Annotated in this window: 116 protein-coding genes, 1 pseudogene and 1 riboswitch (1 of these 118 only partly in view); of the genes and pseudogenes, 69 read left to right on the top strand and 48 right to left on the bottom strand. The window is 69.1% G+C overall.

All coding sequences use genetic code 11. From position 1 onward, the window contains the following. A protein-coding gene (mrf, locus tag BS329_RS17640; protein WP_076162108.1) for a ribosome hibernation factor-recruiting GTPase MRF crosses the window boundary here: on the bottom strand, positions 1-669 show its 5' portion. 591 nt of this gene lie to the left of the window's left edge; the window shows 669 of its 1,260 coding nt (coding positions 1-669); it begins with the start codon at positions 667-669; its stop codon lies off the left edge, out of view. An 83-nt stretch (positions 670-752) separates the two neighbouring features. On the opposite strand from mrf, the gene rpmB reads away from it, so the two are divergent. The 6 genes from rpmB (at position 753) to cobA (ending at position 3,457) form a co-directional block, all read left to right on the top strand. Beyond that, positions 753-989, top strand: a complete 237-nt coding sequence (gene rpmB / locus BS329_RS17635; protein ID WP_005149951.1) for a 50S ribosomal protein L28 — start codon at positions 753-755, stop codon at positions 987-989. Further along, positions 989-1,156, top strand: a complete 168-nt coding sequence (gene rpmG, locus BS329_RS17630; protein WP_005149953.1) for a 50S ribosomal protein L33 — start codon at positions 989-991, stop codon at positions 1,154-1,156. Before rpmB ends, rpmG begins: the two co-directional genes overlap by 1 nt. Next, positions 1,156-1,461: a 30S ribosomal protein S14 gene (gene rpsN, locus BS329_RS17625; protein WP_076162106.1), complete on the top strand. Its 306-nt coding sequence runs from the start codon at positions 1,156-1,158 to the stop codon at positions 1,459-1,461. The genes rpmG and rpsN overlap by 1 nt, the downstream gene beginning before the upstream one ends. Next, positions 1,455-1,694: a 30S ribosomal protein S18 gene (rpsR, locus tag BS329_RS17620; RefSeq protein WP_076162104.1), complete on the top strand. Its 240-nt coding sequence runs from the start codon at positions 1,455-1,457 to the stop codon at positions 1,692-1,694. The genes rpsN and rpsR overlap by 7 nt, the downstream gene beginning before the upstream one ends. A gap of 65 nt (positions 1,695-1,759) precedes the next feature. Further along, positions 1,760-2,167: an ankyrin repeat domain-containing protein gene (locus BS329_RS17615; RefSeq protein ID WP_076162103.1), complete on the top strand. Its 408-nt coding sequence runs from the start codon at positions 1,760-1,762 to the stop codon at positions 2,165-2,167. 54 nt (positions 2,168-2,221) lie between these two features. Then, positions 2,222-3,457 carry a uroporphyrinogen-III C-methyltransferase gene (gene cobA, locus BS329_RS17610; protein WP_076162101.1) on the top strand — a complete coding sequence of 412 codons (1,236 nt, stop codon included), beginning with the start codon at positions 2,222-2,224 and terminating at the stop codon, positions 3,455-3,457. Here the strand turns inward: cobA and BS329_RS17605 are convergent. Both BS329_RS17605 and BS329_RS17600 read right to left on the bottom strand, forming a co-directional pair. Then, a complete protein-coding gene (locus tag BS329_RS17605; protein ID WP_076162099.1) occupies positions 3,427-3,987 on the bottom strand; it encodes a GNAT family N-acetyltransferase in 561 nt (186 codons plus the stop codon). The two genes, cobA and BS329_RS17605, sit on opposite strands and share 31 nt — an antisense overlap. Continuing rightward, positions 3,977-4,864 carry an alpha/beta fold hydrolase gene (locus BS329_RS17600; protein WP_076162097.1) on the bottom strand — a complete coding sequence of 296 codons (888 nt, stop codon included), beginning with the start codon at positions 4,862-4,864 and terminating at the stop codon, positions 3,977-3,979. Before BS329_RS17600 ends, BS329_RS17605 begins: the two co-directional genes overlap by 11 nt. A gap of 118 nt (positions 4,865-4,982) precedes the next feature. Between BS329_RS17600 and BS329_RS17595 the strand changes: the two genes are divergently transcribed. The 3 genes from BS329_RS17595 to BS329_RS17585 all read left to right on the top strand — a co-directional run bounded on the left by BS329_RS17595 (position 4,983) and on the right by BS329_RS17585 (position 8,854). Continuing rightward, the gene (locus BS329_RS17595) at positions 4,983-5,825 is read left to right on the top strand and encodes a crotonase/enoyl-CoA hydratase family protein (protein WP_076162095.1); all 843 of its coding nucleotides are present in this window, start codon (positions 4,983-4,985) and stop codon (positions 5,823-5,825) included. A gap of 39 nt (positions 5,826-5,864) precedes the next feature. Continuing rightward, positions 5,865-7,568 (top strand): AMP-binding protein, encoded by a 1,704-nt coding sequence (locus BS329_RS17590; protein WP_076162093.1) that lies wholly within the window; start codon positions 5,865-5,867, stop codon positions 7,566-7,568. Between the two features lie 527 nt (positions 7,569-8,095). After that, positions 8,096-8,854, top strand: a complete 759-nt coding sequence (locus BS329_RS17585; RefSeq protein ID WP_076162091.1) for a D-Ala-D-Ala carboxypeptidase family metallohydrolase — start codon at positions 8,096-8,098, stop codon at positions 8,852-8,854. 5 nt (positions 8,855-8,859) lie between these two features. Here BS329_RS17585 and BS329_RS17580 read toward each other — a convergent pair whose 3' ends face one another. Genes BS329_RS17580 through BS329_RS17565 form a run of 4 tightly spaced genes read right to left on the bottom strand, consistent with a single transcriptional unit; the run spans position 8,860 to position 12,624 of the window. Further along, positions 8,860-9,492, bottom strand: coding sequence for an NUDIX domain-containing protein (locus BS329_RS17580; RefSeq protein ID WP_076162089.1), 633 nt, complete (start codon positions 9,490-9,492; stop codon positions 8,860-8,862). Beyond that, positions 9,489-10,682: an adenylosuccinate synthetase gene (locus BS329_RS17575; RefSeq protein ID WP_076162087.1), complete on the bottom strand. Its 1,194-nt coding sequence runs from the start codon at positions 10,680-10,682 to the stop codon at positions 9,489-9,491. Before BS329_RS17575 ends, BS329_RS17580 begins: the two co-directional genes overlap by 4 nt. Then, the gene (locus tag BS329_RS17570) at positions 10,679-11,653 is read right to left on the bottom strand and encodes a hypothetical protein (RefSeq protein ID WP_076162085.1); all 975 of its coding nucleotides are present in this window, start codon (positions 11,651-11,653) and stop codon (positions 10,679-10,681) included. Before BS329_RS17570 ends, BS329_RS17575 begins: the two co-directional genes overlap by 4 nt. A gap of 2 nt (positions 11,654-11,655) precedes the next feature. Next, positions 11,656-12,624, bottom strand: a complete 969-nt coding sequence (locus BS329_RS17565) for an adenylate cyclase (protein ID WP_076162083.1) — start codon at positions 12,622-12,624, stop codon at positions 11,656-11,658. Positions 12,625-12,763: 139 nt separating this feature from the next. Here BS329_RS17565 and BS329_RS17560 point away from each other — a divergent pair, with 139 nt between their 5' ends. Next, the gene (locus tag BS329_RS17560; protein WP_076162081.1) at positions 12,764-13,651 is read left to right on the top strand and encodes a hypothetical protein; all 888 of its coding nucleotides are present in this window, start codon (positions 12,764-12,766) and stop codon (positions 13,649-13,651) included. Between the two features lie 469 nt (positions 13,652-14,120). Here the strand turns inward: BS329_RS17560 and BS329_RS17550 are convergent, their stop codons facing one another. After that, a complete protein-coding gene (locus BS329_RS17550; RefSeq protein ID WP_076162077.1) occupies positions 14,121-14,498 on the bottom strand; it encodes a hypothetical protein in 378 nt (125 codons plus the stop codon). Between the two features lie 23 nt (positions 14,499-14,521). Beyond that, a complete protein-coding gene (locus BS329_RS44620) occupies positions 14,522-15,031 on the bottom strand; it encodes a hypothetical protein (RefSeq protein WP_244197202.1) in 510 nt (169 codons plus the stop codon). A 307-nt stretch (positions 15,032-15,338) separates the two neighbouring features. On the opposite strand from BS329_RS44620, the gene BS329_RS17540 reads away from it, so the two are divergent. The 6 genes from BS329_RS17540 (at position 15,339) to BS329_RS17515 (ending at position 18,737) form a co-directional block, all read left to right on the top strand. Continuing rightward, on the top strand, positions 15,339-15,572 hold the full coding sequence (locus BS329_RS17540; protein WP_076162075.1) for a hypothetical protein: 234 nt from the start codon (positions 15,339-15,341) through the stop codon (positions 15,570-15,572). Positions 15,573-15,684: 112 nt separating this feature from the next. Next, positions 15,685-16,221, top strand: coding sequence for a cardiolipin synthase ClsA (clsA, locus tag BS329_RS17535; RefSeq protein WP_244197209.1), 537 nt, complete (start codon positions 15,685-15,687; stop codon positions 16,219-16,221). 88 nt (positions 16,222-16,309) lie between these two features. Then, positions 16,310-16,693, top strand: coding sequence for a glycine cleavage system protein GcvH (gcvH, locus tag BS329_RS17530; protein WP_076162073.1), 384 nt, complete (start codon positions 16,310-16,312; stop codon positions 16,691-16,693). Positions 16,694-16,818: 125 nt separating this feature from the next. Then, on the top strand, positions 16,819-17,286 hold the full coding sequence (garA, locus tag BS329_RS17525) for a glycogen accumulation regulator GarA (RefSeq protein WP_076162071.1): 468 nt from the start codon (positions 16,819-16,821) through the stop codon (positions 17,284-17,286). After that, complete coding sequence (gene ftsR / locus BS329_RS17520) at positions 17,283-18,044, top strand: transcriptional regulator FtsR (protein ID WP_076162069.1); 762 nt, start codon at positions 17,283-17,285, stop codon at positions 18,042-18,044. The genes garA and ftsR overlap by 4 nt, the downstream gene beginning before the upstream one ends. 219 nt (positions 18,045-18,263) lie before the next feature. After that, on the top strand, positions 18,264-18,737 hold the full coding sequence (locus BS329_RS17515) for a bifunctional nuclease family protein (protein WP_005150031.1): 474 nt from the start codon (positions 18,264-18,266) through the stop codon (positions 18,735-18,737). A gap of 439 nt (positions 18,738-19,176) precedes the next feature. Here BS329_RS17515 and BS329_RS17510 read toward each other — a convergent pair whose 3' ends face one another. After that, positions 19,177-19,821: a TetR/AcrR family transcriptional regulator gene (locus BS329_RS17510; protein WP_076162067.1), complete on the bottom strand. Its 645-nt coding sequence runs from the start codon at positions 19,819-19,821 to the stop codon at positions 19,177-19,179. 267 nt (positions 19,822-20,088) lie between these two features. Here BS329_RS17510 and BS329_RS17505 point away from each other — a divergent pair, with 267 nt between their 5' ends. Next, a complete protein-coding gene (locus tag BS329_RS17505) occupies positions 20,089-20,670 on the top strand; it encodes a MerR family transcriptional regulator (protein ID WP_076162065.1) in 582 nt (193 codons plus the stop codon). Positions 20,671-20,716: 46 nt separating this feature from the next. Then, a riboswitch (glycine riboswitch) is annotated at positions 20,717-20,813 on the top strand. Positions 20,814-20,983: 170 nt separating this feature from the next. Then, on the top strand, positions 20,984-23,863 hold the full coding sequence (gene gcvP / locus BS329_RS17500) for an aminomethyl-transferring glycine dehydrogenase (RefSeq protein ID WP_076162063.1): 2,880 nt from the start codon (positions 20,984-20,986) through the stop codon (positions 23,861-23,863). 3 nt (positions 23,864-23,866) lie between these two features. On the opposite strand, the gene BS329_RS17495 is transcribed toward gcvP, so the two are convergent. Then, positions 23,867-24,229, bottom strand: coding sequence for a nuclear transport factor 2 family protein (locus BS329_RS17495; protein ID WP_076162061.1), 363 nt, complete (start codon positions 24,227-24,229; stop codon positions 23,867-23,869). Positions 24,230-24,341: 112 nt separating this feature from the next. Here BS329_RS17495 and BS329_RS17490 point away from each other — a divergent pair, with 112 nt between their 5' ends. After that, entirely contained in the window at positions 24,342-25,169 is an 828-nt protein-coding gene (locus tag BS329_RS17490; protein WP_076162059.1) for a helix-turn-helix domain-containing protein, read from the top strand. Between the two features lie 48 nt (positions 25,170-25,217). Beyond that, a pseudogene (locus tag BS329_RS17485) lies at positions 25,218-25,948 on the top strand (aldo/keto reductase). Positions 25,949-26,023: 75 nt separating this feature from the next. Here BS329_RS17485 and BS329_RS17480 read toward each other — a convergent pair. The 5 genes from BS329_RS17480 to BS329_RS17460 form a co-directional block, all read right to left on the bottom strand. Next, complete coding sequence (locus BS329_RS17480; protein WP_244197201.1) at positions 26,024-26,710, bottom strand: hypothetical protein; 687 nt, start codon at positions 26,708-26,710, stop codon at positions 26,024-26,026. Positions 26,711-26,803: 93 nt separating this feature from the next. Then, a complete protein-coding gene (locus BS329_RS17475; protein WP_076162057.1) occupies positions 26,804-27,715 on the bottom strand; it encodes a 3-methyladenine DNA glycosylase in 912 nt (303 codons plus the stop codon). After that, positions 27,712-28,755 carry a hemolysin family protein gene (locus BS329_RS17470; RefSeq protein ID WP_076162055.1) on the bottom strand — a complete coding sequence of 348 codons (1,044 nt, stop codon included), beginning with the start codon at positions 28,753-28,755 and terminating at the stop codon, positions 27,712-27,714. The genes BS329_RS17475 and BS329_RS17470 overlap by 4 nt, the downstream gene beginning before the upstream one ends. Then, positions 28,752-30,098: a hemolysin family protein gene (locus tag BS329_RS17465; protein WP_076162053.1), complete on the bottom strand. Its 1,347-nt coding sequence runs from the start codon at positions 30,096-30,098 to the stop codon at positions 28,752-28,754. The genes BS329_RS17470 and BS329_RS17465 overlap by 4 nt, the downstream gene beginning before the upstream one ends. Before the next feature lie 167 nt (positions 30,099-30,265). Continuing rightward, positions 30,266-30,862: a TetR/AcrR family transcriptional regulator gene (locus tag BS329_RS17460; RefSeq protein WP_076162051.1), complete on the bottom strand. Its 597-nt coding sequence runs from the start codon at positions 30,860-30,862 to the stop codon at positions 30,266-30,268. Positions 30,863-31,065: 203 nt separating this feature from the next. Between BS329_RS17460 and BS329_RS17455 the strand changes: the two genes are divergently transcribed. From BS329_RS17455 to pip, 5 genes are all read left to right on the top strand, one after another. After that, complete coding sequence (locus tag BS329_RS17455) at positions 31,066-31,464, top strand: hypothetical protein (protein WP_076162049.1); 399 nt, start codon at positions 31,066-31,068, stop codon at positions 31,462-31,464. 2 nt (positions 31,465-31,466) lie between these two features. Continuing rightward, positions 31,467-32,093, top strand: coding sequence for a DUF3558 domain-containing protein (locus tag BS329_RS17450; RefSeq protein WP_076162047.1), 627 nt, complete (start codon positions 31,467-31,469; stop codon positions 32,091-32,093). Next, positions 32,090-33,439 (top strand): hypothetical protein, encoded by a 1,350-nt coding sequence (locus tag BS329_RS17445; RefSeq protein ID WP_143253085.1) that lies wholly within the window; start codon positions 32,090-32,092, stop codon positions 33,437-33,439. Before BS329_RS17450 ends, BS329_RS17445 begins: the two co-directional genes overlap by 4 nt. A 24-nt stretch (positions 33,440-33,463) precedes the next feature. Next, complete coding sequence (locus BS329_RS17440; RefSeq protein WP_084749885.1) at positions 33,464-34,195, top strand: ESX secretion-associated protein EspG; 732 nt, start codon at positions 33,464-33,466, stop codon at positions 34,193-34,195. Positions 34,196-34,353: 158 nt separating this feature from the next. Beyond that, entirely contained in the window at positions 34,354-35,301 is a 948-nt protein-coding gene (gene pip, locus BS329_RS17435; protein ID WP_143253084.1) for a prolyl aminopeptidase, read from the top strand. A 55-nt stretch (positions 35,302-35,356) separates the two neighbouring features. Here the strand turns inward: pip and BS329_RS17430 are convergent, their stop codons facing one another. After that, positions 35,357-36,547 carry a Glu/Leu/Phe/Val dehydrogenase dimerization domain-containing protein gene (locus BS329_RS17430; RefSeq protein ID WP_076162041.1) on the bottom strand — a complete coding sequence of 397 codons (1,191 nt, stop codon included), beginning with the start codon at positions 36,545-36,547 and terminating at the stop codon, positions 35,357-35,359. 162 nt (positions 36,548-36,709) lie between these two features. Between BS329_RS17430 and BS329_RS17425 the strand changes: the two genes are divergently transcribed. From BS329_RS17425 to BS329_RS17390, 8 genes are all read left to right on the top strand, one after another. Then, positions 36,710-37,633, top strand: a complete 924-nt coding sequence (locus tag BS329_RS17425; protein WP_076162039.1) for a LysR family transcriptional regulator — start codon at positions 36,710-36,712, stop codon at positions 37,631-37,633. A gap of 130 nt (positions 37,634-37,763) precedes the next feature. Next, entirely contained in the window at positions 37,764-39,020 is a 1,257-nt protein-coding gene (locus tag BS329_RS17420) for a glutamate-cysteine ligase family protein (RefSeq protein WP_076162037.1), read from the top strand. Continuing rightward, positions 39,017-40,369, top strand: a complete 1,353-nt coding sequence (gene egtB / locus BS329_RS17415; RefSeq protein WP_076162035.1) for an ergothioneine biosynthesis protein EgtB — start codon at positions 39,017-39,019, stop codon at positions 40,367-40,369. Before BS329_RS17420 ends, egtB begins: the two co-directional genes overlap by 4 nt. Before the next feature lie 5 nt (positions 40,370-40,374). After that, positions 40,375-41,139, top strand: a complete 765-nt coding sequence (gene egtC / locus BS329_RS17410) for an ergothioneine biosynthesis protein EgtC (RefSeq protein ID WP_076162033.1) — start codon at positions 40,375-40,377, stop codon at positions 41,137-41,139. Next, positions 41,136-42,113, top strand: a complete 978-nt coding sequence (egtD, locus tag BS329_RS17405; protein ID WP_076162031.1) for an L-histidine N(alpha)-methyltransferase — start codon at positions 41,136-41,138, stop codon at positions 42,111-42,113. The genes egtC and egtD overlap by 4 nt, the downstream gene beginning before the upstream one ends. Before the next feature lie 46 nt (positions 42,114-42,159). Continuing rightward, complete coding sequence (locus BS329_RS17400) at positions 42,160-42,582, top strand: nitroreductase family deazaflavin-dependent oxidoreductase (RefSeq protein WP_076162029.1); 423 nt, start codon at positions 42,160-42,162, stop codon at positions 42,580-42,582. A 157-nt stretch (positions 42,583-42,739) separates the two neighbouring features. Then, complete coding sequence (locus tag BS329_RS17395; protein WP_076162027.1) at positions 42,740-44,347, top strand: alpha/beta hydrolase; 1,608 nt, start codon at positions 42,740-42,742, stop codon at positions 44,345-44,347. Positions 44,348-44,470: 123 nt separating this feature from the next. Then, positions 44,471-45,397 carry a hypothetical protein gene (locus BS329_RS17390; RefSeq protein ID WP_143253083.1) on the top strand — a complete coding sequence of 309 codons (927 nt, stop codon included), beginning with the start codon at positions 44,471-44,473 and terminating at the stop codon, positions 45,395-45,397. A gap of 26 nt (positions 45,398-45,423) precedes the next feature. On the opposite strand, the gene BS329_RS17385 is transcribed toward BS329_RS17390, so the two are convergent. Next, positions 45,424-45,771, bottom strand: a complete 348-nt coding sequence (locus BS329_RS17385) for a darcynin family protein (RefSeq protein WP_076162023.1) — start codon at positions 45,769-45,771, stop codon at positions 45,424-45,426. A 24-nt stretch (positions 45,772-45,795) separates the two neighbouring features. After that, a complete protein-coding gene (locus tag BS329_RS17380; protein ID WP_208619229.1) occupies positions 45,796-47,220 on the bottom strand; it encodes an MFS transporter in 1,425 nt (474 codons plus the stop codon). A gap of 156 nt (positions 47,221-47,376) precedes the next feature. Between BS329_RS17380 and BS329_RS17375 the strand changes: the two genes are divergently transcribed. The 3 genes from BS329_RS17375 to BS329_RS17365 all read left to right on the top strand — a co-directional run bounded on the left by BS329_RS17375 (position 47,377) and on the right by BS329_RS17365 (position 50,090). Next, entirely contained in the window at positions 47,377-48,282 is a 906-nt protein-coding gene (locus tag BS329_RS17375; RefSeq protein WP_076162018.1) for a LysR family transcriptional regulator, read from the top strand. A gap of 101 nt (positions 48,283-48,383) precedes the next feature. Then, complete coding sequence (locus BS329_RS17370; RefSeq protein ID WP_076162016.1) at positions 48,384-49,421, top strand: hypothetical protein; 1,038 nt, start codon at positions 48,384-48,386, stop codon at positions 49,419-49,421. Between the two features lie 192 nt (positions 49,422-49,613). Beyond that, positions 49,614-50,090: an MgtC/SapB family protein gene (locus BS329_RS17365; RefSeq protein WP_076162291.1), complete on the top strand. Its 477-nt coding sequence runs from the start codon at positions 49,614-49,616 to the stop codon at positions 50,088-50,090. A 207-nt stretch (positions 50,091-50,297) separates the two neighbouring features. Here the strand turns inward: BS329_RS17365 and BS329_RS17360 are convergent, their stop codons facing one another. Both BS329_RS17360 and acnA read right to left on the bottom strand, forming a co-directional pair. After that, the gene (locus tag BS329_RS17360) at positions 50,298-51,098 is read right to left on the bottom strand and encodes an alpha/beta fold hydrolase (protein WP_076162014.1); all 801 of its coding nucleotides are present in this window, start codon (positions 51,096-51,098) and stop codon (positions 50,298-50,300) included. Between the two features lie 78 nt (positions 51,099-51,176). Then, complete coding sequence (gene acnA / locus BS329_RS17355; RefSeq protein ID WP_076162012.1) at positions 51,177-53,984, bottom strand: aconitate hydratase AcnA; 2,808 nt, start codon at positions 53,982-53,984, stop codon at positions 51,177-51,179. Between the two features lie 342 nt (positions 53,985-54,326). On the opposite strand from acnA, the gene BS329_RS17350 reads away from it, so the two are divergent. After that, positions 54,327-55,685, top strand: a complete 1,359-nt coding sequence (locus BS329_RS17350; RefSeq protein ID WP_076162010.1) for an NlpC/P60 family protein — start codon at positions 54,327-54,329, stop codon at positions 55,683-55,685. On the opposite strand, the gene BS329_RS43410 is transcribed toward BS329_RS17350, so the two are convergent. After that, a complete protein-coding gene (locus BS329_RS43410; protein ID WP_158075803.1) occupies positions 55,682-55,828 on the bottom strand; it encodes a hypothetical protein in 147 nt (48 codons plus the stop codon). The two genes, BS329_RS17350 and BS329_RS43410, sit on opposite strands and share 4 nt — an antisense overlap. 9 nt (positions 55,829-55,837) lie before the next feature. On the opposite strand from BS329_RS43410, the gene mobA reads away from it, so the two are divergent. From mobA to BS329_RS17325, 5 genes are all read left to right on the top strand, one after another. Next, complete coding sequence (gene mobA, locus BS329_RS17345) at positions 55,838-56,380, top strand: molybdenum cofactor guanylyltransferase (protein ID WP_076162008.1); 543 nt, start codon at positions 55,838-55,840, stop codon at positions 56,378-56,380. A 22-nt stretch (positions 56,381-56,402) separates the two neighbouring features. Then, positions 56,403-56,837, top strand: coding sequence for a VOC family protein (locus tag BS329_RS17340; protein ID WP_076162006.1), 435 nt, complete (start codon positions 56,403-56,405; stop codon positions 56,835-56,837). A gap of 132 nt (positions 56,838-56,969) precedes the next feature. Continuing rightward, complete coding sequence (locus BS329_RS17335) at positions 56,970-58,034, top strand: AAA family ATPase (protein ID WP_076162004.1); 1,065 nt, start codon at positions 56,970-56,972, stop codon at positions 58,032-58,034. A gap of 69 nt (positions 58,035-58,103) precedes the next feature. Then, entirely contained in the window at positions 58,104-58,988 is an 885-nt protein-coding gene (locus BS329_RS17330; protein WP_244197207.1) for a DUF58 domain-containing protein, read from the top strand. Then, positions 58,985-59,965 carry a VWA domain-containing protein gene (locus BS329_RS17325; protein WP_076162000.1) on the top strand — a complete coding sequence of 327 codons (981 nt, stop codon included), beginning with the start codon at positions 58,985-58,987 and terminating at the stop codon, positions 59,963-59,965. The genes BS329_RS17330 and BS329_RS17325 overlap by 4 nt, the downstream gene beginning before the upstream one ends. A 77-nt stretch (positions 59,966-60,042) precedes the next feature. Here the strand turns inward: BS329_RS17325 and BS329_RS17320 are convergent, their stop codons facing one another. Then, positions 60,043-60,504, bottom strand: a complete 462-nt coding sequence (locus tag BS329_RS17320) for a tRNA (cytidine(34)-2'-O)-methyltransferase (RefSeq protein ID WP_076161998.1) — start codon at positions 60,502-60,504, stop codon at positions 60,043-60,045. 110 nt (positions 60,505-60,614) lie between these two features. On the opposite strand from BS329_RS17320, the gene BS329_RS17315 reads away from it, so the two are divergent. Then, entirely contained in the window at positions 60,615-62,210 is a 1,596-nt protein-coding gene (locus BS329_RS17315; protein WP_076161996.1) for an alkaline phosphatase D family protein, read from the top strand. On the opposite strand, the gene BS329_RS17310 is transcribed toward BS329_RS17315, so the two are convergent. The 6 genes from BS329_RS17310 to BS329_RS17285 form a co-directional block, all read right to left on the bottom strand. Continuing rightward, entirely contained in the window at positions 62,198-62,599 is a 402-nt protein-coding gene (locus BS329_RS17310; RefSeq protein WP_076162289.1) for an acyl-CoA thioesterase, read from the bottom strand. The genes BS329_RS17315 and BS329_RS17310 overlap by 13 nt on opposite strands. Positions 62,600-62,714: 115 nt before the next feature. Continuing rightward, a complete protein-coding gene (locus tag BS329_RS17305; RefSeq protein ID WP_076161994.1) occupies positions 62,715-63,980 on the bottom strand; it encodes an alpha/beta hydrolase family protein in 1,266 nt (421 codons plus the stop codon). A 122-nt stretch (positions 63,981-64,102) separates the two neighbouring features. Then, the gene (locus tag BS329_RS17300) at positions 64,103-65,044 is read right to left on the bottom strand and encodes a TAXI family TRAP transporter solute-binding subunit (protein ID WP_076161992.1); all 942 of its coding nucleotides are present in this window, start codon (positions 65,042-65,044) and stop codon (positions 64,103-64,105) included. Further along, positions 65,041-66,441, bottom strand: a complete 1,401-nt coding sequence (locus tag BS329_RS17295; RefSeq protein WP_076161990.1) for a sensor histidine kinase — start codon at positions 66,439-66,441, stop codon at positions 65,041-65,043. Before BS329_RS17295 ends, BS329_RS17300 begins: the two co-directional genes overlap by 4 nt. Positions 66,442-66,444: 3 nt before the next feature. Further along, a complete protein-coding gene (locus BS329_RS17290; protein ID WP_076161988.1) occupies positions 66,445-67,113 on the bottom strand; it encodes a response regulator transcription factor in 669 nt (222 codons plus the stop codon). Between the two features lie 9 nt (positions 67,114-67,122). After that, complete coding sequence (locus BS329_RS17285; RefSeq protein ID WP_076161986.1) at positions 67,123-68,478, bottom strand: MFS transporter; 1,356 nt, start codon at positions 68,476-68,478, stop codon at positions 67,123-67,125. Positions 68,479-68,669: 191 nt separating this feature from the next. Between BS329_RS17285 and fabG the strand changes: the two genes are divergently transcribed. Both fabG and fabI read left to right on the top strand, forming a co-directional pair. Then, on the top strand, positions 68,670-69,374 hold the full coding sequence (gene fabG / locus BS329_RS17280) for a beta-ketoacyl-ACP reductase (protein ID WP_076161984.1): 705 nt from the start codon (positions 68,670-68,672) through the stop codon (positions 69,372-69,374). Positions 69,375-69,425: 51 nt separating this feature from the next. Further along, positions 69,426-70,193 carry an enoyl-ACP reductase FabI gene (gene fabI / locus BS329_RS17275; protein WP_076161982.1) on the top strand — a complete coding sequence of 256 codons (768 nt, stop codon included), beginning with the start codon at positions 69,426-69,428 and terminating at the stop codon, positions 70,191-70,193. Positions 70,194-70,324: 131 nt separating this feature from the next. On the opposite strand, the gene BS329_RS17270 is transcribed toward fabI, so the two are convergent. From BS329_RS17270 to BS329_RS17260, 3 genes are all read right to left on the bottom strand, one after another. After that, entirely contained in the window at positions 70,325-70,744 is a 420-nt protein-coding gene (locus BS329_RS17270; RefSeq protein ID WP_076161980.1) for a nuclear transport factor 2 family protein, read from the bottom strand. A gap of 8 nt (positions 70,745-70,752) precedes the next feature. Beyond that, complete coding sequence (locus BS329_RS17265) at positions 70,753-71,934, bottom strand: Cmx/CmrA family chloramphenicol efflux MFS transporter (protein ID WP_076162287.1); 1,182 nt, start codon at positions 71,932-71,934, stop codon at positions 70,753-70,755. Between the two features lie 70 nt (positions 71,935-72,004). Beyond that, entirely contained in the window at positions 72,005-72,589 is a 585-nt protein-coding gene (locus tag BS329_RS17260) for a TetR/AcrR family transcriptional regulator (RefSeq protein ID WP_076161978.1), read from the bottom strand. An 85-nt stretch (positions 72,590-72,674) separates the two neighbouring features. Here BS329_RS17260 and BS329_RS17255 point away from each other — a divergent pair, with 85 nt between their 5' ends. Beyond that, positions 72,675-73,721, top strand: coding sequence for a ferrochelatase (locus tag BS329_RS17255; protein WP_076161976.1), 1,047 nt, complete (start codon positions 72,675-72,677; stop codon positions 73,719-73,721). Between the two features lie 76 nt (positions 73,722-73,797). On the opposite strand, the gene BS329_RS17250 is transcribed toward BS329_RS17255, so the two are convergent. The 4 genes from BS329_RS17250 to BS329_RS17235 all read right to left on the bottom strand — a co-directional run bounded on the left by BS329_RS17250 (position 73,798) and on the right by BS329_RS17235 (position 77,160). After that, a complete protein-coding gene (locus BS329_RS17250) occupies positions 73,798-74,595 on the bottom strand; it encodes a hypothetical protein (RefSeq protein ID WP_076161974.1) in 798 nt (265 codons plus the stop codon). A 228-nt stretch (positions 74,596-74,823) separates the two neighbouring features. After that, a complete protein-coding gene (locus BS329_RS17245; RefSeq protein WP_076161972.1) occupies positions 74,824-75,465 on the bottom strand; it encodes a response regulator in 642 nt (213 codons plus the stop codon). Further along, positions 75,458-76,684 carry a sensor histidine kinase gene (locus BS329_RS17240; protein WP_076161970.1) on the bottom strand — a complete coding sequence of 409 codons (1,227 nt, stop codon included), beginning with the start codon at positions 76,682-76,684 and terminating at the stop codon, positions 75,458-75,460. Before BS329_RS17240 ends, BS329_RS17245 begins: the two co-directional genes overlap by 8 nt. Next, entirely contained in the window at positions 76,681-77,160 is a 480-nt protein-coding gene (locus BS329_RS17235; protein ID WP_341866337.1) for a hypothetical protein, read from the bottom strand. The genes BS329_RS17240 and BS329_RS17235 overlap by 4 nt, the downstream gene beginning before the upstream one ends. A 98-nt stretch (positions 77,161-77,258) precedes the next feature. Between BS329_RS17235 and BS329_RS17230 the strand changes: the two genes are divergently transcribed. Next, positions 77,259-78,656, top strand: a complete 1,398-nt coding sequence (locus tag BS329_RS17230) for a sigma 54-interacting transcriptional regulator (RefSeq protein WP_076161968.1) — start codon at positions 77,259-77,261, stop codon at positions 78,654-78,656. Then, the gene (locus BS329_RS17225; RefSeq protein ID WP_076161966.1) at positions 78,653-80,611 is read left to right on the top strand and encodes a vWA domain-containing protein; all 1,959 of its coding nucleotides are present in this window, start codon (positions 78,653-78,655) and stop codon (positions 80,609-80,611) included. The genes BS329_RS17230 and BS329_RS17225 overlap by 4 nt, the downstream gene beginning before the upstream one ends. 54 nt (positions 80,612-80,665) lie before the next feature. Here the strand turns inward: BS329_RS17225 and BS329_RS17220 are convergent, their stop codons facing one another. Beyond that, complete coding sequence (locus tag BS329_RS17220; protein WP_244197198.1) at positions 80,666-80,884, bottom strand: hypothetical protein; 219 nt, start codon at positions 80,882-80,884, stop codon at positions 80,666-80,668. A 49-nt stretch (positions 80,885-80,933) separates the two neighbouring features. Between BS329_RS17220 and BS329_RS17215 the strand changes: the two genes are divergently transcribed. Together BS329_RS17215 and mshC are read left to right on the top strand one after the other, a co-directional pair. Then, positions 80,934-81,692 carry a MerR family transcriptional regulator gene (locus BS329_RS17215; RefSeq protein ID WP_076161964.1) on the top strand — a complete coding sequence of 253 codons (759 nt, stop codon included), beginning with the start codon at positions 80,934-80,936 and terminating at the stop codon, positions 81,690-81,692. A gap of 80 nt (positions 81,693-81,772) precedes the next feature. After that, complete coding sequence (gene mshC, locus BS329_RS17210) at positions 81,773-83,011, top strand: cysteine--1-D-myo-inosityl 2-amino-2-deoxy-alpha-D-glucopyranoside ligase (protein WP_076161962.1); 1,239 nt, start codon at positions 81,773-81,775, stop codon at positions 83,009-83,011. 53 nt (positions 83,012-83,064) lie between these two features. On the opposite strand, the gene BS329_RS17205 is transcribed toward mshC, so the two are convergent. Together BS329_RS17205 and BS329_RS17200 are read right to left on the bottom strand one after the other, a co-directional pair. Then, positions 83,065-84,672: an ABC-F family ATP-binding cassette domain-containing protein gene (locus BS329_RS17205; protein ID WP_076161960.1), complete on the bottom strand. Its 1,608-nt coding sequence runs from the start codon at positions 84,670-84,672 to the stop codon at positions 83,065-83,067. Positions 84,673-84,820: 148 nt separating this feature from the next. Beyond that, positions 84,821-85,285, bottom strand: a complete 465-nt coding sequence (locus BS329_RS17200) for a MarR family winged helix-turn-helix transcriptional regulator (protein WP_076161958.1) — start codon at positions 85,283-85,285, stop codon at positions 84,821-84,823. Between the two features lie 152 nt (positions 85,286-85,437). Here BS329_RS17200 and BS329_RS17195 point away from each other — a divergent pair, with 152 nt between their 5' ends. From BS329_RS17195 to BS329_RS17185, 3 genes are read left to right on the top strand one after another with little or no spacing between them, the layout of a single operon-like run. After that, on the top strand, positions 85,438-86,016 hold the full coding sequence (locus BS329_RS17195; protein WP_076161956.1) for an ArsR/SmtB family transcription factor: 579 nt from the start codon (positions 85,438-85,440) through the stop codon (positions 86,014-86,016). Continuing rightward, on the top strand, positions 86,013-87,257 hold the full coding sequence (locus BS329_RS17190; protein WP_076161954.1) for an MFS transporter: 1,245 nt from the start codon (positions 86,013-86,015) through the stop codon (positions 87,255-87,257). The genes BS329_RS17195 and BS329_RS17190 overlap by 4 nt, the downstream gene beginning before the upstream one ends. A 15-nt stretch (positions 87,258-87,272) precedes the next feature. Then, positions 87,273-88,097, top strand: a complete 825-nt coding sequence (locus BS329_RS17185; protein WP_076161952.1) for a metallophosphoesterase family protein — start codon at positions 87,273-87,275, stop codon at positions 88,095-88,097. Between the two features lie 341 nt (positions 88,098-88,438). On the opposite strand, the gene BS329_RS17180 is transcribed toward BS329_RS17185, so the two are convergent. Both BS329_RS17180 and BS329_RS17175 read right to left on the bottom strand, forming a co-directional pair. Continuing rightward, positions 88,439-89,338 (bottom strand): PAC2 family protein, encoded by a 900-nt coding sequence (locus tag BS329_RS17180; RefSeq protein ID WP_076161950.1) that lies wholly within the window; start codon positions 89,336-89,338, stop codon positions 88,439-88,441. 53 nt (positions 89,339-89,391) lie between these two features. Continuing rightward, positions 89,392-90,501, bottom strand: coding sequence for an FAD-dependent oxidoreductase (locus BS329_RS17175; protein ID WP_076161948.1), 1,110 nt, complete (start codon positions 90,499-90,501; stop codon positions 89,392-89,394). Positions 90,502-90,573: 72 nt separating this feature from the next. Here BS329_RS17175 and BS329_RS17170 point away from each other — a divergent pair, with 72 nt between their 5' ends. The 6 genes from BS329_RS17170 (at position 90,574) to hisG (ending at position 95,237) form a co-directional block, all read left to right on the top strand. Beyond that, complete coding sequence (locus tag BS329_RS17170) at positions 90,574-91,254, top strand: TetR/AcrR family transcriptional regulator (protein WP_076161946.1); 681 nt, start codon at positions 90,574-90,576, stop codon at positions 91,252-91,254. Positions 91,255-91,317: 63 nt separating this feature from the next. Next, positions 91,318-91,998 carry an HAD family hydrolase gene (locus BS329_RS17165; RefSeq protein ID WP_084749881.1) on the top strand — a complete coding sequence of 227 codons (681 nt, stop codon included), beginning with the start codon at positions 91,318-91,320 and terminating at the stop codon, positions 91,996-91,998. Between the two features lie 55 nt (positions 91,999-92,053). After that, positions 92,054-93,517: a DNA-3-methyladenine glycosylase 2 family protein gene (locus tag BS329_RS17160; protein ID WP_076161944.1), complete on the top strand. Its 1,464-nt coding sequence runs from the start codon at positions 92,054-92,056 to the stop codon at positions 93,515-93,517. Between the two features lie 15 nt (positions 93,518-93,532). Then, positions 93,533-94,024 (top strand): methylated-DNA--[protein]-cysteine S-methyltransferase, encoded by a 492-nt coding sequence (locus tag BS329_RS17155; protein WP_076161942.1) that lies wholly within the window; start codon positions 93,533-93,535, stop codon positions 94,022-94,024. Between the two features lie 71 nt (positions 94,025-94,095). Beyond that, positions 94,096-94,359 (top strand): phosphoribosyl-ATP diphosphatase, encoded by a 264-nt coding sequence (locus tag BS329_RS17150; protein ID WP_076161940.1) that lies wholly within the window; start codon positions 94,096-94,098, stop codon positions 94,357-94,359. A 32-nt stretch (positions 94,360-94,391) separates the two neighbouring features. Beyond that, positions 94,392-95,237 carry an ATP phosphoribosyltransferase gene (gene hisG / locus BS329_RS17145; RefSeq protein WP_076161938.1) on the top strand — a complete coding sequence of 282 codons (846 nt, stop codon included), beginning with the start codon at positions 94,392-94,394 and terminating at the stop codon, positions 95,235-95,237. Positions 95,238-95,521: 284 nt separating this feature from the next. Here hisG and BS329_RS17140 read toward each other — a convergent pair whose 3' ends face one another. From BS329_RS17140 to BS329_RS17130, 3 genes are all read right to left on the bottom strand, one after another. Then, positions 95,522-96,457 (bottom strand): ParA family protein, encoded by a 936-nt coding sequence (locus BS329_RS17140; protein WP_076161936.1) that lies wholly within the window; start codon positions 96,455-96,457, stop codon positions 95,522-95,524. Between the two features lie 67 nt (positions 96,458-96,524). After that, positions 96,525-97,310, bottom strand: coding sequence for a thioesterase family protein (locus tag BS329_RS17135; protein ID WP_076161934.1), 786 nt, complete (start codon positions 97,308-97,310; stop codon positions 96,525-96,527). Between the two features lie 171 nt (positions 97,311-97,481). Further along, complete coding sequence (locus BS329_RS17130; protein ID WP_076161932.1) at positions 97,482-98,375, bottom strand: RecB family exonuclease; 894 nt, start codon at positions 98,373-98,375, stop codon at positions 97,482-97,484. Between the two features lie 128 nt (positions 98,376-98,503). On the opposite strand from BS329_RS17130, the gene BS329_RS17125 reads away from it, so the two are divergent. Together BS329_RS17125 and BS329_RS17120 are read left to right on the top strand one after the other, a co-directional pair. After that, positions 98,504-99,655, top strand: a complete 1,152-nt coding sequence (locus BS329_RS17125; RefSeq protein ID WP_076161930.1) for a site-2 protease family protein — start codon at positions 98,504-98,506, stop codon at positions 99,653-99,655. Between the two features lie 98 nt (positions 99,656-99,753). Next, positions 99,754-100,578, top strand: coding sequence for a tRNA (adenine-N1)-methyltransferase (locus BS329_RS17120; protein ID WP_076161928.1), 825 nt, complete (start codon positions 99,754-99,756; stop codon positions 100,576-100,578). A gap of 75 nt (positions 100,579-100,653) precedes the next feature. On the opposite strand, the gene BS329_RS17115 is transcribed toward BS329_RS17120, so the two are convergent. Together BS329_RS17115 and BS329_RS17110 are read right to left on the bottom strand one after the other, a co-directional pair. Beyond that, positions 100,654-101,103: a hypothetical protein gene (locus BS329_RS17115; protein ID WP_076161926.1), complete on the bottom strand. Its 450-nt coding sequence runs from the start codon at positions 101,101-101,103 to the stop codon at positions 100,654-100,656. A gap of 10 nt (positions 101,104-101,113) precedes the next feature. Further along, positions 101,114-101,956, bottom strand: a complete 843-nt coding sequence (locus tag BS329_RS17110; RefSeq protein ID WP_076161924.1) for a hypothetical protein — start codon at positions 101,954-101,956, stop codon at positions 101,114-101,116. Between the two features lie 363 nt (positions 101,957-102,319). Here BS329_RS17110 and arc point away from each other — a divergent pair, with 363 nt between their 5' ends. After that, on the top strand, positions 102,320-104,122 hold the full coding sequence (arc, locus tag BS329_RS17105; protein WP_076161922.1) for a proteasome ATPase: 1,803 nt from the start codon (positions 102,320-102,322) through the stop codon (positions 104,120-104,122). Between the two features lie 57 nt (positions 104,123-104,179). Here arc and BS329_RS17100 read toward each other — a convergent pair whose 3' ends face one another. Then, positions 104,180-105,091, bottom strand: a complete 912-nt coding sequence (locus tag BS329_RS17100; RefSeq protein ID WP_076162281.1) for a DMT family transporter — start codon at positions 105,089-105,091, stop codon at positions 104,180-104,182. A 142-nt stretch (positions 105,092-105,233) separates the two neighbouring features. Here BS329_RS17100 and BS329_RS17095 point away from each other — a divergent pair, with 142 nt between their 5' ends. Genes BS329_RS17095 through BS329_RS17085 form a run of 3 tightly spaced genes read left to right on the top strand, consistent with a single transcriptional unit; the run spans position 105,234 to position 107,189 of the window. Next, positions 105,234-105,578 (top strand): hypothetical protein, encoded by a 345-nt coding sequence (locus tag BS329_RS17095; RefSeq protein ID WP_076161920.1) that lies wholly within the window; start codon positions 105,234-105,236, stop codon positions 105,576-105,578. Continuing rightward, a complete protein-coding gene (locus BS329_RS17090) occupies positions 105,575-106,531 on the top strand; it encodes an aldo/keto reductase (RefSeq protein ID WP_076161918.1) in 957 nt (318 codons plus the stop codon). Before BS329_RS17095 ends, BS329_RS17090 begins: the two co-directional genes overlap by 4 nt. Before the next feature lie 55 nt (positions 106,532-106,586). Continuing rightward, the gene (locus BS329_RS17085) at positions 106,587-107,189 is read left to right on the top strand and encodes a hypothetical protein (RefSeq protein ID WP_076161916.1); all 603 of its coding nucleotides are present in this window, start codon (positions 106,587-106,589) and stop codon (positions 107,187-107,189) included. Here BS329_RS17085 and BS329_RS17080 read toward each other — a convergent pair. After that, complete coding sequence (locus tag BS329_RS17080) at positions 107,186-107,704, bottom strand: NUDIX domain-containing protein (RefSeq protein ID WP_076161914.1); 519 nt, start codon at positions 107,702-107,704, stop codon at positions 107,186-107,188. The genes BS329_RS17085 and BS329_RS17080 overlap by 4 nt on opposite strands. Positions 107,705-107,747: 43 nt before the next feature. On the opposite strand from BS329_RS17080, the gene dop reads away from it, so the two are divergent. The 4 genes from dop (at position 107,748) to prcA (ending at position 111,263) form a co-directional block, all read left to right on the top strand. After that, positions 107,748-109,250, top strand: a complete 1,503-nt coding sequence (gene dop / locus BS329_RS17075; RefSeq protein ID WP_076161912.1) for a depupylase/deamidase Dop — start codon at positions 107,748-107,750, stop codon at positions 109,248-109,250. Positions 109,251-109,346: 96 nt separating this feature from the next. After that, positions 109,347-109,541: a ubiquitin-like protein Pup gene (locus BS329_RS17070; RefSeq protein WP_034306633.1), complete on the top strand. Its 195-nt coding sequence runs from the start codon at positions 109,347-109,349 to the stop codon at positions 109,539-109,541. Positions 109,542-109,613: 72 nt separating this feature from the next. Then, positions 109,614-110,450 carry a proteasome subunit beta gene (gene prcB, locus BS329_RS17065; RefSeq protein ID WP_076161910.1) on the top strand — a complete coding sequence of 279 codons (837 nt, stop codon included), beginning with the start codon at positions 109,614-109,616 and terminating at the stop codon, positions 110,448-110,450. A gap of 51 nt (positions 110,451-110,501) precedes the next feature. After that, the gene (gene prcA / locus BS329_RS17060) at positions 110,502-111,263 is read left to right on the top strand and encodes a proteasome subunit alpha (protein WP_076161908.1); all 762 of its coding nucleotides are present in this window, start codon (positions 110,502-110,504) and stop codon (positions 111,261-111,263) included. The last annotated feature ends 244 nt before the right edge of the window (positions 111,264-111,507 follow it).

Genomic DNA, 111,507 nt, shown 5'->3' with positions numbered 1-111,507 from the left:
GGGGACGGCGTCGAGCACGGTCTTCCCGTCCACCGCGGACAGTTCGACGCGGGGGATCGACGGCGCGACCCGGTCCAGCACCGCCGACGCCTTCGCCGCCGACCAGGCGTCGGTCGCCGCTCCGGCGAGGACGACCAGGTCGGCGAACTCGACCTGGGCCAGCGCGACCTGGGCGACGGTGCGTTCGTCCTCCGGGCTGGCTCGCAGGTTCCGTTCGGCAAGGGTGTCGTCGCCGGTGGTGTCGGCCAGCCACTCGGCGCACTCGACGACGGCCAGCACGGCTTCGAGGTCGACGTCCTCGATCACCGGACGGTCGCCGACCAGGACGTGGTGCAGCGCCCAGCTGACCGGTTCGGGTTCCATGGCCTCGTCGAGCCGCACGACGATCCGCCGAACCCGCGGCATCTGCGAGAGCTTGCGTAGCAGCGGCAGCAGGTCTTCGCGCAGAGTGCACGAGACGCAGCCGTGCGCCAGTTCGAGGACGGTCAGTTGGTCGTGGTCGCCGAGCTGGATCCGCCGTTGGACCACGCCGGAGTGGATCCGCCTCAGGTCGTGGTGCACGACGGCGGTACCGGGCCCGGCCAGGCGTAATCGCTCGGCGAGGTCGGTGTTCGGTCCCGGTGCGAGGCCACTGATCAGGACGAGGGGCACGCGCGGGTTTTCGGTCACTGAAGCTCCGGGCGTCGATTGCGGGCTGGTTCGACTGTGTACAGTAAATGAAAACGAAAACCGATATCAACTTGGGAGGGTGTATGTCCGCCGTGTGCCAGGTCACCGGCCGCAAACCGGGCTACGGGAAGCAGGTGTCGCATTCGCATCGGCGCACGTCCCGGCGCTGGGAGCCGAACTTGCAGGCCAAGCGGTACTTCGTGCCGAGCGAAGGGCGCTGGGTCCGGCTGCGGGTCTCGGTGAAGGGCATGAAGACCATCGACAAGCGGGGGATCGAGGCCGTCGTGGCCGAACTCCGCGCGAAGGGGGTGAAGCTCTGATGGCCAAGAGCACCGACATCCGGCCGATCATCAAGCTCCGCTCGACGGCGGGCACCGGCTACACGTACGTCACGAAGAAGAACCGCCGGAACGATCCGGACCGCATGGTGCTGCGCAAGTACGACCCGGTCGCGCGCAAGCACGTCGAGTTCAAGGAGGAACGCTGATGGCCAAGAAGTCCAAGATCGCCAAGAACGAGCAGCGCAAGGTCGTCGCCGCGCGCTACGTCCAGCGCCGTCGTGAGCTGAAGGCCACCATCGCCTCGCCGTCCGCGTCGCCGGAAGAAAAGGCGGCCGCCGTGTCGGCACTGCAGGCGATGCCCCGGGACGCCAGCGCGACCCGGATCCGCAATCGTGACACCGCCGACGGCCGCCCGCGCGGTTACCTGCGGAAATTCGGGCTCTCCAGGGTCCGGATGCGGCAGATGGCGCACAACGGCGAACTCCCCGGCGTCACGAAGTCGAGTTGGTGAAGCCCAACCGGGACCGCCCCGTCAAGCGGAAGACGAATGTGTTGCACGCCGACAAGATCACCGAGGTCGACTGGAAGGACGCCGACCTGCTGCGGAAGTTCATCTCCGACCGCGGCAAGATCCGCGCCCGCCGGGTCACCGGGCTGACGCCCCGGCAGCAGAAGCAGGTCGCCACGGCGATCAAGAACGCCCGTGAGATGGCCCTGCTGCCCTATCCGAACGCGGGCCGCTGAGGGCAGGCGGTCCGGGCGGTGCGACACGCCGCCCGGACCGCGGTTCCTGTGGAACAATCGGCCGCATGACGGAGAATCCGGGACAGGCCGAGGAAATCGATCCCGAACTTCTGGCGCTGTGGGCGAAGGTGTTCGGCTTCGCCAGGACGGGCGCGACGGCCGATCTCGTCGCGTACGTCGACGCGGGCGTCTCGGCGAACCTGACCAACGACCGGGGCGACACGCTGGTCATGCTCGCCGCCTACCACGGTCACGCGGAGACCGTCGCGGCGCTGATCGAGCGCGGCGCCGACCCGAACCGCGAGAACGACAAGGGGCAGAGCCCGCTGGCAGGCGCGGTGTTCAAGAACGTGCCCGAGGTCGTGAAGGCGCTCCTCGACGGCGGTGCGGACCCGAGGGCGGGGGAGCCGTCGGCGATCGACGCGGCCAGGATGTTCGGCAACACCGAACTGCTGGCGCTGCTGGAGCGCTGAGGCGGTTCTCACTCGGATCGCGGTCCGGGCCGATGAATCCTTACACTGCCCCGCATGGATGACCCGCATTACCTCTCCGGCCTCGACCTGGCAGGCCGTCGTGTCGTGATGATCGGTGGCGGGACGGTCGCCCAGCGCCGTCTGCCCCGGTTGATCGGCGCCGGCGCGCGGGTCGAGCTGGTGTCGCCGCACACGACGCCGTCGGTGAGTGCCATGGCCGACGCCGGCGAGCTCGTCTGGCACGAGCGCCGCTACGCCGAGGGCGACCTCGCCGACGCCTGGTACACGCTGGCGTGCACGAACGATCCCGAGGTCAACGCCGCCGTCTGCGCCGAGGCCGAACGCGCGCGGGTGTTCTGCGTCCGCGCCGACGACGGTGATCTCGGGAGCGCGGTCACCCCGGCCTCGGGCAGGCACGGCGGACTGCTGGTCGGTGTCCTCTCCGGCGGCGAGCCGCTGCGGTCGGCCACGGTCCGGGACAGCATCCTCGACGGGCTTCGCGCCGGTACCGTCGCCGACGGTCGCGTGCCGGACGCGCACGACGATCTTCCCGGTGTCGCGCTGGTGGGCGGTGGCCCCGGCGATCCGGAGCTGATCACTGTCCGCGGCCGCCGTCTCCTCGCCAAGGCCGACGTCGTCGTCGCCGACCGGCTGGCCCCGCGCGAACTGCTCGACGAACTCGCTCCCCACGTCGAGATCGTCGACGCCGCGAAGATCCCGTACGGCCGCGCCGCCAGCCAGGAAGTGATCAACTCCACCCTGATCGACCGGGCCAAGGCGGGCAAGTTCGTCGTCCGGCTCAAGGGCGGCGACCCGTACCTGTTCGGCCGCGGCTTCGAAGAAGTCCTCGCCTGTGCCGAAGCGGGCATCCCGGTGACGATGGTCCCGGGGATCACCAGCGCGTTCTCCGTGCCCGCCGCCGCGGACGTCCCGGTGACCCACCGCGGCGTCGCCCACGAGGTCGTGGTGGTGTCCGGCCACGTCGCGCCGGGTGACGAGAAGTCGCTGGTGGACTGGGATCTGCTGGCGAAGATGCGCGGGACGATCGTGCTGATGATGGGCGTCGAACGTCTTCCGCTGTTCACGAAGGCGCTCCTGGAGGGGCGGCCCGGGGACACGCCGGTGGCGATCGTCGAGGACGGCACGATGCGCACGCAGCGGGTTCTCCGCTCCACTTTGGACAGTGTGGTCGAAGACACCGCGGCGGCCGGGGTGCGGCCGCCCGCGGTGATCGTCTTCGGGCCGGTGGCGGGGCTGGCTCAGCCCTCCTCGCAGCCGTCCGAGATGTAGAACCAGTCGGCCCCGTCGTCGCCGGGGGTGTCGAATTCCTCCGCCCGGACGAGGCCTGCCCGCTGGGCCACCCGCTGCGACGCGATGTTCTCCGGCCGGACGCGGGCGATCACGAGGTCGTCCGGCCGGTGGGCGCGCGCCCAATTCACCGCCGCGGCGGCGGCCTCACTGGCGTACCCGGCACCCCAAGCGGACGGGAAGAGCCGGTAGAAGAGGTTGAGGACCGCCCGTCTCCGGTGACCGACGATCTTCACCCCGCAGAATCCCAGCGGCTCCGGTGAATCCTGCCGCCGGATCGTCCAGTACCCGAACCCGTACCGGTCCCACTGATGTGACCAGCGGAGCAGCAGCAGTTCCGCCTCCTTGCGCGTCTCCAGCAGGTCTGAGGGATTGTGCGCGCAGGCCTCCGGATCGGTGTGAAGGGCGAAGATCGCGTCGAGGTCTTCCGGTCCGGGACGGCGCAGGACCAGCCGTCCGGTCCGTATTTCCTCCGCACCCGAGTCCCGGGTCGGCGCCGGCTCAGCGGTCATGGCAGCGCGCGGAGAAGTCGGCGATGGCTTCGGTCAGGCGGCTCGGGTCGAAGCGCAGTTCGACCGGGCTGCGGGCCTGGACGAACTCGGCCGCCGGCATGTCCGCGGCCAGCGTGTCGGCGTCACCGAAGGGGTGGATCGGGTCGCGTTCGTGCCCGATGACCAGCGCCGGGGTCTCGATTTTCCGCCGGATCGACTTGGGTGGCGCGATCCGGCCGAAGAGCACGCCGTGCAGGAGCGCGGCCATCGGCGCGGGCCGCTGGGAAAGCGTGTCGGTGACCACGTCGACCCACTGGTTGCCGTGCGGGACGAGTTTCGCCGCCAGCGCCACCCCCTGAACCGTCACCGGCAGGAACCGGGCGGCCATCAGCAGCGGCGCGAACGTGATCAGCCCGGTGACGATCGCGTTGTCCAGCACGGGCATCTCGACGATCAGCCCGAGCGCGCGGTCCGGAGCGGCGACGCCGACCTCGAGGGCGACGTTGGCGCCCAGCGACGTCCCGCCGATGACGGCGGAGCCGACGTCCAGGTGGTCGAGGAGCGCGACGGTCTGCTCCGCGAAGGCGGGCATCGAGTACAGCCAAGAGTCGGTGGGCCGGTCCGAGTCACCGTGACCGAGCAGGTCGAGCGTCACGGCGCGGAAACCCGCTCGCGCCAGCTTGCGGGCGAGTGGGGCGTGCATCCGCCGGGTCAGCATGATGCCGTGGGTCAGGACGACCACCCGGTCGCCGGAGCCGAACTCGGTGTAGGCGAGCCGGTGACCCTCATGGGTGAAGGACCCCGACAGCTCGATCGGCCGGGAGGATCGTTCCCGTCGTCGTCCGGGGGTCGGTACGGGCAGGTCGGCGACCGCGATGGCGCTGCTGGCCGGGCTCATCTCCCACCGTCCTTCGTCGATCGTCGGTACTCGCCGGTATTACCAGGAAAGCATCTCAGGTGCGGCCGGGCACAGTGGCCGTTGGCAGCCTGTCGATCACATGAGTCAAGATGACCTCATGACCGCTACAGCTGACAGTCTTCCCGATCTCGTTTCGCTCAAGGTGGACCTTGACGGGCACGTCGCCGAAGTGACGCTGCTCGGTCCGTCCAAGGGCAACGCGATGGGCCCCGATTTCTGGCGTGAGCTGCCGATCGTCTTTCGCGCGCTCGACGCGGACCCCCAGGTCAGGGCGGTTGTGCTGACCGGCAGCGGCAAGCATTTCTCGTACGGGCTCGATCTGCCCGCGATGATGCCCAGCTGGGGCGAAATGCTCGGCGGCGACGCGCTCGCGGGCCCGCGGACGAAGTTCATCGAAGAGGTCAAGACCCTTCAGGCGAGCGTGTCGTCGATCGCCGAATGCCGCAAACCGGTCATCGCGGCTGTTTCCGGCTGGTGCATCGGCGGCGGCGTCGACGTGATCGCGGCCGCCGACATCCGCCTGGCGAGCGCGGACGCGAAGTTCAGCGTGCGCGAGGTCAAGGTCGCGATCGTGGCCGACCTCGGCAGCCTGCAGCGGCTCGCGCCGATCATCGGCGAAGGACACCTGCGCGAACTGGCGTTGACCGGCAAGGACATCGACGCGGCTCGCGCGGAGAAGATCGGCCTGGTCAACGACGTCCACGCGGATCAGGACACGCTGCTGGCCGAGGCTCGCAAACTGGCGGGGGAGATCGCCACCAACCCGCCGCTGGTCGTGCAGGGCACCAAAAACGTCCTCTCGGTCAACACCGAACGCCAGGTGGCCGAAGGCCTGCGCTACGTCTCGGCCTGGAACGCCGCGTTCCTGCCCAGCAAGGACCTCGCCGAGGCTGTGCAGGCCTTCCTCGAGCGGCGCGCGCCCGAGTTCAAGGGAGAGTAGAAAGAACCGGCGGCCACCCAGCGGACCAGGAGGACGATCGTGAGCGCTTCGGAGGCACACCGCACGTTCCGCGAGGCGCGGGACTACTTGCAGACCCATCGCGAGGACTACGAAACCGCGTATCGCGACTTCACCTGGCCCCGGCAGGCCGAATTCAACTGGGCGCTGGACTGGTTCGACGTCGTCGCGGCCGATCCGGCCAACCAGGACCGGTACGCGCTGTGGATCGTCGAAGAGGACGGCATCGAGAACCGCTGGACCTACCCGGAGATGGCGCGCCGGTCCAATCAGGTCGCGAACTGGCTGCGCTCGCTCGGCGTGGCCAGGGGCGACCGCCTGCTCCTGATGCTGGGCAACCAGGGCGAGCTGTGGCAGACCATCCTCGCCGCGATCAAACTGGGCGCGGTCATCATCCCGGCCTCCACCCTGCTCGGCCCGGCGGACCTGACCGACCGGGTGGAGCGGGGCGCGGCGAAACACGTGGTGATCCGCTCCGTCGACGCGCACAAGTTCGAGAACGTCGAAGGCGACTACACCCGGATCGCCGTGGGCGAACCGGTCGAGGGCTGGCAGTCCTTCGCGGACGCCTACGAGGAAGCGGACGACTTCACTCCCGACGGTCCGACGGCGGCTGACGACCCGCTCCTGCTGTACTTCACCTCCGGCACGACAGCGAAGCCGAAACTGGTGCAGCACACGCAGGTCTCGTATCCGGTCGGCCATCTGTCCACCATGTACTGGATCGGTCTCGAACCGGGCGACGTCCACCTCAACATCTCCTCACCAGGCTGGGCGAAGCACGCGTGGAGCAACGTTTTCGCGCCATGGAACGCCGAGGCGACGGTGTTCCTCTACAACTACGCGCGGTTCGACGCGGTTTCCCTGATGGCGCAGATGCAGCGGTGCGGCATCACCAGTTTCTGTGCCCCGCCGACGGTGTGGCGGATGCTCATCCAGGCGGACCTGACCGTGCTGAAGACGCCGCCGAGCAAGGTCGTCGGCGCGGGCGAACCACTCAATCCCGAAGTGATCGACCAGGTCGAAAAGGCCTGGGGCGTCACGATTCGCGACGGTTTCGGCCAGACCGAGAGCAGCGTCCAGATCGCCAACACCCCCGGTCAGGACGTCGTGCCGGGGTCGATGGGCCGACCGCTGCCCGGCTTCACCGTCGCGCTCGTGGACCCCGTCACCGGTGAACGCGCGCAGGAAGGCGAGATCTGCCTCGACCTCGACAAGCGGCCGGTCGGGCTGATGACCGGGTACGCGGACGACGACGAGCGCTCCGCCGCGGCCTTCGCGAACGGCTTCTACCACACCGGCGACGTCGGCTCGGTCGACGAACGCGGCTACATCACCTACGTGGGCCGGACGGACGACGTCTTCAAGGCGTCGGACTACCGGATCTCGCCGTTCGAACTGGAAAGCGTCCTGCTGGAACACGACGCGGTCGCCGAAGCGGCCGTGGTCCCCGCGCCCGACCCGATCCGGCTCGCGGTGCCGAAGGCGTACGTCGTGCTCACGAACGGGCACGAGCCCACCGCCGACACCGCGGTGTCCATCCTGGCCTTCTGCCGTGAGCATCTGGCGCCGTACAAGCGGATCCGGCGCCTTGAGTTCGCGGAGCTGCCCAAGACGATCTCCGGCAAGATCCGCCGGGTCGAATTGCGAGGACGCGAGACCGACGCGGCCGAGCGGCCGGCGGGGGAGTTCCGTGAGGAGGACTTCCCGCAGCTGAAGGGCTGACGGGTCCGCGCTTCCTGAAGTACATGAAGGCCCCCTTACTTGCGCTAGGCGCAAGTAAGGGGGCCTTCATGTACTGGGGAAGGTGTGAAGGTCGTGTTTCTTCGGCTGAGTCGAGGGAAAGGGGCTTTACCAGACGCGCCCACCGGCCCTCCTTTGTTCGGTACTTCCGTGCTGTGGGCACAGTCAGGAGCGAGGGTGCCGGTGATCGCTGATGTTCGGAGGCTCTCAGCGCGTGAAGGCCCCCCTTCCCTCGGCTCAGCCGAGGCAAGGGGGGCCTTCACGCGCCGCCGTTGTTGCGGCTGAGCCGAGGCCAGGGTGACGTTCCGGCGCGAGTGAGGGGAACGTCGAGGGACCCAGGGTCCCTCAAGGAGTCCTTCACGGACTGAAGCCCCCACAACCGTCCCTGTGGGTCGAACGACCCACAGCACGCCACCCGGGACCGCGTTAGCATCCAAGCCTGTGAATCGTTGACAACCCGTGGGGGTCACGGGTCTCTCACCTTCCCTGCCTCGAAAGGTGTTCCTGTCATGCGCATTCGTCTTTTACTGCCGATGCTCGCCCTGGTGGCCGGGCTCGGTACCGCGGTGGCCGCTCCGGCCGCCGCCGACCCGGGCCCGGTGACGGCGGGAGACGTGTCCGTCGCCGACGCCTGTTACTCCTGGGGACGCACGCTGTCCGAGGGCGCGTCCGGTGAGGACGTCCGTCAGTTGCAGATCCGCGTGGCCGGTTATCCCGGCTACGGTGGCGTGCTCGCCATCGACGGCCAATTCGGCGCGGGCACCAAGGCCGCGGTCACCCGATTCCAGCAGGCTTACGGGCTGGGCGCGGACGGCATCGCGGGATCGGCCACGTTCACGAAGCTCTACGCGTTGCAGGACGACGACTGCTCGCCGGTCAACTTCACCTACGCCGAACTGAACCGGTGCAACTCCGACTGGTCGGGCGGCAATGTCTCGGCGGCGACGGCGAAGGCCAACGCGCTGGTGTCGATGTGGAAGCTTCAGGCGATGCGGCACGCCATGGGCGACCGGCCGATCGACGTCAACGGCGGCTTCCGCAGTGTCGCCTGCAACAACGCGGTCGGCGGGGCGACCAACAGCCGTCACCTCTACGGCGACGCCGTCGACCTCGGGGCGGGCTCGCAGGGCTTCTGCGGGCTGGCGAAGCAGGCCCGCAACCACGGGTTCAGTGAGATCCTCGGCCCGGGCTACCCCGGCCACGACGATCACACGCACGTGGCTCACCGGTCCAGCCGGTTCTGGTCGGCCTCTTCCTGCGGGATCTGACCTCGTCACTCCCAGCGCCACAACGACGGCGGCCGTCCTCCCTTGGGGAGGGCGGCCGCGTGTTCGGTGGTGCGCCGCAACCCGGGGACCCGCTCCATCGTCCGGCCGAGGTTGGCCGGATAGGGGCGGTCCCCGGTCAGCGCCTCGGTGACGTCGAGCGCCTGCGCCGTGGTGAAGATCGGTCCCAGCAGCCCGGCGGTGAAGGCGACGTCCCGCCACAGCCGTTCGGCCAGCATCGGGCGGCAGTCGGCCACGATCCGGTCGTGGTCGAACGCCAGTGGCGGGACCTCGTCCAGCGGGGCCCACACCACGTTCCCCGGTTCGTCGAGCGCGGGATCCACCGTGGCCCACAAGGCGATGGAGAGCGTGGGACCGCGGGGGTCACGATTCGGCTCGTCGAAGGTGGCGAGCTGTCCCGACGCCGAGAGCGCGTCCGGCGGCAGCCCGAGCTTGGCGACCACCGCGCGCCGCGCCGCGTCCCGCAGTCGCTCCCCGAGCCCGAGCAGCACCCCGGGCAGGGCGAGGTCGCCCTCGAACGGCTCGGCGGCTCGCGGCGCGATTCCCAGCAGCACGGTCCGGCTGCCGGGGGCGAAGCGCACCACGAGCACGTCCACGGACACCGGCGTCGACTCGATCACGCGTTGATTGTCGACCTTGCCTCCGTGACCCGGTAACCGGCCCTGTCCGGGCCGTGTCCGGTGACGGCCACCGGCAGCCGCGCACCGAACCAGGCCAGTGGATCCGCCAGGCCGACGGCGGGGGAGCCGTCCCCGGGGACGACCTTCAGCCCGGTCGCGTCGAGGTGGGTCACCGCGAGCGCGTCCACACCGTCGCAGGCCGCGATCGCGTAATCCAGCAAGGCCGCGTCGAGATGGCCCGCCCGCCACGCGCCCTGGAAATCGCCGGTTCCGTTGTGCGCCTCGGGGAACCGGGCGAGCACGGAGGCGGACTCGGTCGGCAACGGCCCCGCGCCGTGCCGCGTGAGGTAGGTCCGCGTGACACCCACGACGGCGTGCGCGCGCCCGCCCAGTAGTTCGCGGGCGTTGTGCGGGGTGGTGGTCGACCAGGTCGTATGCGGGTGGAACCCGTGGTGCTGGTCGAGGAGAACCCCCTGCGCTCCCTCGAAAACCAGCCGCCCGGAGTCCGCGAGCCGACCCGTTTCGGCACTGTCGGTGATCCGCACCGCGTCCGCGAAGTCGCGGTACAGCGCCACCAGCTCGTCCACGCCGTGCGGCGAAGTGGCGAGCGGGGCGTAGAACCGGGCGAGCGCGTCGAGTTTGCGCCGCAGCACCGACGGCCGGGCGCAGTCGGCGACGGTCGGCGCGTCACCCGGTGTCCCGATTACCTCCTGGTTCTCCACCACCTCGCCCGGCGCGGCCCCGGCCAGCAGTGAGTACCAGACGGTCTCGCCGATGCCCTTCCCGCAGGAGCCGTGCCGTTTCGCGTCGCGCGCCACCTCTCTCGCCCGGTTGGCATGGATGTGGAACGGGGTCGTGAGCAGCGCCCGCCCGTCCACGCTCAGCAGCGAGAGCGGATTCCGGACACCTGCGGTTTGCAGATGCCGGGCTTCGGCGGCCAGCGCGAACGGCTCGACCAGCACGAACCGCGAAAGGTGGGTGGGCACATCGGCGAACGTGCCCGCCCCGAACTGGCTGAAGGTGTGATGCCGTCCGTTCGCGACGACGTTGTGCGCGGCCTGCGCGCCCCCGTTGAAGCGGACGACGGCGGTGGTCGGCCGGTCGGCGCAGAGCGCGTCCACCACGGCTCCTTTGCCTTCGTCGCCGAAGCCGAGTCCGACCACCACCACATGTCCGTCGAGGAGGTTCACCGCAGCACCACGTCGTCCGGGCCGGCGGGCTCGGGCACCGCCGAGGTGACGACCGTCCTGGTGCCCAGTTTCGCCAGCGCCTTGCCGACCGCCCTGCTCTCGGCCACCGAACCGACGTCCGCGAGGTCGGCGAGGGCCCGGTCGACGTCGACGACCTGTTCCTCCAGCCCGATCGTGGCCGCGATCAGTTCGCACACCGCGCCGGGGTCGTCGAGTTTGAGGAAGTTCTGGCCGAGCAGGCCGCTCCAGTGCTCGCCGATCTCCGGATCGTTGTAGTACGACGACTGGTTCGGCAGCACGAAGTAGACGTGCCACTTGCGGGCCAGCTCCCGGTACACCGACGCGGGATCGATGTCCTCCCGCACGTCGTCACCGAGCACCCGGCGCAGGTGGCGGGCCTCCAGCGCGGGCTTGTTCAGCTCGTCGCCGATGATGAACAGGTAGCCCTTGCGGCCGCGGTTCCGCCACGCGTCGGTGACCACGTGCCTGGCCATGAAATAGGCGGCCAGTTCATAGGACTCGCTCTTCTGCCCGCCACCACCCCCTTCGAGGAAGATCGTGCGCAGTTGTTCGTCCATCCGGTTGTCCGATTCGAACTGGCCGATCTGCAACGGCACCCGGTCGCTGTCGGCGTCGCCGATCGCGCCGAACAGGACCTGCGGGTCGGCCAGATAGCCCCGGCGCTTCAGCAGGCCGTGCAGTTTGCCGAGCTTGCCCTGCATGATCCGGGGCACCCGGCGCATCGAGCCGGTGACGTCGAACAGCACCGCGATCGGCGTCGAATCGGCGTGCTCGGCCGAATCCCGGCACTCCCGGATGGCGTTCGCCGGATCGAGCGCTCGCGCGGCTTTCCACGCGGAGGCCGGCTTCTTGCGAAGACCGGCGCTGTAGCCGAAATCGTCCTCGCCCTTGGCCGCGCGGAAGGTTTTCGCGGCGGCGTAGGCGTTGTCGTCCCAGTGTCCGTGTCCCATGGTCAAACTCCTGTCTCGGGGATGATGAACGGTCGGAAGGTGCGGGGGCCGTACAGCTCGCCGAGCAGGTCGTCGTACTCGTCGAGCAGATCGGTGGCGTCGGGCCGCCTGCCCGGGGATTCCTGGGCGCACCACGTCGCGAACTCGCGTTGGCGGGTTTCCCGTGGCGCCAGCAGGGAAAGCATGAGGCTGTGCAGCATGTGGACGTCGGTGGCCGCGGTCATCGGCAGTCCTTTGCGGATCTCGGGCGGGTAGTCGACGGACTTGTCCGCCGCCAGGGGGAGCGCGCCGTCCTCGACGGCGAAGGACCAGCCGGCCAGGACGATGCCGTGCTGCCCGGGGTGGACCAGCACGTTGTCCGCGGTGAGATGGCCGTGGACGACACCCGCGCGGTGCGCACCCGCCACGGCACGCAGCAGGCGGCGGTGCATCCAGGCGTAGTCGCGGCCGTCGAGACCGTCCGGGAAGGCCTTCGCGATGTCGGCGAGGGTGATGAACCCGTCGATGAGCGGGTCGAGGACGCTGAACGCCCGGTCGCCCCGTGCCACCGGGCCCGAGATGTCGAGCAGTCTCGGGTAGTAGGGGCGCAGCCAGCGGTGCCGTTCGGTGAAGCCGTCGAGCGTGCGCAACGCCGCCCATTCGGCGTGGATCAGCGGATTGAGCGCCGGATCGCGCACGATTTTGACCAGATGAGGTCCGGTGGTGCGATAGGTCGTCGCGATGCTGCCCACCGCGTGCGGCCGGGTCAGCGGATAAGCCGCCGTCGCGGTGGTGACCGTTTGTCGGCGGGATTGCTTCCAGTCGGCATAGAGGCGATTGAGGGTGGCGGCCGCTTCATGGGCCCGCGGGTCGCCGGGATTCCGGTCCGGGTGCAGCACGGCCGCCAGTTCGCGGTAGCGGTGGTGGGCGAACAGCGTGGCCGCGTCGACTGAGTTCTCGATCATCGTCACGGCTTCGTCCCTGGTGAGCATAGTTTGAGTCTAGACGACTCTTACTCGGTCTGGCAAGGGACCGGTACAAATCCCGTGCCGTCCGACCGTCGCGGAGACAGGCTGAAGGGGTCGACAGGGGGTGGTGACCTTTCCGGAACAGTCGCGAAGAAACCACTGGGTGGCAGTTCTGCTCGCGATCGGCATCGTCCTGGGATTCATCGCGGCTTTCGCCGGGCGGTGGGCCGCCGAGGGAATGGCCGGAACGTACGACTTACGCGCGGTGGTCTCCGTGTCGGATTCCGAGACCACCGAAGGGCAGAACGGTCCGCACACCACTCACGAGATCCTCGCCGTCGCCGAAAACGGCCGCGCGATCGAGCTGCCGACGGGCGAGACGTTCGGCCTCGCGGAGCCGGTGATCGCGCGGATCTCCTCGCTGACGGACCGGGTGCTGTCCGTTCGCGGCGCGGACGCCGTGGTGGAAGCCCACCATCCGGGGGAGAAGATCGCGGCGATGTCGATCGGCGGCGTGCTGGTGATACTCGGGGGCGTCGTGGCGTTCGTGGCGGTGAGGCCGGTGACCACAGCGAAGTCACTGTCGTTCCTGGCCGGCTTCGCCTTCGCCGCGTATGTCGTGCTGGCACCACTCGGTTTCGGTGGGACGGCGTACCGCGAGTCGGCCGATCCCGTTCCGAACCTGTGGGAATATCGCCGTGAGGCCTGGGGGCAGCCGCCGGTGATCGGCAGGGGGCAGACCGCGGTGTCCGGGGACTCGGCCGTCCGTGTGCTCGACAGCCTGCCCGAACCGCCCGAAGGCGCCGAGGCTTGGCTGAGCGGATTCCACGTACTCGCGTTGCGGATCGAGGCGGCCCGCCTGGGTGACACGGCGCTGGAGCTGTCAGCCGACGAGCACGGCGCCCCGAAGCGGGTCAAGGACTGTGCGGGTGCTCCGGGAGCTTTCGACGGCACCGCTGGTCTCGTCTGCTTCGTGGTCCCGCAGGGATATCAGCCGAAGTACTTCGTCATCGGCACACTCGACCGGGAAACCCTTCTGACGCTCCAGTGACCCCAGGGAAAGGAATTCCGTGCCGGGCAAATCATCGAAATTCGGGGCTCTTTTGCAGGTCTTCCCGTTCGCGATCCCGTTCCTCGTCGTCTTTGGTTTCGTCTGGGGGTTCTCGGCTCCGATGTCCGTGAACTGAGCACCGGCGAGGACGTCACGGTCACCGAATTCTCGGGGTGCACTTCGGAGGGGTCCGCGGCCGGCGGGCAGACGCCCTACTGCGCCGGGAAGTGGCGGTTCGACGACGGGCGCACCGGAGGCGGCAGGATCGAAGGCGGCGAGACCACCGTAGGCGACAAGGTCTTCGTCGGCGACGGATTCGCCTACAGCGCGAGGTCGTCACTGATCTGGAGTGTCTCGTTGACCGGCCTGCTGGGGCTGTTCCTGCTGGGCATGGTGATCGTCGGGGCCGTGCTCTACCGATTGGACAAGCCCCGGCAGCGTCGCGAGGAGTGACGCCGCCGGGACGCGCTCAGGGCCTCGTCGCTTCGATCTGGCGCTCGTCCTCGGTCGAGCAACTGGTCACCGGATCGTTCGGCCCGCTCCCGCACGTCCAGGCGCCGATCACCACCGGTCCGGGGCCCTGTGGCGAAGCGGCTTCGGCGGGGGTCAGCCTCGTGAAGTAGTCCGTGAGCACCTGCGTCGCTTCGGCGCAGTCGGTCTTCCCGTGCGCGACGACCTTGTTCTTCGCTCCCTGGAGTCCGGTGACTTCGCCGCACGGTGTTCCGGCGGGAGCCTTTTCGGCGGCAGGAGACGACGTCGCCGGTGCGGCCGACGGGGCGGGATCGGCGCCGCAGCCGCTCAATACGGCGACGGCCAGCAAGGCGGGGAGTGCGGAGAAGCTCTTCATGGGCCCTTCTTCTCGGGGATGGTTCATTCGACGGGGACGACGGCGGCGAACACGTTCTGCCCGCCCTTGCTGCAACTGGTGCCACCCTGGGCGGCGGGAGCGCCGGAGACGCACAGCCACCCGTCGACGGTCTCGCTGACCGGCTCGTCCGAACCCGCGAACTGGCGGCCGGCGATCGTCTTGTGGAACGAGCCGACGATCCCGGTCGCGTCCGCGCAGGAGACCCCGGGCCCGTTGAGCACCTGAAGGGTCAGTCCGCTCGCAGCGATGACCGTGCCGCACGAACCCTGTACCGGTTCAGCGGGCTTGGGCTTGGTGGCGGCTTTCGGGGCAGTGGACGGACTCGGCGCGGTCTGCGAAGGGATCGGCGGTACGGACGCGCCGGCCACACTCGAAGAGAGTGCGGGCGGCGAAACCGACATGGGGGTGACAGGCGGTGGCGGATCTTCGCCCGAACAGGCGGCGAGCGCGCCGACGGCGGCGCAGGCCGCGAACAGGCGCCGCCACGTTCCCGTGGTCGTCGAGACGGGCAAGGCGTTCCTTTCGTCGGCCGTTCTGGCCTGCCCATTCTGACCCGGGCTGGCTCGATGCCGTGGCATTGAGCCACCTTCGATTCGCGGGAGGTTATCGCGCCGACGGCGCCGCGATACGCGAGGACCGCTCAATCACTGTCCATTATAGACAATTAACATGCCGTTCACGGCGCGACGACACCCCGCTGTCGCCGCGATCCGATCGGACGAATCCGGCGCCGGGTCGTTAACGCCAGGCCCCGTTCTGCCGAAAACAAAGGTAGCGCTCCGGCGTGTCCCAGTCCCCGTCACCGAAACCGTGAGAGCGATGAAGACCGACGAACAGAACGATCCCGCGTCATTCCAGGCCACCGCATCGGCGAGCGCGGACCTGCCACCCACGGCACCGTGCACCGTCGTCTGGTGCGGCGGCCGCCCGTACGTCCTGGAGAGTTCCTCCGGCCACACCCGCTGGATGGGTACCGACCACCGGGGCAGGCCCGTGGCGCTGACCAGCGCGGACCTGCAACGCCGCGGCTGGAGCCACACCCGGGCCAGCTGACGCGGGAGAACCCGCCGCCGCTGGCTAGGCTGAGCGGGTGAGTACGCCCTCCGAACCGAGCGTGACCAGCGAAGAGCCTTCTTTGCTGCGGCAGGCCCTGAACGTTCCCAACATGCTTTCGATCCTCCGGCTCGCCGGGGTGCCGGTCTTCCTGTGGCTGCTCCTCGGCCCGAAGGAGGACGGCTGGGCGCTCGCGCTGCTCGTGTTCAGCGCGCTCACCGACTGGCTCGACGGCAAACTCGCCCGCTGGCTCAACCAGATGTCGCGGCTCGGTCAGCTGCTCGACCCCGCCGCCGACCGGCTCTACATCCTCGCGACCCTCATCGCCTTCCTGATCCGCGACATCGTCCCGTGGTGGCTGGTGGTCCCGCTGGTCGTCCGCGAGGCCGTGCTGGGCGTCTGCGTGCTGCTGCTGCGTCACCGCGGGTTCGCCCCGCCGGAGGTCACCTACATCGGCAAGGGCGCCACCTTCGTGCTGATGTACGCCTTCCCGTTCCTGCTGCTCACCCAGGGTGGTTCCGACATCGCCGCGATCGCCCGCCCGATCGGCTACGCCTTCACGGCCTGGGGCGCGGTCCTGTACGTCTATTCGGGCGTGCTTTACGTCGTACAGACGACCCGGGCCCTGCGATCGGCCGATCCGGACTAGCTTGCGGGAGGCGCCGGGCGCCCGCCCCGGCGGGATGCGAAACTGCGCGCGTCGGTTTCGAGCGAGGGCATCAGAAAGGGGAGCGGCGTTGTCCACTCCAGAAGAACTGCGCTACACCGAAGAGCACGAATGGGTCTCCGTGCGCGACGGAGCGCTCGTGCGCGTGGGCATCACGGAGTACGCCCAGGACCAGCTCGGTGACGTGGTGTTCGTCGACCTGCCGGAGGTCGGCAGGCAGGTCGGCTCCGGCGACGCGTTCGGCGAGGTCGAATCGACCAAGAGCGTTTCGGAGCTGTTCGCCCCGCTCGACGGCGAGGTGGTCGCGGTCAACGACGCGGTGACCGAGTCGCCCGAGCTGATCAACAGCGACCCCTATGGTGAGGGCTGGCTGATCGAGCTCCGTCTCGACGACGCGAGCACGGTCGAATCCCTGCTCGAGGCCGAGGCGTACCAGGCACTGATCAAGGAATAGCCGCAGGCCGTGGCCCTCCGGTCCGAGTAGGGGGAGCCGCGGACCGGAGATTCGATCAGGCACGGTACGTTTGTCCTCTGCACGTTCTTGAGTAGTGGCAACACACATGCGTTAGGAGAGCTCAGGTGAGCACGAACGACGGGCCCGGCGTTCCCCCGGAGCAGTCTCCGGAGCGGACTTCTGTCTTCCGGGCCGACTTCCTGGCCGACGTCGAAGGCACTGAGGCTCCTCCGGCTGCCGAGGCCCCCGTCCAGGGTGTGGACGCGCTGCCCGCGGGTTCCGCGCTGCTGGTCGTCAAGCGGGGCCCGAACGCCGGTTCGCGCTTCCTGCTGGACCGCGACACCACCAGTGCGGGACGGCACCCGGACAGCGACATCTTCCTCGACGACGTCACGGTTTCCCGGCGGCACGCCGAGTTCCGCCGTGAGGGTGGCGAGTTCGTCGTCATCGACGTCGGCAGCCTCAACGGCACCTACGTCAACCGCGAGCCGGTCGACCAGGCCGTCCTCGCCGGTGGCGACGAGGTGCAGATCGGCAAGTTCCGCCTGGTCTTCCTGACCGGCCCGGGTTCCGGGGGCCAGGGGGCACAGTGACGGCGGCCGGGCGGCCTGATCGGGATGCGTCGCAGCGCGATGGGTTGAGCATCGGGGCCGTGCTGGCACAACTGCGCGGCGACTTCCCCGATGTCACCATCTCCAAGATCCGGTTCCTCGAGGCGGAAGGTCTGGTCCAGCCGGGCCGGACCCCGTCGGGGTACCGGCAGTTCGCTCCGGCGGACGTGGAGCGGTTGCGGTTCGTCCTGTCCGCCCAGCGGGATCACTATCTGCCGCTGAAGGTCATCAAGGAACAGCTGGACGCGGCGGATCAGGGTGCCGCGCTCTCGGCGGAGGTGCCCAAGCCGCCGCGGAAACTCGTTTCGCTCGACACCCCGGGGGAGAACGGCGGACTGCCGTCCCCCGGGGATTTCGAATGCGATCGCGAGATCAGGCTGACCGAGGAAGATCTGGTCCGCCAGGCTGGCATCGACGCCGCCACCCTGGCTGAGCTGCGGCAATACGGTCTCGTCCGCCCAGGTGCGGCGGGGTTCTTCGACCCCGACGCGGTCCTCGTGGCGAAGACCGTGAAAGCGATGACCGAATTCGGTATCGAGCCGAGACATCTGCGTGCCTTCCGGGCCGCGGCCGACCGCGAGGTCGGTCTGCTGGAGCAGATCGTGACCCCGGTGTATCGGCATCGTGACGAGGACGCCCAGGCGAGGGGTGATGAGGTCGTCCGCGAGCTGGCCGCCTTGACCGTGGCGTTGCATACGCTCTTGGTGAAGGCCGGAATACGGGCCGTCACGGGTGGTTGACCGGTTCCGAGGACCGGGAACCGTTGTGAGGCCACTTGTCAATGACTGAATGTTCGGCACCCAATGCCGTACCGTGAGAGTTGGGTTTGCCGCGAGCGAACCGAGAATGTCGGAGACAGCGAGCACAGCGCTCGGAAGACGGGTAGCGTCGGGATTGCCGTCGCTTGATCGTCGAGACAAGCGTTGCAGCCCGTGCGCACGAGAGGGAGGCGAAGCCCGATGAGCGAGATGCGCGTCGTCGGCGTGCGGGTGGAGCTACCCGCGAATCAGCCGATCTTGTTGCTACGGGAAACCGAAGGCGAGCGGTACCTGCCGATCTGGATCGGCTCGGTCGAGGCCACGGCCATCGCCTTGGAGCAGCAGGGAGTCCGCCCGGCCCGACCGCTGACCCATGACCTGCTCAAAGAGGTCATCGGGGCACTGGGCCGCGAGCTGGAACAGGTCGTCATCACCGACCTGAAGGAAGGCACGTTCTTCGCGGAACTGGTCTTCGACGGGGACATCCGGGTTTCGGCGCGGCCCAGCGATTCAGTGGCGCTGGCGCTGCGGGTGGGGGTCCCGATCCACGCCGTGGACGCGGTGCTGGAGGAAGCGGGCCTCATCATCCCCGATGAGCAGGAGGACGAGGTCGAGAAGTTCCGCGAGTTCCTCGACTCCGTATCGCCGGAGGACTTCCGCGGCGCGGATACCTGATCCGCATCGCGAGATCTTGACGAAGGGGCGGCGCCGGTGGCGCCGCCCTTCTTCGTACGTGCGGTCCCGGGGTCGCGGTGAGGCGGTCACGGCCAAGGGCGTCTCAGGTACCCACCGGATCCCGGGTGTGGTGTCGCGAAAGCCACTTTCGGGACGTCTGGTGTCCCGAAAGTGGCTTTCGCGACACCTGGGTTGGCGACACCCGGCCCGACGGCAGTGCTCAACGCCTGGGTCGCGCCTCGGCCGGGCGGGGCGTGAGTGGTCAGAACGCCCTCACCGCTCGCGAGATCCGACCCAACGGTCGCCGGTGCACTTTGGTTGCGTGAAGTACGTGAAGGTCCCCTTCATTGCGCTAGGCGCAATGAAGGGGACCTTCACGTACTTGGGGAGGGTGCCTCCGAGGCGGCTCCCCGAACGCCACCAGAGGACGAAACGCGAGTCAGGCGGCGGTCGCCCGGGTGAACAGGTCCGCCAGTTCCCGGCCATACCGTTCCAGGTCCAGCTTCGGGTCGGCCGCGAACTTCGCGGCGACGCCGTCGATGGCCTGCGCGATCGACAGCGCCATCACGTCCGGCGCGAAGTCGCCGAAAGCGCCTTCCTCCTGGCCTTGCCGCAGCTGACGCTGGAGCCTGCCGGTGCGGAACTCTTCGACGATCGGCACGGACATGAACCAGCCCTCCGCGTCCGAACCGCTCGAAGCCATCTCGACCATGACCCGCACGAGTTCCGGGTACGAGCCGAGGAACTCGATCTCCGCCTCGATGTAGCCGCGCAGCAGCCCGGCCCGGTCGGTCGTGCCCTGGATCCGCTCCTCGAGGAACTTGTCCTTCATCCCGGTCGCGGTGGTGACCACGGCCTGCATCAGGCCGGCCTTGTTGGTGAAGTGATAGGAGATGATCCGGGTGCTGGAGAGCCCGGCCCGTTCTTTGATCTTCGCGAAGGACGTCTTGTGGTAGCCGAGATCGGAGATCGTCGCGATGGTGGCGCCGACGATCTGCGCCCGCCGGGCGGCCTCGGTGACCGACAGGCCCAGGTCCGCCTGAACCTCTTGCAGGGCGCTCTGGGTAGTGGGATTTACTTGCATGAGTAAAAAATAATACGGCTGAGTAAAACTGGCAACCACGCAGCCGAACGGGGGACTGTCCCCGGCAAGCCTCAAGAAGAGCTTGAGGTCGACCGCGCGTCGCGTTGACCGCTTTGCCGGACGCGCTTACCGTCAATGGAGGTAAATCGCCAAGGTGTGATTCGGATGTCTGGGGCATCCGTCTTGACGGTTGACTCCGGTGCGGACTCACATGGGTCCGCGCGGCTTTGTTCGCCGGCCGCCAGGTCGGGCGAGGGGAGGCATGGCGTGGTCGAGGCTGGTAGCCCTCAAGAGCCGCTCGTTCCGGTCGCAGACGGCGAGCAGGGTGAACTGTTTCCCGACTCTTCCCTCCCGGACGAACTCGTCGGCTACCGCGGCCCCGCCGCCTGCCAGATCGCCGGGATCACCTACCGGCAGCTCGACTACTGGGCCCGTACGAAGCTGGTCGCGCCGAGTATCCGCACGGCACACGGCTCCGGTTCGCAGCGGCTGTACTCGTTCAAGGACATCCTCGTCCTGAAGGTCGTCAAACGGCTGCTGGACACAGGTGTCTCGTTGCAGAACATCAGGGTCGCGGTCGACCACCTGCGCCTGCGTGGTGTCCGCGACCTCGCCAGGGTCACCTTGTTCTCCGACGGCACCACCGTCTACGAGTGCACCTCGCCCGAGGAGATCGTCGATTTACTGCAGGGCGGCCAGGGTGTTTTCGGTATCGCCGTCAGCGGCGCGATGCAGGAGATCAGCGGCACCATCCACGAGTTCCAGGCCGAACGCGCCGACGGCGGCACGATCGAAACCGTCACGCCGGACGAGCTCACGCAGCGCCGTAACGCACGTCGCACCGGCTGATCATGAAGCCGCGCGAGCGGCAGGGTAGGCTCACTTCCGCGGTCGACGAATCCGCGCGGGAGAGACCGAGCCGATAACAGCTCGGCGCCGAAGGAGCAAGTCCTCCCCGGAACCTCTCAGGCACCCTGGACCGCGCGGACTAGACGCCTCTGGAAAGTGAGTCGTCAGGTCACCACCTGGCGGCTCCGCCGACGGTGCAAGCCCGACACAACCCACGGGCGAAACTCTCAGGCGCCCCCACGGGGGTACGGACAGAGTGGGGAGGGCCAGGACAATCGTCCCGGCCCCACCCCCGCGTCTTGGGAGGTCCCCGATGGAGCCTGTTTCACTGGCCGCTCTCGAATCCGGAACCCCCTTCGCGGACCGGCACATCGGGCCGGGTCCCGAAGAACTCACGCACATCCTCGACGTCGTCGGCGTCTCGTCGCTCGATGAACTGGCCGAGCGGGCCATCCCGGCGTCGCTGCGGGAATCCGCGACACCGCCGGACCTGCCGCCGCCCGCCACCGAGACCGGCGCGCTCGCCGAACTCCGCGCGCTGGCCGCGCGCAACCGGCCGATGATCCAGATGATCGGTCTCGGCTACCACGACACCGTGACCCCGCCGGTGATCCGCCGCAACGTGCTGGAGAGCCCGGCCTGGTACACCGCGTACACGCCGTATCAGCCGGAGATCTCGCAGGGCCGTCTCGAAGCGCTGCTCAACTTCCAGACCATGGTCGCCGATCTGACCGGCCTGCCGATCGCCAACGCGTCGATGCTGGACGAGGCGACCGCGGCCGCGGAGGCGATGACCTTGGTCCGCCGCGCCGGAAAGTCGAAGTCGAACCGGTTCGTCGTCGACGAGGACACCCTGCCCCAGACGATCGAGGTCCTGCGCACCCGCGCCGAACCACTCGGCATCGAACTGGTGACCGCAGACCTGTCCCAGGGCATCACCGGACTCGGCCTCGGTGGCGACTTCTTCGGAGTGCTGCTGTCCTATCCCGGCGCGAGCGGGGTCGTCCGCGAATGGGATCACGCCATCGCCGAGGCCAAGGCGCTGGGCGCGGCCGTGGTGATGGCCGCGGATCCGCTGGCCTTGACCCTGCTGCGGTCACCGGGCGAACTCGGCGCCGATGTCGCGGTCGGGTCGACGCAGCGGTTCGGCGTGCCGATGGGCTTCGGCGGTCCGCACGCCGCGTACCTCGCCGTGCGGCAGGGTCTCGAACGGCAGTTGCCCGGCAGGCTCGTCGGTGTCTCGAAGGACGCCGACGGCGCGCCCGCCTATCGGCTCGCTTTGCAGACCCGCGAGCAGCACATCCGCCGCGAGAAGGCCACCAGCAACATCTGCACCGCGCAGGTGCTCCTGGCGGTCATCGCGTCGATGTACGCGGTGTACCACGGCCCCGAAGGCCTGCGCACCATCGCCAACCGCGCGCACCGGATGGCCACCGTGCTCGCGGCCGGGCTCGCCGAGAGCGGTGTGGACGTCGTGCACTGCGAGTTCTTCGACACCGTCATGGTCGCGGTCCCCGGCCGTGCGGGCAGTGTCGTCGGCACCGCCAGGGAACTCGGCGTCAACCTCCGGCCGGTGGACGCGGATCACGTCGCTGTCGCGTGCGACGAGACGACGACCCGCGAGCACCTTTCCCTGGTGTGGAAGGCGTTCGGCGTCGCTGTGTCCGATGTGGACTCGCTCGACGCGGACACCGCCGACGGTTTCCCGCCGGACCTGCGCCGCACCAGCGAGTACCTGACACATCCCGTCTTCCACGCGCACCGCTCGGAAACCGCGCTGCTGCGGTACCTGCGGGCGCTGTCGGACAAGGACGTCGCGCTCGACCGCAGCATGATCCCGCTCGGCTCCTGCACGATGAAACTCAACGCCACGGCCGAAATGGAGCCGATCACCTGGCCGGAGTTCGCCGGACTGCACCCGTTCGCGCCCGCCGAGGACGCGGCCGGGCTGCTGTCCATCGTCAAGGATCTGGAGCACTGGCTGGCCGGGATCACCGGCTACGACGCGGTTTCCCTGCAACCGAACGCCGGCAGCCAGGGCGAGTTCGCCGGCTTGCTGGCGATCCGCGCCTACCATCGCGAACGCGGGAACGCGGCGCGAGACGTCTGCCTGATCCCGTCGAGCGCGCACGGCACGAACGCGGCCAGCGCGGTGATGGCCGGGATGCGCGTGGTCGTCGTGAAATGCGACGACGAGGGCAACATCGACGTCGGCCACCTCAAGTCCACAGTGGACGAGCACGCGGACGACCTGGCCGCGATCATGATCACCTACCCGTCGACACACGGGGTCTACGAGGACACCGTCCGCGAGGTCTGCGCACTGGTGCACGACGCGGGCGGCCAGGTGTACGTCGACGGCGCGAACCTGAACGCGCTGATCGGTGTCGCGCAGTACGGCAAGTTCGGCGCCGACGTCTCGCATCTCAACCTGCACAAGACCTTCTGCATCCCGCACGGCGGCGGCGGTCCCGGCATCGGCCCGATCGGCGTCCGCGCGCACCTGGCGCCGTACCTGCCGAACCACCCGCTGCAACCGGACGCCGGCCCGGCGACCGGCGTGGGGCCGATCAGCGCCGCGCCGTGGGGCAGCGCGTCGATCCTGCCGATCTCCTGGGCCTACGTCCGGATGATGGGCGCCGAGGGCCTCAGGCGCGCGACCCTGACCGCGGTCGCGAACGCCAACTACGTCGCCAAGCGCCTCGCGGAGCACTACCCGGTGCTCTACTCCGGACACGAGGGACTCGTGGCGCACGAATGCATCCTCGATCTCCGGGCGCTCACCAAGCGGACCGGGGTCACCGTCGACGACGTCGCCAAGCGCCTCGCCGACTACGGACTTCACGCGCCGACGATGTCCTTCCCGGTCGCGGGCACGCTGATGGTGGAGCCCACCGAGAGCGAGGACCTCGGCGAACTCGACCGGTTCTGCGACGCGATGATCGCTGTCCGCGGCGAGATCGAGAAGGTCGCCGCGGGGGAGTGGCCGGTGGCCGAAAGCCCGCTGCGCAACGCCCCGCACACCGCGCACTGCCTCGCCGGGAAATGGGATCGCCCGTACAGCAGGGAGATCGCGGTCTTCCCTGCCGGTTTCACCGCCGCGAAGATCTGGCCCCCGGTGCGGCGGATCGACGGGGCCGCGGGCGACCGCGACCTCGTCTGCTCCTGTCCGCCGCCGGAGGCCTTCGCCTGAGCGTCAGCCGGGCATCTTGTCCAGAAAGCCCAGGACCTGCTTGATCCTGCCGTTCTCGACGGTGATGACGTCGAAGCCGATCGCCAGTGGCTCCGCCGCGCCCTCCGGGCCGAGGTACCACTGGAACCGCGCGATGTCGTGATGCGCGTCGGGGGCAGACGGCAGGCTGAACCGCAAACCCGCGAACTGGGTCTGCGCACCGGCGATGAAGCCGTCGACACCGTCGTGACCGGTGACCGCGCCCAGCGGGTCGGTGTAGGTGGCGTCCTCGGTGAACACTTCGGCGATGAGCGCGCGGCGCTGGTCAGCGTCCGTCTCGTTCCACACGGCGATGTACTGCTCGACGACGCGCTGGATGTCCGACATGGTGGCTCCTTTTTCTTTGGGGGTAACCGATGTCGCAACTCTGGCCGGTGGAGGCGGGTCCCGTCGATTACGCGTGAGGTAATGGCGGCCCGGCACCCTTGGCCGTAGGTTCGTGATCGTGACGACCACTTTGACGGCGGGCCGCGCCGGCCGCCCTGTCGGCGAACTCCTGCGGGAATGGCGTGACCGCCGCCGGATCAGCCAGCTCGACCTCGCGATCTCCGCGGAGATCTCGACCAGGCACCTGAGCTTCGTGGAGACCGGCCGGTCCAAGCCCAGCCGCGACATGGTGCTGCGGCTGGGCGAACATCTGGAGGTGCCCTTGCGGGAACGCAACCGGCTGCTTCTCGCGGCGGGCTACGCGCCCGCGTACCCGGAGAGCGGCCTGGGTGACCCGGAACTGGCGGCGGTCCGCCAGGCGGTGCGGCAGTTGATGACCAGTCACGAGCCCTATCCGGCCGCCGTCGTCGACCGGGGGTGGAACCTGGTCGACGCCAACGCGAGCGTGTCGATCATGACCGACCTGGTCTCGCCCACCTTGATGACGCCGCCGGTCAACGTGCTCCGGCTGACCCTGCATCCGGAGGGGATGGCGCCGTACGTGCTGAATCTGGGGGAGTGGCGCGCTCATCTGCTCGGCAGGCTGCGGCGCCAGGTGACCCAGACGGCCGATCCGGTCCTGACGGAGCTGCTGGAGGAGCTACTCACCTATCCGTGTGACGATCCCGTTCCCGAGGTGGAGCTTCCCGGCCCGGGTGACATCTTCGTCCCGCTGCGGCTGCGGCACGACGGGGTGGATCTCACCTTCTTCAGCACGGTCTCGACGTTCGGGACGCCACTGGACATCACGGTCGCCGAGCTCGTGATCGAGTCGTTCTTCCCCGCCGACACGGCCACGGCGGAGTATCTGCGCGCGCACGCCCGGCACGGGATGGAATGATGCGGGCCGGGAAACCCCGCCGCAGACCCCAGTGAGGATTCTTCTTCCATGGCCGTGTCTTCCGTCGTCCTGAACAACGAGGTAGCCATCCCTCAACTCGGTTTCGGCGGCTGGCAGGTGCCCGCGGGCGACACGGCCAAGGTCGTCCGGACCGCGATCGAGGCCGGGTACCGCGGCATCGACACCGCCGCGTCGTACCGGAACGAAGCGGGCGTCGGTGAGGCGATCCGCTCGGTGGGTGTGCCTCGCGACGAACTGTTCATCACCACCAAACTGCCGAACCCCGGCCACGGCTACGACGCGGCGCTGCGCGCGTTCGACGCCAGCCTGGCGGAACTGGGCCTGGACCGGGTCGACCTGTACCTGATCCACTGGCCGATGCCGACCCGCGGCAAGTACGTCGAAACCTGGCGAGCGCTGGAAAAGCTCTACGCCGATGGCCGGACGCGGGCCATCGGGGTGTCGAACTGCGGGAGTTCCACGCCGAGCACGGCATCGTCACCGAAGCGTGGAGCCCGCTCGCGCAGGGCTCGCTGCTCTCGGACCCGACCTTGACCGCGCTCGCGGGCTAGTACGGAAAGAGCCCGGCGCAGCTGGTGCTGCGCTGGCATCTGCGACTGGGCACGGTGGCCATCCCGAAATCCGTGACCCCGTCCCGGATCCGCGAGAACTTCGACGTCTTCGAGTTCGAACTCGCCAAAGACGACCTCGCCGCACTCGCCGAGTTCGACGACGGGACACGCACCGGCCCGGACCCGGACACCTTCGACCTGGTCTAGCCGGAATCGCAGGAAGGCCCCCTTCCCTCGGCTCAGCCGAGGGAAGGGGGCCTTCACGCGAGAAACGGGTGGGACTCAGGTGGCCTTGATACCCGCGGCGGCGAAGTCGGCCTGCTGGGCGGGCTGCTGCAAGAACTGCCGGAACGTCTGCGAGGCGCGCATCTGGACCTCGTCGATGTTCTTGCCGGCGAGTCCGACGAGCGGGTAGTCGGCCGATCGCGCGGTCGCGACCGACTGGGCGGGCGAACCGACCAGCTCGGGTTTCGCGGTGTTCAGCTCGGTCACCCAGTAGGAGGACTCGGGGATCCAGGCGGCGGGGAGGCCGCCGATGGAATCCAGGTTCGTCCGCCCGACGAGACCGTCGAGCACGGAGGCGGAGGGCAGCGCGTCGATCTGGATGATCACGCAGTGGTCGCGGACCACGGTCGCGGCGTTGTTCCACCGGTCGGCCGCCGCCCGGAGCGGTTTCTCGATGCTGGGGGTGACGATGACCCGCAGCGGAGTGTCACCGGCGCTGCACGCCTTGGCCTGGGCCTCGGCCCGGGTGTTGAGCTCCCCGTCCGCCCAGTTCCAGCCGAACACGCCGATCGCGACCAGGACCACGAGGACCAGGCAGGCGATGGGCCACTTGGCGATGCGGCGCCGCGGGGCCTTCTTCCCGACGATCCGGTGCGAACCGGTCGCCTCACCGCGACCCTGAGGCCGCTTCGGCGGGTCGAGGGGATGCGGCACCGGCTCTTCGGCCACGCTGTGTCGCCCCATCGTTGTCCTTTCGAAACGTGCGCGCTCGCGCTGCGTATGCAATCAAACCGTTATCACTCTAACAGGGGAGGATGTTACGGGGAATGCGACAACTCACAGTTGTTTTCCGCGTGTCACGGGCGCCTTCTTTAACTCGGTCAGGAGTTGTTGGCAATGCGCTATCAGGTGCTCACGCAGCGGCGTGGCCCGGCGGGCGAAAGCGGCCTGTGCGCGGGCATACTCGGCCCGGCCTTCCGGGCTCTCGATCCGCACCGGCGAGTATCCGAACGCCGCGAGGTCGTACGGGCTGGCGCGCATGTCCAGCTCACGGATGTCCGCCGCCAGTTCGAAGCAGTCCCCGACCAGCTCGGCGGGTACGAACGGGTCGAGTTTGTAGGCCCACTTGAAGAGGTCCATGTTGGCGTGCAGGCAGCCCGGCTGCTCGAACTCGATCTGGTTCTCCCGCTCCGGCCGCAGGGTGTTGCGCGGCTTGGCGGGTTCGGTGAAGAACCGAAAAGCGTCGAAGTGCCCGCATCGGATCTCCAGGGACTCGACGACGCCGTCCGTTCCGGCCGAGCCGAGCCGGAGCGGAAGTTGTGAGTGACGAACCTCATCCGCTGATTCCCGGTAAACCATTGCCCATTCGTGAAGCCCGAAACAACTGAGCCTCGGCGCGCGGGAAGCGGTCGCGGAAAGCAGGCCGAGGACGAATTCGGCGGTCTTGGCCCGGCCATCGGTGAAGCCTGCCGGGTCCAGCATGACGCCGTCCGGCGTCTCGACGTAGCCCTTCCGCTCCAGGAACCGCTGCGCGGACCGGCCTTCGAGCGCGACACCCGGCCCCGGTTGCCAGCGTTCGACGTGGCCGGGGCGGTGCGAGTAGTACGTGAAGAGGAAGTCGAGGACCGGATGTTTCTCGCCCCGCGAGCGGCGGCGCTGGTGCGGTGTCGTCCAGCGCCGCATCCTGGCGACGTGGTCGTCCTCCCGAGCCCGCCAGGCAGGCTCGGGGAGGACGATCACGCCGGTCATGACATGACGTGGGTGCCGTCGCGCACAGTTCCCACGTATTCCTCGACGAGGTCCTCCAGCGCGACGACCCCGACGGCCTCGCCCGCCGGGTTCAGCGCCCGTGCCAGGTGACTGCCTTCCTTGCGCATCGCTGACAGCGCCTCGTCCAGCCGGGCGTCGACGCGTAGTTCGGTCAGCGTGCGTGTCTTACCCGACGGCACCACGGTCGACGGCTGCTCGCCCACGAGGTCGAGGACGTCTTTCACGTGGATGTAGCCGGTCAGCGAGCCGTCGTCGGCGCAGACCGGGAAACGCGAGAAACCGGTCGAGGACACCGCGCGCTCGACGTCGCCCAGCGTGGGCGAGCAGGGCAGCGTGGTCAGCTGCGCCGTCGGGACCAGGACGTCGGCCACCGTCTTCTCCACCGACGACAGCGTCTTGCTCAGCCGCTGGTGCTCGGACTGCTCCAGCAGCCCCTCGCGACGAGACTCGCTGAGCAGTTCGGCGAGTTCGTCCGAGGTGTAGGCGGTTTCCAGCTCGTCCTTCGGCTCGACCTTGAACAGCCGCAGCAGCGAGTTCGCCACGAAGTTCAGCAGCCAGATGAATGGGTTGGCGATCTTCACCCAGGCCACGTGCACCGGGACCAGCCACAGCGCCAGCCGCTCCGGCTCGGCGATCGCGAGGTTCTTCGGCACCATCTCGCCGATGAGGACGTGCAGGACGGTGATGAACGCCAGCGCGATCGCGAACGAGATCGGGTGCAGCAGCACGTCCGGGATCCCGAGCAGTGCGAAGAACCCGGCCAGCTGATGCGCGATGGCGGGCTCGCCCAGCCGTCCGAGCAGCAAGGAGCAGATCGTGATGCCGAGCTGCGCGCCCGCGAGCATGAGCGAGACGTTCTTGCTCGCGTTGATGACGATTTGCGCGCGGGTTTTTCCCTGCTCCAGCAAGGCTTCCAGCCTGTCGCGCCGCGACGAGATCAGGGTGAACTCGGCGCCGACGAAGAAGGCGTTGGCCAGCAGCAGGATCACGACGAGGAAGATGTTGAACCAGTCGCTCATCGGGCGGGCTCCTGCTCGGCGGAGGTGGCGGTTTCGCTGACCCGGCGGACTTCGACCTCGGCGATGCGGAGACGGTCCATTTTGGTCACCGTGAGCCGCCAGGCGTCGAGGTCGGTGGCGTCGCCGGGGGAGGGGATCCGGCCGAGTTGCTCGAGGATCAGTCCGGCGATGGTCTCGTAGTCGCCGTCCGGCATCCGGAACCCGGTCTCGTCGGTGACTTCGTCGGCGCGAAGCTGCCCGGACACGAGCCAGTTGTCGGCGCCGACCTGTTGCGAGGACGGTGCTTCCCGCTCGTCGTGCTCGTCACGGACGTCGCCGATGATCTCCTCTACGACGTCTTCCAGCGTCACGAGTCCCGCGGTGCCGCCGTACTCGTCGACGACGATCGCCAGCTGGAACCGGGAATCGCGCAGCCGGTTGAGCAGCGAATCGCCCGGCAGCGATTCGGGCACGGTCGGGATCGGTCGCATGACCGAACCGATCCGCACCGTGGCGCGCCGGTCGGCCGGGACGGCGAACGCCTGTTTGATGTGCACCGCGCCCTGTACGTCGTCGAGATCCTGGGTGTAGACCGGGAAACGGGAGAACCCGGTGCGGCGGGAGATCTCGATGAGGTCGTGGATCGTGTCGTCCACGGTCAGCGATTCGAGCTGGACGCGCGGGGTCATCAGCTCGTCGGCCGTCCGCTCGCCGAAGCGCAGCGACTTGTCCAGCAGTTCGGCTGTCGACGTGTCGAGCGTGCCGCTTTCGGCGCTGGAGCGCACGATCGAACCGAGCTCCTGGGGTGACCGTGCCGAACGCAGTTCCTCCTGCGGTTCGACACCGAACTTGCGGACCAGGAAGTTGGCGCTGTTGTTCATCAGGGTGATGAGCCAGCGGAACATCGACGAGAACCGCGAGTGGTATCCCGCGACGGCGCGAGCGGTCTGCAGCGGCCGGGCGATCGCGAGGTTCTTCGGCATCATCTCGCCGAGGATCATCGACAGCGACGTCGCCAGGAACAACGCGACCGCCAGCGAGACGCCGTTCGCGACACTTTCGGAGAACCCGACGGCGGTGAACAGCGGGTGCAGCAGGTCGCCGATCACCGGTTCCGCGAGATAACCGGTGATCAGGGTGGTGATGGTGATCGCCACCTGCGCGCCGGAGAGCTGGAACGAGAGGGTGCGGTGCGCCTTCTGCACGGTGTGCGCGCGGCGGTCGCCGACCTGGCGGACGTTCGCGTCGACCGTGCTGCGCTCGAGCGCGGTGAGGGAGAACTCAGCGGCGACGGCGAGGCCGGTGCCGATGGTCAGCAGAAGGAACAGGAGAACGCCGAGAACGGCGAACAGGATTTCCATCATTTCCCGCCGGCGGGGACGGGGTCGGCAGGAAGATCCGCGGAACAGCCGGGTGTGCCACCCGGCTCGATACTGTCACCAGGTGACTGCGCGTCGCGCACGAAAAGAGTCACTCCTCAATCGGATGAATCAACCAGAGACCGCCGCTGTACTGCGGCGATAGGACAATCTTAACGCGTTCCCCCGGCCGCGTGGGCGCGGTGCCGCCGCACGCTCTCCTCGACCAGGTCGAGCACGGGACCGAGATCGTCACCGGGCTGGCCCATCGCGAGGTGGGAGACGAGTCCTTCGAGGACCAGTTCGAGATACGCGGTCAGGACGTCGACATCGACGTCGTCGCGCAGGATCCCGGCGTCGCGCTGGCGCAGCAGTCGGCGGCGGGTCGCGGTGGTGAGCTGCTGCGACCGCTCGGCCCAGCGGGCGCGGAACTCGGGGTCGGTGCGCAGCCGCCGGGAGACCTCCAGCCGCGTGCCGAGCCAGTCGGCGGGGTGCTCGCTGCGGTTCGTCAGCAGGTCGCGCATCACCTGGACGAGCCCCTGCTCGGCGACGACGTCGGCCATGCGGACCGCGTCGTCCTCGGCCAAGGCCAGGAAGAGGGACTCTTTGTCGCGGAAGTGGTGGAAGATGGCGCCGCGGGAAAGACCAGTGGCCTCCTCGAGCCGCCGGACCGTGGCAGCCTCGTAGCCATAGCGTGCGAAGCACACACGGGAGCCGTCGAGGATCTGGCGCCGGCGTGCGTCGAGGTGATCCTGACTGACCCGTGGCATCCTGGAATCCTGTCACCGAGAGCCCGGTTAATGCAATCCGTACGTACGTACTGTGACCAGTTCGCGGGATGTTTGATCCGTTCGGGAACCTTGCGGCTCGGAAACACGTCCGATCACTCGGCCGGATCGGCTGACATGCCGTCGGCCGCTTGGCTACTCTTTGTCCATCACGGTGAGTGAGTGCTGAGGGGAAGGTGCGGGGCGTGGACATCATCGGCGATGCCGCTAGTGCGGTGAAGGCCGTCTGGGGGGATATCTTCACGCCGCCGGAGCCGACCGTTTACGGCGGTGGAGGCGGTGGTGGCGGCGGGTTCGAGATGAGCCCCGAGGAGCTGAAGACCGTCATCGGGCTGTGGGAAGACGAACTGCAGAAAGTCGTCGACGACGGTGACAAGATCGACCTCATCGTCAGTGACCTGATGCCGCCGGGACAGGACGAGGCCAGCTCCAGCTACGTCGACTCCGGAATCGAATCCTTACTGGGCCTGCAGAAGCAGAACGAGTCGATGAGGGCCTACATCGAGGGCTACATCGCCAAGCTCGAAGTCGCTCGTTCGAAGACCATGGTCACCGACCAGGCCAACACCCTGCGCACGACCTGAGGATGCCGAACGTGTTGAGGAATCGCGCCGCAGTGGCGGCGCTCGTGTTCGTTTCCATCGCCGTCGCCGGTTGCACGGGGGAGACCCCGGGGACGCCGACGCCGACCCCGGGAACGGTGCCGTCGTCGGGTTCGTCCGCCGCGCCGGAGGACCCGAACGTCCCGAAGGTGGCGGATCCGCTGGACGCTTCGGCGTACGTCGGTGACGTGTGCAAGCTGCTCCCGCCCGCGACGGCCTCGGAACTGGGGTTCACCGCGCCCGGTGAATCGAAGGGCGAGGGCAGCAATCCCGGTTGTAGCTGGCAGATTCGCGGCAAGGCGGACAGCCTGTTGATCATCCTCGGCAGCGGCAACCGCGAGAAGGGCATGGGCGGTTTGGGTGGCCTGCACAAGGCCAAGGAAGCCGGGCAACTGAGGTTCCTGGAGCCCGGCCCCGAGGTCGACGGCTACCCGACCGTCTATTACGGAATCCAGGACCGGCGAGCGGGCGGCAACTGCGACCTCGCGGTGGGCGTCGCCGACGATCTGGCGATCAGCACCCTCGCCAAGGGTTACGACAATGAGCAGGATGCGTGCGGGACCGCGCAGAAACTCGCGTCGGCCGTTATCAAGACACTCAAGGAGGCATGAGGGTGGACGGCAAACAGATCTTCGAGAACTTCACCCAGGGCGACACGCGCAACCTCCGTAGCGCGGCGGACCGCATCGCGGAACTCTCGGACGCCTACGTCGAGCGCGGCATGGCCATCAAGGGCTTGCAGTCGCGGATGACATCGTCCTGGACGGGTTCGGCCGCCGACGCGGCCAACGCCGGTGCCGGCCCTCTCGAGCAGGCCTTCAAGGAGACAGCGGACCCGCTGTTCACCACCAAGGCCTCGGTCATGACGCAGGCCGACAGCTTCGACGACTCCGGGCAGACGGTCGTCCCCGTTCCGCCGAAACCGGACAAGCCCAACCCCTGGACCACGGGCCTCAAAGGCGCGATCCCGATCGCCGGCCCGTTCATGGTCAACAACGACATCAAGAACTACCAAGAGGGCGTCGCGAAGCACGAGGCGGCGAACCAGAACAACGTCCGCGTGATGGACCAGTACGACTCGGTCACCAGCAGCACGAGCGCGAGCCTGCCGACCGACTACGGCGTGCTGAAGAACGACGGTGCGAACGTCAGCGTCAAGGTCGGCGACGGGCCCGGCCCGATCGATCCGCCGCCCTACATCCCGCCTAAGCGCCCCACGAAGCGCGGCGGTGGCGACGAGAACGACGGCACTGACACCAGCGGCACGGACAGCAGCGGCACCGACGGGAACCGCACCGGCGGCAACGACCAGAATCAAAACCAGAACCAGAACCAGACCAAGCCGGGTACCGGTGAAGACCGTCCCGGAGGCTCGAAGGACCGGCCAGGTCCGGACATCACGACGCCGACCCGGAAACCGGGCCCGGTGGACACGACGCTCCCGTCCGGTGGTGGCCGGGGCAAGCCTGGTGGTGGGACCGCGGAGATCCCGGGCCGGGACGTCGGGCGCGGCAACGGCGGCAACCCCGACGACGTGCTCGGCCTCACCAACGGTCTCAACCAGAACAACGGCCCCGGTGGTGGCGGATCCAACCCGCCCGGAAGCGGCAGCGGGCGCAACGTTCCCGGGCCCAACAGCGCGGCGGGCAGGCTGCTCGGCGGTGAGGGTGGCACCAGTGGCCGCGCGGGCGGGCCGGGTTCCGGTGGTCTCGGCGCGGGCAGGGGCACCGGTGTGGGTGGCTTCGGCGGCGGCATGGGTGGCGCCGACGTGGCAGGTGGCCGTGGCGCGGCAGGCCGCGGTGGCGGCGGCCAGCTGGGCCCGATGGGTGCCGGCGGCAGGCGTGCCGACGGTGACGAGGACGACGAGCACCAGCGTCCCGACTACCTGATCGAAGCCGACCCCGACGCGATCTTCGGCACCGACCAGCGGACCAGTCCGCCGGTCATCGGCGAGTAACGGATGACCGTGAGAACAGGCCGGGTGGACGTCCCGGTCGAAGCCTTGGCGGTGCTCGCCGAACGCGAACGCGTCGGCGACCTGCACATCACGCTGCGTCCCGAACCGCGCTGGTTGTCCCGGACCGCCCGCGCGGAGGCGGACAAGCGTGTGGAAGCCGCTTTGGCGCAGGCCGGGCTGCTGGATTCGAGCGGCCGCGCGTCGGTCGACTTCCTGGACTGGCTGCCGGTGCTCACGAAACCGTCGATCGAGTACTACGGCTGGGTGAACGCGGGCGGCCAGACCTATGGCCTTCTCGCCGCGTCGCTGGGTTTGCAGGCGGTGCTGGCGGTGTCGTCCGGTGACTGGGTCGGGCTTCAGGAGATCGACCGGCGGCGGCTGCCCGAGTCGTTGATCGAGCAGTTGCCCCCCGTTCCCGCGGGTGGTGGCAGGCTTCGCACCATCCGGGCGTACGAGCTCGAAGAGGCAGCGCGGCGCGGGCCGGACACGCATTCGCTGCCGCCGGTGATCGCGGACATCGTCAGCCTCGTCCAGCGGCCGGTCGAAGGGAGCGGAGAGCTCTACGTCGGCAAGCGGGACGAAGTCGGCAGGCACGTGGCGGTCGAGGATCCGCTGCACTTCGCCGACACCGACTGGGGACGGTACCTCAGCTACACGACCGGCCAGGGTCATGACGCGGTGGTCCACATCGGACCCGCTGGCCCGGCGGAGCTGGCAGACGCGCTTCGGCACGTTTCCGGCACTCTGGGCGGCTAGCGACCGACAAGTACGTGAAGGCCCCCTTCATTGCGCTAGACGCAATGAAGGGGGCCTTCACGTACTTGGGCAGATGAAACCGTGCGCATCGAGTCTTCGGTCGGGGCTATTGTGACAGCGCTGTTGTATTTCTGGCGGGGTCTGGGAGGACGAGGAACGTGACAAGGCTGTATCCGGAAATCGAACCGTACGACCAAGGGATGCTCGACGTCGGCGACGGGCACCACGTGTACTGGGAGGTCTGCGGGAATCCCGACGGCAAACCCGCCGTCACGCTGCACGGCGGCCCGGGAACCGGCTGCGGCGTCGGTCTGCGCCGCTACTTCGACCCGGCCAAGTACCGCGTCGTGCTGTTCGACCAGCGCGGCTGCGGCCGGAGCACGCCGCACGCGGGGGAGCCCGACGCCGACCTCTCCGCCAACACCACCGATCACCTGATCGCCGACATGGAGAAGCTTCGCGAGCATCTGGGCATCGGGAAATGGCTGCTCTTCGGCGGTTCCTGGGGCTCGGTGCTCGCCACGGTCTATGCCGAGCGGCACCCGGACCGCGTGTCGGAGATGGTCTTGACGGGCATCGCCACCGGACGCCGGAGCGAGACCGACCTGCTCACCCGCGGCCTTGGCGCCGTCTTTCCCGAGGCATGGGCCAAGTTCCGTGACGGTGTTCCCGAGGCGGACCGCGACGGTGACCTGGCGGCCGCGTACCTCGAGTTGCTCATGGATCCGGATCCCGCGGTGCACGGGAAGGCGGCCGCCGACTGGTGTGCCTGGGAAGACGCGATCATCCCGACTTCCCCGCCGTACAAGAGTTTCGGGACGCCGAAGTTCCGGCTCGCCTTCGCCAGGCTGGTCACGCACTACTGGAGTCAAGGGTCCTTTTTGGACGAAGGCGTGGTGCTGAGGGAGGCCAAGACGCTCGCGCACATCCCGGCCGTGCTCGCCGAAGGAAGTCTCGACCTGGGCAACCTCGTCGGCACCCCGTGGGAACTGGCGCACGCCTGGCCGGGCAGTGAACTGGTGATCATCGACGAGGTCGGCCACAGCACCCAGCAGGAGCCGATGCGCGAAGTCCTCATCGGGGCGACAGATCGTTTCGCTTCCTGAGCCCGGTTCCGCGTGATGGCCCCCGCTCGAGGGAAGGGGGCCATCACGCGCACGGTCACGGGATGACCAGAACGGGGACTGCCTCCGGCGTGGTGGCGGCGTCCGAACGGGTGGTTTCGGCGAGCCGCAGGCCGGTGGTGCGCGGGGCGATCCGGTCGAGGTTCCACGAACTCAGCAGCAGTGCCACTTTCGCCCGCATCTCAGTGCGCAGTCGCAGGAAAGAGTCGGCGGGGTCGGCGCCGACTTCGCCGAGCAGGAGCCACCACGCCCACGCGGCCGCGCCGGCATTGGCGACGAAGTCCGGGATCACCGGGATGCCCCGGGCCGAGAGGCCCGCTTCGGCGTCGGGTGTGGTCGCCGCGTTGGCCGCTTCGATGACGACCTTCGCCTTGACCGCGCCCTGGTTTCCGGCCTTCAGCGCGTAGGAGATCGCCGCCGGGACGAAGATGTCGGCTTCCGCCGCCACGATCTCGTCACGGGGGAGCAGCCGGACGTCGGACGGCAGCCGGCCGCGGTCGATCTCGCCATAGGAGTCACGCAGGTCCAGCAGCGCCGGGATGTCGAGTCCTTCGGGCCGGTACAGCGTGCCCGCGGCGTCAGCGACCGCGACGACCTTCATCCCGGCTTCGTGCAGGTACCAGGCCGCGCCGCCGCCCATGGTGCCGATGCCCTGTACGGCGACCGTGGTCTTTTCGACCGGCCATTCCCACGCGTCGGCGACACCGAGGCAGGCCTGAGCGACGCCGTAGCCGCCGATGACGTCGCCGAGCAGGAGTCCACCGGGGACCGGGGTGCTCAACCCGGCCTGCACGCGGCGAAGGGTGTGCGCCGGATCGCCCGAACGGCGGATCGCGGCGTGGTACGACTGCTCGAGTCCCAGCTTCGCGAACACTTCGTCGATCAAGTGCTGCGGCACGCCGAGGTCCTCGGCGGTCACCCAGTGGTTGTCGATCCACGGCCGCAGGAACGCGCAGAACCGTTCCAGCACACCGAAAGCACGTTCGTCCTTGGGATCGAAGTCGATGCCGCCCTTCGCCCCGCCGACAGGCAGGCCGAAGGTCGCGGTCTTGTTCGCCATCCCCCTCGCGAGATCTTCGACCTCGGACATCGTGCAGCCCGCGCGCATCCGGGTCCCGCCGGTCGCGATGCCGGAGACCAGGCTGTGCACAACGAGGTAGCCGTTGGCACCGGTGACGGGGTCGGTCCAGATCAGCCTCATCAGCGGTTCGGCGTTCCTCGCGGCCATGCGGCCACCTCCTTCGGGATTCGGGGTTCGTCCTGCGCCGCTTCCGAGGGTGCGCCCCACCGGACGAGGGCGTCTATTTACCGAATCTGAACGATGATGTGCAGAGAAACTGCTGTAACGCGCCACCCGGCGTCCGCGACCGCGCCCGATTACGTTGGTGACATGGAGCTTTCGTTGCACCGCCTGCGGATGCTCCGCGAGCTGAGCAGGCGTGGCACGGTCACGGCCGCCGCCGCGTCACTGCACTACACCGCTTCGGCGGTGTCGCAGCAGTTGGCTCAGCTGGAGCGGGACGTGGGCGCGAAGTTGTTCGAACGGTTCGGCAGACGGGTGCAACTGACCGAACTGGGGCTGCTGCTGACCGAGCACGCCGAGGAGATCCTGGGATCGGTCGAGCGGGCGACGCTGGCGTTGGAGGAGGCGCAGGAGACCGTTTCGGTCCGGCTCATGGCCGGCGTGTGGGCCTCGGTCGCTTCGGGGTTGCTGCCGCACGCGCTGGCCGCGCTCGCGGGCGAGCATCCGGGTATCCAGGTCAGGACCCGCGAGCTGGCGCCAGAAGACACCGCCGACGCCGTCCGCGACGGTGAACTGGACCTGTCGTTCGTGATCGACTATTCCGACGCGCCGATGCCGTGGGACGCCGGTCTGGAGCGCGCGGTGATCGCGGTCGAACGGCTGCACGCCGCGGTGCCCGCCGGCGCAGTCCCCGCCGAGAGCGCGTCCCTGCTCGAACTGGCCGAGCATCCGTGGATCCTCGCCAGCCCGAAGAGTCACTTCGGACGCGCGATGCGCACCGCCTGCCACCGGCACGGGTTCGACCCCAAGATCAACCATGAGGTCGAGGAGCAGTCGACGGCGATGGCGATGGTCCGGGCGGGGCTCGGGGTGACCCTCGTTTCGGACCTCGGGCTTGGCCTCCGCCCGCCGGGTATCGACGTCGTCGCGTTGACCACACCGTTGCTCCGAACGGTTTCGATCGCCTACCGGACGACGTCGTCCCGGCGACCCGCGCTCCAGCTCGTGATCCAGGCCGTCCGCGGTGCGGCCGCCGCGCTCGGCCTGGGCACCGAGCCCGCTTTGCCCTGATTCGTCCTGTCCTAAGAGGTGGTCCGCCGATCCTGCCGGGCAAGAACACACCTGAATTTGTCGGACCCCGCGTGTAGCGTCCGAAGTCAAGGTTTCTCAGTTATCGGACAACCGACTGGACGGCGGAAAAATGACTACTGTTCATGATTTCCCCGAGAAGTCCGGGAGCGCGTCGAACGCCACGGCGAAGGTCCTGTCGGACCGGGCCGAGGGTGAGGCGTATGTGGCTTCCGTGTGCTTCAAGCACGGGCCACCGAGACTTCTCGGTGTGGAGCTGGAATTCACCGTGCACTACGCCGACGAGCCCGCCCGGCCTCTCGATCCCGACGATCTCGCCACCGCGCTCGGCCCGCACACCCCGCGGACACTGCGCCCCGACAGCCCCGCCCTTCCGCTTCCGGCAGGTTCACCGCTGAGCCTCGAGCCCGGATGTCAGGTGGAGATCTCCGCTCAACCACAGACCACGCTGCGCCACCTGGACGCCGTCGTCTCGGCCGATCTGGCCCACCTCGAAACCCTTCTCACCGCCCGAGGCCTGTACCTGGGTGACACCGGGATAGACGGGCATCGCGCTCCTGCCCGCAAACTGGGCACACCCCGCTACGCCGCGATGGAACGCCGCTTCGCCCCGATGGGTGACGGCGGCGCGACGATGATGTGCAGCACGGCGGGCCTGCAAGTCTGCGTGGACACCGGTGAGGCGGGGGAGCTGGCCACCCGCTGGGCCGCCGTCCACGCGCTCGGCCCGCCGCTGCTGGCCACCTTCGCCAACTCCCGGGTCCACGCCGGACGCGACACCGGTCACGCGTCCGCGCGCTGGCTGGGCGTCATGGACACGGAAAGGGCCCGCACCCGGTCGGCGGAACCCAGCCGGGATCCGGCGGGGGACTGGGCCCGCCGGGTCCTCGACACCCCGCTCATGGTGCTGCCCGGCCACGGCTGGGACGCGCCGGATTCCCTGACCTTCGCCGACTGGATCGACGGGCGGGGCGAGGGCGCCGGACTCGGCAGGCCGACCGAGGACGACCTGGCCTATCACCTGACGACCTTTTTCACGCCGGTCCGGCCACAGGGGTATCTGGAGATCCGCTACCTGGACGCCCAGCCCGTGGCCAGGTGGCTGCACCCGGTGGCCCTGCTGGCCGCGTTGCTCGCGCGCCCGTCCACGGTGGACAAGGTGCTCGAACTGTGCGAACCGGTCGTGGGCAGGTGGGAGTGCGCGGCCAGGTTCGGCCTGTCCGACCGGGCGATCGCCGCCGTCGCGAGCGAGGTGGTGGACCTCGGCTGCGCCGAACTCGGCATGACCGGTCTGCCGCCGGAGACCATCACGGAGATCAGCGAGGGTGTGCAGTCCCTCGTGCACGGTTCGAGGAGCCACCAGTCATGAGCGTGGAAAGCACCGAGACCAACCCGCTTCGCGCGCTGAGCCCGCAAGACCTGCGGGCCCACGCGGCCGAGGCGCTCACCAGGGCCCGCGAGCGCAGCGTCGTGCTGACGGACGCCGTCGACGACGAAGACCTGGTCCGTCAGCATTCGAAACTGATGTCGCCGCTGGTCTGGGACCTGGCGCACATCGGCAGCCAGGAGGAACTCTGGCTGGTCCGCGACGTCGGCGGCCGCGAGGCGCTCCGGCCGGACATCGACGACATCTACGACGCGTTCCAGCACGCCAGGGCGGATCGCCCGGAGCTGCCGCTGCTGGGGCCTGAGGAGACCCGCAAGTACGTCCGGGAGGTGCGCGAGAAGTCCTTCGACATCCTGGAAAACGTTCCGCTGCGAGGCAGGCGGCTCACCGAGGACGCCTTCGCCTTCGGCATGATCACCCAGCACGAGCAGCAGCACGACGAGACGATGCTGGCCACCCACCAGCTCCGCGAGGGCGATCCGGTGCTGCAGGCGCCCGCCCCGCCGCCGTCACGATCCGGGCGGCTGCCCGCGGAGGTCTTCGTGCCCGGCGGTGCCTTCACCATGGGCACCTCGGCCGAGCCGTGGGCGCTGGACAACGAGCGCCCGGCGCACGAGGTCGCGGTGGAGGCGTTCTTCATCGACACCGCCCCGGTCACCTGCGGGGCCTACGCCGAGTTCCTCGACTCCGGGGGTTACGAAAACCCGAGGTGGTGGAGCGAGCGCGGCTGGGCGTACCGCAGTGAGCACGGCATCGACGCGCCACGCTTCTGGAAGCGTGAACAGGACGGCTGGTGGCGGACGCGGTTCGGCGTCTACGAGAAGGTGACGGCCTCGGAGCCCGTGGTCCACGTTTCCTTCTACGAGGCCGAGGCGTACGCCGCCTGGGCAGGCAGGCGCCTGCCGACGGAACCGGAGTGGGAGAAGGCCGCCCGGTTCGACCCGGTGACCGGCCGATCGCGCCGGTTCCCCTGGGGCGACGAGGAACCGACCCCCGAGCACGCCAACCTCGGACAGCACCACCTGCGGCCCGCGGAGGCGGGCGCGTATCCGGCGGGTGCCTCGCCGCTGGGGGTGCATCAGCTGATCGGCGACGTCTGGGAGTGGACCAGCAGCGGATTCGAGCCGTATCCGGGATTCGCCGCGTTCCCGTACAAGGAGTACTCGGAGGTGTTCTTCGGCGGGGACTACCGGATCCTGCGCGGTGGTTCGTTCGGTACGGACGCGGCGGCCATCCGCGGCACGTTCCGCAACTGGGACCACCCGATCCGGCGGCAGATCTTCTCCGGGTTCCGCTGTGCCCGCGACACGCGACCGGGCGAGGTGGGCTGAGCGGCATGTGCCGTCATCTCGCGTATCTCGGCGAGCCGCGTTCGCCCGCCGAGCTGCTCTTCCATGCCCCGCATTCGCTGCTCGTGCAGTCCTACGCCCCGGCCGACATGCGGGGCGGCGGCTCGGTCAACGCGGACGGGTACGGCCTCGGCTGGTATGCCGACGGTCCCGATCCCGTGCGGCTGCGCCGGTCCGCTCCCTTGTGGACCGACGGGGACCTGCCCGCGCTCGCCGGGTCGGTGCGGTCGCACGCCTTCATGGTGGCGGTCCGCAACGGCACCACCGGGATGCCGGTGGTCGAAGCGGCCAACGCGCCGTTCACCGGCGGTGGCCATCTCTTCAGCCACAACGGGATGGTGAAGGGCTGGCCGGGCTCACTGGCCGAACTCGCCGCGAAACTGCCGATCACCCGTCTGCTCACCCTCGAGGCGACCACGGATTCGGTGCTGCTGTGGGCTTTGCTGAGTGAACGGCTCGAAGCGGGTGAAGACCCGCTCTCGGCCGTCACGTGGCTGACCGGTGTGGTCGAGGAGGCGGGGCCGGGTTCGCGGCTCAACTTCCTGCTGACCGACGGCCGGACGCTGATCGGCACGGCGTGGACGCATTCCCTGTCCTATCAGGACACTGGTGACGGTGTCGTCGTCGCTTCGGAACCGTGCGACGACGGTCCCGGATGGACTCCCGTTCCCCAACACCACGCCGTCCGGGTCACCGGCGCCGGTGTGGAAATCCTTCCCCTCGAAGCCGATCGGAGCACTGAGGCACGATGACCGAAGTGGACCTCGACGTACACCGCAGCGAGTCGGACATCACCGAGCAGCTGCGCGCGGACGTCCGCGCCGGCCTGGAGGCGGACCGGAAGTGGTTGTCGCCCAAGTGGTTCTACGACGCGCGCGGCAGCGAACTGTTCGAGAAGATCACCGCCCTTCCCGAGTACTACCCGACCCGCAGCGAACGGGAGGTGCTCGCCGCGCGTGGCGGCGAGATCGCGGAAAGTTCCGGCGCGCACACCCTCGTCGAACTCGGTTCCGGCTCGAGTGAGAAGACCAGGCTCCTGCTCGACGCGCTCACCGACCACGGCACGCTGAGGGAGTTCGTGCCGCTCGACGTCTCCGGAACCGCGCTCGCCGAAGCCGCGGAAGCCATCAAGGCCGACTACCCGTCCCTCGAAATCCGGGGCGTGGTCGGGGACTTCACCCAGCATCTCGACCTGCTGCCGGGCGACCGGCCGCGGCTGGTGGTGTTCCTCGGCGGCACGATCGGCAACTTCCTGCCCGCCGAACGCGCCGCCTTCCTCCACTCGGTCCGCGAAGTTCTCGACGAAGGGGAGTGGCTCCTTCTCGGGACGGATTTGGTGAAGGACCGGGAAACGCTGGAACGCGCCTATGACGACGCGGCGGGGGTCACCGCCGAGTTCAATCGCAACGTGCTCCACGTGATCAACAACGGCCTCGGCGCGAACTTCGATCCGGCCGCCTTCGACCACGTCTCGTACTGGGACGAAGAGAACGAATGGGTCGAAATGCGCCTGCGTGCCCGGGAGGCGGTGACCGTCGACATCCCGGGCGCCGATCTGCTGGTGAAGTTCGCCGAGGGCGAATACGTGCGCACCGAGATCTCCGCGAAGTTCCGGCGGGACGGAATCGCCGCGGAACTGGCCGAAGCCGGTTTCTCGGTGGAGAAATGGTGGACGGACTCGGAATCGCGATTCGGGGTGAGCCTGGCAAGATCTGTCCGTGGCTAACCCTCTTACGCTCCTCGCTCGCGCACTCGGCACGAAACCGTGGCTGATGGGGCTCGCGGGCGGGATCATCTGGGTGGACAAGAAACTCCACCGGCTGTTCAAGGGGAAGGTGAGCCTGGTCGCGCTGGCCGGGCTCCCTTCCCTCCGGCTGACCACGACCGGCCGCAAGAGCGGCCTGCCCCGCAGCACCAACCTGCTGTACTTCCCCCACGATGGGGACTTCGTCCTCGTCGGCTCCAATTGGGGGAGACCGAACCATCCCGCGTGGACGCACAACCTGCGCTCACATCCGGACGCGGTCGTCGCGCTGGCGGGCAAGGAGATCCCGGTCAGGGCAAGGGAACTTCTCGACGACGAGTACGACGGGATGTGGAAGCTCCTGCTGGATTTCTGGCCGGGTTACTCCATGGAAGAGCGATCCGCTCGCCGGGTGTTACCGATTTTCGAGTTGAAGACCACCTCTCGCTAGGTTCGTACCATCCTTTCGGCCGGTGACTGGGTTACCGGCTTGTGCGAGGCTCGCTTGGTGTTACGCGCCGTGACTTCGGCGGCGCACCGTGCGACGTGTTCGGAGCGCGTCGCCAGCCGAGGGAGGAGTCGTTTTGCCGAGATCCACAAGGAGACCGGTGCGCGGTCTCGCACTGGTAGGGGCACTCGTGGCCGGTGCCGCGCTCACCGGGCTTTCCGCCGGTGGCGCGGTCGCGGCCCAGGACGGCGGGCTCTCCGCCGCCCAGGTCGGTGCGACCCCGCCGGTGACCTGGGGGGCCTGCACGGCGGACCAGATCCGCGGTGTTCCCGCCGACCAGGTCAAGTTCTACAGCTGCGCGCGCTACCGCGTGCCGATCGACCACGACAACGCGGCACTCGGCACCATCGACATCGCGATGCTGAAGCGGGCGGCGAAGACACCCGACAAGAAGGTCGGCTCGCTGTTCCTCAACCCGGGCGGCCCGGGTGGTTCCGGGTTCCGGATGCCGATCGGCGCGACGAACTACTTCCAGCCGCAGGTGCTGGACCGGTTCGACCTGATCGGGTTCGACCCGCGCGGCGTCGGGGCCAGCAACCCGCTCAAGTGCTTCACCACGCAGGAGGACGCGGACGACGTCTTCGCCGCGCAGATCCCCGTGCCGCTGTCACGGCAGGAGATTTCCGGAACGCTGGCGTCGTACCGGGACTACGGCCAGTTCTGCAAGCACAACGCCGGTGCGCTGCTGAACCACATGTCCACCAAGGACGTCGTGCGCGACCTCGACAAGATGCGGGCGGCCGTCGGCGACCGGAAGCTGACCTTCGTCGGCTTCTCGTACGGGACCTTGATCGGGTCGACGTACACCGGCATGTTCCCGAAGCAGAGCCGGGCGATCGTCATCGACGGCAACGTCGACCCGGCGCTGCGCACCAGCGACGGTGTGCAGTACGACCGCGAGCGCGCTCGCGGGTTCGAGATCGCGCTGGACGGTTTCCTGCGCAAGTGCGCGCAGGTCGGGCAGAAGTGCTCGTTCAGCTCGGGCACGCCGCGGGCGAAGTTCGACGAGATCCGTGAGTACCTGCGCCGGCAGCCGATCAAGCTGCCGGACGGGAGCACCTACGACATCAACGCGTTCACCAGCACCGTGGCCGGGGTGCTGTACTCGCCGACGTCGTTCCCGCCGCTGGCCGACGACTTGCAGGCGCTGTACAACGTCGTCCACCCGACGTCGGCGCAGACGCAGACGGCGCGGGCCGTCGAGCTGAAGGTGCTGCGGTCGGGCGCGAACGGGCGCGCGGACGCGGACCCGGACAGCCCGTATGCCGGTGACGACTCCTACTTCGCCGTGAACTGCTCGGACAAGAAGATCACGATCAAGCAGGAGAAGGTTCCCGAGATCGCCGCGAAGTGGGAGAAGGAGTCGCCCACTTTCGGTCGCTACCAGGCGTTCTCGGACGTCGCGGGCTGCCCGGTGTGGCCCGCGAAGAAGCCGGACGTGTTCCGCGGCCCGTGGAAGGCCAAGACCGACACCCCGGTGCTGGTCGTCGGCAACTACTACGACCCGGCGACCCAGTACCTGTTCTCGAAGCGGATGGCCGACCAGCTGGGCAACGCCCGGCTCCTCTCGGTCGACGCCTTCGGGCACTGCATCCTGGGTGACTCGCTCGGCGTGGACAAGGTGACGGCCGACTACCTGATCGACCTGAAGGTTCCGGCCAACGGCCAGGTGTTCCAGCCGAACGTCCAGCCGTTCGAAACCGCCTGATCTCCAGGCACGTGACCGCGAAGGCCGCTTTCGGAACGATTTCGCGCTCCGAAGGCGGCCTTCGCCGTGCCCGGGGACCAGTCCCGGGCGTCGAGAACTACGCTTCGGCCCGGGAGGCGGCGCATGGGCGGGTGGCGGGGTGTCGGTTGTCTAGCGGTGGCCATCGCGACGGTCGTCGTCCTCGGAACCCTGATCCTGTCGAGTGACGAGGGCGGCGGGCCTCCAGCTCCTCCGGAGGTCGTTTCCGCCGAGGAGTACCAGCGTGCCCTCACGAAGTTGGACGCCGAGGCGCGACCGTGGGTGGATCAGCTGGCGGCCGCCACCACGGAGGCGGACCTGAGACTGGCGAAGCTCCGGCTCGGTGACCTCCTGGGCGACCACCTCGTCAAGCTGAGGAACCTGGCCCCGCCGAGGGTGATCGAGCGCGAGCACCAAAAGCTCCAAGAGGGACTGAGCCTGCTGTCGCTGTCGCTGATCTTGCCGAACTCGGGGCCTGCCTCGACGACCGCGGGCACCGGTTGCGCGGTCGCCGCCGCGGTGCCCGTCGCCGAGAAGGTGCGCGAGATCGTCACCGGACTGGCGGACCGGGGCAGCCCCCTGCACCAGGCGATCGCCGCCCTGGGCGCGAAGCAGTTCAAGGTCGGCGGATTTCTCCCGGCCGCGCCACCACCGCTGCCCGTGCCCGCCGTGTCGCGCCCACCCCACGGCGAGATCGTCGAACGATCGGGCCCCGTTGGACGAGGGAGTTTGCGGATCACCAACGGCACCTCCGGCGACGTCGCCATCTCGGTGGTGACCGGTGAGCCTTCGAAACCCCAGGTGATGGTCTACGTGCACGGAAACTCCTCGACGACGGTCACCGGGATTTCGGGCGACTACCGGGTCTACGTCAAGATCGGATCCGGTTGGGACGCGGCGGGACGGCGGTTCACTTCGGGATGCCTGTTCGAAAAGTTCGCGCAGACCTTCGATCAGCGGTCGAACTGGACGATCGACCTGCGGAAGTCGGCCCTCGGAAACGCGCGGACCGAACCCGTCCCCGCCTTCTGACGCGGGGATGTCCTCTCCCCTCGCGCTCACACGTCGATACTCGCGTAGGTGTCCAAGCCGTAGTTCGTGGCGTACGCGTTCTCGACACCGACCAGGAGGTCGACGATCTCGAAGTACCGGTCCCAGAAGGGCGTTTCGCGCAGTGCTTCGATGAGCAGCTGATACGAGTGATGGTCGTCGGCCTCCCACACCCACACGTCGGTCACCCGCGCGGAGTAGAACTCGGTGTCGTAGAAGCGGGAACGGACGCCCTTCACCTTGCTCTTGATCGCAGGGAGGACTTCGGTCTCGAAGGATTCCACCCGCTGCTCGATCGTCAGGCTGAGCCATTCGGGGGTGGTCTTCACCAGCATGAAGGCGGTTACTTCGGTCATGGTGCTGCCTTTCGGGCGTAGGTACTACCGATTCCCGCGAGTGCGGGAAAGCCGTGATTGCCCGGTGACGAGCGCTCCGAGGACGAGCACGCTCACGCCGATCACCCGCAAGGCCGTGCTCGTGCTGGTGACGAACGCGGAGATCACCTCGGGCGCGCGGCCCGGTGCCGCGGCGAGGGCCTGCGCCACGGTGTGCGGATCGTGGTTCGCGCGGATGTCGGGCGGCAGCGCGGCGACGAACCGTCCGGTGAGGACGGTGCCGATGACCGCGACGCCGAGCGCGCTGCCGAACTCGCGCGTGGTGGCCTGCAGCCCGGCGCCGACCCCGGCCCGAGCCGGGGGCAGTGAGCCGGAGATGGCGGCCGACAGTGTCGGAAGGGCCAAGGTGACTCCGATGCCGGTGACCACGAGCCAACTCGCGTAGACGGGATACGGCGTCGATGCGTCTACTGTAGACAGTCCAATGAGGCCGCAGCCGACGAAGGCGAACGCCAGTGCGACGGTGACGTCGACGCCGACACGCTGGACGAGGCGGCCCACCTGCCGCGCGCCGAGGATGACCGGGATGGTCATCGGAATGATCCCGAGCCCGGTCAGCAGCACACTGAATCCCTTGCCGTACTGCAGGAAAGACGCGTTGACGTAGAACAGCGCGAACATCCCGAAGAAGATCGCGGTCATGCCGAGGCAGGCACCGCGCAGCGCGGGCACGCGGAACAACCGGGGATCGAGCAGTGGGTGTTCGGCCTTCAGTTCCACGAACGTCCACAGGGCGAACAGCACGACGGCAGCGGCGAAACCGATCAGGACGATCGGACTGGTCCAGCCCGCTTCCGGGCCTTCCACGATGCCGAGCAGGAGTGCGACCGACGCGCCGACGAGCAGGAGGGCGCCGAGCAGGCTGAGCGGGCGGTCGTGCCGCGGGGACACCGGCGCGACGCGGGCGGCGAACGCGGCGAGCAGCAGGGAGAGCGGGACAGCGACCGCGAACAGCCAGCGCCAGGATCCACCGGAGAGCACCGCGCCACCACCGACGTTCCCGGCGATACCACCGATCCCGGTCATCGAGGCCCAGGTCGCGATGGTCACGCCCTTGCGCCCGGCGGGCACGGCGTGCAGCAGGACGGCGAGCGTGTTGGGCAGCACCGCGGCGGCGCCGATCCCCGTGATCGCCCGGCCCGCCAGCAGGAACGGCACGTTCGGCGCGACCGTCGAGAGCAACGCGCCGAGACCGAACAACGCCAGACCGGCGAGCAGGACGCCCTTGCGGCCGAAGCGATCGCCCGCGGCGCCGCCGGGGATCACCAGGCAGGCGAAGAAGACGACGTAGGTGTCGACGATCCAGATGAGCGCCGACGCGGACGGGCGCAGGTCGCTCGCGGCCAGCATCGGAACGGCGAGGTTGATCGCGGCGACCATCCCGACGACGAGCACGACACAGGCGCACATAACGGCCAGCAGACCGCGCCGCGCGACCGGGCGGCTCGCGGCGGCCGCCGGGTCGTCGCGGATGTTGAGTCGAAGTGGCATGTCTCTCAAGCTATGGACCAGCCAGTACTTCGTGCCACGCAACTTTGGCAAGAATTAATTGCCTACGATGCAACTATGGCCGACCAACTGGACCTGAACCTCTTGCGCGTGTTCGACGCGCTGCTGCGGGACGGCAGCGTCACCGCGGCGGCCGAGCGCCTGCACCTGTCGATCCCGGCGACGAGCCGCGCCCTCGGCAGGCTGCGGCGGGCGATGGGGGACCCGATCCTGGTGCGCGCGGGGCGCGGGATGGTGCCGACGCCGTTCGCGCTTCGGACAGCGCCGCGGGTGCGGTCGCTGCTCGACGAGGCGTCGGCCCTGATCAGCGCCGACCGGGAGCTCGCGATCGGTGATCTCGAACGCACCTTCACCATCCGGATCAACGACGGCGTCGCCGCGACGCTGGCGACCGCGGCCGTCGAGGCGACCGCCGCCGTCGCGCCGGGTGTGGTCCTGCGCTTCGTCGGGGAAGGCAGCGAAAGCACCGAGGCGCTGCGGGACGGCTCCGTCGATCTGGACATCGGCGCCGGTGACGTCTCGGCTCCCGACATCCGCTCGATGCTGCTGTACCGAGAACGAGTGGTCGCGATCGTCCGGGCCGACAGCCCACTGGCCCGCCCACGCCGCCCGACACTGGCGCAACTTTGCCGGTATCCCCACGTTTCCGCTTCCCGGCGCGGCCGCACCCGAGGGCCGCTCGACGAGGTCTTGGAGGCCGAAGGACTCCAGCGCCGGGTCGCGGCGGTCGTCCCGACGTCCGCCGTCGCCGCGTTCCTGGTCGCGTCGAGTGACTACATCGGACTCGCGCCCCAGCGGCTCGCCGAGCAGTACGGCCGGGCGCTCGGGATCCGCTGGTTCCCGATTCCCGCGGACCTCCCGGAGATCGAAGTGCGGCTGCTCTGGCATGCCCGCCTCGACGCCGATCCGGCCCAGCGCTGGCTGCGCGACACGATCCGCGACGCGTTCGATTCACCCGCTTAGCGGCATTTTCCGGAGCAGGAAATGGCATGAGAGGAATGATCACCCCTTGCTAGGGTGATCTTGATCTGCGGCTTTCGTCGCAGCTGGGGGAAGGAAAACCCTTGCGTGCCACCAGAACTCTGTCCATCGCCGGGGCGTCCGCGGTCGCGCTGGCCGTCCTCGTCCCCGGCTCGGCCTCGGCCGCACCGGCACTCGCCGAGCTTCCCGCGTTGCCCGGTTCGTCGGTGGCCGGCGCCGCCGGGATCAACGACAGCGGGATAGCGGTCGGCTGGTCCACCACGGGCGGTACCTCGCACGCCGTGCGCTGGGGCGCCGACGGCACGGTCACCGATCTCGGCACCGCGGCCGGTGACACCGGGAGTGAAGCCACGGCGATCAACAACGAGGGAACGGTGGCGGGCAGGTCGTCGAACAGCAAGGGCCAGCGTGCCGTCCGCTGGGATCCGGACGGCCGGATCACGGTCCTGGATTCCTTGCCAGGAACGGCGTACTGCCAGGCGAAAGCGATCAACGCGACCGGTGAGACCGCCGGCTACTGCTCGGAGTCGTACTCGAGTTACTACGGCAGGCCGGTCCGCTGGAGCGTCGACGGGACAGTGACCGAACTGGCCGCGCTGCCCGGTGGGACCTCCGGCGTCGGGGCGGCGATCGCGGACGACGGCACCGTCGCGGGCTGGTCGACAGCGTCGGACCACCAGACACACGCGACGCGCTGGGCCACGGGCGGGACCGTCACCGAGCTGAAGTACTTGCCTTCGGGCTACTTCGCCGAGGCGATGGGGATCGGCGCCGACGGGACGATCGTCGGCAGGGTGCAGCGGTCGGTCGGCGGCAGCTACGGCGTGTTCGCCACGCGGTGGAAGGCGGACGGTTCGGTCACGGACCTCGGCGGTTTCCCGGTCACCGACAAGCCGTCCAGTGAAGCGCGGGCGGCGGGACCGGACAACACCGCGGTGGGTATGTCGAAAGACACAGAGGGGCGCTACACCGCCGTTCGCTGGAACTCCGACGGAAGCCTCACCGACCTCGGAAGGGCGGCTGGAGCAGGGCCGGGAACCATCACCTTCGCCGCCTCGGTCAACACTCACGGGGTGGTCGTCGGCCGATCCGGCGGGGTCGCGGTGCGCTGGACGCCTTGATCGGCGTGGTACCTTCCGAAGGTTGATCGACACCGTTCGAATACGAAAGCGAGGTGAGCGGCACATGCCGGAAGACAGTTCTGGAACGACCGGATGCGGTCGCCGTTCACCCGTGTGCGCGGTGCGCTGACCTTCTCCGGTCTCCTTTTCCTGTCTGGCCTTGTGTACGCACGCCAGAAAAGAGCCGGAATCATGAACACCTTCGAAATGCTGCTCAGGGTCGGCACGGGTGTCGGACTGGGCGCCGTGATCGGCATCGAGCGCCAGTACCGCGCCCGGATGGCCGGACTCCGCACCAACGCCCTCGTCGCCGTCGGCGCCACCCTCTTCGTTCTGTTGTCCGCCCACGGTTTCGGCGGGCTGAACGCCAGCGGTGACGCCGACCCGACGAGGGTGGCCGCCCAGATCGTTTCCGGTATCGGCTTCCTCGGCGCCGGAGTGATCCTGCGGGACGGGCTGAACGTGCGCGGACTCAACACCGCCGCCACGCTGTGGTGCTCGGCGGCGGTCGGATCCCTCGCGGGAGCGGGACTTTACGTCGTCGCGCTCGCGGGGACGGCCGTGATCGTCGGGGTCAATGTGCTGCTGCGCCCGCTCGGCCACGTCATGGACCGTCGTCCGGAGAACCGGGAAGAGTGCTCCGGGCAGGAGGAGCGCGAGACGGCTTAGTGGCTCGCGGTGGCCTTCAGGACACGGGGAAGTGTCCCGCGGTCGCTGCCCCAATGCCGCATTGGAGACGCTCAGCGACACCAATGCGGCCACGCGTGCCACTCACGACCGACCTGCCTGACTCGGCACCGCCGCCTCCGAGGCGGGAAGGTGTGAAGGCCGAGTTCCTTCGGTTGAGCCCGGGAAGGGGCAGGGCCCTCGCGACCACTAGCGGTCCAGGAAATCCAGCAGGATCCGGGAAAACTCGGCGGGCTTCTCCAGATTGATCATGTGCGCGACCCCGGGGACGACGAGTTTCCTGGAGTCGCCCGCCTCGCGATCGATCTGGTCGGCGATGGCGAGGATGTCCGAGGAATCCAGGTCGCCCACCAGCGTCAAGGTGCGCGGGGTCAGCTCGCTGGTGCGTTCGATGGCCCGTAGTTCGTCCATCCGCGTGAAGCCGGAGAGTCCGTGGCGCACGATCGTCTGCGTGTACATCTCCTGACACAGCAGCCGGACCCGCTGATCGACGTCCGCGGGTGCGCGCCGGGGGCCGTCCACCCACATGCGCAGGATGCGTTCGATGGCGGCCGGGAGATCGCCCTTCGCGCCGGCTTCTTCGAGCTTCTTGTTCTGTTCCAGGACAAAGGGATCCTTCGTCGTCATCGCGCTGAGTCCCGTGGCGACGAGGACGAGGTTCTCGACCAGGTCCGGGTAGGTCAGCGCGAAGTCGACGGCGATCCGCCCGCCGCCGGACAAGCCGACCAGTGACGCGCGGGGGAGCTCCAGCGCGGTCATCAGCGAGCGGAGATCTTCGTAGTGCCTGAACCGCTCTGTGGGCGTGGACGAGTCGCCGTGCCCGCGCGCGTCGTACCGGATGGCGGTGTGGTGCCGTCCGAGCGCCGTCATTTCGGCGTCCCACATCCGGGAGTCGAGGATCCCGCCGTGGAGCAGGATCACCGGATCGCCTTCGCCCCGGGTCTCGTATGCCAATTCGCCGTTTTCGACCTGGATCCTCCCGCGTGCCATAGCGGGAACGGTACCGAAGAAATGTGAAGGCCCCCTTCCCCAAAGTGCGGGGAAAGGGGCCTTCGCCGGGCGAAGTGCTTACGCCTGGGTCATCTTCCGCAGGACGTACTGCAGGATGCCGCCGTTGCGGTAGTAGTCCGCCTCACCCGGGGTGTCGATGCGGACGTCCGCGTCGAACTCCACCTTGGTGCCGTCGGTCTTCGTCGCGGTGACGTGGACCGTGCGCGGGGTCTCGCCGTCGTTCAGCTTCGTGATGCCCGAGATGTCGAACGTCTCGGTGCCGTCGAGGCCGAGCGACGAGGCCGACTCGCCCGCCGGGAACTGCAGCGGGATGACGCCCATGCCGATCAGGTTCGACCGGTGGATCCGCTCGAACGACTCGGTGATCACCGCGCGGACACCGAGCAGCGAGGTGCCCTTGGCCGCCCAGTCACGGGAGGAACCGGAGCCGTACTCCTTGCCGCCCAGCACCACGAGCGGGATGTTCCGGGCCGCGTAGTTCTGCGCCGCGTCGTAGATGAACGACTGCGGGGCGTCGTCCTGGGTGAAGTCACGGGTGTAACCGCCCTGCACGTCGTCCAGCAGCTGGTTGCGCAGCCGGATGTTCGCGAAGGTGCCGCGGATCATGACCTCGTGGTTACCGCGACGCGACCCGTAGGAGTTGAAGTCCTTCTTCTCCACGCCGTGCTCGGTCAGGTACTGCGCGGCCGGGGTGCCCGGCTTGATCGCGCCGGCGGGGGAGATGTGGTCGGTGGTGACCGAGTCGCCCAGCTTCGCCAGCACGCGGGCGCCGGAGATGTCGGTGACCGCCGACGGCTCCGCCTTCATGCCCTCGAAGTACGGGGGCTTACGGACGTAGGTGGACTCCGCGTCCCAGTCGAAAGTCTTGCCTTCGGGGGTGGGCAGGGACTTCCACCGCTCGCCACCGTCGAAGACGTCGGCGTAGTCCTTGGTGAACATCTCCTGCGTGATGGCGTAGTCGATGGTCTCCTGGATCTCCTTGGCCGCGGGCCAGATGTCCTTCAGGAAGACGTCGTTGCCTTCGGTGTCCTGGCCGAGCGGCTGGTTCTCGAAGTCGAAGTCCATCGTGCCGGCGAGCGCGTAGGCGATGACCAGCGGCGGCGACGCGAGGTAGTTCATCTTCACGTCGGGGTTGATCCGGCCTTCGAAGTTCCGGTTGCCCGAGAGCACCGAAACCGCGGTGAGGTCGTTCTCCTGGATCGCCGCGGAAATCTCGTCCGACAGCGGGCCCGAGTTGCCGATGCAGGTGGTGCAGCCGTAGCCGACCAGGTGGTAGCCCAGCTTCTCCAGGTACGGCCAGAGACCGGCCTTGTTGTAGTAGTCGGTGACGACCTGCGAACCCGGCGCCATCGAGGTCTTGACCCACGGCTTGACCGCGAGGCCCTTGTCGACCGCGTTCCGCGCGAGCAGCGCCGCGCCGAGCATGACCGACGGGTTGGAGGTGTTGGTGCACGAGGTGATCGAGGCGATCACCACGGCGCCGTGGTCGAGGACGAACTCACCACGGTCGGAGGTGCTGACCTTGACCGGGTTGGTCGGGCGGCCGCTGTGGCCGTTCGCCGCCGACTGGATGTCGACCGCGCCCTCGTCCTTGAACGAGAGGGCGGCCGGGTCGCTGGCGGGGAAGGACTCCTCGACGGCTTCGTCCAGGTTGGTGTGCGGGACCTGCTCGCCGCCGACGTAGTCGTGGATCGACTTGCGGAAGGAGTTCTTCGCGTCGGTCAGCTCGATGCGGTCCTGCGGGCGCTTCGGGCCGGCGATCGATGGGACGACCGTCGACAGGTCCAGCTCGATGTACTCGGAGTACTCCGGCTCGTGCGACGGGTCGTGCCAGAGGCCCTGCTCCTTGGCGTAGGCCTCGACGAGCGCGACCTGCTCCTCGGAGCGGCCGGTGAGCTTGAGGTAGCGGACGGTCTCCTCGTCGATCGGGAAGATCGCCGCGGTGGAGCCGAACTCCGGGCTCATGTTGCCGATGGTGGCGCGGTTGGCCAGCGGCACCGCGCCGACGCTCTCGCCGTAGAACTCGACGAACTTGCTGACCACGCCGTGCTTGCGCAGCATTTCGGTGATGGTGAGCACGACGTCGGTGGCGGTCACGCCGGTCGGGATCTCGCCGGTGAGCTTGAAGCCCACGACCCGCGGGATGAGCATGGAGACCGGCTGGCCCAGCATGGCCGCCTCGGCCTCGATGCCGCCGACGCCCCAGCCCAGCACGCCGAGGCCGTTGACCATGGTGGTGTGCGAGTCCGTGCCGACACAGGAGTCGGGGTACGCCTGGCCGTTGCGGGACATCACCGTGCGCGCGAGGTGCTCGATGTTGACCTGGTGCACGATGCCGGTGCCCGGCGGGACGACCTTGAACTCGTCGAAGGCGCCCTGGCCCCAGCGCAGGAACTGGTAGCGCTCGCGGTTGCGCTCGTACTCGATCTCGACGTTGCGCTCGAAAGCGTCGGCGCGGCCGAAGACGTCGATGATGACCGAGTGGTCGATGACCAGCTCGGCGGGCGCCAGCGGGTTGACCTTGTCCGGGTCGCCGCCGAGCTCGGTGACGGCCTCGCGCATGGTGGCGAGGTCGACGACACAGGGCACGCCGGTGAAGTCCTGCATGATCACGCGGGCGGGCGTGAACTGGATCTCGATCGACGGATCGGCCTTGGCGTCCCAGTTGCCGAGCGCGCGGATGTGGTCGGCGGTGATGTTCGCGCCGTCCTCGGTCCGCAGCAGGTTCTCGAGCAGGATCTTCAGGCTGTAGGGAAGGCGCTCCGCACCCTCGACCTTGTTGAGGCGGAACACCTCGTAGGAGGCGTCGCCCACCTTCAGCGTGTCTTTGGCGCCGAAGCTGTCCTTGCTGGCGGGTGCAGTCACTTCTAACTCCAGTGGCGGGTCAGTTCGGTGTGTTCTCCAGGCCGTTCGGGTCGACCAGGAGCGAGTGTTGCGCACCCCCACCGTAAGTCCGGACCCGGGATGGCACACCTCGTTCGTCCCCACAAACAGTACGCCTGTACTTTTTGGGAGGCAAGCCGACATGCGCGTCGGGAGCGTCTCACCGACCTCCAGTCATTCGAGTGACGAAACGTTCGTCTGTTCGTCCCCCGTTGAGGGGAAATGGTGCCTACGGTGTGTAAGTTCCTGGTGGTGCTTCTGGTAATGCTGTTGCAGCAGTGGCACAGTGAGCTCGTTGTTACAAGATCAGGAGGTGGGCGGATCGTGCGTGGTGAGACCGGGTCCGGGACCAGTGCCCGCCGTGGCATGACCATCGGGGCGCTCGGCGTCGCCTTGTTGCTCGGGGTGACCGGCACGGGTCTCGCGGTCCCGCCGCCCCCGCCGAACCCCAGCGACTCCGAGATCAACTCGAGCAAGGCCGACGCCAACGCCAAGGCGGGCGATGTCGGCAGGCTCACCAATCAGCTGGCCCAGGCCGAGTCGAAGCTCTCTCAGCTCAACGACGAGGTCGAGCTGAAGATGGAGGAGGCCAACAAGGCGAGGGTCGACGCGGAGACGGCGCAGGACGAGGCCGCGCAGGCCGACCGTGAAGCGCGGTCGGCGCGCACGGAGTCCGACGCCGCGCAGGCGACCATCGACAAGGCGCGCGCCGACCTCGACAAGTTCGCCGCCGCCAGCTTCCAGCAGGGCAGCACCATCGGCTCGGTGTCGGCGTACCTGACCGTCAACAGCCCCAAGGAACTCCTCGGCCGCGCCCAAATGCTCGATGCGGTCGGTGGCAGCAGGCTCAACGCGCTCGACACGATGAAGCGCGCGCAGACCGAGAAGTCCAACAAGGACGCCACGGCCCGCAAGAAGCTGGAGATCGCGCAGGAGCGCAAGCGCGCGGCCGCGGCGGCCAAGCACGAGGCCGACAACGCCCAGAGCGCCGCCCAGCACGCGCAGGACACCCAGGCCACCCAGACCGGTTTGCTGGAAGCCGACAAGACCAACGTCGAGAAGCAGCTCTTCGAAGCGCAGCAGAAGGTCAGCGGCCTCCAGGGACAGCGGCAGCGTTACGAGGACTGGAAGGCGCAGAAGGCCCGCGAGGACGAGGAACGCGCTCGTCAGGCCGCTCTCGCCGCGTCTCGGCCGAGTCCCAGCCAGGGTGGCGGTGACCGTCCGTCGAGCGGAAGGCCCGTCCAGTCGGCTCCCGCCGGTTCCAGTGTCGAGGCCGTGGTCCAGCGAGCATTGTCGCAGCTGGGACTTCCGTACGCGTGGGGCGGCGGCAACGGCTCCGGGCCGACGCGCGGCATCCGCGACGGTGGCACGGCGGATCGCTACGGCGACTACATGAAGATCGGCTTCGACTGCTCCGGGCTGATGATCTACTCGTTCGCCGGGGTGCGGTCGCTCCCGCACTACAGCGGGTACCAGTACAACGCCGGGCGGAAGGTGCCGCTCTCGCAGATGCGCCGCGGCGACATGCTCTTCTGGGGTGGCAGCGCGCGAGGCATCCACCACGTCGCGATGTACCTCGGGAACGGGCAGATGGTCGAGGCGCCGCAGTCCGGTCTGCGGGTGCGGATCTCGCCGGTGCGCTACGGCGGGATCATGCCGTACGCGACCCGTTTGATCGGCTAGAGCGTGTCTTCCGAACGGACGTCGGCTGGTTCGAGACCGGAGGCCTCGGACTCGCGGAGATGGACCGCCGACATGGCCGCGAGAGTGAACAGCCACTGCCGCGGCCCGGCCGCGGGAAGCCGAAAGCGCGCTTCGAGAGACACGGCCTAGGCGTGGCCTACGCGGGGATCGTGCTGGCGGGCGGTGCCGCTCGTCGTCTGTCCGGTGTGGACAAACCCGCGCTCGCCATCGGCGGGAAACCCTTGCTGGCACGGGCTCTGGCCGCGCTCGCCGAAGCGGACCCGGTGATCGTCGTCGGACCCGAACGGCCGGGTTTCGGCGGCGTCCGGTGGACTCGGGAGGCCGAACCCGGTACCGGACCGGTCGCCGCGCTGGCGGCGGGACTCGCCCTGGTGCGCACGGAGATCGTCGCCGTCCTCGCCGGTGATCTCGCCGGAGTCCGGAAGTCCACTGTGGACCGGCTGATGGCCGCGCTGGGGTCCGCTTCGGGCGCGGTTCTCGTCGACGCAGGCGGGGAGCGGCAGTGGCTGCTGGGCGTCTGGCGGACGGAAGCGCTGCGCGGCGCCTTGCCGGAGCCGGTGGAAAACGCGTCGCTGCGGCGAACCTTGGGCGGGCTGGACATCGTCGAGGTCCCCGAGGAACCAGGGGAGAGCGCCGACATCGATACGCCCGAGGATATCGATCGATTCTCCTGAAGCGGGTGGCTATGGTGGGCCGATGGCGCCGGTCAAACAGGTCCAAGTCACCTTCGATTGCCAAGAACCCGAGCGGGTGGCCCGATTCTGGTGCGAGGTACTGGGGTACGTCGTGCCGCCGCCACCGGAAGGATTCGACACCTGGGACGACTACACCCGCTCGCTGCCGCCTGAGAAACAGGACGCGGGGTTCGTCTGCCAGGATCCCACCGGGGCCGGCCCGCGACTGTATTTCCAGCGCGTTCCCGAAGACAAGGTCGTCAAGAACCGGGTGCATCTCGACGTCCGGGTCGGCACCGGGCTCGTCGGTGAAGAACGCCTCGCCGCTCTCGAGGCCGAGTGCGCGCGACTGGTCCCGCTCGGTGCCGTCCGCGGGCTGCTGCTGCTCGCCGACGAGGACAACGAATCCTGCCTCAACATGCGCGACATCGAGGGCAACGAGTTCTGTCTCGACTGAGGTCTCCCCGGCGGCTCCTTCACAGCCGTCATACCGGTGGTCAGGTTGGCTACCGTCACGAACGGCTGTGCCGGTGACCACTACGGTCACAGCCGGACGCAAGAACGCAAGCGGGGAACACAGGAGGCACGAGTGACCGAGCCCGGCTACGCCGACGGCGCGCAGCAGCAGCCCGGAACGCCGGCGCGGGACGCCCAATTGCTGGAGCGGACCGTGTTCGAGGTCAAGCGGATCATCGTCGGCCAGGACAGGCTGGTCGAACGGATGCTGGTCGGCCTGCTGGCCAGGGGCCATCTCCTGCTCGAAGGTGTCCCCGGCGTCGCGAAGACGCTCGCCGTCGAGACCTTCGCGCGAGTGGTCGGCGGCTCGTTCTCGCGGGTGCAGTTCACCCCGGACCTGGTCCCCGCCGACATCCTCGGCACCCGGATCTACCGACAGGGCGCCGAGCGGTTCGACGTCGAACTCGGCCCGGTGGTGGCGAACTTCGTACTCGCCGACGAGATCAACCGCGCGCCGGCGAAGGTGCAGTCGGCGATGCTCGAGGTGATGGCCGAGCGGCATGTGTCGATCGGCGGCCAGACCTTCCCGATGCCCGACCCGTTCCTCGTGCTCGCCACGCAGAACCCGATCGAGAACGAGGGTGTGTACCCGCTGCCCGAGGCGCAGCGGGACCGGTTCCTGTTCAAGATCGTCGTCGAGTACCCGACCGCCGAGGAAGAGCGGGAGATCATCTACCGGATGGGCGTCACCCCGCCCGCCCCGCAAGAGGTACTGAGCCCCGGAGAGCTGGTCCGGCTCCAGAACGTGGCATCGCAGGTGTTCGTGCACCACGCGCTGGTCGACTACGTCGTGCGCCTCGTGCTCACCACCCGTACTCCGAACGACCACGGCCTCGCCGACGTCGCGGGCTGGGTGTCCTACGGCGCCTCGCCGCGTGCCAGCCTCGGCATCATCGCCGCCGCGCGGTCGCTGGCGCTGGTCCGCGGCCGGGACTACGTGCTGCCGCAGGACGTCGTCGATGTCGTGCCGGACGTGCTGCGGCACCGGCTCGTGCTGTCCTACGACGCGCTGGCCGACGGTGTCCCCATCGACCACATCATCACGCGGGTGCTCCAGACCGTGCCGCTGCCGCAGGTCTCGGCCCGTCCCCAGGGCGGCGGCGGGCAGGGTGTCCCGGCCGGCGCACCCGTCAGGTAAGGACGAAGCGTGAAGAACGAGAAGGGCGAACGTCCTTCCTGGGCGCCGCCGGTACTCCGCGGGGAGCGGATGGAGGCGGGCCTGCGCACGCTCGAACTCGACGTGCGCCGCCGTCTCGACGGTCTGTTGCAGGGAAACCATCTCGGCCTGGTGCCGGGGCCGGGTTCGGAACCGGGGGAGGCCCGGCCGTACCAGCCCGGTGACGACGTCCGCCGGATGGACTGGGCGGTCACCGCGCGGACGACGAGCCCGCACATCCGGGAGACCGTCGCCGATCGTGAGCTGGAGACGTGGCTGGTGGCGGACGTGTCCGCGAGCCTCGACTTCGGCACCGCGCTCTGCGAGAAGCGTGACCTCGTCGTGTGCGCGACGGCCGCGGTCGCCCATCTGACCGGTGGGGGTGGCAACCGGATCGGCGCGCTCGTCTCGAACGGGGCGGGCAGCATCACGCGCATCCCGGCGCGTGGCGGGCTCCCGCACGCGCGGGGGCTGGTCCGCAAACTCGCCGAGACCCCGCGTGCCGAGGAAGGTGTCCGCGGTGATCTCGCCGCCGCACTGGAGAAACTGCGCCGTCCGCCCCGGCGCCGCGGGCTCGCCGTCGTGATCTCCGATTTCCTCGGTGACATGGAATGGCAGCGCCCGTTGCGCGCGCTCGGCGGTCATCACGACCTCATCGCCATCGAAGTCCTCGACCCGCGCGACATCGACCTGCCCGACGTGGGCACCGTCGTGCTGGTCGACCCGGAGACAGGGAAACAGCGCGAAGTGCACGCTTCGGCCTTGCTGCGCAAGGAATTCGGCGCCGCGGCGCATGCTCACCGGCAGGAGGTCGCGGCCGCGCTGCGGCGGGCCGGTGCCGCGCATCTGGTGCTGCGCACCGATTCGGACTGGATCGCGGACATGGTCCGGTTCGTGGTGGCCCGCAAGCGCCGCTGGTCCGGTGGTGTCGCGTGAGCCTGACCGGATTCGCCTCGCCGTGGTGGTTCCTGCTGCTGCTGGCGGTCGCCGCGGTCGCCGTCGGCTACGTGCTTTCCCAGCGCGCGCGGCGCAAGCGCACCATGCGGTTCGCCAACCTGGAACTGCTGGACAAGGTCGCGCCGAAGAGCCAAGGCTGGGTGCGGCACGTACCCGCCATCCTGATCGTGCTCTCGCTGCTGGTGCTCACCGTCGCGCTCGCCGGGCCGACCGCCGAGCAGAAAGTGCCCCGCAACCGGGCCACCGTGATCCTGGTGATCGACACCTCACTGTCGATGGAAGCCACCGATGTTGCCCCGACGCGCCTGAAGGCGGCCCAGGAGTCGGCGCGCTCGTTCGCGCAAAACATGACCCCGGGGGTGAACCTCGGCCTGATCTCCTTCGCGGGGACGGCGACCGTGCTGGTCGCGCCGACCACCGATCGCGGTGGCGTCGTGAAGGCGATCGACAACCTGAAGCTGGCGCAGTCGACAGCCACCGGTGAAGGGATCTTCGCCGCGTTGCAGTCGATCGAGAGCTTCTCGGCGATCGTCGGCGGCGCGGAAGGCCCGCCGCCCGCCCGGATCGTCTTGATGAGTGATGGCAAGCAGACCGTCCCGGACGACCTGTACGCACCGCGAGGCGGCTACACGGCCGCGCAGGCGGCGAAGCAGGCGCAGGTGCCGATCTCGTCGATCTCGTTCGGGACCACGCACGGTTCGGTCGACATCGACGGCAAACCGCAGGACGTGAAGGTCGACGACGAATCGCTGGAGGAGATCGCGCGCCTGTCGGGCGGCGACTTCTACAAGGCGGCCAGTGCGGACGAGCTGAAACGGGTGTACGACGACCTCGGCGAGCAGATCGGGTACGAGCTGAAGGACGCCGACGCGAGCCGTCCTTGGGTCATTCTGGGGACGCTGGTCTTGATGATCGGTGCCGCCGCTTCGCTCTTCTTTGGGCAACGACTGCCGTAGGTCTCGCGTGTTATGAACGGACCTTTCATAACAAAATTTGTTATGAAAGGTCCGTTCATAACACGGAGGGACCACCCTCAGGGGGTCGCGAAGCCATTCTGCCGCCAAGCCTCGTACACGCTGATAGCCGCCGTGTTGGCCAGGTTGAGCGAGCGGCTCGTCGGCAGCATCGGCAGCCGCACCCGCTCGGTCACCTGGGTGGCCTCCTGGACCTCCGCGGGCAGCCCGGCCGACTCCGGCCCGAACATCAGCACGTCTCCCGGCTCGTACGCGACCTCGGTGTGCAGCCGGGTCGCCGAGGCGCTGAAGGCGTAGACCCGGGCGGGCAGCAGAGCCGCCCACGCCGTGTCGAGGTCCGCGTGGACGTGGACGCGCGCGAGGTCGTGGTAGTCGAGGCCCGCCCGTCGCAGCTGCTTGTCCTCCAGCGTGAAACCGAGCGGCTCCACCAGGTGGAGCTCGCAGCCGGTGTTCGCGGTCAAGCGGATCGCGTTACCCGTGTTGGGTGGAATTTCGGGGCGGTAGAACAGGATGCGGAACACGAGGGTTGATCGTCTTTCGTTCACGGGCGCTTCGCCTGAGGGCGGCCGGGAGGCCATATACGCGGACGAGCATGAGGCCGCCCGTGACCATCCCACCACAGGAGGGCTTCATGCCTTCGCTCCCTCACCCCCTGTCGCGGCGTCGCTTCCTCGGCTATGGCTCCGCAGGCGCGGCCGCCGTCCTGCTGGGGACCGGTGCCTGGAACGCCGCCGGCGCGATGCCGCTCGCGAGCGGCTCCGGTAACCCCTTCACCCTGGGCGTCGCCTCGGGTGACCCGTTGCCCGGCGGTGTCGTGCTCTGGACCAGGCTCGCGCCGCGGCCCTACGAGGCCGACGGCTTCGGCGGGATGCCGCGGACGCCGGTGCGCGTCGAGTACGAGGTCTCGCTGGACGAGCGCTTCCGTGCCGTGATCCGTCGCGGTTCCGTGGTCGCCACCCCCGAACTCGGCCACTCCGTGCACCCGGAGATTCACGGCCTCGCGCCGGATCACCAGTATTTCTACCGCTTCCGCGCGGGCGGCGAGATCTCGCCGGTCGGCCGTACGCGGACGGCGCCGGTCGCGTGGTCGTCGCCGCGCGAGCTGAACTTCGCGTTCGCGTCCTGCCAGAGCTGGGAAGCCGGGCACTTCACCGCGTACGACCACATGGCCGCCGAGGACCTCGACCTGGTCGTGCACCTGGGCGACTACCTTTACGAAAGCGGCGTCACCGGCGTCGGGCGCGGGACGCCGGTGGGTCCGCAGTTCAAGGGAGAGACCTTCGACCTCGCGCGCTACCGGCTGCAATACGCGCTCTACAAGTCCGAAGCGCCGCTGATGGCCGCGCACGCCGCCTTCCCGTGGATCCACGTCAACGACGACCACGAGGTGGAGAACAACTGGGCGGGTGACATCTCGCAGATCGACAAGGAACCGGACCAGGACCGCGCGGTGTTCCGCCAGCGACGCGCACAGGCGTTCCAGGCGATGTACGAGCACCTGCCGTACCGCATCGCCCAGCTGCCGAAGGGGCCGGACGCGCGTCTGCACCGGCGGCTGAGCTACGGCACGCTGGCCGACTTCACCATGCTCGACACCCGCCAGTACCGCGACGACCAGCCGTGCGGCGACGGCCAGTCGGCGAACTGCACCGAGCGGTTCGACGAAAACCGCACCCTGCTCGGCTCGGAACAGCGGAAGTGGCTGCTCGACGGCTTCTCCCGGTCCCACGCGCGGTGGCAGATCCTGGGCAACCAGGCACCGATGGGCCAGACCGACACCGACGCCGGCGAGGCGACCAACGTGTACCTGGACCCGTGGGACGGCTACGTCGCCGACCGTGACCGCGTGCTCGCCGCGGCGCAGGACCGGGGGGTGCGGAACCTGGTGGTCATCACCGGCGACCGGCACCAGAACTACGCCTGGGACCTCAAGCGCGACTTCGGCGACCCGGGTTCGCCCACGGTGGCGAGCGAGTTCGTCGGGACGTCGATCACCAGCGGTGGCAACGGCGCCGACATGACACCCGCCGGGGAGAACCTGCTGAAGGCCAACCCGCACATGAAGTTCTTCAACAACCAGCGCGGCTACGTCCGGGTCAACGTCAACCGGCAGCGCTGGCGGAGCGACTTCCGGGTGGTGCCGTTCGTCAACACCCCCGGCGCGCCGATCAGCACGCGGGCCAGCTATGTCGTCGAAGACCGGCGCCCCGGCGTTCAGTCCGGCTGAGCGGGAAGGAAGGCGGCGTACGCCTCGCGCACGGACGCGGGCGGCGCCGCCTTCCGGAGCGTCGCCGGATCGACGAAGACGTAGCGGTTGGTCGCCTCGGTGCACACCTTGCCGTCGCGGCTGAGCTCAAAGTCGATGATCAGCGACGTGGTCCCGAGATGCTTCAGGAACGCCGAGACGACCAGCTCGTCGTCGTAACGGCAAGGCATCCGGTAGCGGAGGCTCGACTCGGCTACGACGGCGTCGACGCCGGCGGTCAGTGCCGCCTCGTGGGAGCCGAAGAGGGCTCTCTCCACCTCGAACATGGCCATGTCGACGTAGGCGAGGTAGTTCGCGTTGAAGACGATGCCCTGTCCGTCGCATTCGTGGTAGCGCACGCGCAGCGGCATCTCGACGATCGGTTTGGTCACCCTGTCAATGTAGGAGCTGAAGGACGCTTTCCCCGCATCGCATGGGGTGAAAGCGTCCTTCGCCCGATGGAATGCGGGGAAAGTCCCGTCAGCCCTACTCGATGAAATCGATATTCGGATGCCGCGGGGACTCGCCGTCGAGCAGGTGCTTGTCCCAGCCGCGAAGGTGCAGATCGAAGAACGCCCCGACGTAGTCCCGTTGCGCGGCAAGCGAACGACGGGGGTCGATGGTGCCGATGACCGCTTCACGCTTCTCCGGCGCCACTCGCGAACCCAGCTGCGGCACGACGACCTGAAGATCGCTGTAAGCCATGTGCGTGCTGCCGCCGCGCAGGAGCAGGTCCCGCTTCCAGCCTCGCTGGTTGGCCCAGAAATCCGCCCAGCTGCGGTCGAATTCCGGCTGGCGGTGTGTGTGTTCGAGCGGCTTGCCTTCCGGGTCGACCCCTTCGGCGCCCATCAGCATGAACGGCCGGTCGAGGCCGCGTTTCGTGACCTCGCCCGGGACGTAGGCACTTCCCGGGGGATAGCCGAACGCCGTCGCCATCGCGCCGTCCAGGTTGATCCCGGCGTCGACCCGGCGGTCGTGGACCATCGTCTCGCCCGCGGTGAAACCGCCGTAGGAGTGCCCGTAGGCGCCGACGCGGGACAGGTCGAGCGACAGGCCGAGGCCGCGGGGGAGTGGCCGGTTCTCCGCGTCCGGGTTCTGCCCGCGGGTGATTTTCGTGAGCTGGTCGAGGACGAACCGGCTGTCGCCGACCCGCGCGTCGAGTGCCTTCTTCATGAACTCGGGACCTTCGCCCGAGGGAAGCGCGGTTTCGAGCCGTCCGCCGGGGAATTCGACGGCCGCGCTCTCGTAGGTGTGCGACAGCGAGACGACCACGTAGCCGCGGCTCGCCAGGTCGTCGACGAGGGCCGTGTATGTCTCCCGCGGACCGCCGAAGCCCGGCGAGAAGAGCACCACCGGCTTCGGAGCGCCGTGCGCCGCGGGGACGCCGGTCTCGGCCCTTCGTTTCGCCGACGCCCAGTCGATGGAGCCGACCGGGAGATCGAGGTAGTCCTTGCCCGCCAGCGCCTGGTCGATGACGCCGCCCATGGCGGGACTGAACCACGGTGCCCGGGGGCCGTCGGCGAACCGGTCCGCCGGGTAGGTGATGGTGGCCATGACTTCCCGGCGCCGGTCCGGTTTCCACGGATCGGGCCGGGACCCGTCGACGAGGTGGAGGTCGGTGGTGCCGACCTCGTACTGGCCGGTGAGCGCGGGTGCGGTGAGTTTGACCTGCTCCGCCGCGACGGCGGGAGCGGTCGTGGCCAGCCCGCCCACGAGCGCGAGGCCCGCGACGAGTGCCGAACCCCGCACCATCCTGGTGTGTCTCGATGACACTGCTGGAGTCCTTCCGGATCGGGGCGGCCGGGTGGGCCGCCTGCTTCCGACCCTGGCAGCGCTGCGGTACTACGCGCATCATTCTGGAGATTGAGCCGCTCTCACCCGTGAAGGGCACGATAGGCCGACGCGGCCCCAGGGTGCAGCGGCACCTTGCCGGTGCCGATCAGGGTCCGGACGTCGAGGAACTGCGTGCCGACGGCGGGTGCCGGGACGAGATCCGCGGCGTGCCCGGCCAACACCCGCGTGACGGCCGCCGCGACGTCGCCGGGCAGGGAAGGCGCCGCCAGCAGCAGGTTCGCGACGCCGATCGTCCGCAGTTCCCCGACCCCTCGGTAAGCCTGTGCCGGAACGTGGACCAGGTCGTACACCGGGCCGTATCCCGTGCGCAGCGCCGGAAGGTGCTTGTCGAGGGGCAGGAGCGTGATCGGCGTGGTCCGGTTCAGCTCGGCGAGCGCGGGCGTGGGGATCCCGCCGGACCAGAACAGCGCGTCCACCTCGTGCGCCACCAACGCGTTGATCGCCTCCCCGAGCAGGAGGTTCTTCGCGGTCACCGGGACTTCGGCGCGGGCGAACAGCCGGGTGCTGAACACCGCCACGCCGGACCCGCTCGCGCCCATCGCCACCGGCCGTCCCGCCAGATCGGCGAGCGATCGCACCCCGCCGTCCGCGCGGACCACGAGCTGGTGGTAGTTCTCGTAGACGCGGCCGATGGCCGAAAACGCGATCGGGACGGAAAACGGTTCCACTCCGGCGAAGGCGGACTCGGAGACGTCGCCGAGGACGAGCCCGAGATCGGCCCGCCCGTCTCGCAGGCGTCGCAGGTTCTCGACGCTGGCTTCGGTCGCGACGGCCGTCGCGCGCAGCCGCGGTTCCGCCTGGTTCAGCTGCTGGGCCAGCAGTTCCGCGAAGGCCAGGTAGAAACCGCCGCTCTCGCCCGCCGCGATGACGACCTCTCGTTCCGGGCCCTGGTAGCCCGCGGTCGAACAGCCCGCGAGGGTGGCCAGCCCGGCGAGGAGCGCGGTGCGCCTGGTGACGGTCATGCCATGCTCCCGGCGAGAGGAAGTTCGACGCGGACTTCGAGTCCGTGTGGTTCCGCTCGGCGCAGCTCGAGTTTCCCGCCCCGGGCGAGCACGTGCTGGTTCGCGATCGCGAGTCCGAGTCCCGTTCCGCGCGGAGCGCCGTCGCCACCGGCCCGCCAGAACCGTTCGGTCGCGCGTGCACGATCCTCTGTGGACAGTCCAGGACCGTTGTCGGACACGAAGACCGTGGCGGTCGAGTCACCGGTGTGGTAGCCGGTGGTGATCGTCGCGCCCCGGCCCGCGTAGTGCACCGCGTTGTCCAGCAGGACGTCGAGGATCTGCGCGAGATCGCCTTCCGGGCAGCGCACGGTCAGCGGGGCGTGGTGGCCTTCCGACGCCGCCAGCTCGACCCCGGCGTCGTCGGCGGAGGGCCGCCACGCGTCGACCCGTTCCGCCAGCACGGAAGGAAGATCGCCGGGTTCGTCGCCGGATTCCCCGGCGGCCAGCCGGGTCGCCGCGCTTTCGGCGAGCGCCAGCGCGAGCAGCCCGTCGAGCAACGACTCCAGGCGTTCGACCTCGGCGACGGTCGCGCGGTAGGCCCGCTGGCCGTCGCCGTCGACCTGCGCGGCGAGCGAATCGACCCGCAACCGCAAGGCGGCCAACGGGTTCCGTAACTGGTGCGACGTATCCGCGACGAGTCGCCGCTGTTGTTCGGACGCCTCGACGACGGCGTCGGACATCCGGTTGAACGACGTCGCGAGCGACCGCAGTTCCCTCGGTCCTGCCCGGTCGGGAACCTGCGCGCGATGCCCCTCGGTCACCGCCTGCACGCCGGTCTCCAATTCGTGCAGCGGCCGCACCATCCACCGCGCCAGCAGCACCGCGAGCAGCACGAACACCGCCGCCACCAGCACCGCGCCCGCGATGATCGCGGCCCAGCGGGCGGTGAGATCCGCCGCCGCGGTCGCCACGGACGCCCGCAGCACGACCACCCCGGCCACCCGCGTGCCGGTGCCGACAGGGCGGGCGAAGTAGACCGGATCGGCCGACCACGGGTTGAGCTGCTCGGGCCCCTTCGCGGGCTGGTTGCGAAGGGCGGACTCGACGAGCGAGTGGACCACCGGTTTCACGGCCGTCATTCCGCCGGTCTCGACCAGCGGCACGCCGCGTGCGTCGACCACCACGACGGCCTCGCCGTATAACGACGAATACCGCGCGGCGTCGACCGCCAGCACGGCCGGGTCGTCGGCGTCGACGGCCTGCTGGGCGAGGACGACGAACCGGTCGACGTCGGCGTTGCGGGCGATGACCAGCTGCTGGGTCCGTTGCGCGGCGGTCGATCCGAGCAGCGGGATCGCGAACGCGGCGACCACGGTCAGCGCGAGCGCGACGAGGACGACCAGCAGCCGGGTGCGCACCGGTCAGTCCCGGCCGAGGCGGTAGCCGAAACCCCGGATCGTGGTCAGCAGCCCCGGCCGGTCGAGCTTCGCGCGCAGCTGGGTCAGGTGCACGTCGAGTGAGCGGGAGACAGCGAGGTACGCGTCGCCCCACACCTCGTCCATCAGCTGCTGCCTGCTCACCGCGGTACCCGGCCGGACGGCGAGTACGGCCAGGACGGCGAACTCCTTGGCGGTGAGGCCGATGTCGTTCCCGTCGACCAGCACCCGCCGTGCCCCGAGGTCGATTTCGACGTCCTCGACACGGACGACGTCGTCCTGGGGCACGGCCGAAAGCGCGGCGCGGCGCACGACCGCGTCCATCCTCGCCAGCAGTTCGGCGAGGCGGACCGGTTTGGTCAGATAGTCGTCGGCGCCGAGCCGCAGCCCGCGCACCACGGACCGCTCGTCACCGCGCGCGGTGAGGACCAGCACCGGCACCAGCGACACCTGGCGCACCTTCCTGAGCACGTCGAGCCCGTCCATGTCGGGCAGGCCGAGATCCAGCAGGATCACGTCGGCCCCGCGATGCCGGTGCAGCGCGTCACAGCCCCTGGCCGCGTGGGAGACGGTGTGGCCGCGCGACTGCAGCGTTTCGGCGAGCGCGTCAGCGACGCCGGCGTCATCCTCGACAAGCAGCACTCGCACGGCCATACCTTCCGCCTAGCCTTCGCGGCCGGACACCAGCTCGGGCTCCGGCTTCTTCTTGTCCAGCTCCGAGGTCTTCGAGGTTTCCCGCATTGTGCCGTACACGATCAGCGACACCAGGACACAGCCCGCGACGTAGTAGAAGAAGACCGATTCGTGGCCGGCGCCCTTCAGCGCCTGCGCGATGAGTTCGGCGGTGCCGCCGAAGATCGCCACGGTGAGCGCGTACGGGAGACCGACGCCGATGGCGCGGATCTTGGTCGGGAACAGCTCGGCCTTCACGATCGCGTTGATCGAGGTGTACCCGGTGACGATCACCAGCCCGGCCAGCATCAGCAGGAAGGCGAGCACCGGCTCCTTGGTCCCGCCCATCAGCGTCATGATCGGGACGGTCAGCAGCGTGCCCGCGATGCCGAAGAACATCAGCAGCGGGCGGCGGCCGATGCGGTCCGACAGCTTGCCCGCGAACGGCTGCAGGATCGCGGCGACGAGGATCGCGCAGAACAGGATCAGCGTCACCGTCCGGCGCGGGATGCCGGCCGTGTTCTCCATGAACTTCTGGCTGTAGGTGGCGAAGGTGTAGAACGACACCGTGCCGCCGAGAGTGAGGCCGACGACGAGCGCGATCTCCTTGGGGTACTTGATCAGCGCGCGCAGCGTGCCCTTCTCGCCCGCGTCCTTGCCGGTGCCGGACGCCTTGGCCTCCTCGAAACTGGCCGACTCGTCCATCCCGCGCCGCAGGAACATCACGATGACCGCGGCGAACGCGCCGACGACGAACGCGATCCGCCAGCCCCACGACGTCAACTGGGCCTCGGTGAGGATCGCCTGGAGCAGCAGCTGGAGGCCGAGCGCCAGCAGCTGGCCGCCGTACAGCGTCACGTACTGGAAGCTGGAGTAGAAGCCGCGTTTGCCGGGAGTGGCCACTTCGGACAGATAGGTCGCGGAGGTCGAATACTCGCCGCCGACCGAGAGCCCCTGGATCAGCCTCGCGACCAGGAGCAATATCGGGGCGGCGATCCCGATCGTGGCGTAGGTCGGGGTCAGCGCGATCATCAGCGACCCCGCGGCCATCAACGTGACCGAAAGCACGAGTGCGCTTCGTCGCCCGAAGCGGTCGGCGAACCGGCCCAGCATCCAGCCGCCGAGTGGCCGCATGAGGAATCCGACGGCGAACACCGCCGCCGTGCCGAGGAACGCCGCCGTCGTGTCCTTGGTGGGGAAGAAGGACTTGGCGAAATAGGTGCTGAAGGCGGCGTAGGCGTACCAGTCATACCACTCGACCAGGTTGCCGATCGAGCCGCGCAGCACGTTGCCGACGACTCGCCTCTCGCTTACGGGCGGCGACGCTTCGCCGATCCGGGTTGTCATCTTTGACCTCCTGTGTTCCGGCTCACGGTGAACAATCCGTGACGGCCGGGCAAGGTTTCGGCGCGGTTCCTAACATCCGCTTAGGGCGGTCGCGGTTACCCGGAGGTAGAGGTGGCGCGGCTCCGGCGGGTCCCGGGCGAGCCGATAACCTCAGTGCGTCAGCGGGACGAAGACGAGGCGAGGAGAGCTCTGTGGGACGGTCGGTACTGGTCACCGGCGGCAATCGCGGCATCGGTTTGGCGATCGCGAAGGACCTCGCGGCGCAGGGGCACCAGGTCGCGATCACGCACCGTGGCTCCGGCGCGCCCGAAGGCCTCTTCGGGGTGCAGGCCGACGTCACGGACGCCGAGCAGATCGACGCCGCCTTCAAGCTCGTAGAGGAGCACCAAGGGCCCGTCGAGGTCCTCGTCGCGAACGCCGGGATGACCGACGACACCCTGCTCATGCGCATGAGCGAGGAGCAGTTCACCCGCGTGGTGGACGCGAACCTCACCGGCGCCTACCGGGTCGCCAAACGCGCCTCTCGCGGCATGCTGCGCGGCAAGTGGGGCCGCTACATCTTCATCTCGTCCGTCGTCGGGCTCACCGGATCGGCGGGCCAGGTCAACTACGCCGCGAGCAAGGCCGGTCTCGTCGGTCTCGCTCGCTCGCTGGCCCGTGAGCTGGGCTCGCGCAACATCACCTCCAACGTCATCGCCCCGGGCTTCGTCGCCACCGACATGACCGACGAACTCGGCGAGGACCGCAAGAAGGAGATCCTCGCCCAGGTTCCCTCCGGCCGGTACGCCGAGCCGTCGGAGATCGCCGCCGCCGTCCGCTACCTCGCCTCCGAGGAGGCCGGTTACGTCAACGGCGCGGTGCTGCCGGTCGACGGCGGCCTCGGCATGGGCCACTGACGTCCCCGTTTTTCCCGTACTGAACCAAACCCACTCCGGACTGGAGGTCCCGTGCCAGGACTGCTCGAAGGCAAGCGCCTGCTGATCACCGGTGTCATCACCGACGCCTCGCTCGCGTTCCACGCGGCCAAGATCGCGCAGCAAGAGGGCGCGAAGGTCGTGCTCACCGGCTTCGGCAGGCTGTCGCTCGTCGAGCGCATCGCCAGGCGTCTCCCCGAGGAGGCGCCGGTGCTGGAGCTGGACGTCACCAACCAGGCGCACCTCGATTCGCTCGCCGATCGCGTCCGTGAGCACGTCGATGGGCTCGACGGTGTGCTGCACTCGATCGGGTTCGCCCCGCCGTCCTGCCTCGGCGCGCCGTTCCTGGACGCCCCGAGCGAGGACGTGAAGGTGGCCGTCGACGTCTCGGCGTACTCCTTCAAGGCGCTCGCGGTCGCGACCCTGCCGCTGCTCTCGCGCGGTGCGTCGATCGTCGGCATGGACTTCGACGCGCGGGTCGCGTGGCCCGCCTACAACTGGATGGGCGTGGCGAAAGCGGCGCTGGAGTCGGTCAACCGCTACCTGGCGCGCGACCTGGGCCCGCAGGGCATCCGGGTCAACCTGGTCAGCGCCGGCCCGATGAAGACCATGGCCGCGCGGTCGATCCCCGGGTTCGGCGACCTGGAGGACGGCTGGGGCGCCCGTGCCCCGCTCGGTTGGGACAGCTCCGACCCGGACCCGACGGCCAAGTCCGTCTGCGCGGTGCTTTCGGACTGGCTGCCCGCGACCACCGGTTCGATGATCATGGTCGACGGTGGAGTGCACGCTCTCGGCAACTGAGTTCTTCCAAGCGCGTGAAGGCCTCCTTCCCTCGGCTGAGCCGAGGGAAGGAGGCCTTCACGCGCATCAGAGGGGGTGTGTGGAAACAGGGACTCTCAACGTCCCTGTTTCCACACACCCCTCATCCGACGTCAGGCCCTCGGCTGGTCAGGAACGACGGCGTTCGCGACGTGCCAGGAGTCTTCGAGGAGCAGGTACTTGGTGATCAGGCCGTCGTCGTTCACCTCGAACTGGATGGTGAAGGCCGACTCGATCACCTTGCCGTTGCCGCGGATGATCGAGCGCAGCCGCCCGGCCGCGACGGCGTGCGGCCCGTCGACGAGGACGCGCTCGACGTCGAACCGGTCCTTGATGAGCCCTTTGTCGAGCAGGTCGTAGAACTCGCGGATCTCCGCGGGGTTCCGGCGCGGGCCGATCCAGGGAACCAGCTCGGTCGCGCCGGGGATGTCCCAGGCGACGCTGTCGGCGAAGAGTTCCGAGGCGCCATCAGTGTCCCCTGTGGACATTCGGCGGAAGAGCTCGTCGAGGGTGGCTTGTGTTCGGTCGGACATGATTCTCCTTACGGGGTAACGGGTTCGCGGAGCAGGCGAAGGTCGTCGGTGCGCTGGACACCGGCGGCGAAGGTGAGTGCGACCACCGTGGCGACGCCGAGTCCGACGCTCACCCACGCGACACTCGGGTAGCCGAAACCGGCGTCGATCGATTCGCCGCCGAGCCACGGGCCGACCGTGTTGCCGACGTTGAAAGCGGCCGTGGTGCTGGCGCCGACGAGGGTGGGCGCGTTGCCCGCCACGGCGAACGCGCGGACGTTCAAGGCGGGATTGATGCCGAATCCGGCGACACCGAACAGGAACACGGCGAAGATCGCGACCGGGGTCGCCGGGCCGGAAAGCGCGAGCAGCACCAGGGCGAGCAGCGCGACGGCGAGGCCGCCGTAGAGCGTGGCGAACGGCCTCGCGTCGGCGAGACGGCCACCGACGGTGATGCCGATCAGCGCGCCGAGCCCGAACAGGGAGAGCACGCCCGGCACCCAGCTTTCCGGTAGTCCGGTGACCTCGGTCAGCAAGGGCGCGAGATAGCTGAAGGTCGCGAAGATCATCGCCTGCGCGAACGCGATCACGCCCAGCGCCAGCCAGAACCGGCCACCGCGGTAGAGCCGCAGTTCGGTCGCGACGTCGGTCTTGGTCTCGCCGTTCTGCGTTTCCGGGACGAGGGCGAAGACGCCGATCAACGCGACGACGGTCAGCGCCGTGACCGCCCAGAACGCCGCCCGCCAGCCCGCGTGCTGGCCGAGGAAGGTCCCGGCCGGGACGCCGGCGATGTTCGCGATGGTGAGCCCGCCGACCAGGATGGCCAGCGCGCGGCCGCGGCGCTCCACGGGGACCAGCGCGACCGCGGTGGCCGCCGCGGTCGCCCAGAACCCGGCGCAGGCGACGGCGCTGACGACACGTGTCGCGAAGAGCAGGGCGTATCCCGTACCCAGCGCACCGACGACGTGCGAGAGTCCGAAAACGACGAGCAGTGTCATCAGGGTGGCCCGCCTCGGCACTCTCAGTGTCGCGATCGCCAGCGCAGGAGCGCCGACGACCATGCCGATCGCGAAGGCGGAGATGAGCAACCCGGCTTCCGGGATGCCCACGTTCAGGTCGGCCGCCATCCCCGGCAGCAGGCCGGTGATCATGAACTCGGACGTGCCGAGCGCGAAGACGCTCAGTCCGAGGACGCAGACTGCCAAAGGCACGAGCATTCCCTCCAGTTTTGTATTGATCAGTCCAAAATGTGGGCGGCGTTGCACACAAGGCTTGTTTCGGTTACTTCGCGGAGATCGCGCCCAACGCGATGTCGGCGACCGCTTCCATGGCCGTCCGTTCGGCGCCGCGGCGGGACATCAGCCGTAGCCCGGCGACGGTGCTGTGCGCGAACTCGGCGATGTCGGCCGGTTCGCGGGTGTCGTCGATCGTCCCGTCGATTTGGCCTTCCCTGGCGCAGGCCACGAGAAGGGCGAGCTGTCGTCCGGTGTCGGCGTCGGTCCGTGCTTTGACCTCGGCATCGCGGTCGCCGAACTCGGCGACGGTGTTGACCACGAGGCAGCCGCGGCCGTGGGTGGCGACTTCCTCGTCGATGGTGAACGAGAACAGCGCGCGGAACCGCTCGACGCCGGTCCCGGAGTTCTCCAGTAACGCCGTCCTGGCGGCGATGCCTCGTTCGGTGTACTGAGCGAGTGCCCGCATGAACAGCTCGTGCTTGCTGGTGAAGGTGTTGTAGATACTGCTGCGGCCCAAGCCGGTGGCTTCGCAAAGGGCCTGTGTCGACGTGCCCTCGTAGCCGCGCGCCCAGAACGCGTCCATGGCGCGCCCGACCGCGGCGCGCTCGTCGAATTCCTTCGGCCTGGCCATGGGAGCGACCGTACCAGGTTTTGGATCGATCAGTTCAAAATGGGCCGGGTCAGCGTGCGGGGCGCCACAGCGGCAAGATGTCAGGGTGGGTTATGACGCGCTGCTTTGGCTTTCGTTCGGTGGTCCCGAGGGACCCGACGAGGTGATGCCGTTCCTGGAGAACGTCACGCGGGGACGGGGGATCCCCCGGGAACGGTTGCTCGAGGTCGCCGAGCACTACCAGCACTTCGGCGGGGTCTCGCCGATCAACCGCCTGAACCGCGACGCGATCTCCGCGGTGGAGAAGCGGCTCGCGGCCGCCGGTATCGACCTGCCTGTCCACTTCGGCAACCGCAACTGGCGGCCGATGGTCGAGGACACCCTCGCCGAGATCACCCAGGCGGGTGGTCAGCGCGTCCTGGTCTTCCCCACGAGCGCGTACGGCGGTTACTCCGCGTGCCGCCAGTACGACGAGGACATCGAGCGGGCCCGCGCGGCGGTCGGCGACGGGGCGCCGGAACTGGTCAAGCTGCGGCAGTTCTTCGACCACCCGCTGTTCATCGCGGCCTTCGCCGACGCCGTCCGCGCCGCGCACGCGGAACTGGGGAACCTGCCCGGAACCCGGACGGTCTTTTGTGCCCACTCGGTGCCCGAGTCCGCTGACACGGCGTCCGGACCACCCTCGGAAGGCGGCCGCCGCTACTCGCGCCAGATCGCCGAAGCCGCTCGCCTCGTCGCGGCCGAAGCGGGCATCGAGACCTACGACGTCGTCTGGCAGTCACGCTCCGGCCCGCCGCAGGTGCCGTGGCTCGAGCCGGACATCGTCGACCACATCGACGCCTTGCACGCGGACGGCGTGACTTCGGTGGTGGTCTGCCCGGTGGGCTTCGTGTCGGATCACCTCGAGGTGATCTGGGACCTCGACAACGAGGCCGCCGAGCGTGCGGCGGAGCACGGCATGGGCTTCGCGCGGGCCGCGACGCCGGACACGGACCCGCGCTTCGCCGAGCTTGTCGTGGAACTGGTTCGCGAGCACACCGAGGGTGCGCCGGCGCGGAAGCTGTCGCCGTTCCCGGCGGCCGGATGCACGATCAACGGGGCGCCTTGCGCCATCGGGTGCTGCGAGCCCGCGAAGCGCCCCGCGCGCCCGTAAATCGCGTTTCGTCCTCTAGTTGCGGTAGTTGCGCGCGCAACTACCGCAACTAGAGGACGACTTGCGGTTTCAGGGCCTACGGGTGGCGGTCCGCCTGGTCCGCGAACACCCGCACCGCTTCGTTGATCGCCGCACACCGCGCGCTGCGGACGGCCTCGGTCAGTGGCCGCAGGGCCTCGGCCCGGCGGCTGGCCGCGGACGCCGAAAGGGCACCACCCGGATCGTCGGCTTCGGCGATCGCCAGGATCGCCGAGATCTCCTCGGACCGCTGAAGTACCCGAAGCGAACGGCCGGGCATTCCGGCGGGCCAGGGCGCGTCGGTGGCCGCTCGCAGCCGTGCGGAGAGTTCCGCGCGTACGCCAGGGCGCTCGCTGGCGACGTCGAGGGTCTGCAGTGCTCCGGCGCTCGCGCGGATCGCGTCGGTCAAGCCGTGCTCGGCTTCGCCCAGTGGACGGTACTCGAGGATGCCCGGCGTGGGTACGGAGAAGACGGTCCACCGCATCAGGCCTTCGGCGATCGCCTCCGGGACCAGGCCGTAGCCGAGATCCGGCAACAAGGCGGCGTCACCGGTCCGCAGCGCGGCCTCGGCGAAAGGACCGCCACCGCCGAGACCACGGACATCGCCGGGCACCGGCATCAGCAACTGCATGCTCTTCGCGCCCTGGGAACGCAAAGCGAGGAGCAGCTGAACCGGGGTCGCGGCACGGTTGAACGCGAGCGGCAGCTCGAACGCCTCGGCGGCCGCGGCATCCGCGGCGACGACGTCGTGGGCCTCGCCCCAGACCAGCAGGGCGTCAAGGACGTCGTCGGAGGCGGCGGCCCCGTTCAGCCACGCCGAAGACCAGACCGCGAGGGTCGCACTAGGACGGCACACTCTGTTTATTTTATCGTGCGTTGACGGAAACCGTCGTCAGGGCGCAGATCGGGATCAAAATCACGCAGGCGGAACGGTTTCCGTGGGCCTTCGGCCCGAAAGAGGGCGCACGACCGGTGAAGTCTTCCCGTCGCGCTGGCGCGCTTCCGGGAAGACGGTCTGCCGGTCCAGAACGGTGCCTACGGCTCTCCACCGGTCAGTGGGGTGCGTAGCGGGGTGGGTCGGTCCTTAGTGTCTTGTCGTCAGGAGGCCTTGGTGGAAGGCCTCGGCGACGGCGGATGCCCGGTCGTTCACGCCGAGTTTCGCGTAGATGTTCACCAGGTGGGACTTCAACGTCGCCTCGGTGATGAACAGTCCCGCGGCGGCCTCCCGGTTGGTGTTCCCGGCAGCCACCAACCGCAGCACCTCCAGTTCCCGTTCGCTGAGCGGCTCCGGCGCGGGCCCGCGTATCCGGCCCATCAGGGTGGCCGCGACCGACGGCGCGAGGACAGCCTCGCCGCGGGCGGCGGCGCGGACGGCGCGGAGCAGTTCGTCACGCGGAGCGTCCTTGAGCAGGTAGCCGGTCGCGCCCGCCTCGATGGCGGGAAGTACGTGACTGTCGGAGTCGTAAGTGGTCAGGACGAGCACTCGCGCCGGATTCAGCCGCTCGGCCAGCACGCGGATGGCGGTGACACCGTCCATCCCTGGCATCCGGAGATCCATCAGCACGACGTCCGGGCGCAGGCACTCGGCGAGCTGGACCGCCTCGGCGCCGTCGGAGGCCTCGCCGAGGACCTCGAAGCCCGCCTCGCGCGCGAACAGGCTGCTCAGGCCGTCGCGGACCACGGGATGATCGTCGGCGACGAGCAGCCGGATCGGGGTGTCACTCATGATGCGCTCCCAGCGGGACACATGCCGAGATCCCGGTGCCGCCGCCCGGTTCGGACTCGATCCGCAACGTCCCCGAGAGGCTTTCGATCCGCTGGCGCATCGCGGTCAGCCCGAAGCCGCTCCCGGTGGTTTCGCCCCGCGGCAGCAGCGGGTCGAATCCCCGGCCGTCGTCACGCACGTCCACCGCCACTTCGGCGCCCAGGTACGAAAGTGTCACGCCCGCCCGCGAGGCCTTGGCGTGGTTGGCGACATTCGCCAGTGCCTCCTGCGCGGTCCGCAGCAACGCGACCTCCGTCTCGGGTGACAACGGCACGACGGTCCCGGTCGTGGTCACCTGGACGGTGACGCCGTGCAGTGCCGTCCACCGGGCGGCGACGTCGTTCAACGCCTCACCCAGCCGCGAGGCTCGCAAGAGCTCGGGCCGCAACGCGCGCACCGAGCGCCGGGCCTCGGTCAGACTTTCCCGCGCCAGCGTGGTCGCGGCCGTCGTGTGCCTGCGCCACGCCGCCGGATCGTCCTCGGCCTGTTCGGCCGCCTGCAACTGCGTGACGATCCCGGTGAGGCCCTGCGCCAGCGTGTCGTGGATTTCGCGGGCCATCCGTTCGCGTTCACCGTGCACGGCGGTTTCACGGGCACGGGCGAGCAACTGGTCGTGGAGGACGGCGTTTTCGGCCAAGCTAGCCTCCAGTCTGCGGTTGGCTTCGGCCAGTTCGCGCAACGCCTGTTCCCGCTGGCGGTTCCGCTCGTCGCTGCGCCAGGCGAACCAGGCGAACCCGCCCATCGGCCCGATGTTCACGGCGAGGACGGCGAGATAGCCCAGCACGCCGACGACCGTGTTCTTCTCGACGCCGTAGGCCTGGGCCGTCCCGGCCACCACCGCCACCGCGGCGACTCCGGGGAGCAGCCACGGCCACGGCAGGAGCCGGAACGCGTGGATGTAGAGCACGGGTGTGAAGCAGCCGAACCAGGGCGCCTCCAGCACGAGCACCAGCGTGATCGCCGTCAGCCCACCGACGAAGACCGCCGTCACCGGCACGCTCTCGTGCCGGCCCGGCCGCAGTGCGAACACCCCCAGCATCCACACCGCGATCAGGCCGCACAGCACGAGTTCCCCGGTCCGCGGCCCGTTGGCGGCCACGGTGAAAGCGGTCAGGATCGCCAGGAGGACGAACGGCAGGGCCTGCGTGACCGGTCCGCGCAGCGGCTCCGGAACATTCATCCATACCCCCTGTCCTTCGCGAACAACGATCGCAGATGCCCGCCGTTGGCGATCACCGCGATACCGATCAGGACGAGTCCGCAGAGGCCCTGCTCGATCCGCATCCACCAGGGCAGGAACCCGGGGAGCGAGATCAGCACCGCGATCGCCGCCACCATGGCCGCCGAGGCGATCCGCAACCGCAGGTGCGCGCCGCGACGACCCCGCGCGGTACCGACGACGAACAGGAACAGCACAACGGACGCGATCAGGACGCCTTCGCCGCGGACCCAGACGACGTCGGTCACCAGATCCGGCCGGTTTCGCCAGAGGTAGGCCACGACGAGGGCGAGCACGCTGAGACCGATGTAGCAGGAGACGAGCACCTTCATCCGCACGAAGGCGGCGCGGCTGCGCGGGTGGCCGAGCTCGGTGCTCGGCACGGGTGGCTTCTTGGGCATGAACCAAGCCTCGCGCGGCAGTACCCGGTTCCACATCAACCGATCTTTTGAAGTCCACTCCACCGAACGGTTGATCCCGACCTGGAGTTGGTTCACATCGACAGGGGACACGATGGCGACGTAGCGTCAAACGGGTGAACGATGTTCCCGGAAATCTGCCCCGGACCGCCGGGGACCTTCGCGCGGCCGGCCACCTGCCGCGATCGATCAAACAAGAACTGCACGACAACCTTCTCGCCAAGCTCCGCGCCGGGGAAGACCCCTGGCCCGGGATCGTCGGTTTCTCGCGCACCGTGCTGCCGCAGCTGGAGCGCGCGCTGCTGGCCGGGCACGACGTCGTCCTCCTCGGCGAACGCGGCCAGGGCAAGACCCGGTTGCTGCGTACCCTCGCGGGGCTCCTCGACGAATGGACGCCCGCCATCGAGGGCGCCGAACTGGCCGAGCACCCGCTCGACCCGATCACTCCGGAATCACGCCGCCGTGCCACCGAACTCGGCGACGCCCTTCCGGTGACCTGGCGTCATCGCGACGAGCGCTACACGGAAAAACTGGCCACACCGGACACTTCGGTCGGTGACCTGATCGGCGACGTCGACCCGGTGAAGGTCGCCGAAGGCCGCAGTCTCGGCGACCCCGAGACCATCCACTTCGGACTCGTCCCGCGCGCCCACCGCGGCATCGTGGCGATCAACGAGCTTCCCGACCTCGCCGAGCGCATCCAGGTCGCGCTGCTGAACGTGATGGAGGAACGCGACATCCAGGTGCGCGGGTACACCCTGCGCCTGCCGCTGGACGTGCTGCTGGTGTCGACGGCCAACCCGGAGGACTACACCAACCGCGGCCGGATCATCACCCCGCTCAAGGACCGGTTCGGCGCCGAGATCCGGACGCACTACCCGCTCGACGTCGAGTCCGAGATCGCGGTCGTGCGGCAGGAAGCGCATCTGGTCGCCGAGGTCGGCGAGCCGCTGCTGGAGGTGCTCGCCCGGTTCGTGCGGAACCTGCGCGAGTCGCCGGTGATCGACCAGCGGTCCGGCGTCTCGGCCCGGTTCGCCGTCGCGGCGGCGGAAACCGTGGGCGCGGCGGCGTTGCGCCGGTCCGCGCTCACCGGCGAGGAACCCGCCGTGGCACGCCCGGTCGACCTCGACGCGGTGCCCGCCGTGCTGCGCGGCAAGCTCGAATTCGAGCCGGGGGAGGAGGGCCGCGAGACCGAACACCTCGTGCACCTGCTGCGCCGGGCGGTCGCGGAGACGGCTCGCTCGCGGTTCGCCGGACTGGACCTGCTGCCGCTGGCCGACGCTGTCGAGGACGGGCACCTGGTGACCACCGGCGAACGCGTCCCCGGCAAGGACGTCCTCTCCGCGCTGCCGGAGCTGCCCGTGCTCCACGACGTCGCCGCGCGGGCGGGCGTCGGCCCGGACGAACCGGCGGGGCGGATCGCGGCCGCGGTCGAACTGGCGCTGGAATCCTTGTTCCTGTCGAGGAAACTCGCCAAGGACTCCGACGACACGACGACCGTCTACGGCCGATGAGTACCGTCCCGGAGGGTTATTCGTACGGGCCGTGGCACGACGGCCCGGATCCGCTGGCGCCGCCCGCGGACCTGCGGGACGCGCTCGACGAGATCGGCCGCGACGTCATGGCGGGCGCCTCGCCCCGGTCCGCGCTGGAAGAACTGCTGCGGCGCGGCACCCCGCGCACGGCCGGTCTGGACGAGCTGACCAGGCGGCTCTGGCAGCGCCGGTCGGAGATCCAGCGGCGGCACCGGCTCGACGGCACGCTCCAGGAAGTCCGGCAGCTGCTCGACCAGGCGCTGGAGGCCGAGCGGCGAGAGCTGTTCCCCGACCCGGACGACGACGCCCGCTTCCGCGAGGCGCAGCTGGACGCGCTTCCGCCGGGAACGGCGGCGGCCGTCCGCGAACTCGGCCAGTACGACTGGCGCTCTCAGCAGGGCCGGGAGAACTACGAGAAGATCCGCGACCTGCTCGGGCGTGAGTTGCTGGATTCCCGGTTCGAGGGGATGAAGGAGGCACTCCAGAACGCCGGACCGGAGGACGTCGAGCGCGTCAACAAGATGCTCGCCGACCTCAACGGCCTGCTGGCCGCGCACGCGCAAGGCCGCGAGGACGTGCCTGAGCGGTTCGCGCAGTTCATGCGAGAGCACGGCGAGTTCTTTCCGGAGAATCCGAAGAACGTCGAGGAACTGATCGACGTCCTCGCCGCCCGCGCCGCGGCCGCGCAGCGGATGCTCAACTCGATGACCCCCGAGCAGCGCGCCGAACTGGCCCAGTTGTCGCAGCAGGCGTTCGGTGATCCCCGGCTCGCACAGCAGCTGTCCACTTTGGATTCCCAGCTGAAGGCGTTGCGGCCCGGCGAGGACTGGACGTCGTCGGAACGCTTCCGGGGCAACGATCCGCTCGGCCTCGGTGAGGGCGCCCGGGCGATGTCCGACCTCGCCGAACTGGACGCGCTGGCCGAACAGCTCGGCCAGTCCTATCCCGGCGCGAGACTGGAAGACATCGACGTCGACGCGCTGAGGAGGCAGCTGGGCCCGGACGCGGGCGTCGACGCGCGACGGCTGTCCGAACTGGAACGCGAACTCCGGCGGCAGGGCCTGTTCGAACGCGCTCCCGACGGCACGCTCCGGTTGTCTCCCAAGGCTTTGCGACGGCTGGGGGAGACGGCGCTCGCCGACGTCGTGAACGCGTTGCGCGGCAAGGCGGGGCAGCGGGAGACCGAATCGGCGGGTGCGGCGGGCGAGCCGACGGGTGCGACCAGACCGTGGCGGTTCGGGGACATGCAGCCGTGGGACGTCTCCAGGACGGTCCGGAACTCGGTCCTGCGTTCGGTTTCGGTGGGCGAGCGGTCCGTCCGGATGGCCGTGTCCGACGTCGAGGTGATCGAGACCGAGCACCGGTCTCGCGCGGCCGTGGCGTTGCTCGTGGACACCTCGTGGTCGATGGTCCAGGAGGGCCGCTGGCTGCCGATGAAGCGGACGGCGCTCGCGTTGCACCAGCTGATCAGCACCCGGTTCCGCAACGACGCGCTCCAGCTGATCACGTTCGGCCGCTACGCCACGTCGGTCGAACTGGCCGAACTCGTGGGTTTGGAGGGCGCTTGGGAGCAGGGAACGAACGCCCACCACGCGTTGCTGCTGGCCGGACGGCATCTGCGGCGGCATCCCGACGCGCAGCCGGTGGTCCTGATGGTCACCGACGGCGAGCCGACAGCGCATCTGGAACCCGACGGCACCGCCGAATTCGACTACCCGCCCCAGCAGCGGACCCTGCTCAAGACACTGTCCGAAGTGGACCGGGTGGCGAAGCTGGGTGCGTCGGTGACGGTGTTCCGGCTCGGGGACGACCCGCGCCTGACGGCGTTCGTCGATCTCATCGCGCGTCGCTCGGGTGGCCGGGTCGTCGCTCCGGACCTCGACGGGCTCGGTGCCGCGGTGGTCGGGGACTACCTGCGGGCCAGGAAGCGGTAGGCCGTCACGCCTGTCTCCCGACCCAAGCGCTGCCAGTCCGCGTGAAGGGGGCCTTCACGCGGACTCCGGCCGAATCGTGGTCGCACGGGGGGCGGTGAGCATGACGATGTCGCGGTGCGGCAGAACCTTCATCCGGACGACGGATCCGTAGCGGCGTTCGAGCAGCGGGAGCACGTGAGGCCGGAAGTTGCCGACAACGAGCGTCTGGACGAGGCCGGGCAGCCGGGGCCCGGGCGGAAGTGCGGCCGACACGGTGGTTCCAGCTCTCCCCATGAGTCGTTTCTACGCGCGGCGGCGGAAGTCGTCCACTTACGCTAAGCCGATGGGGTATCCGGTGGGGAAGGTCGCGGCGTTGTCGGGGGTCACCGTGCGCACGCTGCACCACTACGACGAGATCGGCCTGCTGTCGCCGGCCGCGCGCACATCGGCGGGCTACCGCAGCTACAGCGACGACGACCTCGACCGGTTGCAGCGCATCCTGTTCTACCGCGAACTCGGGTTCGGCCTGGAGGCGATCGCGAAGGTCGTCGACGACCCGGGCCTGGACGCGCGGGAGCATCTGCGGCGGCAGCGGACGCTGCTGCGCGAGCGGATCGGCGAGCTGATCCGGATGGCCGAGTCCGTCGAGCGGGTGATCAAGGCCAAGGAGATCGGTGACGCCCTGACCCCGGAGGAGAAGTTCGAGGTCTTCGGCGAGTTCCGTGAACCGGAGGGGTACGCGGAGGAGGCCGTCCGCCGGTGGGGCGAGACCCCGCAGTGGCGGACGGCGGCCGTGCCACTGTCGAAGGAGGAGTGGATCGAGGCGGAGAAGGTCCGCCAGGACTGGGTGAGGCGGCTGCTCGACGTCGTCGACTCCGGCGCGGCGGCGGGCAGCGACGCGGCGATGGACCTCGCCGAGGAGCACCGGCGGCTCTTGGCCGCGTTCATGGGGGACTGCGATCACGCGATGCACCGCGAGGTCGCCGGGCTGTACGTGACGGATCCGGTCCAGTTCGGCTTCCTGGTGCGGGAGCCGGACCAGCGGCCGGGCCTCGCCGAGTACATCCGGGACGCCGCCCACGCCAACGCCGACCGGTCCTGAACGGGCGGGTGAGGTTACTCCGGCCGGGTCCGGCTCCCACCGGCCGGGAACGGCGCGGCGGCTCCGCTTACAGTCGAGGTATGCAGACTTGGTCAACGGTCGACGTGCCCCGTATCCCCGGCACCCCCCGTCCGCTGCGGCTCCATGACACCGCGACGGGGCAGATCCGCCCCACCGCGCCCGGGTCCACCGCCCGGATGTACGTCTGCGGCATCACGCCGTACGACGCCACCCATCTGGGGCACGCCGCCACGTACCTGACATTCGACCTGGTGAACCGCCTGTGGCGCGACGCCGGGCACGACGTCCACTACGTCCAGAACGTGACGGACATCGACGAGCCCCTGCTGGAGCGCGCCGCGCGCGACAAGGACGACTGGATCGTCCTCGGCATGCGTGAGACCGCGCTGTTCCGTGAGGACATGACCGCGCTGCGGGTGCTGCCGCCGAGGCAGTTCGTCGGGGCGGTGGAGAGCATCCCCGAGATCGTCGAGGTCATCGCCAAACTGCTGTCGAACGGCAGCGCCTATCGCGCCGACGACGCCGAGTACCCGGACATCTACTTCGATCACAACGCGACCGGGCATTTCGGTTCCGAGTCGAACTACGACGCCGAGACGATGGCCAAGTTCTTCGCCGAACGCGGCGGCGACCCGGACCGTCCGGGCAAGCAGCACCCGCTCGACGCGCTGCTGTGGCGGATGGCGCGGCCGGGTGAGCCGTCGTGGGAGTCGGAGCTGGGAGCCGGACGGCCGGGCTGGCACATCGAGTGCAGCGCGATCGCGGTCAACCGCCTCGGCCTCGGCTTCGACGTCCAGGGCGGTGGCTCGGACCTGATCTTCCCGCACCACGAGTACAGCGCCGCGCACGCGGAGGCCGTCGCGGGGGACCGGCCGTTCGCGCGGCACTACGTGCACGCCGGGATGATCGGCCTCGACGGCGAGAAGATGTCGAAGTCGCGCGGGAACCTCGTGTTCGTCTCGCGCCTGCGTGCCGACAAGGTCGACCCCGGCGTGATCCGGCTGGCGCTGTTCGCCGGCCACTACCGTTCGGACCGGCCGTGGACCGCGCAGTTGCACGCGGACGCCGAAGACCGCCTCGCGCGCTGGCGCGACGCGGTCTCGCTCGGCACGGGCCCGGCCGCGGAGGACACCGTCGTGCGCCTGCGCGACCACCTGACCGACGACCTCGACACGCCCAAGGCGCTCGCCGCCGTCGACGCCTGGGCGGAGCAGGCGCTGAACCGGTCAGGCTCCGACCCGGCGGCTCCCGGGCTGATCCGGAAAGCGGTCGACGCGCTGCTCGGCATCGAGCTGTAGGAAAACACTGCTCGGGCGGGCGAACCGTCCGCCCGAGCAGTGTGTATAACGCCCTACACGGCGACGCGACCGGCTTCCAGCCGGAGGTGGTCACCCGCCCAGTCTCGCCGCAGCCATCTGTCGTGCGAAGCGATGACGACGGCGCCCGGCGCCGAATCGAGCGCGGCGAACAACTCCTCGGCCAAGGTGAGCGAGATGTGGTTGGTCGGTTCGTCCAGCAGGAGCACCTCCGGCGGATCGGCGATCAGCAACGCCAGCGCGAGCCGCCGCCGTTGCCCGACCGACAGGGCGCCCACCCTGGTCCCGAGATCGCGCGGCGCCAGCAGGCCAAGGCCACGCAACGGTGGAGCGTCCTCGCCGAGCGTTTCGGCGTAGGTCCGCTGCGCGGTCTTCTCCGGCTCGGCGAACGCGACATCCTGTGCCAGCAGGCCGATCCGAACCCCTCGTCCGGAAAGGACGGTGCCGGCGTCCGGTGTCAGCGAGCCGGCGAGGACGGCCAGCAGCGTCGACTTCCCGGCACCGTTCCCGCCGGTGATCAGGAGCCTCGACGTCGTCGTGATGTCGAGGGTCGCCAGGCGCAGCCGTCCCGCGATCTCGATTCCCCGCACGGAGATCGCCGTCTTGTCCTCGCCGGGTTCACCGGTCAGGCCGCCATGGAACCGCAGGGGCGCGGGTGGTTTCCGCACCTGGTCGCGTTCCAGTTCGTCCAGCCGCAGTCGCGCGTTGCGGACCCGGCGTGAGATCTGCTTCTGCACCCTCCCGGTCTTGAAGTCGTAGAGCATCTTGGCGTTGTCGCGCTGCGGCCGGTTGTGTGCGACGTCGCGCGCGGTGACGGCCACCGCTTCGCGCAGTTCCTTCAGTTCGTCCTGTTCCTCGGCGTAGCGCTGCTCCCAGCGCGCCCGTTCGGCCCGTTTCTGGTCCAGGTAGCGGGAGTACGTGCCGCCGTACCGGGTAGGGCCGCCCAGCGCCGGGTCGAGGTCGACGATGTCGGTGCACACCGCGTCGAGGAACACGCGATCGTGCGAAGACAGCACGAGCACGCCGGTCAGCGAAGCGAGATGGTGTTCCAGGAACTCCATCGCGCCGTCATCGAGGTGGTTCGTCGGCTCGTCCAGGACGAGCGTGCCCGGCCGCCGGATCAACAACGCCGCCAGCCCGAGCCGCGACCGTTGCCCGCCCGACAAGGTGCCCAGTTCGCGCGCCGGGTCGATCCCGGCGAGCCCGAGTCCCGCGCAGACGACCCCGGCCCGCCGGTCGGCGTCCCAGAGATCGTGTGCCTGAGCCCATTCGAGGACGGTGCCGTACTCGTGGAGCACCGCCGTGTCGTCCGGGCGTTCAGCGAGCGCTTCGGTCAGTTCGCCGAGTCTCGCCGACGCTTGCCGGATCTCGGCGAGCGCGTCGTCGATGACGTCGGAGAACCGCGCCGTCAGCGGAAAGGGCAGCTCCTGCAAGAGGAATCCGAGGTCGTCGCCGCGCAGCACCTCGCCCGCGTCGGGTTCCTCGACCCCGGCCAGCAGGCGCAGGAGCGTGGACTTGCCGACGCCGTTCTCGCCGACCAGGCCGAGCCGCTGCCCGGCCGAAGCGGTCAGGTTCACGCCGTCGAGCACGACGCGGGCGCCGTAGGAGTGGACGAGATCTTTGGCGATCAGGGAAGAAGACATACGACATCACCGCGTTTCGAGGTCATGAGGGATCCCTGCCGGGCCTGATCGCTTACGGGAGCCGTGCTCGACCGAAGCAGCCTCGGAACGGGGAAGGTGCGATGTCAGTTGTCCATGATGCGAGCAGTCTAACGCAACCCCTGTAGCGTTAGTCAACCCCCTCGCGCAATCTGGTGGCTTCTTGTTCGGCGAAGACGCGCCCGTCGGTCATGACACCGAGCAGTGCGGCGAGCTGTCGCCGGTCCAGTCGGCCGAGGCGGTCGCCGAAGAACCGGGCCATGGGGGAGTAGAGATCGGACACCTCGCCGAGCCGGTCCGGCAGCGGGCGGACCAGGAGGCGGCGGCGATCGGCCGGATCCGGAACCCGTTCGACCAGATTCTGCGCCGCCATCCGGTCGAGCATCCGCGTCACCGCCCCGGTGGTCATGCCGAGCGCCCGTGCCAGCCGGGTCGGTGAAGTCGCGGCGCCGCTGATGACCAGCTGGAGTCCGTGTAGCTCGGTGGCGCTGATCCCCAGCTGCTCCGCCATCGCCGTCTGGAACAGGACGGTCGCGCTGACGAACCGGGGAATCTCCAAGGTCGCCGCGATGGCGAGTTCTCGCTGGTCAGGCATATGTTTTCCCTGTGCAGTAGTTGACTTGTGCAGTTACTGCTGAAAGCAGCAACTGCTGCGGCAAAGGTATCCAGGTCGGTTGACATCCCCGCGGCCACCTGTGACTCTGAAAGGTAACTTTCGAAAGGTTTCTTTCAGATTGGATCGAGCCGATGGCCGGGTTGCCGCCGCGCAAGCGGATCGAAGACGTCGAGCTGATGCGGGCGCTGGCGCATCCGCTGCGTTCGGCGCTGGTGGATCACCTGATGGCGGTCGGCCCCCGGACCGCGAGCGAATGCGCGACGGCGGTCGGCTCGACAGCCTCGAACTGCAGCTGGCACCTGCGCCAGCTGGCCCAGCACGGCCTCGTCGAACGGGTCGAGGGGGAGGACGGGCGAGAGCGGCCTTGGCGTGCCTGCCAGGTCGGCATCGAGTTCGGCGACGACCCGGACCTGCGCGGGGCGCGACTGGCGGTCGTCGGAACCACGCTGGCGCGGGAGAAAGAGCTGACCGAGCGTTATCTCGACGCCGCCGACCGGCTGGACAAGGACTGGCGGGACGCGTCCGGGATCAACACGTATTCGCTGCGGGTGACCGCGGCGGAGCTGGACGAGCTGGTCCGGGGGATCGACGCGCTCGTACGGCCTTACGTCAGCACGATCCGCGAAGACGCCCCCGGGGGAGCCCTGTCCGTCCACCTGGGACTGCGGGCGTTCCCGCGCGTCGACACCGAGGGGAAACCGAGTACGTGAAACCGTTGGGAGAGCCCGCTTTCGCGAGACTGTGGGTCGCCGCCTTCTTCTCCGAGACCGCCGAGTGGATGCTGCAGATCGCCCTGCCGGTGTTCGTCTTCCGGGCGACCGGCTCCGCGGCCACCACGGCGTTGAGCATCGTCCTCGGCCTGGTGCCCGCGGTGCTGCTGAGCCCCATCGCCGGCGTGATCGCGGACCGGTGGAACCGGCGGCTGGTGCTGTGCGTGGTGTGCGCGGGTCAGGCGTTCGTGGCCCTGCCGCTGCTGTTCGTCGCGTCCGGCGGCCCGGTGTTCGTGATCTACGGGGTCATGGCCGCACAGGCGGGGCTGGCTTCGCTGTTCGAACCCGCCCGCAACGCGCTCGTACCGGAACTGGTCGCCCCGGACGAGCTGATCGGCGCCAACGGCCTCATGAGCGTCAACAGCAGCGTCGCGCGCCTTGTCGGAGGCTGGGCGGGCGGGCTCCTGCTCGGCTTCGGCGGGCTCGGCTGGGTCGTGGTCGCTTACCTCGGGGTGCTGGTGATCGGCTCGGCCCTGCTGGCCCGCCCGTTCCGGCGGGTCGCCGCGCCGATGGTGGCGGGCCCGCCCGAACCAGTGTTACGAGCCTGGCTGGACGGGCTTCGCGAGATCGGCCGCGAAGGACGCCTTCGCCTCGCCGGCGTCGTCGTGGTGCTGACTTCCCTGGCGCAGGGGATGTTCCTGGTGCTGTTCGTGGTCTTCGTGCTCGACATCCTCGACGGCACCGAAGGCGACGTCGGACTGCTTCGCGGTGTCCAGGCGCTGGGTGGACTGGCCGCGGGATTCGCCGTCGCCACCGTCGCCCGCAAGGTCGCGCCCGCCGCCCTGCTCGGCTGGGGCGGGCTCGCGCTCGGCCTGCTGTCGGCGCTGATCTGGAACCTGCCTACGCTCATCTTGTCGCTGCCGCTGGGTGTCTTCATCGGACTCTTCGCACTCGTCGGCGCTCCCGGGGTGCTTGCCGGATCCGGCCTGCTCTCACTGGTTCAGACGACCGCGTCGCCCGAACGGTCCGGCCGCGCGCTGAGCACCATGTTCGCCGGGACGGCCGGGTTCACCGCGCTGGGCGCGTCGCTGGCGGGCGGACTGGTGAGTGTGCTGGGCACCGGAGTCCTGCTGAACCTCCAGGCGGGCCTGCACGTCGCCTCGGCGCTCATCGTGCTGGGCGTGTCGGCGTCGGGACGGTCGCGCCGCGACCCGGTTTTGGCGGTCCCCCGGTCCGGGTGAAGCTACGGTGGTGGAGTGCCGCATCTCTTCGCCACCAGCGACCTCCACGTCACCCATGAGGGCAACGCCCCGATCGTCGACGAGGTCGTCCCCCGGACCCCCGACGACTGGCTGCTCGTGGCCGGTGACGTCGCCGAACGAGCCGAATCCGTGGTCGGGGTGCTCAGGACCTTGCGGGAACGCTTCGCGAAGGTCGTCTGGGTCCCCGGCAACCACGAGCTGTGGACCACCCAGAAGGACGAATGTCAGCTGCGGGGCCAGGCACGCTACGAGCATCTGGTCGAGCGATGCCGGGAGATCGACGTCCTCACCCCGGAAGACCCGTACCCGGTGTGGGAACACCAGGAGAAGCCGCTGACCATCGCTCCGCTGTTCGTGCTGTACGACTACAGCTGGCGGACGCCCGCGTCCGAAGGACTGCCGCTGCTGACGGCCGTCGACCAGGCACGCGAGGCGGGCGTGCTGTGCACGGACGAGTTCTTCCTGCACCCCGACCCGTACCCCAGCAGGCAGGCTTGGTGCGCCGACCGGGTGAAGATCAGCACGGAGCGGCTGGAAGCGATCCCCGAGGACCACGGGACGATCCTGATGTCGCACTGGCCGCTGCACCGCCACCCCACCGAGCCGCTGTACTGGCCGGAGTTCGCGCTGTGGTGCGGGACGACCGAGACCGAGGACTGGCACCTGCGTTTCCGGGCGGAGGTCGCGGTCTACGGGCACCTGCACATCCCGCGCTCCACCGCGGCGGACGGTGTGCGGTTCGAGGAGGTCTCGCTCGGCTATCCGCGTGAGTGGCGGAAGCGGGCGCGGGGCCCCATCCCGCTGCGGCGCATCTTCTAGGTCTCGTGAGCGGTGAGGTACTTACTGGATTCCCGGTGCGCTTGATCGAAGGTTCGGTTCGTGCAGGCCAGCGGCTGTGTCGCGAAAGCCACGTTCGCGACGTCTGATGTCCCGAAAGTGGCTTTCGCGACACCCGGGATGGCGGCCGCGCTTACGCCTGAGGACCGGTGGCGGTACCTGCCGCCGGTGTCCCGCAAGTAGTCCTCTAGTTGCGATCGGGTAGCGGCGTCGCAAGACCGCAGGCCACGTGGAACTCGCGTGAAGGTCCAGTTCCCTCGGTCCAGCCGAGGGAACTCGACCTTCACACACCTCAGGCGAGCACAGACACCGGCACGGAGCCGTCAGCCTCGCCCCGGACCGTCTTGGCCGGGACGGCGCCGCCGCAGGTACCGCTCGAACTCGGCCGCGATCTTGTCCCCGCTCACGTCGTCCAGCGTGAACTCGGTTTCCGCGTCGCCGCGCTCCTCGAGGCCCCGGACGTACTCGGTGATCTCCTCGTCCTCTTCGGCCATCTCCGTGACCGTCCGCTGCCACTCCTCGGACTGCTCCGGAAGGGCGCCGAGCGGGATCTCGACGTCGAGGACGTCCTCGAGTTTGTGCAGCAGCGCGAGGGTGGCCTTGGGCGACGGCGGATGCGAGACGTAATGCGGCACGGCCGCCCAGATCGACACCGCCGGGACACCGGCCTGCACGCAGTAGTCCTGGAGGACGCCGACGATGCCGGTCGGGCCCTGGTAGTTGTTCAGCTCCAGGCCGAACTGGGAAGCGGTGTCCTTGTCGTACGCCGTCCCGGTGACCGGGACGGGGCGGGTGTGCGCGGTGTCGGCGAGAAGCGCGCCGAGAGTGACGACGGTGGCCACGTCCAGTTGCTGGATGTGCTCCAGCAGTTCGGCGCAGAAGGCGCGCCAGCGCATGTTCGGTTCGGGCCCTTGGACCAGCACGACGTCCCGGCTGAAGCCTTCCGGGCGACACACCGAGAGCCGCGTGGTCGGCCAATCGACCCTTCGGGTGACGCCGTCCACCATGCGGACGGTCGGTCTGCTCACCTGGAAGTCGTAGTACTCGTCCGGACTCAGCTCGCTCAGCGGTGTCGCATCCCAGTTGAGCTGGAGATGCTCGACCGCCCGACTGGCCGCGTCACCTGCGTCGTTCCATCCTTCGAAGGCGACGATCATGATCGGCTTGGTGTCATCCGGGTGGTCGCGGCCGGGCCGCTGGGTCTCGTCGACGGGCTCACTCACCGGACCAGCCTACGACCACGCGGCCCCGCGCCGTTGAGCATGTCCGGTCGTCTTCAGCCGGGTTGGAAGAACGCGAGCAGTTTCCGGGCGGCGTCCGGCGAGCTCAGCAATTCGTGCATGTCCGCGCACATCCGGGCGGCGGCGCCGGCGCGTTCGAACATCTCGCGTTCGTACTCCTCGATGGCGGTGGGGTGGTCGTCCGGATGCGCGGCCAGCGCCAGTGCGAGCAGAGCCCCGTCGAGCAGCGCCATGTTGGCGCCCTCGCCGGTCGGCGGCATCAGGTGCGCGGCGTCGCCGATCAGCGTGACGTCCGGCGCCGACGGCCAGGTCAGACCGGCCGGGAGCGTGGCGATCGAGCGCCGCACGACCGTGTCGTCGCAGGCCGCGATCAGCGCGGTGAACCGCGGGTCCCAGCCGTCGAGCAGGTCGATCAGCCGTGCCCGGGCGGCCGCCGGGTCGTCGAACGGGATCCCGCTGGTGGCGAACCAGTCCTCGTCGGTGTGGTAGAAGCTGAGGCCGACGCGAACGCGGCCGTCGCCGTTGCGCTGCGCCCCCAGCGATATTCCGCCGCCGAGCACCCAGTAGTTGCCCCGGCCGACCATCGCCGCGAGGTCGGGGTGCGTGCGGTCGATGTCGGGGATGCCGACCTCGACGGTGTTCTGGCCGATATGCGCCGGCCGGGCGTCGGTGAGCAGGGCGCGGACCCGCGACTGTGCCCCGTCCGCGCCGACCAGCAGGTCGTATGCAGCGGTGCGCCCATCGGCGAAGCGCAGCACGCCGTCCTCGGCGGAGCTGAACGCGTGCCCCCAGCGAACCGTGCCTTCGGGGAGGGAATCCAGCAACAGGTCGCGCAGGTCGGCCCGGTCGACCTCGGGTCGTGAGAGCGGGGCGTCGTCGGGCGTGTCCTCTTGGAGCAGCAGCGTGCCGTCCGGTTCCAGAAGCCGCATGTCCTGGCCCTCACCGCGGGCGATCGCGAAGAACCGGTCGATCAGACCGGCGTCGCGCAGCGCTCGCTGGCCGGAATGGATGTCGAGCATGCCGCCCTGGCCGCGCGCGTCACGCGACGACTCACGTTCGTACACGACGGCGTCGATGCCGTTCACGTGCAGCACCCGGGCGAGAGTGAGGCCGCCGAGGCCCGCTCCGACAATGGCGATGGTCATGGTGGGCCCTTCTTCGATACGCCGTACTTGTCGATACACTGTATCGACCCGATGCGATGTATTGTCAACGAAATGTTGGTGTGGGAGAGGCCGGAGCCGCCGGATCGACCGGTGCTGGCCCCGCTGAGCAGGGAGCGGATCGTGCGAGCGGCGATCCGGCTGGCCGACGCGGACGGCCTCGAGGGGGTGTCGCTGCGCAAGATCGCCACGGCGCTGGACGTCGGCCCGATGCGGCTGTACGGCTACATCGAGAACAAGGAGGAGTTGCTCGACCTGATGGTCGACACTGTCCACGCCGAGATCCGGCCGTCCGGGGACGGACGGCGGGAGGTGCTGCGGTCTCTCGCCGAAGCCATCCGGCACGCCGCTCACGAGCACGAATGGCTCGCCGATCTCCTGGGCGGCCGTCCCCGGCTCGGGCCACACGCCCTCGCCACGTCGGAGACCGTGATGGCCGCGCTGGACGACGTCGAACTGGACATCGTCATGCCGGTCGTCGCCTCGGTCACCGCGTATGTGACCGGTGCGGTCCGCCGGGAGATCGCCGAGCGACGCGCCGAACGCGCCACCGGGTTGGACGAGAAGCGCTGGCAGGCCGCGCACGGCCCCTATCTGAAACGGGCCTTCGCCGAGGGCCGATACCCGGCGCTCGCCACGGTGGTGCGTGACGCCGCCCACTCCGACGCCGACCAGACGTTCCAGATCGGCCTCGAATGCCTGCTCGACGGCATCGAAGCCCGTATCTCCGGGTGACACGCGTTCGGTACCGTGGAGACGAGAATCGGTACTTCACTACCTGATCATCGAGGGGGAGCCGTGACCGAACCGTCCACACTGGACGGACTCGCCGCCGTGCTGTGGGATATGGACGGCACGCTGGTCGATTCGGAGAAACTGTGGGATGTCGCCCTCTACGAGGCCGTCGAGAGCCTCGGCGGCACGCTGACCGAGGAGCAGCGCCTGAGCCTCGTCGGGTCCAATATGGACGACACGGCCGCGTTTCTCCTGGAGGTGTGCGGCAAACCCGTCGGCCCCGAGTCGATCGCGGAGATGGGGGAGTGGATCCGCCAGCGCACGGCCACCCTCTTCGACGGCCCGCTCCCGTGGCGCCCCGGCGCACAGGAGCTGCTCGAACTGTTGCGCGCCAAAGGGGTGCCGATGGCGCTGGTCACCTCCACCGAACGGTCGCTGACCGAACTCGCCCTCAACACCATCGGCCGCGAGTACTTCGCCGCCACCGTCTGCGGTGACGAGGTCGATGGTCGGAACAAACCGGACGCCAGGCCGTATCAGCTGGCGGCGGAGCTGCTGGGAGTCCCGGCTTCCCGGTGCGTGGCGATCGAGGATTCACCGCCGGGCGCGGCTTCCGCGGCCGCGGCCGGGTGCGCGGTGGTGGTGATCCCGAACGACGTCGAGGTCCAGCCGGGAGAGCGGCGCGTGTTCCGTTCGTCGCTGGCCGGGCTCGACGTGCCGGAGCTGACCGCGCTGCTGCCCTGACCACCATGTCGCATTTCCGCTAGACCCCGGCCGCGTGGTCGGTGATGCTGACCGGGTGCATGAGGACTTCGAGCGTTGTGTCCGGGCGGTCCAGGCGAAGGACGACCGTTTCGACGGCTGGTTCTTCACCGCCGTCCTGACGACGCGGATCTACTGCCGGGCGAGCTGCCCGGTCGTCCCGCCCAAACCGGAGAACATGACCTTCTACCCGAGTGCGGCGGCCGCGCAGGAAGCCGGATTCCGAGCCTGCAAGCGGTGCCGCCCGGACGCGAGTCCCGGGTCGCCGCAGTGGAACGAGCGCGCGGACCTGGTGGCCAGGGCGATGCGGCTGATCGCAGACGGCGTCGTCGACACCGGCGGCGTGAGCGGGTTGGCCGCCCGGCTGGGGTACAGCGTCCGGCAGGTCGAGCGGCACGTGCGTGCCGAACTCGGCGCGGGCCCGCTCAGCCTCGCCAGGGCACAGCGCGCGCAGACGGCGCGGCTGCTGATCGAGACGACCGGTCTGTCGATGATCGACGTCTCCCTCGCCGCCGGGTTCGGCAGCGTCCGGACGTTCAACGACACCGTCCGCGAGGTCTTCGCGCTGTCCCCGACCGAGCTGCGGGCCAGGGTCCGCACCGCGCCGGCGACCGCGCCCGGAACGCTGAACCTGCGCCTGCCGTACCGGAAGCCGCTGTTCCCGGACAACCTGTTCGGCCACCTCGTCGCGACGGGCGTCCCCGGCGTCGAGGAATGGCGTGACGGTGCCTACCGCCGGACGCTGCGGCTGCCGCACGGCCCCGCCGTCGTCGCGCTCAAACCCGAAGACGGTTACATCGGCTGCCGGCTCACCCTTTCGGATCTGCGGGACCTCTCGACCGCGATCAGCCGCTGCCGCCGCCTGCTCGACCTCGACGCCGACCCGGTCGCGGTCGACGACGCGCTGGCCGCGGACCCGATGCTCGGGCCGCTGGTGGCCACCGCGCCCGGCAGACGGGTGCCGAGGACCGTCGACGGCGACGAGTTCGCCGTCCGCGCCGTGCTGGGCCAGCAGGTGTCCACCGCCGCCGCCCGGACCCACGCGGCCCGGCTGGTCCTCGCGCACGGCGAGCCCGTCGACGACCTGGACGGTGGCCTCACCCATGTCTTCCCGGACGCCACCGCGCTCGCGGAGATCGACCCGGAAAACCTGGCGATGCCGCAGAGCCGCAAACGGACCCTGCTCGGCCTCGTCGCCGAACTGAACGACGGGGGCCTCGACCTCGGGGCGGGCAGCGACTGGCAGCAAGCGCGGGAGCGGCTGCACGCGCTGCCCGGCTTCGGCCCGTGGACCGTCGAGAGCATCGCGATGCGCTCGCTCGGCGACCCGGACGCCTTCCTGCCGACCGACCTCGGCGTCAAAGTCGCCAGGGAGGGGCTCGGGCTCGGTCCGGCCGCGTTCGCCGAACACGCCGAGCGCTGGCGCCCGTGGCGTGCCTACGCCGTCCAACACCTTTGGGCGACCGGAGCTCACCCGATCAACCGGCTGCCCGCCGCCTGAATTCCGAGGAACGCCATGCGCACGCACACCGTCATCGACAGCCCGTACGGCCCGCTGACCCTGGTCGCGGACGGCGAAAGCCTTTGCTGCCTGTTCATGGACCAGCAGCGGCATCGCCCGGCCGAGGAGACCTTCGGCCACCCCGATCCGGGCGCGCCGATCTTCAGGGAAACCGAGAAGCAGCTGAAGGAATACTTCGCCGGTCAGCGGAAGGACTTCGACCTCCCGCTGAGCTTCGGCGGCACCGAATTCCAGCGGATGGTCTGGGAAGGCCTGCTCGGAATCCCGTATGGCGAGACGGTTTCGTACGGTCAGCTCGCCGACCGGCTCGGCAGGCCCGCCGCGTCGCGCGCGGTCGGGCTCGCCAACGGGAAGAACCCGATCAGCATCATCGTGCCGTGCCATCGCGTCGTCGGTTCCAACGGCGACCTCACCGGCTACGGCGGCGGTGTCGAACGGAAGCGGCAGCTGCTCGACTTCGAGCGGGAGGGCTCCACGCTGTTCTGAGGTGTGACGCGGGTGTCACCACACGGCCCGGGGCAGCGCGACGCGAGCGCGGATGGAAGGATCTCCAGACTGTGAAGACCTTCGATGAGCTGTTCGCCGAGCTTGCCGACCGCGCGGTCACGCGCCCCGACGGTTCCGGCACTGTCGCCGCGCTGGACGCGGGTGTGCACGCGCAGGGCAAGAAGGTGCTCGAAGAAGCGGGCGAGGTGTGGATCGCCGCCGAGCACGAATCCGACGACAGGCTCGCGGAGGAGATTTCACAGCTGCTGTACCGGGTGCAGGTGCTCATGCTCGGCCGTGGACTGTCGACAGAGGACGTGTACCGGTACCTGTGACGCGTTCGCGTCCGGAGAACCAAGGAGAAACAATGCTGCGTGTCGCCGTGCCGAACAAGGGAGCCCTCGCCGCCGCCGCGTCGGAGATGCTCGGCGAGGCCGGCTACCGCAAGCGACATGAGGCGCGCGACCTGACCGTGCTGGACGCGGTCAACGAGGTCGAGTTCTTCTTCCTGCGCCCCAAGGACATCGCGATCTACGTCGGATCCGGCGAGCTGGACCTCGGCATCACCGGCCGCGACCTCGCGCTCGACTCCGGCGCCCCGGTCGAGGAGATCCTCGGCCTCGGCTTCGGCGGATCCACCTTCCGGTACGCCGCGCCGGCCGGCCGGGACTGGAAGGCCGAAGACCTCCAGGGCAAACGGCTCGCGACGTCGTACCCGAGGCTCGTGCGCGAGAACCTCAAGCAGCACGGGGTGGAGGCGGAGGTCATCCGCCTCGACGGTGCCGTCGAGATCTCGATCCAGCTCGGGGTGGCCGACGCCATCGCCGACGTCGTCGAGTCCGGACGCTCGTTGCGCCAGCACAACCTGGTGGCCTTCGGTGACCCGATCTGCGTGTCCGAAGCCGTGTTGCTCCAGCGGGCCGGTACCGAGCACACCCGGCCCAAGGACCAGCTGAAGGCGCGGCTGCAGGGCGTCGTGTTCGCCCAGCACTACATGATGCTGGACTACGACTGCCCGCGTTCGCTCATGGAGGCGGCCATCGCGATCACGCCGGGCCTCGAGTCGCCGACCGTGGCGCCGCTGGCCGACGAGGACTGGGTGGCCGTGCGGGCGATGGTGCCGCGCAAGGAGGTCAACCGGATCATGGACGAGCTCGCCGAGACCGGCGCGAAGGCCGTCCTGGCTTCGGACATCCGGGCCTGCCGCTTGTAGCGCCAGTGGTCCTCGGACACCTGCCGCGGGTGCCGAGACAGGCCGTTGTGAGGGCCCCGCCAGCCGCCTCGGGTGTCGCGAAAGCCACTTTTGGGACAACAGACGTCGCTAAAGTGGCTTTCGCGACGGGGGCCACCGGCCAGTCGAGAGGAGGCCCTTCGCCGACTGAACCGGCGACCAGTAGAAGACCAGAGTCCAGTAGGTACTAAGACACCCTCGGCTCTGACGCGCCTTATTACTTACGAGACCCGCAGGACACCCGGGCCTTCGCGTGTTGGTTCGTGCTACCGGGGCCGGTTCGGCTTCTTGGGCATGAGGTCGTAGAGCCGCTTTCGCGCGCCGCTGTCGTTGGCGCTGCGCGCCACCGAGACCTCGGTGATGAAGTCCTCGAAGACGAACTCCTCGTCCGCGGGCACGATCGCCGGGGCGGGGTGGCTCCGGAGATACCCGTCCAGCGTTTCCGCGATCTCCCGGAACGACAGCGCTTGCAGGGTTTCCGGCGCGTAGGTCGTCACAGGCACGCCGTGCGCGGCGGCCTCGTTCATCACCACGCCGAGCGGGACGTGCGAAAGCATCGGGATCCCGAACGTGTACAGCTCCTGCAACGCGGCCGCCGCGTAATGCGAGATCGGGCGACGGTACAGCCCGGGCACGAGACCGTAGTAGGCGATCGGCGGGCGGCCGACGGTCTGCTCGACGTAGCGCACCTGGTCCGAAAGCAGGCGCAGCGCCCGGATGCTCGTCCGGTCCGGCTGGACCGGCACGAGGATCCCGTGTGAAGCGGCGAGCGCGTTGTTGGTCAGGACGTCGAGCGCGGGCGGGCAGTCGATGATGATGTGGTCGTAGTTCGCGAACTGGATGACCCTGGCCAGCTGCCAGCCCGGCACGCGGAACTGGTCCAGCCGCCGGATCAGGTCGAACATGCCCGGCGACGTCGGGATGACGTCGAACGTGCCGCCCCGGCCGAGGTTGCTGCGCGGATGCCGCACGGCCAGTTCCTCGATCGGGCCCTTCCACACCTTGGTCAGGGCTTTCGCCAGGCTGGGCATGTCCGGGGCCACCTCGTCCAAACCGAGGAGTTCGGTGGTCGCGTGCCCCTGTGGGTCGAGGTCGATCAGCAGCACCCGGCGGCCACGTTCGGCCAGTGCGGCCGACGCGCCCACGCTGAGTGAGGTCTTGCCGACCCCGCCTTTCTGGTTGACCACCGAGGTGATCTGCATGCCGAAGCGCTCCCTGCGTCTGTTGTTCCGGGAAGGCTATTGGAAACGGGCTCGGAAAGCGCGTCTATCAGCCCGCCTGTCGCGGCCGCACCAGCAACGCCTGCGCTCCGGAGGCGATCGGACCGGACGTGTCGTGCAGGGTGGTGGTCGCCGTGCCGATCCCGTTCGGGCCGACCAGCGTGGCCGCGTCGACGCCGATCCACTCGCCCAGCGGCGGGCGGCGGAGGTGCACGGTCAGCTCCGAGTTGATGAACCACCACTCGCGCGGGTCGAGGAAGTTCGAGATCCCGTTGCCGGAGTCGGCCAGCACGAACAGCCGTTGCAGCGCGCTCGGCTTCTCACCGTCCACGAGTGCGACGCGCTGGCGTCCCCAAACCGTCGCGGGGCCGGGCTCGTCCAGCGCGCCCTTGACGCGCCGCCACTCGACGGCGTCGAGGTAGCCACCGTGCCAGCCTTCCGGCCAGCTCGACGCGGCCAGACCCTCCGGCGACGGCAAGGCGGGGCTTTCGGCGGTGGCCACCGCTGTGGTGTCCGACGTCGCGATACGCCAGGCCGAAGCGCGGGCGACGACCCGTCCTCCGTGGACGAGCTCGGCCGCCAGCCACTCGACCGAACGGCCAGGCCGTTCGACGTGGGCCCGCACCGAAAGCTCCTTCAAAGGCGCGGGGCCGAGGATCTCGATCGTCACCCGCGCCAGCTGGCACGCGTGCGGTGCTTCGACCTCTTCGAGCGCGCGGACCAGCAACGCCGAGGGCGGCCCGAAATGCTGCGCGTCCGGGGTCCACGGGCCGGCGGTGTGCGGGGTCGGGATGAACCGGCCGTCACCTGACAGCAGGTAAAAGGCGTCTGTCACACCGATAGCCTAGGCCGCGTCCTGCGAGTCTGTTCGCGGTCTTCACGCCAAGGTGGTTCCTGACCGCACGGGTGGGCGCGGCCGAGTACGACCCGGTACGAGGCCGATCCGCCCGCACCGTCAGGGACCACCTGGATCGCGATCCCAGCGAACAGACTCGCGGCACGCGACCTAATCCGCACGGTCCAAAACGGACTCTTCACCGGGATCCGGTTCCGGCCAGCCGGGATAGGGCGGGGGAGTCCCGCCGTACTGCGGGCAGACCGCCTGGTGGTCGCACCACGCGCACAGTTTGCTCGGATTGGGCCGGAAATCGCCGGTTTTGCCCGCTTTGAGGATCGCCTGCCAGATCGCCTCGAGCGTGCGCTCGAATCGGATCAGCTCGCCCTCGTCCGGGGTGTAGGCCAGTGATTGCCCGTCGGTGAGGTACATCAGTTTCAGCTGGCGCGGCACGACACCGCGAAGCCGCCACAGCACCACGGCGTAGAACTTCATCTGGAACATCGCCTTGGCCTCGCCGATCTCGCGGGGCGCGGCCCCGGTCTTGTAGTCGACGACGCGGATCTCCCCGGTCGGCGCCACGTCCAGCCTGTCGACGTAGCCCCGCAGCAGCACCCCGGAGCCCAGCTCGATCTCGACGTGCAGCTCGCACGCTTCGGGCTCCAGCCGAGTCGGATCCTCGAGGCCGAAGTAGGTGTCGACGAGCTGCTCCGCCGAAGACAGCCAGGAAGTGACAGCCTCGGGGTCGTCCTGATCGAACAGCTCGATCCACTCCGGGCGCTCCGCGGACAGTTCTGCCCACGCGGGCGCCAGCAGGTCCTTGGCCCGCGGAGGGGTGCGATCGGTTTGGGGAAGGGAGAACAGGCGCTCCAGCACGGAATGCACCAGGGTGCCGCGCAGCTGGGCCTTGGTCGGGATCTCGGGCAGCCTGTCGACGGCGCGGAACCGGTAGAGCAGCGGGCACTGTTTGAAGTCGCTGGCACGCGACGGGGACAGGGCCGGCCGACGGCGCGGGGTTTCGGCGCCGGGCGGCGGATCGGCGGTGACCGTGTCGGTGTCGGGCATGCAGGCAGGGTAGCGCCGGGTACCGACAGTTCCGGGACCGCGACGCACCGGAGCGACATGACCGACACCACCCGGACGGGAAAGGCGGGTTACCGGCAGCCCACACCTGGGCATCTACGCTCTGACACATGGCGGTGACGGGTGAGCAGGGCCCGCCTCGACGAGGCGTGGCACCAGAGGGCGGGCTCCTGCTGTTCCGCGTCTCCGGGATCCCCGTGCTGCTCGCCCCTTCGTGGTGGGTCGGCTCCCTGGTCATCGTGGTGCTCTACACGCCGCTGGTCGGACGGTTCCTGCCCGGCGCGACCACGCTGACCTCCTGGCTGCTGGCGGCCGCGTTCGCGGTCCTGCTCGGACTTTCGGTACTGGCGCACGAACTCGGGCACTGCCTGGTGGCGCTGCGCCTGGGCATCCCCGTCCGGCGCCTGCGCCTGTTCCTGCTCGGCGGTCTCTCCGAGGTCGCCAGGACTCCCCGGCAGCCGCGTCACGAAGGGCTCGTCGCCGCCGCGGGACCGGCGGTTTCGTTGCTGCTCGGCGCTTTCTGCGGGCTGCTCATCTTCGCCGTCCCGCCGGAAAGCGCGGCATGGCTGCTCATCGCCGAATGCGCCGTCGCGAACTTCGCCGTCGGGATCTTCAACCTTCTGCCGGGGCTCCCGCTCGACGGCGGTCGGCTGGTGCGCGCCGGCGTCTGGGCGGCGACGGGCCGCCGGGACAAGGGCACCCGGGCCGCCGTCGTCGGTGGCGGTGTCGTCGCGGCCGGGCTGGTTTTCTGGGCGCTGTGGGGTTTGGCCGCGGGTAGTGAAGACCGCTGGCTCCGGCTCGGCGTCTGTGTCGTGACCGCGTGGTTCGTGATCCTCGGCGCGCGCGGCGAACTCGCCGCCGAAGCCCGGCGGGGCTGGCCGGAGGGTGTCCGGCTGAGTGAGCTCGTCCGGCCCGTTCTCCAGCTTCCCGCGGAAAGCCCCGTCTCGGACGCGCTGGCCGCCTCCGCGGGCCGTGGAGTGGTCCTGGTGCGTGCCGACGGCGTCGCCGCCGGACTGCTCGACGAGCAGGCCGCGGCACAACTGGCGGGCACCTCGCCGCACGCGCCCGCCGAGATGGCCGCGGAGCCGATCCGCGCCGACACCGTGCTGCTCTCCTCCGAGTCGGGGGAGGAGATCGCCGAGCGGGTCCGGGAAACCGCCGCGTGGCAATTCCTCGTCGTGGACGACGAAGGCAGGCCCGCGGGCGTGCTCCGGCGGGAAGACCTGCGCGCCGCGATGACCCGCGGCCGACCCCCGGCGTAGCGCGGGACGGCCACCTGCGAGGATCGGTCGTCCCGTCCGCGGCATTCTTTCCCGCCGAGGACGCAGGGGCTCAGTGTGTTCGCGTGTATGGAGGTTCAGTGTCGGTCCGTGGGCCGTTTCGTAGTGGTGACCGGGTTCAGCTGACCGACTCCAAGGGGCGGCACTACACCATGGTGCTCGCCGAAGGACAGCAGTATCACACCCATCGCGGCGCGCTGGCGCACGACGACGTGATCGGGGCGCAGGAGGGTTCGGTCGTCACTTCGGCGGGCGGCAGCCACTATCTGGCGCTGCGCCCGCTGCTGCCGGACTACGTGCTGTCGATGCCGCGCGGCGCGCAGGTGATCTATCCGAAGGACGCCGCGCAGATCGTGATGTGGGGCGACATCTTCCCGGGCGCGCGGGTACTCGAGGCGGGTGCCGGTTCCGGTGCGCTGACCTGTTCGCTGCTGCGGGCGGTCGGGGCGGAAGGCACTGTGCGGTCCTACGAGATCCGGGACGACCACGCCGAACACGCCGAACGGAACGTGGAGAAGTTCTTCGGCCACAAACCGGACAATTGGTCACTGACGGTCGCGGACCTGTCGACGCACACCGGCGAGGTCGACCGGGTGGTTCTCGACATGCTGGCGCCCTGGGACCAGCTGGAGACGGTCGCCGCGCATCTCGTGCCCGGCGGCGTGCTCACGGTCTACGTGGCGACGGTCACACAGCTTTCTCGGATCACGGAAGCCTTGCGGGACCAGCAGTGCTGGACCGAGCCGGAATCTTTCGAGACGCTCATGCGGCCTTGGCACGTCGTGAGTCTCGCGGTGCGGCCGGACCACCGGATGGTCGCGCACACCGCGTTCCTGCTGACGGCGCGCCGTCTGGCCGACGGGACCGTCTCGCCGCGGGTCCACCGCCGCTCCGGCAAGGGCTGACGTTCCCCCAGTACCTGAAGGCCCCCTTCCTTGCGTCTAGCGCAAGGAAGGGGGCCTTCAGGTACTTCCAGATGCCTAGGGAACGCACCATTTCCCGTCACGCTTCTTCAACGGGAACGGTGTGTCCTTCTGTCCGCCCGCGCCCTCCACGTGGACGGTCACCGTGGCCGACTCGCCACCGACCGTCGGCGGGCCGGGGATGGTCGCGGACACCTTGCCCGCGGCCTCCCACTTCCGCTTCAGCGCGGCCAGATCCGCCGAAGACTGCTGGACGCAGGTGAGCTTGCCGAACGCCGTCGCGTCGTGATTCACGATGGCCGCGGCGATCGCCTTGCCGACCACCTCGACCGCCGCCACGTCCGGATCCACCGGGACCGGACGGGACGAACCCGGCCACGACGGAGGTGCGGCGGAACTCGGCGCGGCCGGGTCGGAGCCGGACGGGGCGACCAGCAGCAGCCCCACCACGACACCCACCACGACCGCGCCGCATCCGGCGAGAACGGCGATCAGCCTGCTGGACACCGGTTCCGGGTCAGCTCTTGCCGCCGGTGAAGCACCAGAGGTCGGACTCCTTCTTGAAGTTCAGGTTCCCCGCGTCGGTCTTGCCGCCCTGGGTGACCTTCGCCGGGAGCTTCGCGGTGTCGCCGCTGACCGTGATCTCCCCGGTCTTCTCCATCTTGATGTCCTTGGCGATCGGCACTTCGTCCTTGGTGTTCACGCTGCGGCAGGCCGACTGCGCGACGGTCTTGCCGTCACCGGCGTTGTAGGCGGCGATGACGGCGTCGGCCACCTCCTGCGGCGTCCCCTTGCCCAGCGGTGCGGGGCCGGAACCCTTGCTCGCCGAGGTGCTCGGCGAGCTGGACTTGCTCCGGGTCGAGGAGGTCGACGGCTTCTGGGACGAAGTCTCGGAACCCGTCGGGGCCGCGCTGCTGGAACTCACGGGCGGCGCGGCGGCCGGGTTGTCGTCACCCGAGTTGAGCGCGATGACGAGGGCGGTGACACCGCCGCCGACCAGGACAACCGCGCCGATCGCGATGCCGACGATCAGGCCGGTCTTCTTTTTCTTCGGCGGCTCACCGTAGCCGCCGCCGTCCTGAGGGTAGGCGTTGTAGCCGCCCTGCTGCTGACCGTACGGATCCGGCTGGCCGAACTGCTGGGTGGCGCCGGGGTATCCCTGCTGGGGCTGGGGGCCGCTCTGCGGGTAGCCGCCTTGTTGCTGGCCGTACTGGTCCTGCCCGTACTGGCCGGGCTGCTGGCCGTACTGGCCGCCACCGGGGTATCCCTGGTGCGGCTGGGGGCCGCTCTGCGGGTACCCGCCCTGCTGGCCGTACGGATCCTGTCCGTAGCCGCCGGGCTGCTGCGGCGGGTAAGTCATGGCTGTTGCCCCCTAGCTGTTCTGCGAAAATGCTCAACTCGACATGCCGTTCCGCCTCCCCGGCGAACGTCGGCCCGATGCTAGCCATCGAGCCGGATCGCCGCTCGATTAGGGCCGAACTGATACCGGAACCCGGTTTGCACCCGGACGGAGCCGGGTAGTCCGTCGCAGGTCAGGGCAGGTGGACGGATTGTGACCATGGGAGTGTCGGACCCGGCACCGGGATGGCCTCTTGCGCGGCGGGAACGTACGTGCTGTCAGGTCGTCCGGAACGCGACGCGCCGATCTTGTGATGCGGAAAGGCCTTTTATTGTCGGTGATCGCCGGTACCGTGGAATGAAAAGCACTCCGAGGAGGTGCCCAATGCATCATGACCTTCCCGGAGGTCGGCGCGAGGAGGCCGACCCTTCAGAAACGACCGGAGCTGGAACCACATCCGACGAGCAGGCACGTCAAATTCGCTTCCTCGAGGAGGAAGTGGCCCTGCTGCGCCGGAAGCTCACCGATTCGCCACGTCAGAACCGAGTGCTGGAGCAGCGACTCGCCGAAGCGTCGGAACGAGTGAGCCAACTCACGGAACGCAACACGAAACTGGTCGAGACGCTCCGCGAGGCGCGTGGCCAGTTGCTCGCGTTGCGAGAGGAGGTCGACAGGCTGGCCCAACCTCCGAGCGGTTACGGCGTGTTCGTGACCGCATACGAGGACAACACGGTGGACGTGTTCACCGCGGGCCGCAAGATGCGGGTTTCGGTCTCACCCGCGGTCGAGGTCTCGTCGCTGCAACGGGGACAGGCGTTGCGGCTCAACGAGGCGCTCACCGTCGTTGAAGGCGGCGACTTCGAGAAGATCGGCGAGGTCTGCGCACTGCGCGAGGTGCTGGCCCCGGACGTCGAGGGCGGTAGCCCCCGTGCGCTCGTGGTCGGGCACGCGGACGAGGAGCGGGTCGTCCTGCTCTCCGATCCGCTGGCCGAGCAGCCCCTCAAGCCGGGCGATTCCCTGCTGGTCGACTCGAAAGCCGGTTACGCCTACGAGCGTGTGCCGAAGGCGGAGGTCGAGGATCTCGTGCTGGAGGAGGTGCCCGATGTCCAATACGAGGACATCGGTGGCCTCACCCGGCAGATCGAGCAGATCCGAGACGCCGTCGAGCTGCCGTTCCTGCACGCGGATCTCTACCAGGAGTACCAGCTGCGCCCGCCGAAGGGCGTGCTGCTCTACGGGCCTCCTGGCTGCGGTAAGACCCTCATCGCCAAGGCGGTGGCCAACTCGCTCGCCAAGAAGGTCGCGGAAGCACGCGGCGACAAGGCGGACGGGAAGTCCTACTTCCTGAACATCAAGGGTCCGGAGCTGTTGAACAAGTTCGTCGGGGAGACCGAGCGGCATATCCGCCTGATCTTCCAGCGGGCTCGGGAAAAGGCCTCCGAAGGCACCCCGGTGATCGTGTTCTTCGACGAGATGGACTCGATTTTCCGCACCCGCGGTTCGGGCGTGTCCTCCGACGTGGAGACCACGATCGTCCCGCAGCTGCTCTCGGAGATCGACGGTGTCGAGGGCCTGGAGAACGTCATCGTCATCGGCGCCTCCAACCGTGAAGACATGATCGACCCGGCGATCCTGCGGCCGGGCCGGCTCGACGTCAAGATCAAGATCGAGCGTCCGGACGCCGAAGGCGCGAAGGACATCTTCTCCAAGTACCTGTCCGACGGTCTGCCGATCCACGCCGACGATCTCGAAGAGTTCGGCGGGGACCGCAGGGCGACGTTCGACGCGATGATCCAGCATACGGTCGAGCGGATGTACGAGGAGACGGACGAGAACCGGTTCCTCGAGGTCACCTACGCCAACGGTGACAAGGAGGTCCTGTACTTCCGTGACTTCAACTCGGGCGCGATGATCCAGAACATCGTGGACCGGGCGAAGAAGTCGGCCATCAAGTCGGTGCTGGAGACCAAGCAGCCCGGCCTGCGTGTGCAGCACCTGCTGGACGCGATCGTCGACGAGTTCGCGGAGAACGAGGACCTGCCGAACACCACCAACCCGGACGACTGGGCCCGGATCTCCGGCAAGAAGGGCGAGCGGATCGTCTACATCCGCACGCTCGTCACCGGCAAGAACCAGGATTCGGGGCGGGCGATCGACACCGCCACGAACACCGGTCAGTACCTGTAGAACGAGCCGAAGGGGCCCCTCACCGCTGGCATGCGGTGAAGGGCCCCTTCGTCGTGTCTATACGGCTACGGGTTCCTCGACCTTTTTGCGCGGGCTCAGGCGACCGTGCGCGGCCAGGATCCCCAGGACGACGAGCAGCGCTCCGGCGGGCTGGTTCCACGCCAAGGGTTCGTCGAGGACCAGAACGCCGAGCAGTACTCCCACGACGGGTGTGAGGTAGGTCACCGCCGACGCGTTCGACGCGCCCCACGCGGCGATGATCGACGCGTTCCAGGCGTAGGCGAGCCCGGTGCCCAGTGCCCCGAGCGCGATCATGCTGAGGACGATCGTCGTGTCGAGGCGCACCGGCGTGGTCGCGATGAACGGCGCGAGCACCAGCATCACGACGGCGCCGCAGCAGACCTGCCCGAGCGCGATGGTCGGCGCGTCGAGGTTCCGCCAGGAGATGAACCGCCGCACGTAAACGAACGAGATCCCGTAGCAGGTCGTCGCGCCGAGGCACGCCAGTTGCGCGGTCAGTTCGTGGGACACGTCGATCCCTTGCCAGACCCCGACGATGGTGAGCACACCGAGGAAACCGAGGATCAGGCCGGTCGTGCGGGCCTTCGTGAAACGCTCCGACGGCAGGGCCGCGGCGGCGATGAGCATGGTGATCAGCGGGGTCGTCGCGTTGAAAATGCTGGCGAGCCCGGAGGAGATGTACTGCTCGGCCCAGGAGAACAGCAGGAACGGGATGACGCACAGCAGCACGGAGACGACCGCGAGATGGCCCCAGAGCGCCGGATCGCGGGGAAGTGGCTTTCGCCGCCAGGCGGCGATGGCGATCAGCGCCAGCGCGCCGAGGCAGATGCGGGAGAGCGCCACCTGAGCCGGCGAAAGGCCGGTGAGGCCGACCTTGATGAACAGGAAACTCGCGCCCCACACGATCGCGAGTGCCGCGAACCGGATCGTGATACCGAAACGTCCCAATTGTCCTTCTTCCGAGTCTTCGACTTCGAACTCAGTGAAGCGGGAATCCACTGTGTACTCCAGCGGTTTTCGGACGATGTGGTCCACGCCTCCGCGTGGCGATCCCGCCAGGTATGCGTATAACGGCCTATACTCATCGGCCGTGAGCGAATCCCCTGGGCGCCCGCGCGCGCCGATCACCGAGGCCGATGTCCTGGCATGGCTGGAAACGACGGCCGCCGCCGTGCGGGCGGGGGAGGTGAGCGCCCCCGAACTCATCGAGATCCTGGGGGAGTTGCGGCGCGCCTCCGCGGCCTGCGCCGACGCGTCCGACTGGGCGCTGCTCGCCGCCAGGGAGGAGGGCGCCAGTCTCCGTCAGATCGCGCCGGTCTTCGGCAAGGGTTACGTTCGGGCTCCGGCGGCCCGCCTCGAGAAGCTCCATCGGCAGGCGCAGAACTCAGGCCAGTGGCTCGCGATCCTCCGGCACAAGAACGAAGGAGCCCGGTGAGAGAGTCGGAAATCCACGTCGGCGAACGGGTCGCCGTCGGGCTGGCGGCGCTCGGCAGGCCCGCCTACCTCAATCTCGGCCGGGTCGACGCGCTGCCGCCGGGACGGGAATTCGCCGCGATGCGCGCGGCGACCCATGCCGTGCTCGACGACGCGTACCAGGCCGGTGTCCGCTGGATCGATGTCGCCCGATCGTATGGTTCCTCCGAAGAGTTCCTCGCCGGCTGGCTCGCCGATCGGGGCCATGCGGACGTGACGGTGTCGAGCAAATGGGGCTACCGCTACGTGGGGGAGTGGAAGCTCGACGCGGAAGTGCACGAGGTCAAGGAGCACACCGCGGCGCGGTTCGCCGAGCAGTGGGCGGAAACCGTTGGCCTGCTGGGGAAGGCGGTCTCGCTCTACCAGGTCCACTCGCTCACTGTGGACAGTCCGCTGTTCACCGACGACCGGCTCGTCGGCGCGCTGGCCGAACTCACCGCCGCCGACGGCGTCCCGGTGGGCTTCTCCACCTCCGGGCCCGCACAGGCCGACGCGGTCCGCAGGGCGTTCGAGCTGGAAGTGTCCGGAACGCCGGTCTTCAGCGCCGTGCAATCGACGTGGAACCTGCTCGAACCCTCCGTCGGCCCGGCGCTCGCCGAGGCGCACGCGGCCGGGAAACAGGTCTTGGTCAAGGAAACCGTCGCGAACGGACGGCTGGTGGTCGAGCCACCGGCGGCGCTCGCGAGGATCGCGCGAGAACACGAGGCGGGCCCGGACGCGGTGGCGATCGCGGCGGTACTGGCGCAGGACTGGCGGCCGGTCGCGGTCATCGGCCCGTCGAGCACGGCGCAGCTCGCGGACAATCTCGTTGCCACGAGGGCGAAACTGACCGCGGACGAACTCGACGAGCTGGCAGGACTCGCCGAAGAACCGGTCGCCTACTGGCGGCACAGGTCCTGCCTCGGCTGGCACTGAAGGGCTGGACTAGTCTCGCGGCAAACGTCTGGCGGGTGACCGGGGAGGCTTGAGGGTGCGTCATCGGCAGGTGCTCGCGGTGGCGACGGTCGCCCTGTTCGGTTTGTCGGGCTGCGCCGACCGTCCCAACGACCTCGACACCTACTACGAGGACCCGACACCGACGCCCGCGGCCGAACCCGCGCAGCCCTCGGTCAGGCCACAAGCCGCCCCGATCCCGCCGCCGACCTCGGCTCCCGTCCCCGCGGCCGTTTCCGCCGCGTTGCTGACCGACGAGGACGTCGCGGAGGAAGAGGTCGTCCCGGGCGAGAGCAAGGTGTCCGGTTGCCTGACCGGTCTCACCCGCGGCACCAGCCGCTCGACGGCGTGGTCGTACCCGAGTGGTTCGACGCTGGAACATCAGGTCACCGAGTACACCGACCGCGACGCTTCGGACGTCGTCACCCAGGCTGACTGCGAAGGCAAGAAGCTCACCCTGGCGAAGCAAACCGGCGTCGAAGGACAGCGCGCTTGGTGTGCGGGCACGACGTGCACCGTGTTGCTCGCCAAGGGGAAGCTCGTCTCCGCCCTCAGCGTGACCGCCGGGACCGAGGCTCGGGCGACCGAGGCGGCGAAACGGCTGCTGCCGCTCGTCGCGCAGCGCCTCCGTTCGGCCTAGCGGGCGGCTTCCCGCCGGAACCATTCCAAGGCGCCGAGACGTCCGTCCGGCACGAACCGGCTTTCCGGATCGTCGAGCCACGAACGCAACTCGCCCAGCGTCAGCCATCGCCCTTCGACGACTTCGGACGGCTGATGGACGAAGGGGCCGTCCCACCGTGCTTCGAAGGCGAAGTTGTGGCAGCGGATCGTGCCCACGTCGTGGACATGGGTGAAAAGCGGCCGTAGTTCCACTCCGTGAACACCCAGTTCTTCAGCCAGTTCACGGCGCGCGCAGCCCTCCGGTGTCTCACCCGCCGCGACGACGCCGCCCGCCCAGCAGTCCCATGTGGAGGGATAGACGTCCTTCGTCGGCGTACGCAGGTGCACGTAGACGGAGCTTCCATCACCCGAACGGACCAACACCACGCCCGCCGCGTGCCACAGTCCCTCGGCGCGGACCCGGGAGCGGGTGGCCGCCCCCACGGCGCTTCCGCCGAGGTCATAGAGCGCAACGAGTTCGTCACCGCCTGACATGGGGGGCATCGTCGCACGGCCCCGACCCCGTAGGGTGGTGGGTATGCGGCGGATCATGGGAACCGAAGTCGAGTACGGCATCGCGGTGCCGGGCGACGCGACGGCGAACCCGGTACTTACCTCGACCCAGGTCGTGCTGGCCTACGCGGCCGCGGCGGACATCCCGCGGGCCAGGCGGGCACGGTGGGACTACGAGGTGGAATCGCCTCTGCGTGACGCCCGTGGGTTCGACCTGACCGGCCCGAGCGGTCCGGGCCACGATCCCGACGTCGAGGACCTCGGCGCGGCGAACGTGATCCTGACCAACGGCGCGCGGCTGTACGTCGACCACGCTCACCCGGAGTACTCGGCGCCCGAGGTGACGAACGCGCGCGACGCGGTCATCTGGGACAAGGCGGGCGAGCGGGTCATGGAGGAGGCGGCGCGCAAGGCCGCCACCGTGCCCGGCCAGCCGCCTTTGCAGCTGTACAAGAACAACGTCGACGGCAAGGGCGCGAGCTACGGCACGCACGAGAACTACCTGATGCAGCGGTCGACGCCGTTCACCGCGGTGATCGCGGGGCTGACGCCGTTCTTCGCCTCCCGTCAGGTGATGACCGGTTCGGGCCGCGTCGGTGTCGGGCAGCAGAGCGAGGAAGCGGGCTTCCAGCTCTCGCAGCGTTCCGACTACATCGAGGTCGAGGTCGGCCTGGAGACGACGCTCAAACGCGGCATCATCAATACCCGCGACGAGCCGCACGCCGACGCGGACAAGTACCGCCGGCTGCACGTCATCATCGGCGACGCGAACCTGGCCGAGTACTCGACGTATCTCAAGGTCGGCACGACGGCGCTGGTGCTGGACCTGATCGAGGCCGGCATCCGGTTCGACGACCTGAAGCTGGACGAGCCGGTGCGCGCGGTGCACCAGATCAGCCACGACCCGACGCTGAAGGCGAAGGTGTCGCTGGCCAACGGGCGTAAGTACACCGGGCTGGACCTCCAGTTCGCCTACCACGAGATCGCGTCGGCGAACCTGGAGCGCACCGGCGCGGACGAGGCCTCCAAGGAGGTCCTGCGGGTCTGGGGCGAGATCCTGGACGCGCTGGCGCGGGACCCCCAGGAATGCGCGGACAGGCTGGACTGGCCCGCGAAGCTGCGGTTGCTCGAGGGCTACCGCGCTCGGGACCAGCTGGCCTGGGGCGCGCCGCGATTGCGCCTGGTCGACCTGCAGTACTCGGATGTCCGGTTGGACAAGGGCCTGTACAACAGGCTCGTCACCAGGGGTTCGATGAAGCGCCTGGTGACCGAGGAGGAGGTGCTGGAGGCGGTCACGACCCCGCCTTCGGACACCAGGGCTTATTTCCGGGGCCGCGCGCTGGAGAAGTACGCCAGCTCCATCGCCGCGGCGTCCTGGGATTCGGTCATCTTCGACGTCGGCAGGGAATCGCTGGTGCGGATCCCGACGTTGGAGCCGCTGCGGGGCACGAAGGCCCACGTGGGGAAGTTGCTGGACGACTCCGCGACAGCCGAGGAGCTGGTGGAAGCCCTCACCGGTTCGGACTAGCGGGAATTCCTTTCCTCAGGGTTAAGCGATCACGGATCCCGCGGAATGTCGGGACCGCTGGGTAGGCTAGGAACATCAGCCACACCGGGAGGCGAGATGGCTCAGGAAAAGATCGAAAAGCACGGCGGCGGCGACTCGGACGAAGAGTTCGAGGAGGGCGGTCCGGCGGGCCAGGAGCGACGCGAGAAGCTCGGTGAGGACGTCGACACGATCCTCGACGAGATCGACGACGTGCTCGAGGAGAACGCCGAGGACTTCGTCCGCGCGTATGTGCAAAAGGGCGGCGAGTAACTCGTCTTCCGGCGGCCGGATGCGGCCGCGCGCAGAGCCGGCGGATCACACAGATGGGAACTTTGAGCACGTATGGAACACACCTCGGGTAAGTCGGCGCTGCCCGCCGCGTACTTCACGTCGGGGACGTCGTCGTTCTCGGACTTCCTCCGGGCGCAGGCGCCTGAGCTGCTCCCGGAGCGGCGCGTCGCGTCCGGGGCGGCCGGGCTCGACGCGCCGCACGGGACGACGATCGTCGCGGTCAAGTTCGCGGGCGGGGTGCTGATCGCCGGTGACCGGCGGGCGACGTCGGGCAACCTGATCGCCTCGCGCGACATGGAGAAGGTGCACGTCACCGACGAGTACTCGGCCGTGGGCATCGCGGGCTCGGCGGGGCTGGCGATCGAGATGGTGCGGCTGTACGCGGTCGAACTGGCGCACTACGAGAAGATCGAGGGCGTTTCGCTCTCGCTCGACGGCAAGACGAACAAACTCGCCGGGCTGGTGAAGTCCAACCTCGAGATGGCGATGGCCGGCCTGGCCGTGCTGCCGTTGTTCGTCGGATACGACCTCGACGCGGAGGACGCGAAGCACGCGGGCCGGATCGTCTCGTACGACGCGACGGGCGGACGCTACGAGGAGAACGCCGGGTACCACGCCATCGGTTCGGGTTCGCTGTTCGCGAAGGGCTCGCTGAAGAAGCTGCACGACCCGGACGCGGACGCCGAGGCCGCGATCCGGGTGGCGGTGGAAGCGCTGTACGACGCGGCGGACGACGACACCGCGACCGGCGGGCCGGATCTGGTGCGCCGGATCTTCCCGACGATCGTGACGATCACCGCGGCGCAGGGCGCGGTGGCGGTGCCGCGGGAGCAGACGACCGCGGTGGCCGAGGCGATCGTCGCCGCGCGCGCCGAGCGCGGGCGCTAGCCGTCGCCCCTGTCCCCTTCCGATGAGAGCCAGAAAGAGCGGAGCACCACAGTGACGATGCCGTTGTACGCCTCTCCCGAGCAGTTGATGCGGGAGCGTTCCGAGATCGCGCGCAAGGGCATCGCGCGCGGCCGGAGCGTGGTCGTGCTCAAGTACCGCGGTGGCGTGCTGTTCGTGGCCGAGAACCCCTCGGCGACGTTGCACAAGGTGTCGGAGATCTACGACCGGATCGGCTTCGCGGCCGTTGGCCGCTACAGCGAGTTCGAGAACCTTCGTGTCGCCGGTATCCGGCACGCGGACCTGAAGGGCTACCAGTACGACCGGCGGGACGTCAGCGCGCGTGCGCTGGCGAACGCGTACGCCGCGTCGCTGGGCAGCATCTTCACCGAGCAGCTGAAGCCGTTCGAGGTGGAGATCTGCGTCGCCGAGGTCGGCGTGACCGCGGCCGAGGACCAGCTTTACCGCTTGACCTACGACGGTTCGATCTTCGACGAGCCGAAGTTCGTGGTGATGGGTGGTCAGGCCGACACGCTCACCACGAAGCTGAAGGACAGCTACGAGTCGGACCTGGAGCTGGGCGCGGCGCTCGGCGTCGCGGTGAAGGCGTTGCGCGAGAACACCCCGACGCCCGCGAACGGCGACTCGGACCCGGTGAAGCTCGAGGTCGCCGTCCTGGAACGGGAGCGGCGCGGCCGCAAGTTCCGCCGGGTGGCCGGGGCGGCGCTGGACGCGCTGCTGCCCGCCGAGCCGGAGGAACCGGCGAAGGACGAGGCCGAGGGCGACAAGCCCGAAGGCGAGTCCAAGAAGGACTGATCTAGTTTGTCGTGAAAGGCCCCTTCGCTTGCCGGGAAGGGGCCTTTCATGTTTGGTCGCGCCGTACACAGTGGACGCAGGCAGGTACTGGGTCAGGATGGTCGTGAGTGGCGTTCTAGCCGTCTTGCCGTTCGCGAGTCACTCGACAGAAGCGGGACTCTGGCGTTGAGCGCGGCCGCCATCCCGGGTGTCGCGAAAGCCACTTTCGGGACGTCTGATGTCCTGAAAGTGGCTTTCGCGACAC

Origin of the sequence: Amycolatopsis coloradensis (assembly GCF_001953865.1) — a bacterium.
Classification (GTDB): domain Bacteria; phylum Actinomycetota; class Actinomycetes; order Mycobacteriales; family Pseudonocardiaceae; genus Amycolatopsis; species Amycolatopsis coloradensis.
This window is presented reverse-complemented; position numbering and strand designations above follow the sequence as displayed.

Bases quoted from the DNA above. Each gene is read 5' to 3' on its own strand.
- rpmB (WP_005149951.1), top strand. From the start codon at position 753: ATGTCCGCCGTGTGCCAGGTCACCGGCCGCAAACCGGGCTACGGGAAG.
- rpmG (WP_005149953.1), top strand. From the start codon at position 989: ATGGCCAAGAGCACCGACATCCGGCCGATCATCAAGCTCCGCTCGACG.
- rpsN (WP_076162106.1), top strand. From the start codon at position 1,156: ATGGCCAAGAAGTCCAAGATCGCCAAGAACGAGCAGCGCAAGGTCGTC.
- BS329_RS17615 (WP_076162103.1), top strand. From the start codon at position 1,760: ATGACGGAGAATCCGGGACAGGCCGAGGAAATCGATCCCGAACTTCTG.
- cobA (WP_076162101.1), top strand. From the start codon at position 2,222: ATGGATGACCCGCATTACCTCTCCGGCCTCGACCTGGCAGGCCGTCGT.
- BS329_RS17605 (WP_076162099.1), bottom strand. From the start codon at position 3,987: ATGACCGCTGAGCCGGCGCCGACCCGGGACTCGGGTGCGGAGGAAATA.
- BS329_RS17600 (WP_076162097.1), bottom strand. From the start codon at position 4,864: ATGAGCCCGGCCAGCAGCGCCATCGCGGTCGCCGACCTGCCCGTACCG.
- BS329_RS17595 (WP_076162095.1), top strand. From the start codon at position 4,983: ATGACCGCTACAGCTGACAGTCTTCCCGATCTCGTTTCGCTCAAGGTG.
- BS329_RS17585 (WP_076162091.1), top strand. From the start codon at position 8,096: ATGCGCATTCGTCTTTTACTGCCGATGCTCGCCCTGGTGGCCGGGCTC.
- BS329_RS17570 (WP_076162085.1), bottom strand. From the start codon at position 11,653: ATGGGACACGGACACTGGGACGACAACGCCTACGCCGCCGCGAAAACC.
- BS329_RS17565 (WP_076162083.1), bottom strand. From the start codon at position 12,624: ATGCTCACCAGGGACGAAGCCGTGACGATGATCGAGAACTCAGTCGAC.
- BS329_RS17550 (WP_076162077.1), bottom strand. From the start codon at position 14,498: ATGAAGAGCTTCTCCGCACTCCCCGCCTTGCTGGCCGTCGCCGTATTG.
- BS329_RS17540 (WP_076162075.1), top strand. From the start codon at position 15,339: ATGAAGACCGACGAACAGAACGATCCCGCGTCATTCCAGGCCACCGCA.
- clsA (WP_244197209.1), top strand. From the start codon at position 15,685: ATGCTTTCGATCCTCCGGCTCGCCGGGGTGCCGGTCTTCCTGTGGCTG.
- BS329_RS17515 (WP_005150031.1), top strand. From the start codon at position 18,264: ATGAGCGAGATGCGCGTCGTCGGCGTGCGGGTGGAGCTACCCGCGAAT.
- BS329_RS17510 (WP_076162067.1), bottom strand. From the start codon at position 19,821: ATGCAAGTAAATCCCACTACCCAGAGCGCCCTGCAAGAGGTTCAGGCG.
- gcvP (WP_076162063.1), top strand. From the start codon at position 20,984: ATGGAGCCTGTTTCACTGGCCGCTCTCGAATCCGGAACCCCCTTCGCG.
- BS329_RS17495 (WP_076162061.1), bottom strand. From the start codon at position 24,229: ATGTCGGACATCCAGCGCGTCGTCGAGCAGTACATCGCCGTGTGGAAC.
- BS329_RS17480 (WP_244197201.1), bottom strand. From the start codon at position 26,710: ATGGGGCGACACAGCGTGGCCGAAGAGCCGGTGCCGCATCCCCTCGAC.
- BS329_RS17475 (WP_076162057.1), bottom strand. From the start codon at position 27,715: ATGACCGGCGTGATCGTCCTCCCCGAGCCTGCCTGGCGGGCTCGGGAG.
- BS329_RS17470 (WP_076162055.1), bottom strand. From the start codon at position 28,755: ATGAGCGACTGGTTCAACATCTTCCTCGTCGTGATCCTGCTGCTGGCC.
- BS329_RS17465 (WP_076162053.1), bottom strand. From the start codon at position 30,098: ATGATGGAAATCCTGTTCGCCGTTCTCGGCGTTCTCCTGTTCCTTCTG.
- BS329_RS17460 (WP_076162051.1), bottom strand. From the start codon at position 30,862: ATGCCACGGGTCAGTCAGGATCACCTCGACGCACGCCGGCGCCAGATC.
- BS329_RS17450 (WP_076162047.1), top strand. From the start codon at position 31,467: ATGCCGAACGTGTTGAGGAATCGCGCCGCAGTGGCGGCGCTCGTGTTC.
- BS329_RS17445 (WP_143253085.1), top strand. From the start codon at position 32,090: ATGAGGGTGGACGGCAAACAGATCTTCGAGAACTTCACCCAGGGCGAC.
- BS329_RS17430 (WP_076162041.1), bottom strand. From the start codon at position 36,547: ATGGCCGCGAGGAACGCCGAACCGCTGATGAGGCTGATCTGGACCGAC.
- BS329_RS17425 (WP_076162039.1), top strand. From the start codon at position 36,710: ATGGAGCTTTCGTTGCACCGCCTGCGGATGCTCCGCGAGCTGAGCAGG.
- BS329_RS17420 (WP_076162037.1), top strand. From the start codon at position 37,764: ATGACTACTGTTCATGATTTCCCCGAGAAGTCCGGGAGCGCGTCGAAC.
- egtB (WP_076162035.1), top strand. From the start codon at position 39,017: ATGAGCGTGGAAAGCACCGAGACCAACCCGCTTCGCGCGCTGAGCCCG.
- egtC (WP_076162033.1), top strand. From the start codon at position 40,375: ATGTGCCGTCATCTCGCGTATCTCGGCGAGCCGCGTTCGCCCGCCGAG.
- egtD (WP_076162031.1), top strand. From the start codon at position 41,136: ATGACCGAAGTGGACCTCGACGTACACCGCAGCGAGTCGGACATCACC.
- BS329_RS17400 (WP_076162029.1), top strand. From the start codon at position 42,160: ATGGGGCTCGCGGGCGGGATCATCTGGGTGGACAAGAAACTCCACCGG.
- BS329_RS17390 (WP_143253083.1), top strand. From the start codon at position 44,471: ATGGGCGGGTGGCGGGGTGTCGGTTGTCTAGCGGTGGCCATCGCGACG.
- BS329_RS17385 (WP_076162023.1), bottom strand. From the start codon at position 45,771: ATGACCGAAGTAACCGCCTTCATGCTGGTGAAGACCACCCCCGAATGG.
- BS329_RS17380 (WP_208619229.1), bottom strand. From the start codon at position 47,220: ATGTGCGCCTGTGTCGTGCTCGTCGTCGGGATGGTCGCCGCGATCAAC.
- BS329_RS17375 (WP_076162018.1), top strand. From the start codon at position 47,377: ATGGCCGACCAACTGGACCTGAACCTCTTGCGCGTGTTCGACGCGCTG.
- BS329_RS17365 (WP_076162291.1), top strand. From the start codon at position 49,614: ATGAACACCTTCGAAATGCTGCTCAGGGTCGGCACGGGTGTCGGACTG.
- BS329_RS17360 (WP_076162014.1), bottom strand. From the start codon at position 51,098: ATGGCACGCGGGAGGATCCAGGTCGAAAACGGCGAATTGGCATACGAG.
- BS329_RS17340 (WP_076162006.1), top strand. From the start codon at position 56,403: ATGGCGCCGGTCAAACAGGTCCAAGTCACCTTCGATTGCCAAGAACCC.
- BS329_RS17330 (WP_244197207.1), top strand. From the start codon at position 58,104: ATGGAGGCGGGCCTGCGCACGCTCGAACTCGACGTGCGCCGCCGTCTC.
- BS329_RS17315 (WP_076161996.1), top strand. From the start codon at position 60,615: ATGCCTTCGCTCCCTCACCCCCTGTCGCGGCGTCGCTTCCTCGGCTAT.
- BS329_RS17310 (WP_076162289.1), bottom strand. From the start codon at position 62,599: ATGCCGCTGCGCGTGCGCTACCACGAATGCGACGGACAGGGCATCGTC.
- BS329_RS17305 (WP_076161994.1), bottom strand. From the start codon at position 63,980: ATGGTGCGGGGTTCGGCACTCGTCGCGGGCCTCGCGCTCGTGGGCGGG.
- BS329_RS17300 (WP_076161992.1), bottom strand. From the start codon at position 65,044: ATGACCGTCACCAGGCGCACCGCGCTCCTCGCCGGGCTGGCCACCCTC.
- BS329_RS17290 (WP_076161988.1), bottom strand. From the start codon at position 67,113: ATGGCCGTGCGAGTGCTGCTTGTCGAGGATGACGCCGGCGTCGCTGAC.
- BS329_RS17285 (WP_076161986.1), bottom strand. From the start codon at position 68,478: ATGACAACCCGGATCGGCGAAGCGTCGCCGCCCGTAAGCGAGAGGCGA.
- BS329_RS17270 (WP_076161980.1), bottom strand. From the start codon at position 70,744: ATGTCCGACCGAACACAAGCCACCCTCGACGAGCTCTTCCGCCGAATG.
- BS329_RS17260 (WP_076161978.1), bottom strand. From the start codon at position 72,589: ATGGCCAGGCCGAAGGAATTCGACGAGCGCGCCGCGGTCGGGCGCGCC.
- BS329_RS17245 (WP_076161972.1), bottom strand. From the start codon at position 75,465: ATGAGTGACACCCCGATCCGGCTGCTCGTCGCCGACGATCATCCCGTG.
- BS329_RS17240 (WP_076161970.1), bottom strand. From the start codon at position 76,684: ATGAATGTTCCGGAGCCGCTGCGCGGACCGGTCACGCAGGCCCTGCCG.
- BS329_RS17235 (WP_341866337.1), bottom strand. From the start codon at position 77,160: ATGTGGAACCGGGTACTGCCGCGCGAGGCTTGGTTCATGCCCAAGAAG.
- BS329_RS17225 (WP_076161966.1), top strand. From the start codon at position 78,653: ATGAGTACCGTCCCGGAGGGTTATTCGTACGGGCCGTGGCACGACGGC.
- BS329_RS17220 (WP_244197198.1), bottom strand. From the start codon at position 80,884: ATGGGGAGAGCTGGAACCACCGTGTCGGCCGCACTTCCGCCCGGGCCC.
- BS329_RS17215 (WP_076161964.1), top strand. From the start codon at position 80,934: ATGGGGTATCCGGTGGGGAAGGTCGCGGCGTTGTCGGGGGTCACCGTG.
- mshC (WP_076161962.1), top strand. From the start codon at position 81,773: ATGCAGACTTGGTCAACGGTCGACGTGCCCCGTATCCCCGGCACCCCC.
- BS329_RS17205 (WP_076161960.1), bottom strand. From the start codon at position 84,672: ATGTCTTCTTCCCTGATCGCCAAAGATCTCGTCCACTCCTACGGCGCC.
- BS329_RS17200 (WP_076161958.1), bottom strand. From the start codon at position 85,285: ATGCCTGACCAGCGAGAACTCGCCATCGCGGCGACCTTGGAGATTCCC.
- BS329_RS17195 (WP_076161956.1), top strand. From the start codon at position 85,438: ATGGCCGGGTTGCCGCCGCGCAAGCGGATCGAAGACGTCGAGCTGATG.
- BS329_RS17175 (WP_076161948.1), bottom strand. From the start codon at position 90,501: ATGACCATCGCCATTGTCGGAGCGGGCCTCGGCGGCCTCACTCTCGCC.
- BS329_RS17170 (WP_076161946.1), top strand. From the start codon at position 90,574: ATGTTGGTGTGGGAGAGGCCGGAGCCGCCGGATCGACCGGTGCTGGCC.
- BS329_RS17155 (WP_076161942.1), top strand. From the start codon at position 93,533: ATGCGCACGCACACCGTCATCGACAGCCCGTACGGCCCGCTGACCCTG.
- hisG (WP_076161938.1), top strand. From the start codon at position 94,392: ATGCTGCGTGTCGCCGTGCCGAACAAGGGAGCCCTCGCCGCCGCCGCG.
- BS329_RS17140 (WP_076161936.1), bottom strand. From the start codon at position 96,457: ATGCAGATCACCTCGGTGGTCAACCAGAAAGGCGGGGTCGGCAAGACC.
- BS329_RS17130 (WP_076161932.1), bottom strand. From the start codon at position 98,375: ATGCCCGACACCGACACGGTCACCGCCGATCCGCCGCCCGGCGCCGAA.
- BS329_RS17125 (WP_076161930.1), top strand. From the start codon at position 98,504: ATGGCGGTGACGGGTGAGCAGGGCCCGCCTCGACGAGGCGTGGCACCA.
- BS329_RS17110 (WP_076161924.1), bottom strand. From the start codon at position 101,956: ATGACTTACCCGCCGCAGCAGCCCGGCGGCTACGGACAGGATCCGTAC.
- arc (WP_076161922.1), top strand. From the start codon at position 102,320: ATGCATCATGACCTTCCCGGAGGTCGGCGCGAGGAGGCCGACCCTTCA.
- BS329_RS17080 (WP_076161914.1), bottom strand. From the start codon at position 107,704: ATGTCAGGCGGTGACGAACTCGTTGCGCTCTATGACCTCGGCGGAAGC.
- dop (WP_076161912.1), top strand. From the start codon at position 107,748: ATGCGGCGGATCATGGGAACCGAAGTCGAGTACGGCATCGCGGTGCCG.
- BS329_RS17070 (WP_034306633.1), top strand. From the start codon at position 109,347: ATGGCTCAGGAAAAGATCGAAAAGCACGGCGGCGGCGACTCGGACGAA.
- prcB (WP_076161910.1), top strand. From the start codon at position 109,614: ATGGAACACACCTCGGGTAAGTCGGCGCTGCCCGCCGCGTACTTCACG.